The 114,013-nt window shown below is 45.6% G+C and carries 127 protein-coding genes, 6 tRNA genes and 1 CRISPR repeat array (2 of these 134 running past the window's edge); of the genes, 48 read left to right on the forward strand and 85 right to left on the reverse strand.

Annotated elements, in window-relative coordinates:
• The 5 genes in view from glmU to AS158_RS02130 are tightly spaced (at most 30 nt apart) and all read left to right on the forward strand, a layout consistent with a single transcriptional unit that may run on beyond the window.
• Window positions 1-861 carry the 3' portion of a bifunctional UDP-N-acetylglucosamine diphosphorylase/glucosamine-1-phosphate N-acetyltransferase GlmU gene (glmU, locus tag AS158_RS02110; protein ID WP_038052764.1) on the forward strand. Its footprint begins 477 nt before the window's first position, so 861 of the gene's 1,338 nt are visible here — the last part of the coding sequence; its start codon lies off the left edge, out of view; the stop codon is at window positions 859-861.
• Between the two features lies 1 nt (window position 862).
• On the forward strand, window positions 863-1,810 hold the full coding sequence (locus AS158_RS02115) for a ribose-phosphate pyrophosphokinase (protein WP_038052762.1): 948 nt from the start codon (window positions 863-865) through the stop codon (window positions 1,808-1,810).
• A gap of 30 nt (window positions 1,811-1,840) precedes the next feature.
• Entirely contained in the window at window positions 1,841-2,485 is a 645-nt protein-coding gene (locus AS158_RS02120) for a 50S ribosomal protein L25 (protein ID WP_038052760.1), read from the forward strand.
• A gap of 3 nt (window positions 2,486-2,488) precedes the next feature.
• Complete coding sequence (pth, locus tag AS158_RS02125) at window positions 2,489-3,049, forward strand: aminoacyl-tRNA hydrolase (RefSeq protein WP_011943693.1); 561 nt, start codon at window positions 2,489-2,491, stop codon at window positions 3,047-3,049.
• A complete protein-coding gene (locus tag AS158_RS02130; protein ID WP_011943694.1) occupies window positions 3,046-3,447 on the forward strand; it encodes a UvrB/UvrC motif-containing protein in 402 nt (133 codons plus the stop codon). Before pth ends, AS158_RS02130 begins: the two co-directional genes overlap by 4 nt.
• A 22-nt stretch (window positions 3,448-3,469) precedes the next feature.
• Here AS158_RS02130 and AS158_RS02135 read toward each other — a convergent pair whose 3' ends face one another.
• Window positions 3,470-5,827: a glycoside hydrolase family 2 protein gene (locus AS158_RS02135; RefSeq protein WP_038052757.1), complete on the reverse strand. Its 2,358-nt coding sequence runs from the start codon at window positions 5,825-5,827 to the stop codon at window positions 3,470-3,472.
• Between the two features lie 97 nt (window positions 5,828-5,924).
• On the opposite strand from AS158_RS02135, the gene lepA reads away from it, so the two are divergent.
• From lepA to pyrH, 21 genes are all read left to right on the forward strand, one after another.
• Window positions 5,925-7,742 carry a translation elongation factor 4 gene (gene lepA, locus AS158_RS02140; RefSeq protein WP_038052754.1) on the forward strand — a complete coding sequence of 606 codons (1,818 nt, stop codon included), beginning with the start codon at window positions 5,925-5,927 and terminating at the stop codon, window positions 7,740-7,742.
• On the forward strand, window positions 7,739-8,206 hold the full coding sequence (locus AS158_RS02145; protein WP_038052752.1) for a DUF3242 domain-containing protein: 468 nt from the start codon (window positions 7,739-7,741) through the stop codon (window positions 8,204-8,206). The genes lepA and AS158_RS02145 overlap by 4 nt, the downstream gene beginning before the upstream one ends.
• Window positions 8,203-8,871, forward strand: coding sequence for a glycerophosphodiester phosphodiesterase family protein (locus AS158_RS02150; protein ID WP_038052749.1), 669 nt, complete (start codon window positions 8,203-8,205; stop codon window positions 8,869-8,871). The genes AS158_RS02145 and AS158_RS02150 overlap by 4 nt, the downstream gene beginning before the upstream one ends.
• Before the next feature lie 6 nt (window positions 8,872-8,877).
• Window positions 8,878-9,243 (forward strand): carboxymuconolactone decarboxylase family protein, encoded by a 366-nt coding sequence (locus AS158_RS02155; RefSeq protein ID WP_012896379.1) that lies wholly within the window; start codon window positions 8,878-8,880, stop codon window positions 9,241-9,243.
• Window positions 9,221-11,902, forward strand: a complete 2,682-nt coding sequence (gene polA / locus AS158_RS02160; protein ID WP_038052745.1) for a DNA polymerase I — start codon at window positions 9,221-9,223, stop codon at window positions 11,900-11,902. The genes AS158_RS02155 and polA overlap by 23 nt, the downstream gene beginning before the upstream one ends.
• Window positions 11,903-11,915: 13 nt before the next feature.
• A complete protein-coding gene (locus AS158_RS02165) occupies window positions 11,916-12,383 on the forward strand; it encodes a chemotaxis protein CheX (RefSeq protein WP_038052742.1) in 468 nt (155 codons plus the stop codon).
• Window positions 12,383-12,670, forward strand: coding sequence for an AtpZ/AtpI family protein (locus AS158_RS02170; RefSeq protein ID WP_038052740.1), 288 nt, complete (start codon window positions 12,383-12,385; stop codon window positions 12,668-12,670). Before AS158_RS02165 ends, AS158_RS02170 begins: the two co-directional genes overlap by 1 nt.
• A complete protein-coding gene (locus tag AS158_RS02175) occupies window positions 12,606-12,956 on the forward strand; it encodes an ATP synthase subunit I (RefSeq protein WP_165304402.1) in 351 nt (116 codons plus the stop codon). The genes AS158_RS02170 and AS158_RS02175 overlap by 65 nt, the downstream gene beginning before the upstream one ends.
• The gene (gene atpB / locus AS158_RS02180; protein ID WP_008194890.1) at window positions 12,953-13,795 is read left to right on the forward strand and encodes a F0F1 ATP synthase subunit A; all 843 of its coding nucleotides are present in this window, start codon (window positions 12,953-12,955) and stop codon (window positions 13,793-13,795) included. The genes AS158_RS02175 and atpB overlap by 4 nt, the downstream gene beginning before the upstream one ends.
• Before the next feature lie 13 nt (window positions 13,796-13,808).
• Window positions 13,809-14,066: a F0F1 ATP synthase subunit C gene (locus AS158_RS02185; RefSeq protein ID WP_004082074.1), complete on the forward strand. Its 258-nt coding sequence runs from the start codon at window positions 13,809-13,811 to the stop codon at window positions 14,064-14,066.
• Window positions 14,067-14,079: 13 nt separating this feature from the next.
• Entirely contained in the window at window positions 14,080-14,574 is a 495-nt protein-coding gene (gene atpF / locus AS158_RS02190; RefSeq protein ID WP_165304403.1) for a F0F1 ATP synthase subunit B, read from the forward strand.
• Complete coding sequence (locus tag AS158_RS02195; protein ID WP_012896385.1) at window positions 14,571-15,122, forward strand: F0F1 ATP synthase subunit delta; 552 nt, start codon at window positions 14,571-14,573, stop codon at window positions 15,120-15,122. Before atpF ends, AS158_RS02195 begins: the two co-directional genes overlap by 4 nt.
• Window positions 15,119-16,630: a F0F1 ATP synthase subunit alpha gene (gene atpA / locus AS158_RS02200; protein ID WP_038052727.1), complete on the forward strand. Its 1,512-nt coding sequence runs from the start codon at window positions 15,119-15,121 to the stop codon at window positions 16,628-16,630. Before AS158_RS02195 ends, atpA begins: the two co-directional genes overlap by 4 nt.
• Before the next feature lie 21 nt (window positions 16,631-16,651).
• Window positions 16,652-17,473: an ATP synthase F1 subunit gamma gene (atpG, locus tag AS158_RS02205; protein WP_038052725.1), complete on the forward strand. Its 822-nt coding sequence runs from the start codon at window positions 16,652-16,654 to the stop codon at window positions 17,471-17,473.
• Between the two features lie 11 nt (window positions 17,474-17,484).
• Window positions 17,485-18,891, forward strand: a complete 1,407-nt coding sequence (gene atpD / locus AS158_RS02210) for a F0F1 ATP synthase subunit beta (protein WP_165304404.1) — start codon at window positions 17,485-17,487, stop codon at window positions 18,889-18,891.
• A gap of 5 nt (window positions 18,892-18,896) precedes the next feature.
• Entirely contained in the window at window positions 18,897-19,220 is a 324-nt protein-coding gene (locus AS158_RS02215; RefSeq protein WP_038052711.1) for a F0F1 ATP synthase subunit epsilon, read from the forward strand.
• Window positions 19,220-20,038 carry a DegV family protein gene (locus AS158_RS02220; protein ID WP_235280299.1) on the forward strand — a complete coding sequence of 273 codons (819 nt, stop codon included), beginning with the start codon at window positions 19,220-19,222 and terminating at the stop codon, window positions 20,036-20,038. Before AS158_RS02215 ends, AS158_RS02220 begins: the two co-directional genes overlap by 1 nt.
• Window positions 20,039-20,051: 13 nt before the next feature.
• Complete coding sequence (gene raiA, locus AS158_RS02225; RefSeq protein ID WP_038052708.1) at window positions 20,052-20,588, forward strand: ribosome-associated translation inhibitor RaiA; 537 nt, start codon at window positions 20,052-20,054, stop codon at window positions 20,586-20,588.
• Between the two features lie 69 nt (window positions 20,589-20,657).
• A complete protein-coding gene (locus AS158_RS02230) occupies window positions 20,658-22,022 on the forward strand; it encodes a ribonuclease E/G (protein ID WP_038052707.1) in 1,365 nt (454 codons plus the stop codon).
• Between the two features lies 1 nt (window position 22,023).
• Entirely contained in the window at window positions 22,024-22,623 is a 600-nt protein-coding gene (gene tsf / locus AS158_RS02235) for a translation elongation factor Ts (RefSeq protein ID WP_038052704.1), read from the forward strand.
• 61 nt (window positions 22,624-22,684) lie between these two features.
• Window positions 22,685-23,380 (forward strand): UMP kinase, encoded by a 696-nt coding sequence (gene pyrH, locus AS158_RS02240; protein WP_038052701.1) that lies wholly within the window; start codon window positions 22,685-22,687, stop codon window positions 23,378-23,380.
• Here pyrH and AS158_RS02245 read toward each other — a convergent pair.
• The 7 genes from AS158_RS02245 to AS158_RS02275 are packed head-to-tail and all read right to left on the reverse strand — an operon-like array spanning window position 23,377 to window position 29,624.
• Window positions 23,377-24,645 (reverse strand): MFS transporter, encoded by a 1,269-nt coding sequence (locus AS158_RS02245; RefSeq protein ID WP_165304405.1) that lies wholly within the window; start codon window positions 24,643-24,645, stop codon window positions 23,377-23,379. The genes pyrH and AS158_RS02245 overlap by 4 nt on opposite strands.
• 3 nt (window positions 24,646-24,648) lie before the next feature.
• The gene (locus AS158_RS02250) at window positions 24,649-25,170 is read right to left on the reverse strand and encodes a transcription repressor NadR (RefSeq protein ID WP_008194872.1); all 522 of its coding nucleotides are present in this window, start codon (window positions 25,168-25,170) and stop codon (window positions 24,649-24,651) included.
• A gap of 20 nt (window positions 25,171-25,190) precedes the next feature.
• Window positions 25,191-26,846 (reverse strand): radical SAM protein, encoded by a 1,656-nt coding sequence (locus tag AS158_RS02255; RefSeq protein WP_165304406.1) that lies wholly within the window; start codon window positions 26,844-26,846, stop codon window positions 25,191-25,193.
• Window positions 26,843-27,610, reverse strand: coding sequence for a hypothetical protein (locus AS158_RS02260; protein WP_241241229.1), 768 nt, complete (start codon window positions 27,608-27,610; stop codon window positions 26,843-26,845). Before AS158_RS02260 ends, AS158_RS02255 begins: the two co-directional genes overlap by 4 nt.
• 4 nt (window positions 27,611-27,614) lie before the next feature.
• Window positions 27,615-27,977, reverse strand: a complete 363-nt coding sequence (locus tag AS158_RS02265) for a hypothetical protein (RefSeq protein ID WP_241241230.1) — start codon at window positions 27,975-27,977, stop codon at window positions 27,615-27,617.
• On the reverse strand, window positions 27,958-28,527 hold the full coding sequence (locus AS158_RS02270; protein WP_165304409.1) for a sigma-70 family RNA polymerase sigma factor: 570 nt from the start codon (window positions 28,525-28,527) through the stop codon (window positions 27,958-27,960). The genes AS158_RS02265 and AS158_RS02270 overlap by 20 nt, the downstream gene beginning before the upstream one ends.
• Before the next feature lie 32 nt (window positions 28,528-28,559).
• Window positions 28,560-29,624 (reverse strand): lysine racemase, encoded by a 1,065-nt coding sequence (locus tag AS158_RS02275; protein ID WP_165304410.1) that lies wholly within the window; start codon window positions 29,622-29,624, stop codon window positions 28,560-28,562.
• Window positions 29,625-29,673: 49 nt separating this feature from the next.
• Between AS158_RS02275 and AS158_RS02280 the strand changes: the two genes are divergently transcribed.
• Genes AS158_RS02280 through AS158_RS02290 form a run of 3 tightly spaced genes read left to right on the forward strand, consistent with a single transcriptional unit; the run spans window position 29,674 to window position 35,041 of the window.
• On the forward strand, window positions 29,674-30,471 hold the full coding sequence (locus AS158_RS02280) for a purine nucleoside phosphorylase I, inosine and guanosine-specific (protein ID WP_165304411.1): 798 nt from the start codon (window positions 29,674-29,676) through the stop codon (window positions 30,469-30,471).
• A complete protein-coding gene (locus tag AS158_RS02285; RefSeq protein WP_165304412.1) occupies window positions 30,472-31,473 on the forward strand; it encodes a bifunctional oligoribonuclease/PAP phosphatase NrnA in 1,002 nt (333 codons plus the stop codon).
• Window positions 31,430-35,041, forward strand: a complete 3,612-nt coding sequence (locus tag AS158_RS02290) for a diguanylate cyclase (protein WP_165304413.1) — start codon at window positions 31,430-31,432, stop codon at window positions 35,039-35,041. Before AS158_RS02285 ends, AS158_RS02290 begins: the two co-directional genes overlap by 44 nt.
• On the opposite strand, the gene AS158_RS02295 is transcribed toward AS158_RS02290, so the two are convergent.
• From AS158_RS02295 to AS158_RS02345, 11 genes are all read right to left on the reverse strand, one after another.
• Window positions 35,007-35,750 carry an Mrp/NBP35 family ATP-binding protein gene (locus AS158_RS02295; RefSeq protein WP_165304414.1) on the reverse strand — a complete coding sequence of 248 codons (744 nt, stop codon included), beginning with the start codon at window positions 35,748-35,750 and terminating at the stop codon, window positions 35,007-35,009. The genes AS158_RS02290 and AS158_RS02295 overlap by 35 nt on opposite strands.
• Window positions 35,751-35,760: 10 nt before the next feature.
• Complete coding sequence (gene rplT, locus AS158_RS02300) at window positions 35,761-36,117, reverse strand: 50S ribosomal protein L20 (protein ID WP_038052677.1); 357 nt, start codon at window positions 36,115-36,117, stop codon at window positions 35,761-35,763.
• Window positions 36,118-36,130: 13 nt separating this feature from the next.
• Window positions 36,131-36,328, reverse strand: a complete 198-nt coding sequence (rpmI, locus tag AS158_RS02305; protein ID WP_038034634.1) for a 50S ribosomal protein L35 — start codon at window positions 36,326-36,328, stop codon at window positions 36,131-36,133.
• A gap of 14 nt (window positions 36,329-36,342) precedes the next feature.
• Window positions 36,343-36,855 (reverse strand): translation initiation factor IF-3, encoded by a 513-nt coding sequence (infC, locus tag AS158_RS02310; RefSeq protein WP_081953061.1) that lies wholly within the window; start codon window positions 36,853-36,855, stop codon window positions 36,343-36,345.
• A 147-nt stretch (window positions 36,856-37,002) separates the two neighbouring features.
• Window positions 37,003-37,078, reverse strand: a tRNA-Lys gene (locus tag AS158_RS02315).
• Between the two features lie 21 nt (window positions 37,079-37,099).
• Window positions 37,100-37,174, reverse strand: a tRNA-Arg gene (locus AS158_RS02320).
• Window positions 37,175-37,180: 6 nt separating this feature from the next.
• Window positions 37,181-37,256, reverse strand: a tRNA-Ala gene (locus tag AS158_RS02325).
• A gap of 188 nt (window positions 37,257-37,444) precedes the next feature.
• A tRNA-Phe gene (locus tag AS158_RS02330) sits at window positions 37,445-37,520 on the reverse strand.
• Between the two features lie 12 nt (window positions 37,521-37,532).
• Window positions 37,533-37,607, reverse strand: a tRNA-Val gene (locus AS158_RS02335).
• A 33-nt stretch (window positions 37,608-37,640) separates the two neighbouring features.
• On the reverse strand, window positions 37,641-38,363 hold the full coding sequence (locus AS158_RS02340; protein WP_012311024.1) for a GGDEF domain-containing protein: 723 nt from the start codon (window positions 38,361-38,363) through the stop codon (window positions 37,641-37,643).
• A 15-nt stretch (window positions 38,364-38,378) separates the two neighbouring features.
• Window positions 38,379-38,756 (reverse strand): hypothetical protein, encoded by a 378-nt coding sequence (locus AS158_RS02345; RefSeq protein ID WP_048810916.1) that lies wholly within the window; start codon window positions 38,754-38,756, stop codon window positions 38,379-38,381.
• A gap of 26 nt (window positions 38,757-38,782) precedes the next feature.
• Here AS158_RS02345 and AS158_RS02350 point away from each other — a divergent pair, with 26 nt between their 5' ends.
• Window positions 38,783-39,403, forward strand: a complete 621-nt coding sequence (locus AS158_RS02350; RefSeq protein ID WP_011943724.1) for a nitroreductase family protein — start codon at window positions 38,783-38,785, stop codon at window positions 39,401-39,403.
• Entirely contained in the window at window positions 39,382-40,635 is a 1,254-nt protein-coding gene (locus tag AS158_RS02355) for a glycerate kinase (protein ID WP_011943725.1), read from the forward strand. Before AS158_RS02350 ends, AS158_RS02355 begins: the two co-directional genes overlap by 22 nt.
• Here the strand turns inward: AS158_RS02355 and AS158_RS02360 are convergent.
• From AS158_RS02360 to AS158_RS02375, 4 genes are read right to left on the reverse strand one after another with little or no spacing between them, the layout of a single operon-like run.
• Entirely contained in the window at window positions 40,625-41,185 is a 561-nt protein-coding gene (locus AS158_RS02360) for a ComF family protein (protein WP_241241232.1), read from the reverse strand. The two genes, AS158_RS02355 and AS158_RS02360, sit on opposite strands and share 11 nt — an antisense overlap.
• A 41-nt stretch (window positions 41,186-41,226) precedes the next feature.
• On the reverse strand, window positions 41,227-42,309 hold the full coding sequence (locus AS158_RS02365) for a hypothetical protein (RefSeq protein WP_165304415.1): 1,083 nt from the start codon (window positions 42,307-42,309) through the stop codon (window positions 41,227-41,229).
• Window positions 42,310-42,321: 12 nt separating this feature from the next.
• Entirely contained in the window at window positions 42,322-42,765 is a 444-nt protein-coding gene (locus AS158_RS02370) for a ribonuclease H-like YkuK family protein (RefSeq protein ID WP_004082010.1), read from the reverse strand.
• Window positions 42,766-42,775: 10 nt separating this feature from the next.
• A complete protein-coding gene (locus AS158_RS02375) occupies window positions 42,776-43,921 on the reverse strand; it encodes an alkaline phosphatase family protein (RefSeq protein ID WP_165304416.1) in 1,146 nt (381 codons plus the stop codon).
• Between the two features lie 118 nt (window positions 43,922-44,039).
• Here AS158_RS02375 and AS158_RS02380 point away from each other — a divergent pair, with 118 nt between their 5' ends.
• On the forward strand, window positions 44,040-44,975 hold the full coding sequence (locus AS158_RS02380) for a sigma-54-dependent transcriptional regulator (protein ID WP_346774447.1): 936 nt from the start codon (window positions 44,040-44,042) through the stop codon (window positions 44,973-44,975).
• Here AS158_RS02380 and prfB read toward each other — a convergent pair.
• Genes prfB through truA form a run of 6 tightly spaced genes read right to left on the reverse strand, consistent with a single transcriptional unit; the run spans window position 44,967 to window position 52,748 of the window.
• Window positions 44,967-46,070: a peptide chain release factor 2 gene (gene prfB / locus AS158_RS02385; protein WP_165304418.1), complete on the reverse strand. Its 1,104-nt coding sequence runs from the start codon at window positions 46,068-46,070 to the stop codon at window positions 44,967-44,969. The genes AS158_RS02380 and prfB overlap by 9 nt on opposite strands.
• 5 nt (window positions 46,071-46,075) lie before the next feature.
• Entirely contained in the window at window positions 46,076-48,691 is a 2,616-nt protein-coding gene (gene secA / locus AS158_RS02390; RefSeq protein ID WP_165304419.1) for a preprotein translocase subunit SecA, read from the reverse strand.
• Between the two features lies 1 nt (window position 48,692).
• Window positions 48,693-49,919 (reverse strand): hypothetical protein, encoded by a 1,227-nt coding sequence (locus AS158_RS02395; RefSeq protein ID WP_165304420.1) that lies wholly within the window; start codon window positions 49,917-49,919, stop codon window positions 48,693-48,695.
• The gene (locus tag AS158_RS02400) at window positions 49,916-50,719 is read right to left on the reverse strand and encodes a TlyA family RNA methyltransferase (RefSeq protein WP_165304421.1); all 804 of its coding nucleotides are present in this window, start codon (window positions 50,717-50,719) and stop codon (window positions 49,916-49,918) included. Before AS158_RS02400 ends, AS158_RS02395 begins: the two co-directional genes overlap by 4 nt.
• Window positions 50,698-51,975: a PQQ-binding-like beta-propeller repeat protein gene (locus AS158_RS02405; RefSeq protein ID WP_241241233.1), complete on the reverse strand. Its 1,278-nt coding sequence runs from the start codon at window positions 51,973-51,975 to the stop codon at window positions 50,698-50,700. Before AS158_RS02405 ends, AS158_RS02400 begins: the two co-directional genes overlap by 22 nt.
• 35 nt (window positions 51,976-52,010) lie before the next feature.
• Entirely contained in the window at window positions 52,011-52,748 is a 738-nt protein-coding gene (gene truA, locus AS158_RS02410; protein WP_008194815.1) for a tRNA pseudouridine(38-40) synthase TruA, read from the reverse strand.
• Between the two features lie 69 nt (window positions 52,749-52,817).
• Between truA and AS158_RS02415 the strand changes: the two genes are divergently transcribed.
• Complete coding sequence (locus AS158_RS02415; protein ID WP_165304423.1) at window positions 52,818-54,629, forward strand: PQQ-binding-like beta-propeller repeat protein; 1,812 nt, start codon at window positions 52,818-52,820, stop codon at window positions 54,627-54,629.
• On the opposite strand, the gene lepB is transcribed toward AS158_RS02415, so the two are convergent.
• The 22 genes from lepB to amrA form a co-directional block, all read right to left on the reverse strand.
• Window positions 54,626-55,546 (reverse strand): signal peptidase I, encoded by a 921-nt coding sequence (lepB, locus tag AS158_RS02420; RefSeq protein ID WP_038052640.1) that lies wholly within the window; start codon window positions 55,544-55,546, stop codon window positions 54,626-54,628. The two genes, AS158_RS02415 and lepB, sit on opposite strands and share 4 nt — an antisense overlap.
• On the reverse strand, window positions 55,546-55,893 hold the full coding sequence (gene rplS, locus AS158_RS02425) for a 50S ribosomal protein L19 (RefSeq protein WP_004081989.1): 348 nt from the start codon (window positions 55,891-55,893) through the stop codon (window positions 55,546-55,548). The genes lepB and rplS overlap by 1 nt, the downstream gene beginning before the upstream one ends.
• Window positions 55,894-55,895: 2 nt before the next feature.
• The gene (locus AS158_RS02430) at window positions 55,896-56,474 is read right to left on the reverse strand and encodes an SPOUT family RNA methylase (protein WP_012896405.1); all 579 of its coding nucleotides are present in this window, start codon (window positions 56,472-56,474) and stop codon (window positions 55,896-55,898) included.
• Window positions 56,468-57,205, reverse strand: a complete 738-nt coding sequence (trmD, locus tag AS158_RS02435; RefSeq protein ID WP_165304424.1) for a tRNA (guanosine(37)-N1)-methyltransferase TrmD — start codon at window positions 57,203-57,205, stop codon at window positions 56,468-56,470. The genes AS158_RS02430 and trmD overlap by 7 nt, the downstream gene beginning before the upstream one ends.
• Window positions 57,205-57,735, reverse strand: coding sequence for a ribosome maturation factor RimM (rimM, locus tag AS158_RS02440; RefSeq protein WP_012896407.1), 531 nt, complete (start codon window positions 57,733-57,735; stop codon window positions 57,205-57,207). The genes trmD and rimM overlap by 1 nt, the downstream gene beginning before the upstream one ends.
• 4 nt (window positions 57,736-57,739) lie before the next feature.
• A complete protein-coding gene (locus tag AS158_RS02445; RefSeq protein ID WP_004081981.1) occupies window positions 57,740-57,967 on the reverse strand; it encodes a KH domain-containing protein in 228 nt (75 codons plus the stop codon).
• Complete coding sequence (gene rpsP, locus AS158_RS02450; RefSeq protein ID WP_004081979.1) at window positions 57,964-58,251, reverse strand: 30S ribosomal protein S16; 288 nt, start codon at window positions 58,249-58,251, stop codon at window positions 57,964-57,966. Before rpsP ends, AS158_RS02445 begins: the two co-directional genes overlap by 4 nt.
• 13 nt (window positions 58,252-58,264) lie before the next feature.
• Window positions 58,265-59,566, reverse strand: coding sequence for a signal recognition particle protein (gene ffh, locus AS158_RS02455; RefSeq protein WP_038052638.1), 1,302 nt, complete (start codon window positions 59,564-59,566; stop codon window positions 58,265-58,267).
• A gap of 151 nt (window positions 59,567-59,717) precedes the next feature.
• On the reverse strand, window positions 59,718-59,990 hold the full coding sequence (locus AS158_RS02460; RefSeq protein WP_165304425.1) for an acylphosphatase: 273 nt from the start codon (window positions 59,988-59,990) through the stop codon (window positions 59,718-59,720).
• Complete coding sequence (locus AS158_RS02465; RefSeq protein WP_165304426.1) at window positions 59,965-60,771, reverse strand: mechanosensitive ion channel family protein; 807 nt, start codon at window positions 60,769-60,771, stop codon at window positions 59,965-59,967. Before AS158_RS02465 ends, AS158_RS02460 begins: the two co-directional genes overlap by 26 nt.
• 4 nt (window positions 60,772-60,775) lie before the next feature.
• Window positions 60,776-61,576 carry a hypothetical protein gene (locus AS158_RS02470; protein ID WP_165304427.1) on the reverse strand — a complete coding sequence of 267 codons (801 nt, stop codon included), beginning with the start codon at window positions 61,574-61,576 and terminating at the stop codon, window positions 60,776-60,778.
• A complete protein-coding gene (tgt, locus tag AS158_RS02475) occupies window positions 61,573-62,682 on the reverse strand; it encodes a tRNA guanosine(34) transglycosylase Tgt (protein WP_165304428.1) in 1,110 nt (369 codons plus the stop codon). Before tgt ends, AS158_RS02470 begins: the two co-directional genes overlap by 4 nt.
• A complete protein-coding gene (locus AS158_RS02480; RefSeq protein WP_165304429.1) occupies window positions 62,667-63,275 on the reverse strand; it encodes a cyclodeaminase/cyclohydrolase family protein in 609 nt (202 codons plus the stop codon). Before AS158_RS02480 ends, tgt begins: the two co-directional genes overlap by 16 nt.
• Window positions 63,265-64,011: a deoxyribose-phosphate aldolase gene (gene deoC, locus AS158_RS02485; RefSeq protein ID WP_165304430.1), complete on the reverse strand. Its 747-nt coding sequence runs from the start codon at window positions 64,009-64,011 to the stop codon at window positions 63,265-63,267. Before deoC ends, AS158_RS02480 begins: the two co-directional genes overlap by 11 nt.
• An 11-nt stretch (window positions 64,012-64,022) precedes the next feature.
• Window positions 64,023-64,571 (reverse strand): HD domain-containing protein, encoded by a 549-nt coding sequence (locus AS158_RS02490; RefSeq protein WP_165304431.1) that lies wholly within the window; start codon window positions 64,569-64,571, stop codon window positions 64,023-64,025.
• On the reverse strand, window positions 64,568-65,197 hold the full coding sequence (gene radC, locus AS158_RS02495) for a DNA repair protein RadC (RefSeq protein ID WP_206516519.1): 630 nt from the start codon (window positions 65,195-65,197) through the stop codon (window positions 64,568-64,570). Before radC ends, AS158_RS02490 begins: the two co-directional genes overlap by 4 nt.
• Window positions 65,163-65,777, reverse strand: coding sequence for a Maf family nucleotide pyrophosphatase (locus tag AS158_RS02500; RefSeq protein WP_165304433.1), 615 nt, complete (start codon window positions 65,775-65,777; stop codon window positions 65,163-65,165). Before AS158_RS02500 ends, radC begins: the two co-directional genes overlap by 35 nt.
• On the reverse strand, window positions 65,707-66,246 hold the full coding sequence (locus tag AS158_RS02505; RefSeq protein ID WP_165304434.1) for a Gx transporter family protein: 540 nt from the start codon (window positions 66,244-66,246) through the stop codon (window positions 65,707-65,709). The genes AS158_RS02500 and AS158_RS02505 overlap by 71 nt, the downstream gene beginning before the upstream one ends.
• Window positions 66,243-66,593 (reverse strand): NusG domain II-containing protein, encoded by a 351-nt coding sequence (locus AS158_RS02510; RefSeq protein WP_200883239.1) that lies wholly within the window; start codon window positions 66,591-66,593, stop codon window positions 66,243-66,245. Before AS158_RS02510 ends, AS158_RS02505 begins: the two co-directional genes overlap by 4 nt.
• A 5-nt stretch (window positions 66,594-66,598) precedes the next feature.
• Window positions 66,599-67,648 carry an FAD:protein FMN transferase gene (locus AS158_RS02515; protein WP_038052610.1) on the reverse strand — a complete coding sequence of 350 codons (1,050 nt, stop codon included), beginning with the start codon at window positions 67,646-67,648 and terminating at the stop codon, window positions 66,599-66,601.
• Window positions 67,615-68,610, reverse strand: coding sequence for an AmmeMemoRadiSam system radical SAM enzyme (gene amrS / locus AS158_RS02520; protein ID WP_038052608.1), 996 nt, complete (start codon window positions 68,608-68,610; stop codon window positions 67,615-67,617). Before amrS ends, AS158_RS02515 begins: the two co-directional genes overlap by 34 nt.
• A 12-nt stretch (window positions 68,611-68,622) precedes the next feature.
• The gene (gene amrA / locus AS158_RS02525) at window positions 68,623-69,147 is read right to left on the reverse strand and encodes an AmmeMemoRadiSam system protein A (protein ID WP_038052606.1); all 525 of its coding nucleotides are present in this window, start codon (window positions 69,145-69,147) and stop codon (window positions 68,623-68,625) included.
• A gap of 76 nt (window positions 69,148-69,223) precedes the next feature.
• On the opposite strand from amrA, the gene AS158_RS02530 reads away from it, so the two are divergent.
• The gene (locus AS158_RS02530) at window positions 69,224-70,114 is read left to right on the forward strand and encodes a DUF1385 domain-containing protein (RefSeq protein ID WP_038052604.1); all 891 of its coding nucleotides are present in this window, start codon (window positions 69,224-69,226) and stop codon (window positions 70,112-70,114) included.
• On the opposite strand, the gene AS158_RS02535 is transcribed toward AS158_RS02530, so the two are convergent.
• The 3 genes from AS158_RS02535 to AS158_RS02545 are packed head-to-tail and all read right to left on the reverse strand — an operon-like array spanning window position 70,010 to window position 74,090.
• Window positions 70,010-70,885, reverse strand: coding sequence for a glycosyltransferase family 4 protein (locus AS158_RS02535; protein ID WP_038052602.1), 876 nt, complete (start codon window positions 70,883-70,885; stop codon window positions 70,010-70,012). The two genes, AS158_RS02530 and AS158_RS02535, sit on opposite strands and share 105 nt — an antisense overlap.
• Window positions 70,870-72,684: a nucleoside-diphosphate sugar epimerase/dehydratase gene (locus AS158_RS02540; RefSeq protein ID WP_235280294.1), complete on the reverse strand. Its 1,815-nt coding sequence runs from the start codon at window positions 72,682-72,684 to the stop codon at window positions 70,870-70,872. The genes AS158_RS02535 and AS158_RS02540 overlap by 16 nt, the downstream gene beginning before the upstream one ends.
• Complete coding sequence (locus tag AS158_RS02545; RefSeq protein ID WP_165304435.1) at window positions 72,678-74,090, reverse strand: HD domain-containing protein; 1,413 nt, start codon at window positions 74,088-74,090, stop codon at window positions 72,678-72,680. Before AS158_RS02545 ends, AS158_RS02540 begins: the two co-directional genes overlap by 7 nt.
• 78 nt (window positions 74,091-74,168) lie before the next feature.
• Between AS158_RS02545 and recJ the strand changes: the two genes are divergently transcribed.
• From recJ to AS158_RS02595, 10 genes are all read left to right on the forward strand, one after another.
• Window positions 74,169-77,036 carry a single-stranded-DNA-specific exonuclease RecJ gene (gene recJ / locus AS158_RS02550; protein ID WP_165304436.1) on the forward strand — a complete coding sequence of 956 codons (2,868 nt, stop codon included), beginning with the start codon at window positions 74,169-74,171 and terminating at the stop codon, window positions 77,034-77,036.
• Entirely contained in the window at window positions 76,997-77,653 is a 657-nt protein-coding gene (locus AS158_RS02555; RefSeq protein ID WP_241241234.1) for a RuvX/YqgF family protein, read from the forward strand. The genes recJ and AS158_RS02555 overlap by 40 nt, the downstream gene beginning before the upstream one ends.
• A tRNA-Arg gene (locus AS158_RS02560) sits at window positions 77,644-77,719 on the forward strand. The genes AS158_RS02555 and AS158_RS02560 overlap by 10 nt, the downstream gene beginning before the upstream one ends.
• 67 nt (window positions 77,720-77,786) lie before the next feature.
• Window positions 77,787-78,797: a rod shape-determining protein gene (locus AS158_RS02565; RefSeq protein WP_004081933.1), complete on the forward strand. Its 1,011-nt coding sequence runs from the start codon at window positions 77,787-77,789 to the stop codon at window positions 78,795-78,797.
• 4 nt (window positions 78,798-78,801) lie between these two features.
• Window positions 78,802-79,551 carry a flagellar basal-body rod protein FlgF gene (gene flgF / locus AS158_RS02570; RefSeq protein ID WP_038052590.1) on the forward strand — a complete coding sequence of 250 codons (750 nt, stop codon included), beginning with the start codon at window positions 78,802-78,804 and terminating at the stop codon, window positions 79,549-79,551.
• Between the two features lie 17 nt (window positions 79,552-79,568).
• On the forward strand, window positions 79,569-80,354 hold the full coding sequence (gene flgG, locus AS158_RS02575; RefSeq protein ID WP_038052587.1) for a flagellar basal-body rod protein FlgG: 786 nt from the start codon (window positions 79,569-79,571) through the stop codon (window positions 80,352-80,354).
• A gap of 6 nt (window positions 80,355-80,360) precedes the next feature.
• Window positions 80,361-81,221, forward strand: a complete 861-nt coding sequence (gene flgA, locus AS158_RS02580) for a flagellar basal body P-ring formation chaperone FlgA (RefSeq protein WP_165304437.1) — start codon at window positions 80,361-80,363, stop codon at window positions 81,219-81,221.
• Complete coding sequence (locus tag AS158_RS02585; RefSeq protein ID WP_038052581.1) at window positions 81,218-81,817, forward strand: flagellar basal body L-ring protein FlgH; 600 nt, start codon at window positions 81,218-81,220, stop codon at window positions 81,815-81,817. Before flgA ends, AS158_RS02585 begins: the two co-directional genes overlap by 4 nt.
• Before the next feature lie 10 nt (window positions 81,818-81,827).
• Complete coding sequence (locus AS158_RS02590) at window positions 81,828-82,823, forward strand: flagellar basal body P-ring protein FlgI (protein WP_038052577.1); 996 nt, start codon at window positions 81,828-81,830, stop codon at window positions 82,821-82,823.
• A gap of 10 nt (window positions 82,824-82,833) precedes the next feature.
• Window positions 82,834-83,103 carry a rod-binding protein gene (locus tag AS158_RS02595; protein ID WP_038052574.1) on the forward strand — a complete coding sequence of 90 codons (270 nt, stop codon included), beginning with the start codon at window positions 82,834-82,836 and terminating at the stop codon, window positions 83,101-83,103.
• On the opposite strand, the gene AS158_RS02600 is transcribed toward AS158_RS02595, so the two are convergent.
• From AS158_RS02600 to menA, 10 genes are all read right to left on the reverse strand, one after another.
• Complete coding sequence (locus AS158_RS02600) at window positions 83,091-84,416, reverse strand: radical SAM protein (protein WP_165304438.1); 1,326 nt, start codon at window positions 84,414-84,416, stop codon at window positions 83,091-83,093. The genes AS158_RS02595 and AS158_RS02600 overlap by 13 nt on opposite strands.
• A 57-nt stretch (window positions 84,417-84,473) precedes the next feature.
• Window positions 84,474-85,058 carry a DUF981 family protein gene (locus AS158_RS02605; RefSeq protein WP_008194737.1) on the reverse strand — a complete coding sequence of 195 codons (585 nt, stop codon included), beginning with the start codon at window positions 85,056-85,058 and terminating at the stop codon, window positions 84,474-84,476.
• A 12-nt stretch (window positions 85,059-85,070) separates the two neighbouring features.
• Window positions 85,071-85,970, reverse strand: a complete 900-nt coding sequence (locus AS158_RS02610; protein WP_165304439.1) for a polyprenyl synthetase family protein — start codon at window positions 85,968-85,970, stop codon at window positions 85,071-85,073.
• On the reverse strand, window positions 85,936-86,277 hold the full coding sequence (locus tag AS158_RS02615; RefSeq protein WP_008194733.1) for a hypothetical protein: 342 nt from the start codon (window positions 86,275-86,277) through the stop codon (window positions 85,936-85,938). The genes AS158_RS02610 and AS158_RS02615 overlap by 35 nt, the downstream gene beginning before the upstream one ends.
• Before the next feature lie 9 nt (window positions 86,278-86,286).
• Window positions 86,287-86,565 (reverse strand): ferredoxin family protein, encoded by a 279-nt coding sequence (locus AS158_RS02620; protein WP_008194730.1) that lies wholly within the window; start codon window positions 86,563-86,565, stop codon window positions 86,287-86,289.
• Between the two features lie 6 nt (window positions 86,566-86,571).
• Complete coding sequence (locus tag AS158_RS02625) at window positions 86,572-87,888, reverse strand: NAD(P)/FAD-dependent oxidoreductase (protein ID WP_008194728.1); 1,317 nt, start codon at window positions 87,886-87,888, stop codon at window positions 86,572-86,574.
• Window positions 87,885-88,901, reverse strand: a complete 1,017-nt coding sequence (locus AS158_RS02630) for an electron transfer flavoprotein subunit alpha/FixB family protein (RefSeq protein ID WP_004081904.1) — start codon at window positions 88,899-88,901, stop codon at window positions 87,885-87,887. The genes AS158_RS02625 and AS158_RS02630 overlap by 4 nt, the downstream gene beginning before the upstream one ends.
• A complete protein-coding gene (locus tag AS158_RS02635; RefSeq protein ID WP_008194723.1) occupies window positions 88,894-89,751 on the reverse strand; it encodes an electron transfer flavoprotein subunit beta/FixA family protein in 858 nt (285 codons plus the stop codon). The genes AS158_RS02630 and AS158_RS02635 overlap by 8 nt, the downstream gene beginning before the upstream one ends.
• Before the next feature lie 101 nt (window positions 89,752-89,852).
• Window positions 89,853-90,473, reverse strand: coding sequence for a type II CAAX endopeptidase family protein (locus AS158_RS02640; protein WP_165304440.1), 621 nt, complete (start codon window positions 90,471-90,473; stop codon window positions 89,853-89,855).
• A 5-nt stretch (window positions 90,474-90,478) separates the two neighbouring features.
• Window positions 90,479-91,348 carry a 1,4-dihydroxy-2-naphthoate octaprenyltransferase gene (gene menA / locus AS158_RS02645; RefSeq protein ID WP_008194716.1) on the reverse strand — a complete coding sequence of 290 codons (870 nt, stop codon included), beginning with the start codon at window positions 91,346-91,348 and terminating at the stop codon, window positions 90,479-90,481.
• 27 nt (window positions 91,349-91,375) lie between these two features.
• Between menA and AS158_RS02650 the strand changes: the two genes are divergently transcribed.
• Complete coding sequence (locus AS158_RS02650; protein ID WP_008194713.1) at window positions 91,376-91,798, forward strand: RrF2 family transcriptional regulator; 423 nt, start codon at window positions 91,376-91,378, stop codon at window positions 91,796-91,798.
• On the opposite strand, the gene AS158_RS02655 is transcribed toward AS158_RS02650, so the two are convergent.
• The 3 genes from AS158_RS02655 to AS158_RS02665 form a co-directional block, all read right to left on the reverse strand.
• A complete protein-coding gene (locus AS158_RS02655) occupies window positions 91,760-92,197 on the reverse strand; it encodes a ferritin family protein (protein ID WP_008194711.1) in 438 nt (145 codons plus the stop codon). The genes AS158_RS02650 and AS158_RS02655 overlap by 39 nt on opposite strands.
• A gap of 120 nt (window positions 92,198-92,317) precedes the next feature.
• The gene (locus tag AS158_RS02660) at window positions 92,318-93,142 is read right to left on the reverse strand and encodes an endoglucanase (RefSeq protein ID WP_008194708.1); all 825 of its coding nucleotides are present in this window, start codon (window positions 93,140-93,142) and stop codon (window positions 92,318-92,320) included.
• On the reverse strand, window positions 93,139-93,903 hold the full coding sequence (locus tag AS158_RS02665) for an endoglucanase (protein WP_241241246.1): 765 nt from the start codon (window positions 93,901-93,903) through the stop codon (window positions 93,139-93,141). The genes AS158_RS02660 and AS158_RS02665 overlap by 4 nt, the downstream gene beginning before the upstream one ends.
• A 225-nt stretch (window positions 93,904-94,128) precedes the next feature.
• Window positions 94,129-95,294: direct repeats of the CRISPR family, unit length 30 nt; unit sequence GTTTCCATACCTCTAAGGAAGTATTGAAAC.
• A gap of 644 nt (window positions 95,295-95,938) precedes the next feature.
• On the opposite strand from AS158_RS02665, the gene nadX reads away from it, so the two are divergent.
• The 3 genes from nadX to nadC are packed head-to-tail and all read left to right on the forward strand — an operon-like array spanning window position 95,939 to window position 98,399.
• Window positions 95,939-96,664 (forward strand): aspartate dehydrogenase, encoded by a 726-nt coding sequence (gene nadX, locus AS158_RS02670; RefSeq protein WP_165304442.1) that lies wholly within the window; start codon window positions 95,939-95,941, stop codon window positions 96,662-96,664.
• A 12-nt stretch (window positions 96,665-96,676) separates the two neighbouring features.
• Window positions 96,677-97,573 carry a quinolinate synthase NadA gene (gene nadA / locus AS158_RS02675; RefSeq protein WP_165304443.1) on the forward strand — a complete coding sequence of 299 codons (897 nt, stop codon included), beginning with the start codon at window positions 96,677-96,679 and terminating at the stop codon, window positions 97,571-97,573.
• Window positions 97,574-97,577: 4 nt separating this feature from the next.
• Window positions 97,578-98,399, forward strand: a complete 822-nt coding sequence (gene nadC / locus AS158_RS02680; protein WP_038052512.1) for a carboxylating nicotinate-nucleotide diphosphorylase — start codon at window positions 97,578-97,580, stop codon at window positions 98,397-98,399.
• Here nadC and AS158_RS02685 read toward each other — a convergent pair.
• The 18 genes from AS158_RS02685 to ecfA1 all read right to left on the reverse strand — a co-directional run.
• Window positions 98,390-98,848: a YaaR family protein gene (locus AS158_RS02685; protein WP_165304444.1), complete on the reverse strand. Its 459-nt coding sequence runs from the start codon at window positions 98,846-98,848 to the stop codon at window positions 98,390-98,392. The two genes, nadC and AS158_RS02685, sit on opposite strands and share 10 nt — an antisense overlap.
• The gene (locus AS158_RS02690; RefSeq protein ID WP_011943672.1) at window positions 98,845-99,501 is read right to left on the reverse strand and encodes a hypothetical protein; all 657 of its coding nucleotides are present in this window, start codon (window positions 99,499-99,501) and stop codon (window positions 98,845-98,847) included. Before AS158_RS02690 ends, AS158_RS02685 begins: the two co-directional genes overlap by 4 nt.
• Entirely contained in the window at window positions 99,485-100,081 is a 597-nt protein-coding gene (gene yqeK, locus AS158_RS02695; RefSeq protein ID WP_038052510.1) for a bis(5'-nucleosyl)-tetraphosphatase (symmetrical) YqeK, read from the reverse strand. The genes AS158_RS02690 and yqeK overlap by 17 nt, the downstream gene beginning before the upstream one ends.
• Window positions 100,082-100,363: a DUF503 domain-containing protein gene (locus AS158_RS02700; protein WP_004082152.1), complete on the reverse strand. Its 282-nt coding sequence runs from the start codon at window positions 100,361-100,363 to the stop codon at window positions 100,082-100,084.
• A 14-nt stretch (window positions 100,364-100,377) separates the two neighbouring features.
• Window positions 100,378-101,688, reverse strand: coding sequence for an alpha-amylase family glycosyl hydrolase (locus AS158_RS02705; protein WP_235280290.1), 1,311 nt, complete (start codon window positions 101,686-101,688; stop codon window positions 100,378-100,380).
• Window positions 101,648-103,699 (reverse strand): elongation factor G, encoded by a 2,052-nt coding sequence (gene fusA / locus AS158_RS02710; RefSeq protein ID WP_165304531.1) that lies wholly within the window; start codon window positions 103,697-103,699, stop codon window positions 101,648-101,650. The genes AS158_RS02705 and fusA overlap by 41 nt, the downstream gene beginning before the upstream one ends.
• Window positions 103,699-105,360 carry a phosphodiester glycosidase family protein gene (locus tag AS158_RS02715; protein ID WP_165304445.1) on the reverse strand — a complete coding sequence of 554 codons (1,662 nt, stop codon included), beginning with the start codon at window positions 105,358-105,360 and terminating at the stop codon, window positions 103,699-103,701. Before AS158_RS02715 ends, fusA begins: the two co-directional genes overlap by 1 nt.
• Window positions 105,357-106,661: a pyrimidine-nucleoside phosphorylase gene (locus tag AS158_RS02720; protein ID WP_165304446.1), complete on the reverse strand. Its 1,305-nt coding sequence runs from the start codon at window positions 106,659-106,661 to the stop codon at window positions 105,357-105,359. The genes AS158_RS02715 and AS158_RS02720 overlap by 4 nt, the downstream gene beginning before the upstream one ends.
• Before the next feature lie 4 nt (window positions 106,662-106,665).
• Window positions 106,666-107,904, reverse strand: coding sequence for an ATP-binding protein (locus AS158_RS02725; protein ID WP_038052504.1), 1,239 nt, complete (start codon window positions 107,902-107,904; stop codon window positions 106,666-106,668).
• A gap of 3 nt (window positions 107,905-107,907) precedes the next feature.
• A complete protein-coding gene (locus tag AS158_RS02730; RefSeq protein WP_038052502.1) occupies window positions 107,908-108,627 on the reverse strand; it encodes a response regulator transcription factor in 720 nt (239 codons plus the stop codon).
• Between the two features lie 60 nt (window positions 108,628-108,687).
• Window positions 108,688-109,350 (reverse strand): hypothetical protein, encoded by a 663-nt coding sequence (locus AS158_RS02735; protein ID WP_038052499.1) that lies wholly within the window; start codon window positions 109,348-109,350, stop codon window positions 108,688-108,690.
• 69 nt (window positions 109,351-109,419) lie between these two features.
• A complete protein-coding gene (rpsT, locus tag AS158_RS02740) occupies window positions 109,420-109,710 on the reverse strand; it encodes a 30S ribosomal protein S20 (RefSeq protein ID WP_038052496.1) in 291 nt (96 codons plus the stop codon).
• A gap of 15 nt (window positions 109,711-109,725) precedes the next feature.
• Entirely contained in the window at window positions 109,726-110,913 is a 1,188-nt protein-coding gene (gene metK / locus AS158_RS02745; protein WP_012896358.1) for a methionine adenosyltransferase, read from the reverse strand.
• A 73-nt stretch (window positions 110,914-110,986) separates the two neighbouring features.
• Window positions 110,987-111,313: a hypothetical protein gene (locus tag AS158_RS02750; RefSeq protein ID WP_038052493.1), complete on the reverse strand. Its 327-nt coding sequence runs from the start codon at window positions 111,311-111,313 to the stop codon at window positions 110,987-110,989.
• A 4-nt stretch (window positions 111,314-111,317) separates the two neighbouring features.
• Complete coding sequence (locus tag AS158_RS02755; protein ID WP_038052490.1) at window positions 111,318-112,289, reverse strand: M23 family metallopeptidase; 972 nt, start codon at window positions 112,287-112,289, stop codon at window positions 111,318-111,320.
• 13 nt (window positions 112,290-112,302) lie between these two features.
• Entirely contained in the window at window positions 112,303-112,797 is a 495-nt protein-coding gene (gene def / locus AS158_RS02760; RefSeq protein ID WP_011943662.1) for a peptide deformylase, read from the reverse strand.
• Window positions 112,797-113,540 (reverse strand): 5'/3'-nucleotidase SurE, encoded by a 744-nt coding sequence (gene surE / locus AS158_RS02765; protein ID WP_165304447.1) that lies wholly within the window; start codon window positions 113,538-113,540, stop codon window positions 112,797-112,799. Before surE ends, def begins: the two co-directional genes overlap by 1 nt.
• On the reverse strand, window positions 113,518-114,013 hold the 3' portion of the coding sequence (ecfA1, locus tag AS158_RS02770) for an energy-coupling factor ABC transporter ATP-binding protein EcfA1 (RefSeq protein ID WP_165304448.1). Its footprint extends 266 nt past the window's final position; 496 of the gene's 762 nt are visible here — the last part of the coding sequence; its start codon lies off the right edge, out of view; the stop codon is at window positions 113,518-113,520. Before ecfA1 ends, surE begins: the two co-directional genes overlap by 23 nt.

Here is a 114,013-nt window from a genome sequence, read left to right on the forward strand (position 1 = left end):
ACGATCAACACCGGATTTTACGTGTTCTCCGGTGATTTTCTTTTAAAAGTACTCCCGGAGATAAAAAACGAGAACGCAAAGGGGGAGTACTACCTCACAGATGCAGTTAATCTTGCCGAAAAAGTGAAGGTTGTAAAAACTGATGACCTGCTTGAAATAACCGGAGTGAACACCAGAAAAACCCTTGTTTGGCTCGAGGAACAGCTCAGGATGAGGAAAATAGAAGAGCTCTTAGAGAACGGTGTTACCATCATAGATCCGGCCACCACTTACATTCACTACTCTGTCGAAATCGGCATGGACACCGTCATTCACCCTATGACTTTCATAGAAGGCAGGACTCGTGTGGGAGAAAACTGCGAGATAGGACCTATGACAAGAATAGTTGATTGTGAGATAGGAAACAACGTGAAGATCACAAGATCTGAATGCTTCATGAGTGTGATAGAAGACGATGTCTCCGTTGGTCCGTTTGCAAGGTTGAGAGAAGGAACGATTTTGAAGAAATCTTCAAAAATTGGAAACTTTGTTGAAATCAAAAAAAGTACAATTGGAGAGGGGACAAAAGCTCAACACCTCAGTTACATAGGGGACGCGTTCGTCGGAAAGAATGTAAACATAGGCGCAGGAACAATCACCTGTAATTACGATGGCAAGAAAAAGAATCCCACTTTCATTGAAGATGGAGCCTTCATAGGAAGCAACTCGTCTCTGGTGGCACCCGTTCGTATTGGGAAAGGAGCTTTGATAGGAGCGGGATCGGTGATAACAGAGGACGTTCCACCGTATTCCCTTGGTCTGGGTAGAGCAAGGCAGGTTGTGAAAGAAGGTTGGGCATTGAAGAAGAGAAAGGAGGAATGATATGTCTTTCTCAAACGAAATGAAAATTTTTTCTGGAAACGCCAACAGACCTCTGGCCGAGAAGATAGCGAATTACCTGAATCTTCAACTCGGTGACTGTGAGGTTGGAAGATTCGCCGATGGAGAGATAAACGTCCGTATAAACGAAACGGTGAGGGGACACGATATCTTTCTCATTCAGCCCACCTCACCTCCGGTGAACGAAAACCTCATGGAACTTCTCATAATGATCGATGCGTTCAAACGAGCATCAGCCAACACCATCGCTGTCGTGATCCCTTACTACGGATACGCAAGACAGGACAGGAAGGCAAAGGGAAGAGATCCCATCAGTGCCAAGTTGGTTGCAAACCTCATCACTGTGGCTGGAGCGACCCGCGTTCTGACGGTGGATCTCCACGCGGAACAGATACAGGGGTTCTTTGACATTCCCGTTGACAATCTCTGGAGCTATCCCGTCTTCGCAGAGGAACTTCTCAAAAGAGAAAACATCGTTCCTGAAGAAACTGTGGTTGTTTCACCTGACGTGGGTGGTGTGAGAAGGGCAAGGAGAATGGCTGAAAGATTGAAAACCTCTCTTGCGATTCTCGATAAACGAAGGCCGAGTGATAACGTTGCGGAAGTGGTCAACATAATAGGAGAGGTTAAGGATAAAGTGGTTATCATGTTCGATGATATAATAGATACTGCTCACTCTATAGTGAAGGGTGCAGAGGCTCTGAAAAATGCAGGCGCAAAGAAGATCATAGCATGTGCAACACACGGCGTCTTCTCCAATAGAGCCTTGGAGAGGATAGAAAATTCCTCGATAGACACCGTGTATATAACCGACACGATATATCATGAAGATCTTCCAGAAAAGGTTAAGGTGATCTCGGTAGCGAATCTCATAGGAGAAGCCATCATGCGAATAAGGAAACATCTGTCTGTGAGCACACTCTTCAGATGACAATGCGAAGACCTACGGGAGGGAGAAAAGATGGTAAGTCTGGAAGCAAGAGTGAGAGAAGTGAAGGGAAAAAGAGAAGCGAGGCGTCTTAGAAGGAATGGAGAAGTACCAGCGGTAGTGTATGGACCAGCAACTGAACCTATACCCGTGAAAATCAAGAGATCGGTCCTCGAGAAGGTATTCCACACCATTTCCGAAGCAACCCCCATTCAATTGATAATCAAAGACGATCAGGGAAACACGGTGTCGGAAAAGACCGTGTTTCTCAAGATGATTCAGAGGGACAAGGTCTCTGAAACGGTCGTTCACCTCGACTTCTATGAACCGACAAAAGGCCATAGAATGAGGATCAATGTGCCTCTCAAAGTTGTTGGAAAACCAGTTGGTGTTGAAAAGGGTGGCTTCCTCGAGGTGTTCCACGAAGAGATACCTGTTGAAACCGATCCCGACAACGTTCCGCAGGAAATAGAAGTGGACGTTTCTTCTCTCGATCTTGGAGACGTGATTTACGCAAGAGATCTGAAACTTCCAGAAGGTGTTAAGTGCCTTCTCGGAGATGAAGAAGTGGTTGTTTCTGTTCTCGTTCCGAAAGAAGTGGTGATTGAAGAAACTACAGAAGCGGAAGAAACCGCAGAACCTGAAGTTATAAAGAGAAAGGAAGAAGAAGAGGAATAACGCATGGTTGTCGTTGGTCTGGGGAATCCAGGCCCACGTTATGCCTTCACCCGGCATAACGTGGGTTTTCTGTTTCTGGACTTTTTGAAAAGCAAAGACTGGAAAACTGAAAAATATTTCGCGTGGAGCAGAATCAAGCTGGCCGGAAACGACGTGGCGTTGGTGAAACCATTGACCTATATGAACCTCAGCGGTTTGGCGATGCCCCACGTTTTGAAATTCTTCAACGCCAGCCCGGATGATATAATAGTGGTGTACGATGACGTGAGTTTGAAACTTGGAAGGATCCGCATCAGGAAGAAAGGTTCCGACGGTGGACACAACGGTATGAAATCCATCATACAGGCGCTCGGAACACAGGAGATAAAGCGTATAAGGGTAGGAATAGGTGATAAACCAGAAGGAATGGATCTTGTAGATTTCGTGCTGGGAGAATTCTCAGACGAGGAGTGGATTATACTAAACAAAGTGTTTGAAGTGATGAAAGAAGCCCTTGAGGTGATTCTCATCGAAGGAACAGAAAAAGCAATGTCTATCTACAACTCCTTAGAGGTGAGAGTATGAAATGTTTGAAGTGTGGACAGGAAACTTCAAAGTCATATAAAGTGGATTTCGACGGTGTAGAAAAGGAGATCGCATACTGTCAGAAATGCTTGATGGATGTTCTGAAAGAGAGTATTCCTTTCAAGAACATCCCATCTCCCTCAGAGGACTCAAGGAGAAGAAACAGACATCTTTCCTACGAAGGAGAGATGACGATTTTCGTGGAGGCTCCCCTGAAAATCCTGGAGGAAATGTTCGGAAAAATCTGGTCAGATCAAGAGAAAGAAAACTTTGAAAATGAAAGAAAAATCACTTTCCTCGAAAGAAAGTTAAATGAGGCGATAAAGAACGAAGATTACAGAAAGGCCAATCGTTTGAAACAACTCATACTTCAAATCAAAAACAAAACAGTAAAATGAAAGCCCCCGAAGGGGCTTTTCATCATTTCAAATAATCATACAGAGATTTCACTCCTCTTATTCCATCTGGTTTCTTTATCGTGATACTCTTTTCCGGTTCCAGGAACAGAAAATCGTCCTCAGGTACTTCATCGGAGAGAATCTTGACACCAAAAGCGGGGCTTTTCGCTGTCAATTCTATAAAATCTCCCATGTCCTCAAGCGAAATCTCCGGATCTGGAAGTTCCAGATCGCGCCACTTTCTGAAAACCCTGTAGTTTCTGTATTTAACCCCATCAATTTCCGCCTCGACGAAGAAGAAAAGATCATCGGGCAATTCAATTCTATCAACCGAACACACACCGTCTGCTGGAAGTACAGTTCTGTAAGTCTTCTCGAATACTTTTTCTCCCGTCCTCTCATAGGCCGCAAGCCTGAGAGAGACCTCCTTCGTCTCCCTCAGATCGTTCACCACCAAAAGTTCTATTTTGCTTTCTCTCTTCTTCAAAACGGGTAGAACTTCCGCAAAGAATCTCCGCGCGTAATAATAGAGAGCTTTGGGCCTCTTGAAGTAATCGACTGCGGACCAGCTGAAAACCGGCCAGCTGTCGTTGAGCTGCCAGAAGAGAGTACCAGCCGTCTTGTACTTCCTGCTTCGCCAGTGTTCAACACCGAACTTGATCGCCTCCGCCTGGTTGAGCTGGGACAGATACACAAAACTGTCGAAATCTTTACACTTCCCAAAATTCCCGAATATGAACCTGATCAACCTTTCCTGACCTTCCACCTGTTTGTTGTGCTTCAGCATGACAGGATGGAATATCTCTCTTTCCTCAGGTTTTGAGAAAAACTCTATCGTCTCTGGATGGGGAGCACCTTGAAATCCAAACTCACTGATGAACCTTCCGGTGTCTTTTTCGTAGTTCTCGTAGTTCAGCCATCCACTCCACACATACCAGACGTGTCTGTCTCCTTCTTTTTCGCTGTTCGCCTTTTCGCCGCCGTAAGGGCTGGACGGCCAGTAGGGAGTGGATGGGTCTTCTTCAGTACAGATCTTTGGAAAATCGAAAAGATAAAGCCTGTTTCCGAGATTTATACCATCCACTTTTCTGAACATATTTCCCCATTCATCGAATCCCCAGTTGTTTTCGTTGTTTCCGCACCAGAGAACAATGGAAGGATGGTATCTGAGTTTTCTCACAATTTTTCTTGCTTCTTCGTTTGCGAGTTTTCTGAACCACGGAAGATGATCCGGATATTCAAGACACGCGTACATGAAATCCTGCCATACCATGATACCGAGTTCATCACAGAGTCTGTAGAAGATCTCTCTCTCGTAAATACCTCCTCCCCAGACTCTGAGCATGTTCATGTTGGCACTCCTCGCCATTTTGATGAGCTTTTCGTAATCTTCGTCTGTTAACCACGTGAGGATGTTGTCCGAGGGAATCCAGTTGGCACCCTTCGCGAAGACTCTCTCACCGTTGATTTCGAATATGAAAGTCTTTCCTTCTTCATCGGGCTCCTGAATGATTCTGACTCTTCTCAAACCGATTTTCTTTTCTTCCCTGTAGATCTCTCCGTTTGAGTCTTTCAACACGAAGACGAAATCGTACAGGTACGGTTCCCCCACGTTCCACGGATACCAGAGCCTCACATCTTCCAGGTGGAACACTCCATCGAAGAGTCTTTCTCCGTTCTTTTCGAAAACGGGAAATTCCCCTGTCTTCTCACCGTTCACAAAGACTTCTACACTGAGATTCCCTTCCCCGTATACGAAACCGTTCACCCTCACAAGGGCATCTTTACCCTCAAGTTTCAGCAGATAAGCCGTTGAATCCTGAAGACGTGCTCTGTACACTTCGAGGTAAACGGGTTTCCATATACCACTTGTGACGATTCTGGCGCCCCAGTCCCATCCGTACGAGTACTGGGCTTTTCTTATGTAGCCTCTAATGGGATCTTCTGGTCCGCCGAGAACTCCGTAGTTCTGCTCGAGAGCTTTTGGAACTCTGATGGGAGATTTTATGTACACCTCCAGGTGATTCTTTTCTCTCAATATGTTCGTGACATCGAAGCGATACTCAATGAACATGTTTTCAGTGCTTCCAAGGTAAACACCGTTCAGATAGACATCTGACAACGTATCAACACCCTCAAAAACAAGATCGACACGTTCCCCTTCTTTTAAATCTTCTTTGAACTCGAACTCCCTTTCGTAGATCCACTCTCTGTCTTCTATTTCTTTGAAGAGATCTTCGTTCATCCCAACGTACGGGTGTGGAAGGAGACCTTCTCTGACCAGGTCTGCCTGAACAACTCCTGGCACAGTTCCATCAAGTGAAAATCTCCCTTCATTATCCCTGACGTTCCAAAAACCGTTCAGGTCGATTCTCTTCACGTTATCACCTCCTCATGAATGTATATCACACCCTTTATGAAAAAACGAAATGGTAAAATTCAAAAGAGAGGTTAATTTTTCCGGAGGTGATCGAGGAGTGTACAGACCCGACCTGATCAGAAACATATGTATAATAGCGCATATCGATCATGGAAAGACGACTCTGGTGGACAGGATTCTTGAAATCACAAACACGGTGGACAAAAGAAAAATGAGAGAGCAGTACCTGGATATGATGGATATAGAAAGAGAAAGAGGAATCACCATAAAAGCCCAGCCGGTGAAGGTCATGTACACAGCAGAAGATGGGAACATCTACGAGATAAACATCATAGATACACCGGGACATGTGGATTTTTCTTACGAAGTGGGAAGAAGCATGGCGGCCTGTGAAGGTGCCATCTTGCTTGTCGATGCGACACAGGGAGTGGAAGCTCAGACAGTTGCCCACACCTATCTTGCCATAGAGCATGATCTGGAGATAATTCCGGTGATCAACAAGATAGATCTTCCGAATGCAAACATTGAAGAAACCGCTCTCGAAATAAAGGACCTTCTCGGCGCGAGTGAAGATGAGATCCTGCTCGTCAGTGCCAAGGAAGGAACGGGTGTGAAAGAACTCCTCGAAGCCATCGTCAAAAGGGTTCCTCCTCCGAAGGGAGATATCAACGGTAAACTCAAGGCGCTCATATTCGACGCAAAATACGACAACTACAAAGGCGTGATCGTGCATGTTCGTCTCTTCGATGGACAGGTAAAACCCGGTGATAAAATAATGACCTTCTCCAACAGGAAGGTTTACGAAGTCCAGGAAGTAGGAGTGTTTTTGCCAGAGATGAAACCAGTGGATTCACTCAGCGCAGGTGAAGTGGGATACATCATCGCAGGAATAAAAGAGGTGTCGGACGCGCGAGTGGGGGACACGATCACATCGGCGAATGATCCAGTTGATGAAGCTCTTCCAGGATACAGAGAGATAAAACCGATGGTTTTCGCCGGGATGTTTCCAGGACTTCCCGAATACTACGAAGAACTTAGAAAGGCACTCGAAAAGTTGAAACTCAACGATTCTGCACTGTATTTCGAGCCCACGATATCTCCGGCTATGGGCTTTGGCTTTCGATGTGGTTTTCTGGGGCCACTTCATATGGAAGTGGTGCGAGAAAGAATAGAGAGAGAATTCGACCTTGCCGTCATTCTCACCGCACCGAACGTCAGATACAAGGTGAAACTCAGAAACGGCGAGGAAATAGAGATCACAGATCCTTCCAAATTTCCCGATGAAGGTGAAATACTGGAGGCGTACGAACCGTACGTTGATCTTTCGATCATCACACCGAGTGAATACATTGGAGCGATAATAAATCTCGTTCAAAATGAGAAGAGAGGAGAACTCAGAATAACCGAGAACGCTGGAAAAAACCGGGTCATCCTCAGATTCTATGCTCCGCTTGCCGAGATAATATACGATTTCTTCGACAAGATGAAAGCAGTGAGCAGAGGCTACGCTTCCATGGATTACGAGTTCAAAGAGTACAGAAAAAGCGACCTGGTGAAGGTTACCATACTCGTAAACAAAGAACCCGTCGATGCATTGTCGTTCATAGCACATCGCTCGAAAGCGTACCAGATAGCCCGAAAGATGGTGGATAAACTGAAAGATCTGATTCCACGCCACCAGTTCCAAATTCCCATTCAGGCTAAGGCTGACGGCAGAATAATAGCAAGAGCGGACATAAAAGCGCTCAGAAAAGACGTTCTGGCGAAATGTTACGGTGGAGATGTGACGAGGAAAATGAAACTTCTCGAAAAACAAAAAGAAGGCAAAAAGAAACTCAGGGAAATCGGACAGGTTACCATACCGCAGGAAGCGTTCCTGGCTCTTCTGAAAATAGGAGAGGAGGAAGAAAAGTGAAGCGTACTCTGTTCTTCTTTGCTGTTGTGTTCCTGACGCTTCCTTCCTGCACCGTCTTAAAAGTAGTGGTACCACCGGAGGCTTACTCCCTGGATACAGCCATCTTTGTCCTGGAGACCAGAGATCACATATTGTCAGATGTGAAAGAGATAGACAGCTATGAAGGTGTAGAAATGAAGGGCAAAGTTGCGGTTTTTGAGACAGATTACGGCCCTGTTTTCCTCTACGTCTACAAAGGCGAAGAAGCGAAGAAGATTTGGAAGAAGCTGAACAGCAGAGCTGGGTTTGTGTCTATAAGAAGTGTTCTGGACCTGCCCAACATGGGAAAATTCTCCACAGTATCGGATGGAAAGAAGATCATTGCTTGGTGGAGAAAAAACTGGCTCTTCGTTGTCGAGGGAAAGAACGGTGTAGAAGAATTCGTGAAGCACGTTTACAGAGTCTACGAGGAGATGAAACGGTGATCGTTCTGGGTCACAGAGGATACTCCGCAAAATACCTTGAAAACACTCTCGAAGCACTTATGAAGGCGATAGAAGCGGGAGCAGATGGGGTGGAACTGGACGCGAGGTTGTCGAAAGATGGGGAAGTTGTCGTCTCACACGATGAAGATTTGAAAAGACTGTTCGGTCTGGACGTGAAGATAAGAGATGCCACCGTGTCAGAACTGAAAGAATTAACAGATGGGAAAATGACCACCCTTAGGGAAGTGTTCGAAAACATCACGGATGATAAAATCATTAACGTTGAGATAAAAGAAAGAGAAGTGGCAGATGCCGTTCTGGAAATTTCGAAAAAAAGGAAGAATCTGATATTCTCCTCTTTCGATCTGGACCTTCTCGATGAGAAATTCAAGGGGACAAAATACGGCTATCTGATAGATGAAGAAAACTACGGAAGTATCGAAAACTTTGTCGAGAGAGTTGAAAAAGAACGTCCTTATTCACTCCACATTCCATACCAGGCGTTTGAGTTAGAATACGCGGTGGAGGTTTTGAGGAGTTTCAGAAAAAAAGGAATCTTGGTCCTCGTCTGGACGCTGAACGATTCGGAGATCTATCGAAAGATACGCGGAGAAATAGATGGGGTTATCACAGACGAAGTGGAACTCTTCGTGAAGTTGAGGTGAAAAACCGTGGAGTACAAAAAGTTTGTAGAAACAAGAAGAGAGCTGAACGAGAAAGTGATATCCCGTGGAACTCTAAACACGAAGAGATTTTTCAACCTCGACTCCGCTGTTTACAGGTCTGGAAAACTCGATGTGAAAACCAAAGAACTGATGGGGCTCGTAGCATCCACGGTGCTCAGGTGCGATGATTGTATAAGGTACCACCTCGTGAGGTGTGTTCAGGAGGGAGCGAGCGACGAGGAGATATTCGAAGCCCTTGACATCGCTCTTGTGGTTGGTGGCTCCATCGTGATACCACACCTGAGAAGAGCTGTTGGCTTCCTTGAAGAGCTGAGGGAGATGGAGAAAAATGGCGAGGCTATTTCTCTTTGATGGAACCGCTCTGGCTTACAGAGCGTATTATGCGCTCGATAGATCGCTTTCCACCTCCGCCGGCATTCCCACAAACGCCACGTACGGTGTGGCGAGGATGCTGGTGAGATTCATCAAAGACCATATCATCGTCGGGAAAGACTACGCTGCTGTGGCTTTCGACAAAAGAGCTGCTACCTTCAGGCACAAGCTCCTCGAGACTTACAAGGCTCAAAGACCAAAGACTCCGGATCTCCTGATCCAGCAACTTCCGTACATAAAAAGACTTGTTGAAGCACTTGGAATGAAGGTGCTGGAGATAGAGGGATACGAAGCAGACGATATAATTGCCACTCTGGCTGTGAAGGGGCTTTCGCTTTTCGACGAGATATTCATAGTGACTGGTGACAAAGATATGCTTCAGCTTGTGAACGAAAAGATCAAGGTGTGGCGAATCGTAAAAGGGATCTCCGACCTGGAACTTTACGATGCACAGAAGGTGAAGGAAAAATACGGTGTTGAACCCCATCAGATTCCCGATCTTCTGGCTCTAACCGGAGACGAAATAGACAACATCCCCGGTGTGACCGGGATAGGTGAAAAAACGGCCGTTCAGCTCCTCGAGAAATACAGAGACCTCGAAGACATCCTGAATCATATTCACGAACTTCCTCAAAAGACGAGAAAAACCATGCTTCGGGACAGAGAAAGTGCCATTCTCAGCAAAAAGCTGGCGATTCTGGAAACAAACGTTCCCATCGAAATAAACTGGGAAGAACTTCGCTACCAGGGCCACGACAGAGAGAAACTCCTGTCACTCTTGAAAGAACTGGAATTCGCATCCATCATGAAGGAACTCCAACTGTACGAAGAGTCCGAACCTGTTGGATACAGAATAGTGAAAGATCCGGTGGAATTTGAAAAACTCGTAGAGAAGCTGAAAGAAACCCCTTCGTTTGCCATAGATCTTGAAACGTCTTCCCTCGATCCCTTCGAATGCGACATTGCTGGTATTTCCTTGTCATTCAAACCGAAGGAAGCGTACTACATACCACTCCATCACAGAAACGCCCAGAACCTGGATGAAAAAGAGGTCTTGAAAAAGCTAAAAGAAATACTGGAAGATCCTGGAGCAAAGATCGTTGGTCAAAATCTGAAATTCGATTACAAAGTTTTGATGGTGAAGGGTGTTGAACCTGTCCCTCCACACTTTGACACGATGATAGCGGCTTATCTTCTTGAACCGAACGAAAAGAAGTTCAATCTGGACGATCTCGCACTGAAGTTTCTTGGATACAAAATGACCTCTTACCAGGAACTCATGTCCTTCTCATCACCGCTGTTTGGTTTCAGTTTTGTCGATGTTCCTGTGGAAAAAGCAGCGAACTACTCCTGTGAAGACGCGGACATCACCTACAGGCTTTACAAGATGCTGAGTTTGAAACTTCACGAGACGGATCTGGAGAACGTGTTCTACAAGATAGAAATGCCCCTTGTGAACGTACTTGCACGGATGGAACTGAACGGTGTGTATGTGGACACAGAGTTTCTGAAGAAACTCTCAGAAGAGTACGGAAAGAAACTCGAGGAACTGGCAGAGGAAATATACAGGATAGCCGGAGAACCGTTCAACATAAACTCACCAAAGCAGGTTTCAAGGATCCTCTTTGAAAAACTCGGTATAAAACCACGTGGTAAAACGACGAAAACGGGAGATTACTCAACACGTATAGAAGTTCTTGAGGAACTTGCCAATGAACATGAAATTATTCCTTTGATTCTCGAATACAGAAAGATACAGAAATTGAAATCAACCTACATAGACGCCCTCCCAAAGATGGTCAACCCAAAAACCGGAAGGATTCATGCTTCTTTCAATCAAACGGGAACTGCCACCGGAAGACTCAGCAGCAGTGATCCCAACCTTCAGAATCTCCCAACGAAGAGTGAAGAAGGCAAAGAAATCAGGAAAGCGATTGTTCCTCAGGATCCAAACTGGTGGATCGTCAGCGCCGACTACTCCCAGATAGAACTGAGGATACTCGCCCATCTCAGCGGTGATGAGAATCTTTTGAGGGCGTTCGAAGAAGGCATCGACGTCCACACTCTAACGGCTTCCAGAATATTCAACGTGAAGCCCGAAGAGGTAACTGAAGAGATGCGCCGCGCTGGTAAGATGGTGAACTTCTCTATCATATACGGTGTAACACCTTATGGTCTGTCTGTGAGGCTTGGAGTACCTGTGAAAGAGGCAGAAAAGATGATTGTCAACTACTTCGTTCTCTATCCAAAGGTGCGCGACTACATTCAGAAGGTCGTATCGGAAGCAAAAGAGAAAGGCTATGTTAGAACGCTGTTCGGAAGAAAAAGGGACATTCCACAGCTCATGGCCAGGGACAGAAACATACAGTCCGAAGGAGAACGAATTGCTATAAACACCCCCATACAGGGCACAGCAGCAGATATAATAAAATTGGCTATGATAGAAATAGACAGAGAACTGAAAAAAAGAAAAATGAAATCGAAAATGATCATACAGGTCCACGATGAACTGGTTTTTGAAGTACCCGACGAGGAAAAAGACGCACTCGTCGAACTGGTGAAGGACAGAATGATGAACGTGGTGAAACTTTCAGTGCCGCTTGAAGTGGATGTAACCATCGGCAAAACATGGTCGTGAGGAGGTATAGTCCGTGGATGCAAAAATCGTGAACTCCCTCATTAGATCGGTTTATGAGACCATCAGAGATGTTCTGGGAATAGAACCGAAAACGGGAAAACCCAGCGTCGTATCACACATAGAGATTCCCCACTCGTTGGTGACGGTCATTGGAATAACAGGCGGAATAGAAGGTAGCCTCATCTATTCTTTCTCGTCAGAGACGGCACTGAAAGTGGTTTCTGCTATGATGGGTGGAATGGAGTACAACCAACTCGATGAACTTGCCCTGAGTGCGATAGGAGAACTCGGAAACATGACAGCTGGGAAACTGGCGGTAAAACTCGAGCAGCTTGGAAAACATGTGGATATCACTCCGCCAACCGTGGTGAGTGGAAGGGACCTCAAAATAAAGAGTTTTGGCGCCGTTTTGAAACTTCCGATCTCTGTATTTTCAGAAGAAGATTTCGATCTTCACCTTTCGGTGAAGAGCGGAGCGTGATGTCTATTTCGAGAAATCTTTTCAGGGACTTTGGAAAGTACAACATGGTTGTCATGTTCATAACGACTCTCATTTCGAACATCGCTGTCGGTGCCTTGATCGGGTACTATCTGGATAAATGGACCTTCAAAAACGGAATTTTACTGTTTGTTTTTATAATTTTAGGAGTTGTTTCAGGATTCTATAACGGTTTCAAAATCCTTTTGAAAGAAACTGAGAGGTATGATAAAAGTGAAAAGGTTAACAAAAAAGATGGCAGTGACGATAATGATAATGGGAATGGTTGAAGCACTCGTTTTTGGCTTGATAAGCGGTTTCGAAAAGAGCTGGGGTCCACTCCTTGGAAGTGCTGGAGCCGTATTGAATCTCTTCTCTTTGAAAAACGACATAGAAAAGATGGCTTCCAAGGGAACCACGAAAGGCTGGGTCTTCGGATACCTGGGAAGATACACCTTCAGCGCGGCGCTTCTTCTTCTGGGTGGTCTTGTGTCTTTTGAAACTCTTCTGGGAGTTTTCTTCGGTTTGATGAATTTGAAGATAGTCTCTTTCATAGCCTGGAGGTGGACGGATTGAAGATCACGTTCTCAAAAAAAGAGAAAATATTTCTCGTTGTCTTCATTTCCCTCTACGTTCTCGTTGCCATCTTGAACATCCAACAGCTGAAACGGACACCCATGGAAGAGATCTTCGGTGGTCTCGGTAAAAGATGGATTGTGGATATAAACGGATTCAGGATCAATCCCATGACCATCATCGTTGGAACGGCTATAGCGATCTTTCTAATAGTGCTCGCGTACAGACTGAGAAAGTTCGAAATGATTCCAAACAGAAAGCAGGCTTTCATGGAGTCGATCCTCGAGATGTTTTACGAGATCGTTGACGAATCGATCCCAGATAAGCGATTTGTGAAACCCACTTTTGTAGTTGCAACCACACTTTTCCTCTTTATCACCATCTCGAACATAATAGGTGGAGCGGTGCCGGGCGTGAGTGTGGTCGCCGATGAAACCGGTGCTGTTCAAAAGGTAGTACTCTTCAACGACACCTGGCCGGCACCAACAGGAGACCTGAACACCAATCTCACCTACGCCGTTATGGTTCTCATCATCAGCCATGCTTTCGCCATAAAGTCCAAGGGATTCAAAGAGTGGCTGAAGTCCTGGTTCTATCCAAATCCGGTTATGTTCCCTATAAACCTCATCGGCGAGCTGGCAAAACCCATCTCCCATTCTCTGAGGTTGTTTGGTAATATAGGAGGTGGAGCAATACTCGTTTACATCCTCTCTTACATGACAAAGTACTTCTTCGCTCCCATCATTTTCTGGGGATTCTTCGGCATCTTCGTTGGTTTGGTTCAGGCGTTCGTGTTCAGTATGCTCGCGGTCGCATACATCAGTTCACAACTTTCGTAAGGAGGGGTCAAAGATGGAAAATCTTGGAGATCTCGCTCAGGGACTGGCGCTTCTTGGAAAATATCTCGGAGCAGGACTCTGCATGGGAATAGGAGCCATCGGTCCTGGAATAGGAGAAGGTAACATAGGAGCTCACGCAATGGACGCCATGGCGAGACAACCCGAGATGGTCGGTACCATCACCACGAGGATGCTTCTTGCCGACGCCGTTGCCGAAACAACGGGTATATACTCTCTTCTCATAGCCTTCATGATCCTCCTCGTGGTGTGAGGAGGGGAGAACTTTGGGCTTTCTGGAGATAAACTGGACCTCAGCGGCAATGCTGATGCTCTTCGTTCTCATGGTGTATTTTCTAAACAAATTCCTCTACACACCGTTCATTGAAATGACAGAGAAGAGAAGAAAAAAGGTGGAAGAGGACCTGAAAAGCGCTGAGCAGTTGAAAGAAGAAGCCGAGAAGATGAGATCCGATGCTGAGAGATTTCTCTCCGAAGCAAGGCAGAGAGCAGACGAAATCGTAGAAAGTGCCAGAAAAGAAGCCGAAGCGATCGTTGAAGAAGCTCGTGAAAAGGCAAAGAAAGAAGCGCAGAACATCGTAGAGTCCGCAAAAACACAGATAGAAGTTGAATACAAAAAGGCTCTGGAACAGGTTCAGGAAAGAGCAGCGGAACTCTCCGTGATACTCGCTACCAAGCTTCTCCAAAAGGTGTTTCAGGATGAAAGAGCAAAAAGAGAGTATCTCGTCAAAATCCTCAAAGAGGAGATAGAAAAGTCATGAGGTTCTCTGCGGTGGCGGGAAGGTACGCCAGAGCACTTTTAAACGTTGCAATAGAAAAAGAAAAAGAAGAGGAATACCTGAGATTCCTGGATCTTGTGTGCCAGATTTACGAATCAAGCAGGGAACTGTTTGACAATCCCATCTTGAAACCAGAAAAGAAGATTTCTCTCATAAAAGAGATAATGAAAAGTTTCGGCCAGGAAATGGATGAGTTTCAGGAACGATTTTTAACGCTCGTGTTTGAGAGAAAAAGGCAAAAGCTGTTGAGAAACATCAGGGAACTGTTTGAGTACGAGAAGATCCTGTCGGAGCAGAAAGTTCCGGCAAATCTATCGATAGCCCACAGCCCAGAAGATGAAGAACTTTCTCTCCTCAGAAAGTTCGTGAGAAAGTACGTTCTCAGAGATCCTGTTTTCGATATTTCCATCGACGAATCTCTCATAGCGGGTGCTCTCGTTGAATTCGAAGGATTCAGACTGGATACGACGGTTCAGGGCAGGTTGAAGAAAATCGCCCGAGAAGCCCTCAAAAGGGGTGAGATGAGTTGAGAATAAATCCTGGTGAAATCACGAAGGTTCTCGAAGAGAAGATAAAAAGTTTTGAGGAGAAGATCGATCTCGAGGACACAGGTAAGGTCATCCAGGTTGGAGACGGCATAGCCCGTGTGTACGGGTTGAACAAGGTGATGGTGAGTGAGCTCGTGGAATTCGTCGAAACTGGAGTCAAAGGAGTCGCCTTCAACCTGGAAGAGGACAACGTTGGTATCATCATACTCGGTGAATACAAAGATATAAAAGAAGGGCACACCGTCAGAAGATTGAAAAGGATCATAGAAGTGCCGGTTGGAGAAGAGCTCCTCGGTAGGGTCGTCAATCCTCTTGGAGAACCGCTCGATGGAAAGGGCCCAATAAACGCAAAGAACTTCAGACCGATAGAAATAAAAGCCCCCGGTGTCATCTACAGGAAACCCGTCGATACACCTCTTCAGACAGGGATAAAGGCGATCGACTCCATGATCCCCATTGGAAGGGGCCAGAGAGAGCTGATCATAGGAGATAGGCAGACGGGAAAAACGGCCATCGCTATAGACACCATCATCAACCAGAAAGGGCAGGGTGTGTACTGCATTTACGTGGCGATAGGTCAGAAAAAGTCCGCTATTGCAAGGATCATCGATAAACTCAGACAGTACGGAGCCATGGAGTACACAACGGTGGTTGTGGCCTCCGCTTCCGATCCAGCATCTCTCCAGTACATAGCACCGTACGCGGGCTGTGCCATGGGAGAGTACTTCGCATATTCCGGAAGGGATGCCCTCGTGGTCTATGACGATCTTTCGAAACACGCCGTCGCCTACAGACAGCTCTCACTTCTCATGAGAAGGCCCCCGGGAAGAGAGGCTTATCCTGGGGACATCTTCTATCTACACTCCAGACTCCTTGAGAGGGCCGTCAGACTGAACGACAAACTCGGTGGAGGATCCCTCACGGCTCTACCCATCGTTGAAACTCAGGCGAACGATATATCCGCCTACATTCCGACGAACGTGATATCCATCACTGACGGTCAGATATACCTCGAGCCCGGATTGTTCTACGCCGGTCAGAGACCTGCTATCAACGTTGGTCTGTCTGTTTCCAGGGTTGGAGGATCTGCACAGATCAAAGCAATGAAACAGGTCGCCGGTATGTTGAGAATTGATCTTGCACAGTACAGAGAACTCGAAACGTTCGCTCAGTTTGCCACAGAACTGGATCCAGCTACCAGAGCCCAGATCATAAGAGGACAGAGGCTCATGGAACTTCTGAAACAGGAACAGTACAGTCCTATGCCCGTTGAAGAGCAGGTCGTCGTTCTCTTCGTAGGTGTCAGGGGATACCTCGATGATCTCCCAGTGGAGGAAGTCAGAAGATTCGAGAAGGAATTTCTCAGATTTATGCACGAAAAGCACCAGGATATCCTCGACGACATAAAGACGAAAAAAGAACTGACTTCGGAAACGGAAGAAAAACTCAAGAAAGCCATTGAAGAATTCAAAACCACTTTCAGGGTGTGATGTGTAATGAGTAGAGGTCGAATGTTACAGATAAAAAGAAAGATAAACGCAACACAATCACTGATGAAGATCACGCGCGCTATGGAGATGGTGGCGCGCGCGAAGGTGAGGAAAATAGAAGCAGAGTATCAAAAATTCAAGCCCTTCTACGATGAAGTGAAAAGATTGTGGTCTCTTATTCCAGCAGAATCTCTCGATCCGATCTTTTTTGAAGAAGGGAACAGAGACCTGATCGTGGTGATAACAAGCGATATGGGACTGTGTGGTTCCTTCAACAGTGAAATCTTGAGAGAGGCAGAAAGAGTGATCTCCGAATCCAGGGATCCACAACTCATACTCGTGGGCCTCAAAGCCATAAACCATTTCAAGGACAGAAAAGTGTTGAAAATGTACGACAGATTCTACGAAATACCCGACTTCAGAAACGGTTCTACGATCGTGGAAGATATTCTCAGCTTCCTCGATGGAGAACCCGCAAGGGTCAGAGTGATTTTCAGCCGCTTCAAAAACGTTCTTGTACAGAAGCCGGAAGTGCACGAACTTCTTCCCATCAAAAAGGAGGAAAAGAAGAGAGAGGACTTCGAATACGAACCGCACCTGGAGCAGATTGCACCGCTGATCTTTCATTACTATCTTTCGGCCACGCTCATGGAACTCATGTTCCAGACGAAGATAGGAGAATACTACGCAAGACAGAACGCTATGAAGAACGCTACAGACAACGCCCAGGAAGTGATCAGGGAGCTGACGCTGGCCTACAACAAAGCACGTCAGGCTTCGATCACCCAAGAGCTCATAGAAATCGTTACGGGAGCGGAAGCTCTGAAGGAAATAGAAAAATGAGGTGATATGGTATGGCAAAGGGTTCAAAAGGATTCATTGTGAGTATTATGGGACCTGTTGTGGACGTGAGATTTCCTGAAGAGGAACTTCCGGATATATACAACGCTCTCGAAGTTGTAAGTCCCCAAACGGGACAGAAGGTAGTGCTTGAGGTGGAACAGCTCATCGGCGACGGAGTTGTTAGAACGGTCGCTATGGATTCAACGGATGGTTTAACCAAAGGTCTGGAAGTGGTGGATACAGGAGCTCCTATAACAGCACCTGTAGGGAAAGAAGTCCTTGGAAGGATCCTGAACGTGATAGGTGAACCTGTCGACGAAGCGGGAGAAATAAAAACCGAAGAAAGGTGGCCCATTCACAGGCCAGCCCCTGAGCTTGTAGAACAGGCCACGGAGATAGAAATCCTCGAGACCGGTATAAAGGTGATCGATCTTCTCGCTCCGTTCCCAAAGGGTGGAAAGATCGGTTTCTTCGGAGGAGCGGGTGTTGGAAAGACTGTGCTCGTTATGGAACTCATCAGAAATATCGCAATAGAACACAAGGGATTTTCAGTGTTCGCAGGTGTCGGGGAGAGAACAAGAGAAGGTAACGAACTCTGGCTCGAAATGCAGGAAAGCGGAGTTCTTGGAAACACCGTGCTTGTTTTCGGTCAGATGAACGAACCCCCGGGAGCAAGGTTCAGAGTGGCTCTCACTGCCCTCACCATCGCCGAGTACTTCAGAGACGTAGAAGGAAGAGACGTTCTTCTCTTCATAGACAACATATTCAGGTTTGTCCAAGCTGGAAGTGAAGTCTCGGCACTTCTTGGAAGGATGCCGTCTGCTGTGGGATACCAGCCCACACTCGCAACCGATATGGGAGAACTTCAGGAGAGAATCACTTCAACGAGGAGAGGCTCCATCACATCCGTTCAGGCCATATACGTTCCTGCAGACGACATAACCGACCCGGCACCGGCAACCACCTTCGCCCACCTGGATGCCACGGTGGTTCTATCTCGAAGAATAGCAGAACTTGGACTTTATCCAGCGGTTGATCCTCTCGATTCCTCCTCGAAAATTCTGGATCCAGCGATCGTTGGAAGAGAACACTACGAAGTGGCAAGAGGGGTTCAGGAAGTTCTTCAGAGATACAAAGACCTTCAGGACATCATTGCCATACTCGGTGTAGAGGAACTCTCTCCAGAAGACAAGCTCGTGGTTCACCGTGCCAGAAGAATTCAAAGGTTCCTCAGCCAGCCGTTCCACGTTGCAGAAAGGTTCACAGGGCGTCCTGGAAGATATGTACCCATCGAAGAAACAATTAGGGGATTCAAGGAGATTCTCGACGGAAAACTCGATGATATACCTGAACAAGCGTTCCTCATGGCTGGGAATATCGACGAAGTTAAAGAAAGAGCGAAAGAAATGAGGAGTTGAAAAATGTGAAGGTAAAAATCGTTACACCCTATGGGATCGTGTACGACAGAGAAAGCGATTTCATTTCTTTCAGAACGCTGGAAGGATCCATGGGAATTCTCCCCAGGAGGGCTCCCATAGTAGCACAGCTCTCTGTGTGCGATGTAAAGATAAAATCGGGTGATGATGAATACCGCCTGAAAGTTGCGGGTGGTTTTCTGCTCTGCGATGGAAAAGATGTGATCATAATCACGGAAGAAGCCGGAAGAGAAGAAGACATCTCCCCTGATAGATTCATAGAAGCGAGGGAAAGAGTGGAAAGGGTGAGAAGATTCTTCCAGTCTTCGTAATAGACAGCGCCGTTACAGTTGGTGACTGGGAACTTCCGTTTCCTGTAAAAACGATCGGTATAAAGGTCTACATCGACGATAAAGAGTACACAGACGGTGCAGACATCGATAGAGAAATTTTTTACAGTCTCTTTGGAAAGGCAAAAAACTTCAGAACATCCGTTCCTTCTCCGCTTGAAATGGAGAGGGTGCTTCGTGATATAATCTCTGAAGGTTGTACCCGTATATACTGCGTTCATCTATCTTCGAAGCTGAGCGCTTTTTATAATGTGATGAAGAGTGTAACTGAACGTCTAAAAGAAGAGTTCCCGTCGGTGACGTTCAGAGTGATTGATACTAAGCAGCTTTCCATAGGAGCGGGGTACGTTCTTTTAAAACTCATGGAAGCAGTGAAAGACGGCAGAGAAGATCTTGAAAAAGTCGTTCAGGAGGTAAACGAAAGAATAAAGATCCGATTCTCAGTGCTGGAATTCGATTATCTCATGAAGAGCGGAAGGGTAAAGACGATAACAGGAATGCTCGGAAATCTCGTAAAGATACACCCCATTCTGAGCATTGAAGATGGAGAACTCAAAGTGGTGGCGAAAAAACGTGGCTTAAAGAATGTTGTAGAGAAAATCGTTCAGGATCTGAAAACGGACGGAAGAAAAATGCTGGGGCTTGCCTATGCTGGAGAAGAAATGAAAGAGATCATTCTTGAAATAGAAGAAAAACTGAAAGACGAACACATCGAAAGGGTGGACATCGTGAGGTTGCCTCCCACCCTCGCTGTTCATTCTGGTCCCAAGATGTTCGGAGCAGGTGTATTCATACTGTAAGGGAGGTGCTTTTATGGAGTACAGGATAACGGGAAAGGGTGTAGAGATTTCCGAAGCCATCAAGAACTATCTGGAAAAAAGGCTCGATAAAGTTGACAGAGTGATCTACGATGATGAACTCGTCTCCTTTGACGTGAGAATAGAAAAAGATGGAAAGAATCAATACGTGGTTAAGTTCAATATGAATCTGAAAGGGAACATCATCAATGTGGAAGAAAGGCATCCGGACATTTACACCGCGATAGACTTCGCCTCGGATGCTCTGGAAAAACAGGTGAAAAAACTGAAAGAAAGGCTGAAGAACCACTCCCATAGAAAGTCTATACCCACTGAAACACCTCTTGAAGAACACGGTGAATTTTCTCCATCCGATAAGATTTCTTCGATAAAAAGAGTTTCTCTTCTCAACCTCGATCTCGATGAAGCAGTCATGCAGATGGATGAGTTGAACCACCGATTTCTCGTTTTCAGAAACGTCAATACTGGTGAAATAAATCTTCTCTATAAGGACGAAAATGGAGAGATCCACCTCATTGAGATGGCAGAGTAAATCGGAGGTGTCAAGGATATAAGAGAATTTCTTCTGAATGTTCAATCAGACAGTCTGTCCTACGCTGTAATGAACGATGGAGAACTCGAAGAGATCTTTTTCGATGAGATAGAAACGATCGCAGGGAAAATTTACCTTGGAAGGATCGAAAAAATCGTACCAGGACTCGAAGCAGCTTTTGTGAAGATTGGAAAGGGCAGGAACGCCTTTTTGAAACTCAATGAGATAAACGAGGTCTACAAAGAAGTTGTTCTGAAAGGGCAAGAAGTGAAAGAAGGTCAGAAAATACTCGTACAGGTGAAAAAGGATGCCTCGGGGAAAAAAGGACCTCAGGTAACAACCCAGATAGGGATAGCCGACAGATTCGTTGTCATATTTCCTTTTAAAAAGGTGATAGGTGTCTCAAGAAAGATAGAAGATGCTTCAGAAAGACGCAGATTGAGAACTACAGCTTTTTCTCTGAGGAAGAAATACGGTGTCGGTGTAATAATGAGGACAGCAGCGGAAGGTGTGGACGAAGAGGAGATCATAAAGAATTTCGAAAGGGCATTGGAAAAATGGAACCAGGTACTTCAAAAGTTCAGAAGGTCGAGAAAACCGAAATTGCTACACGAAGAAGATCCTGTAGAACAGATCATCAAAGAAAAGGTGAATTCGAAGATAGACAGATTGATTTACAACGACAGATCGTTTCTTGAGACCTTACAGAAATATCTTCAAAATCTTCCGAAAAAACCGGAACTCGAGTACGTAGAAGGCGACCTGTTTGAAAAGTTTTCTGTTTACGAACGCTTGAAAAAACTTCTTTCTCGCACTGTTCCACTGAAAAGTGGCGGAAACATCGTCATAGATCGAACAGAAGCGCTCACCGTCATAGATGTAAACTCGGAAAGCTACACAGACGCCGAAAACCAGGAGGAACTCGCTTTGAAAACGAACATGGAAGCCATCGAAGAAATCGTTCGTCAGTTGATACTCAGAAACATTGGAGGAATCGTGGTGATAGATTTCATAAAGCAGAAAGATCCGAAGAGTTACGAAAAGCTTCTCTCACGATTCAAAGAGGTTGCAAAAAGAGACGGAACAAGAATTGAAATCTTTGGATTCACGAACCTTGGGCTTCTGGAAATAACAAGAAAAAGAACGACAAGACCTCTGGATACACTTCTTTTCACCCGGTGTCCTGTGTGTTCGGGAACAGGGAAGGTGCTTTCTCAAAAGATCCTGCTCAAGAGGATCAGAGAAGATTTGAAAAAATTGAAGAATTTTGAGGAAGTAACATTGAAAGTTCACCCAAACATGTCAGGATACTTCAAAAAGGAAGATTTAGAAAAGCTTCAAAAGGAATTCAAAGTAAAACTAAACCTGGATTATGGCTGGCACGATCCAAATTCTTACGAGATCAGGGCGAAGACTAAGAAAGGAGGAAAGTGAAATGGAAATATCCATGGACCTAATCAAGAAGCTCAGAGAAATGACAGGTGCAGGTATTCTGGACTGTAAAAAAGCCCTTGAGGAATCCAACGGTGATATGGAAAAAGCGGTGGAAATTCTTAGAAAAAAGGGTGCCGCGACAGCTGAAAAGAAAGCTGGAAGAATCACCAAAGAAGGAATCATTGTTGCGTACGTTCACTTCAACGGAAGAATAGGTGTCCTGCTCGAAATGAACTGTGAAACGGACTTCGTGGCCAGAACCGATGAGTTCAAGGAACTCGCTTACAATCTCGCAAAACAGGTTGCCGCAATGAAGCCTCTGTACGTCAGAAGAGAGGACGTCCCGGCGGAAGTCATAGAAAAAGAGAAAGAAATCTACAGAGCTCAGATAAAAGATAAACCTGAAAACATCGTGGAAAAGATCGTAGAAGGAAAGCTCGAGAAATTCTTTGAACAGGTGTGTCTCTACGAACAGACCTACATATTCGACGATACAAAAAAGGTAAAAGATCTCATAAACGAACTCATAGCGAAAACAGGGGAGAATATCAGGGTTTCGAGGTTCACAAGATACGAAATAGGAGAAGGTTACGAAAATTGACCAACAATACATATAAAAGAGGGTGAGCGAAATGCTCACCCTTTTTTTGGAGGTATGGATCATGAGAGTACTGGTGAAGCTGAGTGGGGAAGCACTCTCGGGAGAAGGAGGCAGAGGCTTCGATCCAGAAAGAGTGGACTACATAGTCAAAGAGATTAAAAGCGCCATCGAGGAAGGTTTCAAAATAGGCATCGTTGTAGGAGCGGGAAATCTTTTCAGGGGTGTCGAGCTGAAGAATCTCACCATGGCAAGGGCCGATCAGATCGGTCTTCTCGGGACGGTGATGAATTCCATATATTTGAAAGACATCTTCGAAAGATCCGGATTGAAAGCTCGAATTTATTCACAGATAGTGAATCTTCCGGATGTGGAAAGGGTGAACTACGATTCTATAGAATCTGCCCTAAGAGAAAACAGCATTCTGATCTTCGCTGGAGGTACGAGCAATCCATTTTTCACAACGGACACGGCAGCCGTTCTGAGAGCCCAGGAGATGAAAGCAAAACTGGTGGTGAAAGCCACAAAAGTGGATGGTGTGTACGATAAAGACCCAAAGAAATTTCCCGATGCTAAGAAGATCCCTCATCTCACGTTCTCAGAAGCGATGAAAATGGGGCTCAAGGTCATGGACGCCGAAGCCTTCGCACTGTGTAAGAAGCTTGGGATCACAGTGAAAGTGATCAATTTCTTCGAACCAGGAACTCTTCTGAAAGCGCTGAAGGGAGAAGACGTGGGAAGCACCGTTGTTCCAGATTAATCCACGTATTTCCCCTTTGTTTCTCTTCCAAACATCAGAACGATCACACCGGCAAACATTGCCATCGCGGAGATCCATGCGAGGGTTTCCGCGATGCTTTTTCCTTTCTCCATCATGAAGCCTGTGTAGTAAGGAGCTATTATACCCGCTATCCTTGCCCATACTCCCGCTGCTCCGTTTCCAGTCCCCCTGAGCGACGTGGGATACAGCTCCGGTGTGTAGGCATAGACCAGTCCCCACACTCCAAGACAGAAGAAAGAAAGGACCAAAGCAGCTGCAAGAAGCGAAGCATCTCCTCTCACGTTGGCCCACAGCAGAGCGACAAGTCCTGTTCCTATGAAGTAAACACCAAGAGAAGCCTTTCTTCCCCATTTTTCTATGAAGTAGGCTGCCGAAAGGTACCCGGGAAGCTGTGCCACCATCATGTAGAATGTGAACCAGGAAGATTTGACAACACTCACACCCAGCGAGGAGAAGATCCTGGGAGCCCAGGTGAACAGAGCGTAATACACGAAGCTCACAACGAACCACGCTATCCAGATCACAACTGTGTCTTTCAAATGTTCCCTCTTCAAAAGAGCCAGGATGGGAACTTTCTCTTTTTTTGGAAGCTCCACCTCTTCCTCCACTCTTTTACCCAGAGACCTTTCCAGCGCTTCTTTTCCACCCTTCAAAAACGCGTACTTTGGAGTTTCGGGCATCCTAAGAAACACCGGAACAAAAAGGTACCCGATGGAGAAGATCCAGAAGACCCATCTCCAGTTCGGGAGAACATTCACTGCGAAGAGTCCTATCAGTATACTCCCAACCGCCCAGCTCGACTCCAGAAGCACAAGATACCTTCCCCTGAGTCTGATACTCGTGAATTCTGCAAGATACGCGTTGAACGAAGGCATCAAGCCTCCATACCCAAAACCCGAAAGGCCTCTCAGAACTAAAAGAGTTTCGAACGATGAGGAAAAGCCGGACAGAAAAGTGAAGGTGATCGTTACGATGAAAAAGAACAGATTGGAAACTTTCCTTCCAAGAAGGTCAGCCACGAACCCCACAGAAAGCGCTCCAAAAAGCATTCCAAGGAAGGTAGCACTCGCTATGGTAGCTCCCTGAGTAGAGGTGAGATTCCATTCCTTTATCACGTAAGGAAGCACAAAAGAAAGAAGCATAACACCGGCAGCGTCGAACATCCAGGCGATAGAAGTGAGGATGAGAAACCTTCTCTGAGTTTTTCTGTCCACGTATTTTTCAACTATTTCGTCTATTCTCATCTTTTATCCCTCCTCTATCAGGAAACCTTTTTTCTTCAGCTCTCTCATGATTCTTTCCATTGTTTCTTCATCCGGTGCCTCTATGGTGTGAAGATGAACTCCTCCAGAGAGAGTTAAGAGAGGTTCTGTCTTTGCCATCTCCATCAAGTTTACAAATTTCAAGACCTCTTCCTCGGAGGAAACATCGATGATACCTCTTATTTCACCGTAAACCGGATGTTCCACAATCACATCGACTATTCTTCCACCGTTTCTCACCACACAGAGTAATTCTTCTTTTATCTCTTCTGGCGCGTGCTTCACAGCTACAAGCCTCGAGACTCCGGATTTTCCACCCGCAAGCACGTATCCCCTTGGCGTGGCCACGATGTTGTAACCAAGACTTCTCAAGTAGGCGATATCCTGGACAATTACCTGCCGACTCACACTGAGTTCTTCTGCCAGCTGAGCTCCACTGACGGGTTCTTTTGATCTCTCGAGAATCCTTACGATAGACTTCAATCTTTCCTGTCTAACGGTCTTCATATCCCTCACCCGAGTATATTTTACACCTGCTGTAAAGAAATGCCAAGCTTTCTGAGAAAGTTCACTGTCTCGGCGGGAACTACTTTCTTGAGATCTTCCCAGCTTCTGAAGGGACGATTCAAGATGATCTTTCTGGCGAGGGCACTTCCAATCCCTGGGATCGCTGTGAGTTCTTCCAGTGACATGGAGTTTATGAAGGAAGGGTAAGGCAGGGCAGTCACCGATCGTTCGCCATGGGAAACTACAACCACGTCCAGCACACCGCTGTGATTTCCCGGAATGCCGACGAGTATTGGATAACTCCCCAGCTGTCTTCCAAAAGAGGTTTTTCCTTCTCTGTACTCAACTATCACCTTTTTTAGAACAGTGCCGGCAGGGAAGACTCTCTTCAGCATTTCACGATCTATCTCTTCTCTTATTTTTCTTTTCCACTGCTCATGAAGATGGCTTTTGATTCTGTGCTTTTTATTCTTCAAATACTCGTATACCGGAGTTCCTGGATAGGCGAGAAGCTTTCTGATGTTTATCCTTCTCAGAAGATAACCTTCGTCGAGAATACGCTTCAGATATGCATAATTCTTTTTGAGTGTTTCCTCCGTTTCTCCCGGAAGACCGAAGATCAGATTCACGCCGGGAAGGAGTTTTGGTATACCATCCACCCGCACTCCACCTATCTCGTTCACAACAGCGATGGCTTTCAAAAACTCTTCCGGAGAGCCCTGAATGTTGTTCTTCTTCAGGACGTTTTCATCGAAGGACTCCACTCCAAAAGAGAACACATCGCATGGGGTGTTGTATCTAACGATGGTTTCGAGTATCTTTCTACATTCTCTTTCGTATGTAACAAGGTAGGATGGGTTGGCGTTATCCGTGTGGAGAACTTCCAGATGAGGTGCTATTTCTCTGGTACCTGAGTACAGCTCCTCCACGATTTCTGGGGAAGGCTTCCCTCCATTCCTGTCAGATCCAAACGCCAAGATATTCGCAGCCCTTCCAAAACGAAACGCTCTGCATCCAGCTCTGTAGAGGGACTCTATCTCTTTTAATATGGCTTGCACATCTCGAGATTTCAACCTTCCGTGGAGGAGCGGTTCTGTGCAAAAAGAACAGAATGTTCTTCTCTCACAGCCCCTCGAGACTTCTATTTCGCATATGACGTGCGAAAAGTTCGGATGTTTCTCAAGGACAACAGCCCCATAAGGTGCCACCGTATCTATCAGCTCATAATCACTTTTTGCCCTCGGATCGGGTTCACCCCGAAAATAGGAAACCACAAAAGCCTCCACATCTCCGCTCACCAGATAATCAGCCTGAATGTTGAATTGTCTTGCCACGGATCCTCCTCTGAGCGAGTATCCCCCAACTATTGGACCGCCCACTACTTTGATGGGCCTTCTTGCGATGCTGAGAATCCTCTGGAGTTCCGAGAGGGTGAGAGGCGTTCCGCCCTTGTATCGTCCCGGTACGGTGATTCCTCCGAAAACAAAAAGAAAGTCGTATTCGTTCACGATTTCCCAGAGTGATTCCTTTCTCATTCTGTCTATGGTGAGATAATCGACTTCCACATCATGAATCACAAGTGCACCTGCGAGGTACCTGACGTACGGACTCACATAAGGCGGGACACCGAAAGCGGCAGGCTCGTCTATGTAACCATCCACTATGAGCGCTCTCATTGTCCAAGGATCACCTTTATCTCCTCAAGAGTTTTTTCATCGGCAACAATGGTTATCTTGAGTCCGTTGATGTTGATTTGCAACCCACCCTTTGGGAGATCGTTTCCTATGAATACCTCTACCTTCTGACCGTTTTTGTAGATACCTTCTATCTCAAGCCCTGATATTCCTTCTCTGATTATGAGGAAGCGGAAGTTACTCAGGATGTCCATCAGTTCTTTTGGAAATTCTACTCCAGAGTCCACAAGAGTGTAGTCTTTCAAAACCTCATTCTTATCGGCAGAAAGTGGTTTCACCTCTTCGTAAATCAGCTTGCTTTTCGTGTCCATATAGTTTCTTTCGATCTCTTTCGGAAATCCATCGGATGAGAGAAGCACGCGATATTCCCCCGTGTCATGAATGTGTATTTCGTACCCTTCGTTTATTTCTTCAATTTTCAAATCTCTTCCCTGCAGAATTTCTTTGAAGGCGAGATCCTCAAGATCGAGAATCAGCATGGGGGATCTCTTCAAGGTGGTACCGGATCCCATGTAACAGCTCTGACCCAGCCTCACCCAGTTTACATTGATGGGTTCGTGTACCAAAACCATCTTGTCCGCCCCCCATTTGTACACTTCTTCGTATCTGAAACGGGTTTTCAAACCGATTTCGATCATTATCCTTTTCGCGTAATAGCTCGCGTACATCCATTTTTCCACGATTTCAGGTAGTGCAAAAATCGTGGCTGCGAGGAGAAACAAAAACACCAGAACGTACTTTTTCACATTATCACCATCCATCACTCACTACTTCTACCGTTTTTATGTAATCTATTAACTCTTTAACAACTGGACTTTGTTTTTGAACAACTTTTCGAGACGGAGAAACAGGGAAGATGTCGAGGACTACAGAAAGAAGCAGCAGGGAAACTGCGATACCAGCGAAAACTGTTGAAAAAACAAGTTTCCTTCGCCTTTTTTTCAGAATCTTCCTCATCAGGCGTTCACTCGGAACGTACTCGCATCGTATTCTGAAGAGAGTGATAGCTTCCCTGTAGATTCGGTAATCTCTGAGGAGTTCTTCAGGAAGCCCCTCGATTGGCTCTTCACCATCAAGAATCCTGTTCAATCTGTCATCTTTCAACAGTTTCACCCTCTTTCAACAAGTTTCCCAGCCTCTTTCTTGCGTAGTGAAGACGGCTTTTCACAGTTCCAACGGGTTTTTGCAGAACAGACGCTATTTCTTCATAGCTCAGCCCGTCTATATCTCTAAGCTTTATGAGCAACCTATCCTCCGGTGAAAGCTTTTCCAGGGCCTTTTGAACTCTCTCAGCGGTGATCGAGCGAAGCACTTCATCGAACACATCCTCTTTCGCTTCCGGCTGGATGTAGATTTCCTCCTCGTTGTCTTTCTCTTGAAAATCCGTCAAAAACTCGTTTCTCTTCTTGTACTTTTGAAGGTAGTCCTTGCAGACGTTCACAGCTATCCTGTAGATCCACGTGGAGAGTTTTGAATCACCCCTGAACTTCTTTATTCCTTTGAAAATCCTCAGAAACACATCCTGAACGACATCATCCACATCGTCGGTGTTTAAATAACTCTTCGCTATACTCCCTATTTTTGGAGCGAATTCTCTGTATAGAACCTCGTATGCCCAGCCTTCTTTTCTTTTGAGGGCTTCGACGAGTTTTTTTTCGTTCAAAACTGCTTCCTCCTCGCATTAAGACTTTCCCCTCAGATTGAGGGTTCATACACCTTTTCCACGAATGGAGAAGTCATCGCCTTCAGAAGACAGGAGTAAGTCATTCTGAACCTGAACACGTCACCCACTCTCACATCTCCAAAATCTGTAACATCGAGGACGATATGATCGCTTGAAGCATGCAGTACCTCAACTCCTTTGTCCACGGGAATGAGACCTCTACTGTCTATATCCTGCTCTCCAAGAGCGCAGATCGCTCTCTTCCTTATACCCCTGTCCACGAACTCAATCTTCCTTCCAAAGACATCGAGGCCCCTCTTTCCAAGAGGAACGGAAGGTTTCTCCTTCATCTCTATCACCTCAGCCTCGATCAGGAAAGTGTCCTGAGAAAGCCAGTCTATGATTCGATTGTTCGTTATGTCCCTTCCCAGAACAATGGCTTCTCCTATCCTGAGCTGGTTTATTCCTTCAGGAATCTCTCCATTCTCCAATGCGTAGAGCGCCGGAGTGTTTCCACCGGAGACTATCTCTATGTTGAATCCGTAATTTTTTTCCAGCTTTTCCTTTATATCGAGCAGGATTTCAAACTTTTCTCTTGTAGGTATGATACCACCGTAGCATCCAAAATTGGTGCCAATTCCCACAACATTGGCTCCTTTGCATTGAGCTATTTCTTCAACGGCTTTCTCAAACCAAACACCTTCTCTGAGATCTCCCACATCTATCATGTATATGATCTTCACGTTTCTTTTCATCTCTCTGGAAAGCGCGTCTACTTTCTTTGCCACATCAGGATTGGAGACCATGATGTAATCGAAGTGCTTCACATCTTCAACGAGTTCACTCATCATGGGAAGTCTCAAGAGCATGAACGGCCCCTCGATTCCTGCTTTTTTCATTCTGAGGACGTTCTTTATCCTGGACTCACCCAGTATTCTGATACCTGTTTTTTTGAGTGTTTCTGCAAAACGGGGATCACCAAGAGTCACCTTGGTAACACCGACTATTTCTATACCTCTTCTGGAAGCCATTTCAACTACTTTTCTTGCGTTTTCTTCTATCTCTCTTAGATTTATTAGAAGCCTGGGATACACCATAAACACCTCGCTTTATAGTAGAATAGTTACGTGGAGGTGATCGAAAGTTATGATGAAAAAGATCGAAGAAGCAAGGATGTTTATAGATGAAAGAACGAGCCTTTCACCGAACATTTTGATCATCCTGGGATCCGGTTTTGGGTCTTTCATAGAAAAAGTGGAAGACCCTGTTATTATAGATTATAAAGATATTCCTCACTTCCCACAACCTACCGTGGAAGGTCACAGCGGGAAACTTGTTTTTGGAAGAATAAGCGATAGACCGGTTATGATCATGGCAGGAAGGTTTCACCTTTATGAGGGCCACGATCCAGCGACGGTGGCTTTTCCCGTGTATGTGGCAAAGTACGTGGGAGTGAGGGGTGTTGTTGTAACCAACGCTGCTGGTGCGATAAACCCGGAGTTCAAGCCTGGAGAAATCATTCTGGTGAGAGACATAATAAACTTCATGTTCAGAAACCCTCTCAGAGGCAAAAACGACGAAAGGATAGGTCCAAGGTTTCCCGATATGTCCTCGGTTGTTGATCCTGAATGGGCGAGGAAAGTCCAGAAAAGACTCAGCCTGAAGGAAGGGGTTTACATCGGTGTTCTTGGGCCGAGTTACGAAACGCCAGCTGAAATACGAGCCTTTGAGAAGCTCGGAGCCGATCTTGTTGGAATGTCAACCGTTCCAGAAGTGATCGCTGCAAAACATTGTGGACTCAAGGTAGTTGTATTTTCCTGTGTGACAAACATGGCAGCCGGTATCACCCACGGAAAGCTGTCACACGAAGAAGTGGTGAGGACAACAAAAATGGCGCAGAGTAAAATAGAGAAAGCTCTCACCACCGCAGTGGAGGTGTTCTAAGTGGACGAGATCGTCAAAGTGCTCTCTCAACAAGATAGAATACTCGTTGTAGGCCACATAATGCCAGATGGTGATTGTGTGAGTTCCGTTCTGAGTCTCACACTTGGACTGGAAAAATTAGGAAAAGAAGTGAAGGCCGCTGTAGACTACAAAATTCCTTACGTATTCGAGAAATTCCCTCACATAGACAAAATAGAAGAAACTCCGAATTTTGATCCGGAGCTTCTTGTGGTGGTTGATGCTTCTTCTCCCGACAGGATTGGAAAGTTTCAGGATCTTCTGAATAAGGTCCCTACTGTTGTGATCGATCACCACTCAACGAACGCGAATTTCGGAAACTGGAATTGGGTGGATCCGTCCTTCGCAGCCACCGCTCAGATGATATTCAGGATCAACAAGGCACTTGGTGTAGAGTACGATTCGAAGCTTGCCACTCTGAACTACCTTGGGATCGCAACCGATACGGGGTTTTTCAGGCACTCCAATGCAGATGTCAGAGTGTTCGAAGACGCTTACAAACTGGTGAAGATGGGAGCAGATGCCCATCTCGTTGCCAAAGAGATCCTGGAGAACAAAAGATTTGAACAGTTCAAACTGTTCGCTGAGGTCCTCGAAAGGCTCCAGCTACTCGAAAATGGAAAGATCGCTTACTCCTACATCGATTACGACACCTATCTCAGACACAACTGCACCGATGAAGACAGCGCGGGATTTGTCGGTGAGCTTCGTTCTATAAGAGGTGTGGAAGTGGCTGTGCTCTTCATGGAGTTTCCACGTGGTAAAATACATGTCAGCATGAGATCAAAAGACTGGTTCAACGTCAACGAGGTTGCCTTTGAGCTTGGAGGAGGAGGGCACCCTCGAGCGGCGGGTGTGACTTTTGAAGGGAAGAAAATAGAAGAAGTGATTCCCAGGGTTATAGATCATCTCTTGAAGAAGTTCAAAGAAGGTGTGGAAAGTGAGAGTGAAAAAATTTCTGAGGGAGACGTACTGGGGGGATGAATTTCTCATAGAAGATGACGGTGAAGATCAAGTTTTGAAAATCGTAAGAGTTCCCATGGATAGATCTTTCTTCTTCAACGAATACGCGAAATTGAAACGCCTCAAGTTGCCAAACGTTCTACTGCCTGAAAAGTTGAAAATCTCTGATGGAAAGTTCCTGCTGTTCTATCCCTACTACCACAACCTCGCCCCTCTCGAAAATCTAAGTGAACAGGTCGCGAAGCAGCTTCTCAGGCTATTTCGCTTTTTCGCGAGAGCAGGTGTCACTATCCCTGCTCTCGGGATGGATGACGTACTGGTGAACGACGGCGTCTTTTTGATCCCCGCACTCATCTCGAGTGTTCCCAAGGATGTGAAGAGCGTTGTTTTTTTCCCAGAGAAATCCCCCCAAGCAACCGAAGAAGTGTGCAAACGTTTTTTGAAAATCCACGGAATAGAACCTCATCTGGAGGACAGAGAGTTTTCGTTCGAATCAAAAGAGCTCAGGATTCCTTACATTCACAGGAAAGAAGAAGAACTGATAAAAAGAGACATAGAAGCTGTTCAAAAATTTCCTCTCTTCATCCTGATCACAGGTGAACAGAGAGTGGGAAAGACGAAACTCGCGTTTGTTCTCGTCGATAAATTGAGAGAGCGAGGATATATGATCCATCAGATCACCTCTCTCGAAGATCTCCGCGTATGGTACGACGCTTCAGACGAACTCGATCTTCTCACCAAACTCGACGACGGTCAAAAAAAGGTGATCTTGATCGACGACTTGTTTGAAGGTTCAGACTTGTTATCGTTTCTCGAGGAGTTTTCCGGACTCTCCACTATCACCAAAATAATCGTTCTAACAACTTCTACAAAGGCTTTTCAATTCTTCCACAAGGTGTACAGGCTCTCTCCTTTCACAGTTGAGGAAACTCGTATCTTTCTTGAGAGAGCGATTGGAAAAATCAGCGAGGATCAAGTTAAGTTGATTCACAGTCTCAGCAAGGGATTACCGGGATACATGGTAGAATTGTTGAAATTCTTCAACAAATCCAATCTCAGAGAAAACATCGTTGGAATCTTAAAACCTCTTCTTCGAGAGCTGGATTCCGCAGAAATCAGAGAACTGAGCGTTCTGGGACAGAAGTTCACCGGAAGCGAATTGAGGGTTCTTGAAAAGATAACCGGAAAAGACTACCATGACACTTTGATGTCCGCATATGATTCTGGTGTGATAACGACAGAAGAAGGACTCTACAGATTCGCACTTAGAGAATTCTGGAAATACTACTACAACAAGCTTTCAGAGAACAAAAAGAAAAATCTCCACGAAAAACTGTTCGAAAATCTCCCGGACGACCTCGCAATAAAACACGCTCTATCTCTGGAAGACCCAAAATTAAAGTTTTTCTACGTGCTGAGATACGTGAGAAAGCACTTCTGGGATTATGAAAAGACCAGATCGCTCATTGAATACCTGAGAAGACTGGAAGAGTTTTTCGAAAAGCCCTATTATTCCATAGAAAGCTTGAAGATGAAGCTCGTTTTCAGGATAGATCCTCTGGGTACAGAAAAGGAGAACTTCCACTTTCGAAGGTTCAAAACTCTCGGAGAAGCAGATATCAACTCAATCTTGCAAAAAGGCTCGCTGTCTTATTATGATCTATACAATCTCGTCGTTCTTTCCCGTTTTCACATAAGAGCGGGAAAGAAAGCCCCTCAGGAAATTCTCAACACCATCAAAAGAGAGCTCAAAGAGAAAAACTTCTCCACAAGAGAAAGGCTTTATCTGAAGGCTCATCTTCTCTACGATCTCTTTTCTTCAACTGAAGATCGGGAAGCACTGAAAGAAATGATGAACATTGCCGCCTTGGAGGGTTTTCTCGATCTTCAAGTGATGGGTTACAGAGCTTTTGGAGTTCTTTCAAGAACGAGAGCGATGAGTAACTACTATTTTCATCACTCTTTAGAGATTTCGAGAAAAATAGATCCATCGCTTTCCATCGTGGATGAAAGCAATTTGACATGGAGCTTGCTCTACGAAGGAAAAATAACGAACTTCCTTGTCCAACTTGAAAGATTGAGAAAACAGGCAAGGCTTTTTGAAGACATACCCATTCTTTCTTACACATATTTTCTCGAAGGACTCTACCACATTTACAGGAAAGACTTTCAGAAAGCGGAAGAAACTTTCAGAACAGAACTTGAACTGGAAGAAAAACACGGAATAGAAAGAAGAGCACTCAGAGGTCTGGTCATAAATTACCTATTTTCTGGGGACATTGAATTTGCTAAAAGACTTCTAGAAAAGGATGAGCCCGAGTTCGATAGATTCGGATTCGATTTTCTCAAAAGGTTGGTCCTTGCAAGGGATGATTCAGAACTCTTGAAAATCTGGAAAGAAAGGCTTGAAACTCCTCAGAAATTCTTCAACGAAGAGATCGTTTACGTTTTTGCAGAAAAGTTGGGAGAACAGGACCCAGAAGGCTTCGAAGAATTCCTTCTCGAACTTGAAAGGGAAAACATCGAAAATTCCTCGAATCTCACACTCGCTCTGGTTTATGAGACCTTTTATAAATTCTACAGAACCCTTGGAGAAAACTTCAAAGCCAAACGTTATCTCAGAAAAGCGATTTTCATCTACAACTTGATAGGTTTGAGAGAGGTTTCGGTCAAACTGGAGGCAGAAGAAAAAACACAAATTGAAGCGAAGAAACCATTGTTTCAGCTATTGCTGGGTTTCATAGAAACAGAAAAGGAATTTTCTGATATGATGGAGTTTGCTTCGGCAAGGCTTTCAGAAGTAATCCCATACGAAATTTTTTCAATTCGAATAATTGAGAGAACAACGAAAAAGATGATGGAAGAATATTCAACATTTCCAATAACTCCATCTATGGAGAAAGACTTCCTCGAAATTTCACCCTTCAGAACAGTTATGTCCTTCCATCTCGATATGAAGTACGACATGATCGTTGGTGTCGAGACCAACCTTGAATGTGACGAAAAGACAGCCTGGGAGCTAGTGGAAACGCTCGAACAATTTGGAAACATTCTCACCACTATCCTCAGAGAACGTCTCTACAGGGACAAAAGTATGAAGGATCCTCTCACGGGAGTTCTGGCCAGATGGTACTTTATGGAACGTCTTGAGGAAGAGGCGTACAAATCTTCGAGGTATAAATCTCCCCTTTCCATCATTATGTGCGATGCCGATAACTTCAAAAAGATAAACGATCAATTTGGACATGTGGCGGGTGACAAAACTCTCGGCTGGCTGGGAAGAAAGATGAAGTCCGTTTTGAGAAAGAGCGATCTTGTGGGAAGATACGGGGGTGAAGAGTTCATTATAGCTCTTCCAGGAACATCTCTGGAAGAGGCAAAGATTGTAGCAGAAAAGCTGAGAAAGACCGTTATAGAGGATCCAGAGAACACCTATCACATCACTCTGAGTTTTGGAGTAGCAGAATACAAAAACGGCGAAGATCCTCTTGAAACAATAAAGAGGGCCGATGAGGCCCTCTACCTGGCAAAAACTCTCGGCAAGAACTCTGTGGTCACAGAGAAAGTACTTTCTCGGCGATCTTCTTGAATTCTTCTTCTATTGTGGTTCCCCTCTTATAAACCACCGCAGGTTTCCCTTCGTCTGAAAGAGAAACAATTTCTATATCCATGGGTATTCTGGCAAGAAGAGGAATACCAAATTCTTCTGCCAGCTTTTCAGTCTCTCCCTTTCCAAAAACGTATATCTTCTCACCACAGTTTGGGCAGATCAAATAAGACATGTTTTCCACCAGTCCAAGTATCTTTCCGTTCAATCTTTTGACGAAGTTTATTGCTCTTCTCACATCGTCTCCTGCCACTTTTTGAGGAGTGGAAACGACTATCACAGCATCAGGTTTTATTATTTGAAAGGTGGAAAGCGCTTCGTCCCCTGTTCCAGGTGGAAGGTCACAGATCAGGTAGTCGAGGTCACCCCATTCCACGTCTCTTGTTAGCTGTTCGATCGCCTTGTGTTTGAGGGGACCTCTCCATATGACGGGAGCACCTTCCTGGAGAATCATTGCTAATGAAAAGACTTTCAAAGAATCTCCATACTTTGCTGGAACGATCTTTTCACCTTCGGAAGGTGGCAGAGAAACACCGAGCATCCTTTGAACGTTTGGTCCGTGGAGGTCGAGATCGAGAAGACCAACCTGGTAACCCTCAGCCGCCAGTGCAACAGCAAGGTTCACCGCTACAGTAGTTTTTCCAACGCCACCTTTACCACTCATCACAGCTATCTTCTTCGTTTTTTCCATTCTCAACACCTCAGGATGCGAGAGCTTCTTTCGCTATCTTCACGTATTCTTTGAAAGCTTCAGGATCGTTCACTGCGAGTTCAGAGAGCATCTTTCTGTTTATGGAAACACCGGCAAGCTTCAAACCGTGAATGAGCTCGCTGTATTTGAGTCCTTCGTTTCTCGCAGCGATGTTGATTCTTGTGATCCAGAGTTTTCTCATATCTCTCTTCTTCAGTTTTCTTCCAACATAGGAGTACCATTTCGATCTTACATACATCTGCTTGGCGAGCTTGTACCTTCTGCTGAGAGCTCCTCTGTATCCCTTGGCAGCCTTCAAATATTTCTTTCTCTTCTTTTTCGCGTGTACAGCTCTTTTTACGCGCATGATTTATCCCTCCTCACTTTTTCCCAAGAAGTCTGAGAACTCTGTATTCGTCAGCGCTGGACACAACGTCTTTCTTCCTCAGTTCCCTGAGGGCATTTCTTCTTTTCTTTCCCGTTTTATGACTTCTGTAAGCGTGATTTCTCATTATCTTACCGTTCTTTGTTATCCTGAATCTCTTTGCGGCACTCCTGTTTGTTTTCACCTTCGGCATATCCAGGACCTCCTTCACGAATTTTTGGGTTTCAGCACCATCCACATGTCTCTTCCTTCCATCTTGGGAGGACTTTCCACCGTAGCCAGATCCTCAGTGTCTTTGATAACTCTTTCCAAGATTTCTTTACCCTTTTCTGCGAACATCATTTCTCTTCCTATAAACATCACAACCACCCTGACTTTGTGACCATCTTCCAGGAATCTCCTTATATGCTTCACCTTGGTTTGATAGTCGTGCTCATCGATATTCAGACGGAACTTCATTTGCTTCAACTGAACGGTTTTTTTCTTGCTTTCTTTCTGTTTCTTTGTGAGCTGGTACTTGTACTTTCCGTAGTCCATAATTTTGGCAACAGGTGGATTCTCGTTGGGAGCAACGAGAACAAGGTCAAGCCCCTTCTCCCTTGCAAGTTCCAGAGCTTTTCTGGTTGGCATGACACCTATCATCTTCCCATTTTCGTCCACCACTTTGACTTTTGGAACTTTTATCTGCTCGTTTCTCGGAAGATCCGTGTTTACACCGATATCTATCGCCTCCTTACACTATAAAAAATAGCGGACAAAAAGCCCGCTTCCCCTCGAAGCTGAATCTTTCAGGGATATTTACCCTGGTAGCCTTCTGCCCCAGGGTGGGAAGCCGGGCTGGCCTCCACTTACTTTTTTAATGAAATCTGGTGGGCCGTGCAGGACTCGAACCTGCAACCCCCTGATTAAGAATCAGGTGCTCTACCTATTGAGCTAACGGCCCACCACATATTCCTTCCGGGAGTGGTGCCCCCGGGAGGAGTCGAACCTCCATTTGCGGATTAGGAATCCGCCGTTCTATCCGTTGAACTACGGGGGCCCCCGCTGGTGGAGCCGATGGGACTTGAACCCACGACCTCTACCGTGCCATGGTAGCGCTCTCCCAGCTGAGCTACGGCCCCACCTCGTCTTTATATTATAACACAATCCTTTTCCTTTGAAAAGACCAGTTCAGACGCGCCGAAGAAGATTATAGCATGAGCATGAAGTATGTTCAACCCCTGTTTTTAAGAAAATCTGGATCTTTAAAACAAAAAGCCCGGTCAGTCAAAATGACCGAGCTGAAAATCCAGGTTTCAACGGTACGAGCTGGTGGCCAGGGGCGGAATCGAACCGCCGACACCTGGATTTTCAGTCCAGTGCTCTACCAACTGAGCTACCTGGCCACCTAACATCTCTGGTGGGAGCGGCAGGACTTGAACCTACGACCTCCTGCTTGTAAGGCAGGCGCTCTCCCCCTGAGCTACGCTCCCACCGCATTGAATATATTACCTTAAAATTTTGAGTTAGTCAACCTCTGGCTCTTCCGTCAGAACGCGCTTTTGCTTTTTCAGGTTCTTCAGAGCGTACATCTGAAGATCTGCGTTTTGAACAATTCCTTCCACATTTTCACCGGGTTTCCAGGTCTCTATTCCATAAGAAAATTCTACCGGGAGTCCCACAGGGTTGAAAATTAATTTTTTCTCAAGTCTTTTCACAATGTTTTCAACAGTTTTTTTGTCGGTATCCGGGAAAGCAATAAGAATTTCGTCTCCGCCGAATCTAACCGCACAATCGGTTTTCCTGATGTTTTTGATGATCTCACTTGCAACGTACTTCAAAAGTTTGTCGCCCATTCTATGAGAATACTTATCGTTGATGGTTTTGAAATCATCCAGATCGATGATGAGAAAGGAGATGCCTTTTCCATTCTTTCTTTTTTGCCTTTCCATTTCCATTGGGAGCCACTCCTCAAAGAAGTAGTACCTCGTGTAAAGTCCTGTGAGATAGTCTTTTATGGCTATTTCTTTTAATCTCTTGAAGATTTTTGTTACGCCAAAAAAGGTAACCACTATCCCAACAAGTATGATATTATATCCAAATGTTCCGTTGATCTCTGTAAGTAAAAGCCCCCCTGTTATGATAGAAACTCCAAGTTCCAGAAAATAACTTCCCAGATTCCTCGCGTACTTTCTCACGATAACGACGAAGAAGAAAAGAAGCACAGCAGCTGTTAAATGGGTGATCATCTCTATCAACGAGGCTCACCCCCCCACTTCGTATTTTCCAATGAAAACCTTCAAATCCTTTGGAAACACCAGAAGATGTGGAGGGATCACAAGGTAAAAACCCTTCCGCTTCGCTTCCACAGAGAAGCTGTGCTGCTCTTTTTCACCCTCGAGCTTCACTTCCACGGTGGCTGTGGCTTGATCGCTCGGTGAAAAGATCCATCCAGAAAAAACGATTCCCTTTTGGAATTCGTCTTCGAAAAGAGTAAAATATTTCACAAGGAACGACCTGGTTCCCGTGCTCTCGTAGAGTTCCTCGGGAAAATCCACCGAGAGCGGCACAAGATACAGGAAAGATCCAAAAGAAATTGAAAGCAGAACAGAAACAATCAAAAAAGCCAGTGATTTTCTCACGTCGCTCACCCCCGGAGGTGGTAGAGGTGAACATCTTTGAAGCGATCGAGAATAGGCACTCAGTGCGGGATTTTTTGGAAAGGAAAATGCCGGAGAGAGTAAAAGATGATATTGAAAATCTTTTAGTAAAGTTTATCACAAAGAAACTGGACTGGAAAATAAATCTTTCCTCATTTCCAAGTTACATTTACGCAAAAGCTGAAAAACATTTTGACGAACTCGTCGAATACGGTTTTCAGGGAGAACAAATAGTCCTTTTTCTCACAGCACAGGGTTTTGGAACGTGCTGGATGGCTCGCTCACCCCATCCGGACGTTCCTTACATCATCGTCTTCGGATACCCCAGGACCAGAAATTTCACCAGAAAGAGAAGACCCATCACCTCCTTTCTCGAAAACGACCTGGAAGAACTTCCACCCGAGATCGTAAAAATCGTCGAGATGACGATCCTGGCACCGTCTGCCCTGAACAGACAGCCGTGGAAAATCAAATACACCGGCGGTGAACTCTGCATCTCTTCGGAAAGGCCTGTAGACCTGGGAATAGCCCTGTCACACGCGTACCTCACAGCCCGGGAGATATTCAAAAGAGAACCTGTGATACAAAAAAGAGAGGAGGATACGTATTGTTTGATCCTGAATCCTTGAAGAAATTAGCGATAGAAATAGTCAAAAAATCCATAGAAGCGGTTTTTCCCGACAGAGCAGTGAAAGAAACGCTGCCGAAGTTGAACCTCGATCGAGTGATTCTCGTTGCCGTTGGGAAAGCAGCGTGGCGAATGGCAAAAGCTGCTTATGAAGTTCTTGGGGAGAAGATAAGAAAAGGTGTGGTTGTAACAAAGTACGGCCACAGCGAAGGACTGATAGATGATTTTGAAATCTACGAGGCAGGCCATCCGGTTCCCGATGAAAACACCATAAAAGCCACCGAGAGAGTCCTCGAACTTGTTGATCAGCTGAATGAGAACGACACAGTCCTCTTTCTTCTTTCCGGAGGAGGTTCTTCCCTCTTCGAGTTGCCCGCGGAAGGAGTGTCTCTCGAAGAAATTCAAAAGCTAACCAGCGCTCTCTTGAAAAGTGGTGCAAGCATAGAAGAGATAAACACCGTGAGGAAACACCTGTCGCAGGTGAAAGGTGGTCGATTCGCGGAGAGGGTGTTTCCCGCTAAAGTCGTAGCGCTCGTCCTCTCCGATGTACTCGGTGACAGATTGGACGTGATAGCATCCGGTCCCGCATGGCCAGACAACTCCACCTCTGAAGACGCTCTGAAAGTTCTGGAAAGGTATGGAATAGAAATCAGCGAATCGGTGAAAAGAGCGATCCTTCGAGAAACACCGAAGCATCTATCGAACGTGGAGATAGATTTGATAGGAAACGTTCAAAAGGTGTGTGACGAAGCTAAAAAACTGGCAAAAGAAAAAGGGTTCAACGCGGAGATAATAACCACTTCTCTGGACTGCGAGGCCAGAGAAGCGGGAAGGTTCATAGCGAGCATCATGAAGGAGGTCAAGTTCAAAGACAGACCTCTGAAAAAACCAGCCGCGTTGATCTTCGGTGGAGAAACGGTCGTTCATGTGAAAGGAAACGGCATCGGAGGAAGAAACCAAGAACTTGCTCTCTCGGCAGCGATAGCCCTCGAAGGGATAGAAGGAGTGATTCTGTGTTCAGCAGGAACAGATGGAACGGACGGCCCCACAGACGCAGCTGGAGGAATCGTGGATGGAAGCACGGCAAAAACGCTGAAAGCAATGGGAGAAGACCCCTACCAGTATCTGGAGAACAACGATTCGTACAACGCTCTGAAAAAATCTGGAGCGCTCTTGATAACAGGACCTACGGGAACGAACGTCAACGACTTGATAATAGGCCTCATCGTCTAGTTTTCGCCAGAACATAAACGAAAACTTTGCTGACTCCATTCCTGAAAAGGGTTTCCACGCAGTCTCTTACACTGGTTCCCGTCGTCAAAACATCGTCTATCAGTATCACGTTCTGAGGAGGATCCTTCTTACAGATGAATCTTCCGGTTCTTTTCCTCTCTTCTTTGCTCTTTTCCACCTGTCTTCCTTCCGACACGTTTTCCAGAACAGCGTCAAACGGTATGCCCAACTCTTTGCTCATCCTCTTCGCTAAAAGCCTCATGTGATCGAAGCCTCTGTTTTCGAGAGAATCAAGCGAAGAAGGAACCCATGTGATGAGGTTGGCTTCTCTGGGAAAATAACTGTAAAGTTTCAGAAAAAGCTTCACCAATGTTCCGGAAAGAGAAACTTCACCATGATATTTGTAAAGCCTTATGATGCGTTCAATTTCATCCGTGTAGTCAGAGTACACAAAAAGCTCGTATTTTCTGTGAACTTCACGATAAAAAGAAGGTCCATTTTTAAGGACCTTCTCTTCGCAGTTCTCACACAAAGATCTGAGTGGTGACACTTCCTTGCCACAGAGAAGGCAGTTATTCTCAAAAAGATAGTTCAGCACCTTCGCCAGATTCTTCTCGAATCTATCCAGGATACCTTCCTTACCCCCTTTTGTTTCAGCTTGTTTTTCTCTTCATCAGAGATGGGAAAGTTGAACGCCACCTCCGTGCCCGAAAGGTCAATTTTCTCAAGGGCATTTATGACATCGCTTCTGTTCAGTTCCACAACGTGAAGGACGAGTTTTCCTTCTTTTGTCACAGCACAGCTGTCAAAAACTGGATGCATAGAGAGCACCTCTGTGAAGTCGTTTGTTGGAACGGGTTCTCTCAGGTATCCAGACGCTCCCAAAAGAACGAGGCCCTCTTCTTGATGGAGCAAGTCCTTTATCCTCAAACCCTCCACATCACCTTCGAAATCCTCTGCCACGATGAAGTCAAACTTCTTCTCTCCTCTGAACACACCTTTGAGTGCGAAAACACCACCCTCGATTTCTGGAAGATCACCCGTCGATGAAGCGTAAACAATCTTCCCGTTTTTAACCAGAACGCACGCTCCCTGGGGCAGGAACCTTATTAGATGCGAAGCGAGACCGATATCCTCAACCAGTTCTGGAGGAATACTCACTGGCAGGAGACTGACAGGCGCTTTGATACCTTCCTGCAATCTTTCCAGGACGATTGCTTTCCAATCCTTTATGAAAAACAGATTAGACAGGTGCTCAAGAACTTCGGAATGAACTTTCAAAAAATATGCCAGCCCTTTGAGAAGAAGGTACCTCCTAGTTTGAAGGGAAACGTCCCCCGCTCTTTCTATCTCAGAGAAGGTGAGTTTCAAATCCTCCAAGGAGGTCGCTACAAGCTTTTCACGATAATTCTTGATCGCCTTTAGGAAAAGGAGAGTTCTGTTCTCATCGATGGTCGAAAGTATCTTTTCCTCTCGTTTCTCGGAAGGCAAATCTCTCCAGTTCAGATAAAGAAGATCGAAGTCGTCTCTTTCAAACGGTCTTATCCTGGGGATTCTATCTTTGAGAATCTCGAAGCAATCGTTATCAGCGAAGATTTCGTATGTTTCATCGAGTCTATCGAGAATTTCGATCAGTTCGTCTTCGAATCTGGAGACACTCAGAAGGATTCTCACAACTATACCTCCCTATTTGGTGTGTTTATGCGCAATTTTCGTGGCGGCGAACGAATCAGGTTTTATCTGATAGGGGTACCCAACCCCCTTCACGTAACCTATCACACTGGACACGAGATCTTTTGTGAGACCTTCGTAACCTATGTCGAGGTGCACAACAGGTTTTCCCAGCTTCAATATCTCCTCTACGAATCTTGCCATCTCGAGACTCATCTCCGCTTCTTTGAAGATCCTCGAATACAGATCTTTTCCATTTCCGTCCCTGTACACCGTGTAGAAGTAAGTGGCACCGCTCCCAAAACGATACACCACGAGTGCCGTGGCGTATATCACTTTCCCGTCCTTCACATCACTGTCCGTCCCGACGAACACGCTGTATTTGTATCCTTCTGTGAACTTTTTTATGAGCTCTCGAACCGTTCTGTAATCCACTTTTCCCCAGGTTGGACTCTTCAAATAACGGAACCTACCACCTCCTGTAGACTACCAACGGCACCACCAGTTCCTGATAAGAAAGACTCCCGTGCCTTCCAGACAAGCTCTCTTCCTTTCCTGTGTATCTGTAGTTAAAGGAAAAAGTCTCTTTTGTTATCAGAACAGCGTCTCCCACTCTGCTGAAAAATTCCGAGTGCTTTCTTCCAGTTCCAAAAAGATGGACGAAATCTTTTGGATCGAGAAAAACGGCAAAATCTCCGTATTTCTCCTTAAGATATTCTATCAAAGCTCTCTTTTTTTTCGTATAAAGAAACATCATTCTCTGTTCTCCAGCGGGGGGTCTGTCGAGAAACCTCATAACTTCAGAAGAAAAATTCCACCATATTTCGTTGTCTTGAGGTGTCGAAATCTGTCCGTGGTCACTCACGAGGAAAAAGAGCGTATCCTGCTTCAACCTGCGGAGAAGTTCGGACTTCAAGATCCTGTAAATCCATCTTAGCTCTCTGATGTACTCTCTTCCAACACCGTTTTTGTGCGCTATCGAATCCAACGTTGGCCAGTAGATGAAAACCAGCGTTCTGTCGTGTTTTTCAAGCACTTCAAGAGTTCTTTCGATCATATCCCCAAAACTCGAAAAACCGATCTGCTCCGATCCCTGGGACATTATTCTGGAAAAACCCGTTCCCAGAAGATACCTTGGAATAAGAAAGAAGCTCTTCACTTTGCTCTGAAGTCTCTGAAAGATAGTGGTGAACTTGAAATCGTGAAACCTGAGCACGCTGTCTCTGGGAAGGCCCGGAGGAGACATCTCTATCATGTTCACAAGGCTTCCCACTTCTCTGAGATAAAGGATGTAGCCCAAAAAGCCGTGTTCTAACGGTGTGAGGGCAGAGTAGAGACTGGGAAGAGCAGCAGCGGTGGTGGTTGGGAAAACAGCCGAACAGGGAAAAACCTGAACATCGTCATCATGAATCGTGTCCGAAAAGATCTCAAAACTGAGGCCGTCTATTACCATAACGATCACTTTTCTCACGTTTTCAAGAACTCGCTTGGGGAACCTGAAAGGCCTATGTAGTGGTTTTTCGTCGAACAACTCGAGAATCGAATTTGAAAAATTGACGATAGAGTTTTTGTAATCCGGCCAGAAAAGACCTTCATCCAGTTTTTTGAGCTCCATTCCGTTCCTCTTTCCTCCCTTTCGTGTGGTAAGATTTGAAACGGAAGCAACGGACAACGGGGCTGATACCGTGTTGAGGGTCCTCATCAGAAAGGATATTGTCAACACCTTCAAAGATATGATATCAGAGATATCCCACGATGTGATCTGGGATCTGTACGAAGGAGAAGACTACAGAGACAAGATCCTTGCCGAAAAGTGGGATGTAGTTTTCGGTGAAAAAATTCTGGAAATGGAAGACACCCTTTTTGTCCAGTCTTTGAGGGAGCTGGAACTTGCCTTGAAGTACGCGGCTGCCAGAAAGGATCTTGAAACCATCAAGGCAAGATTCAACCTTTTACTCTACACCCCAGAACTTCAGGGAGCCAAGATAAAGGAAATTCTGTTCCAAGTTTTGAAATTTTACAATTCTTTTTCAATTTTTGCGCTGGTTTCAGAGAAAGGGGTTCACAGACACGCGTATGTGGATTTTGTAACGGGTGGAAATTACCTTTCCCTCATCTACCACGAAGATCTTCCGCTGAACATAAATTCGCACACTGTTTTCATCGACGATGTGCCTCCAGATTTCTCGCCTGCTGGCCTTGGTGGTAGAAAGATAATACTGGGAATGGACAGCACACCGAAAAACAACATCCCCTTCGTCGAAATACCGCCTTTGAGAGAAAGAAAGATGGATATACCCTACATGCTTGACGGGGTCATAAAGTCTCTTCAGTTCCAGGGAAAAACAGTGAAAATCGATGACGATCTGACAAAGCTCCTGATAGAGTACCACTGGCCGGGAAACACGCAGGAATTTCTCGAGAAGGTCTATGAAATAATTACTCTGGAGAATCCCATCGATCAGGCGATGAAAATCGCCAGTGGAATCGATGAGATAAAAGGCTTGAACCTGAAAGAATTCGTTGACTCTCTGGTTGAATTCGTGGAAAAGAAGGTCATAAAGAAAGCCCTCGAGGAAAACGAGGGCAATCGAAAAAAAGTATGTGAAGTCCTGAATATGAACTACAAGACCCTGTCTTACAAAATGAAGAAATACGGTTTAACTTGATCGACGAGCGAAATAGACCAGCTCGGCCTCTATGAACATATCTATGTCTCCATCCATAACGGCGTCAACGTTCGCAGTTTCCACTCCGGTTCTGTGATCTTTAACCATCGTGTACGGGTGGAAAATATAAGATCTTATCTGGTTTCCCCAGGAAATGTCCTTGAGTTCTCCCTGAATCTCTTGTATTTCCCTTCGCTTCTTTTCCATCTCGAGTTGGTAGAGTTTCGCTTTGAGTATCTTCAGCGCGGTTTGTTTGTTCTGGTGCTGCGATCTTTCGTTTTGACAGGAGACCACAATCCCAGTTGGCAGATGCGTGATTCTCACGGCAGATTCGGTTTTGTTGACGTACTGTCCACCGTGTCCAGAAGCTCTGAAGGTTTCTATCTTCAAATCTTCTGGCTTGATTTCTATATCCACATCGTCATCTATCTCCGGAATCACATTCACAGAAGCGAAAGAAGTGTGTCTTCTTCTGGCCGCGTCGAAGGGTGAGATCCTGACCAGTCTGTGAACACCGGATTCGTGTTTCAAGTAACCGTAAGCGTATTCACCTTTTATGAGAATCGTGGCATCCTTGATACCGGCCTCTTCTCCCGGTTGGAACTCCACAATCTCAACATCGAAACCTTTTCTCTCTGCCCACCTCATGTACATTCTGAGAAGCATCTGCGCCCAGTCTTGAGACTCGGTACCACCCGCACCTGGATGGACCGACAGATAAGCGTTGTTCGGATCGTATTTTCCGTTCAGAATGATCTCAAGTTCCAGTTTTTTGACGGCACCTTCCAGCTCCTGAACTATTTCTTCCACGTGCTGAGCCATCTCCTGATCCTCGTCGGAAAGTTCTATGGCAACTTCCAGATCTTCGAACAGAGATCTCACTCTCTTCAAATCTTCAGAGATGTTCTTCAACCTCTTCAGTTTCTGGGTGTACTCGCGCGCTTTTTTCTGGTCGTCCCAAACCGACGGGTCTGTGAGCTTTTTTTCTATTTCTTCGATCTCTTTATCAACCTCGTTTTCATTAACCACAGAAAGTACGTCCTTATACTTTTTTTCAAGTTCCTCTATCCTTGTTCTAGTTTCGAAACTGATCATACCCATCACCTCTTCACTCTTATTCTACCAAAGCTGGGTAATCCATCTTTTTTCTTTTTCTTCTCTGTGGCTCTTCTCATCGCTCTGTTCACAAGATTGAATTCTTCATGCACGAGTCTTATTTTACCAAGTTCTTCTTTGGCCTCTTTTTCATCCTTTTCCGAGACTTTAACAACTCTGAGGACGTAGTTGGCTATCGTATCGTTTATTCTCCTCATCATTTCATCGAACATGTAGTACGTTTCCTTTTTGAATTCAACGATAGGATCTTTCTGACCGTAAGACCTCAGCTGAACGGCTTCCTTAACGTGCTCTACCTCTTCCAGGTATCTTCTCCAGTGATCGTCTATTATTCTGAGCATCAGGAATCTGATCACTTTCCTGTAATCCTCGCCTATTTCCTGCTTCTTTCTCTGATATTCCTCCCAAAGTCTGTTGAACAGGTAATCGTGAAGTTCTTCAGAAGAACTGAATTGCTTTTCGTCCAGGTCGAACAAACCAGCCGGGAAGAAAGAAAGAGAATTCTTGAGGCTTTCGATATCCCAATTTTTCCCGGAACAGAACTCCTCAACCCTTGTGCTGACAACATCTTCGAAGATATCCTTCAGATATTCGTCGTAGTCTTTTTCGAGAAGGATCTGATCGCGAAGCGAGTACACTGCTCTTCTTTGTTTGTCGAGGACATCATCCATTTCCATCAAGGTTTTTCTTATCGAGAAGTTGATACCCTCAACCTTCTTCTGAATGTTTTCGATGAGCTTTGAAAGCATCGGATGCTGTATAGGCTGTCCTTCCTCTATTTTGAGTATGTTCATCACTTTTCCAATCTGTTCACTACCGAAGATTCTCAGAAGATCGTCTTCGAGAGAGAGGAAGAAGATGGACTCTCCCGGATCTCCTTGCCTACCGGCACGTCCTCTCAGCTGATTATCGATTCTTCTGCTCTCGTGTCTTTCCGTTCCTATGATGCACAGTCCTCCAAGTTCCGCCACTCCTGGTCCGAGTTTTATATCTGTTCCTCTCCCAGCCATGTTGGTGGCGATCGTCACCATGCCTTTTTGCCCGGCTTTGGCGACGATCTCAGCTTCTTTTTCATGGTATTTCGCGTTCAAAACTTGATGGGGGATACCTTTCTTTTTCAGCATGGAACTGAGAAGTTCGCTCTTTTCGATGGAGGTTGTTCCGACAAGAACTGGCTGACCTTTTTTATAGCGCTTTTCGATTTCTTCCACGATCTTTTCGTACTTTTCTTTCTGAGTCCTGAAGACCAGATCATCGTGGTCCTTTCTTATCATGGGCTTGTGAGTGGGAATAACCACCACTTCCATACCGTAAACCTGTACGAATTCGCTTTCCTCTGTTTTGGCTGTTCCCGTCATACCGGCGAGCTTTTCGTACATTCTGAAGTAATTCTGAAAGGTAATCGTCGCGTAGGTGATGGATTCTTCCTTTATGGGTACTCCTTCTTTGGCTTCGATAGCCTGGTGGAGCCCTCCACTGTAGCGTCTGCCAGGCAGCAGTCTTCCCGTGAACTCGTCAACGATAATAACTTCACCGTTCATGACGACGTAATCGACATCCTTCTTGAACAGGTGCAGCGCTTTCAAGGCATTTATGAGATGGTAGAGAAGAGACACGTTTCCCGGATCGTAGAGATTGTCGACACCGATGATCTTCTCCGCTTTCGCCACACCCTCTTCGGTGAGAATGATGGTCCTCGCTTTTTCATCTACCGTGAAGTCCTTATCTTTAACAAACTTCTTAGCGATCTGAGCGAATCTCCTGTACACAGAAGGACTCTCTTTGGAGGGACCGGAGATGATCAGTGGGGTCCTTGCTTCGTCTATGAGTACGCTGTCGGCTTCGTCCACAATGGCGTAGAAGTGGCCTCTCTGCACCTTATCGTTGTAATCGAGAACGAGGTTATCCCTCAGGTAATCGAAGCCGAATTCGTTGTTCGTGCCGTAGGTAACGTCACACAGATAGGCTTCCTTCCTGGTTATCTCTTTGAGTTCCACCTGGAAAGCCTCAACGGCTTCTTTGTTCATAGATTCCTCTTTCAAAACTTCTCCGTTGAACCCATCAGGCCAGACACTCCAGTTTTCCTCTATTGCTTTTCTGGCGAGATCAGGGTTTTTCCACACCACCTCGTACGACTTTCCCAGAGAATTTATCACACCCACTCTCAAACCGAGAAAGAGATACACGGGTCCCATCCAGAGCGCATCTCTTCTGGCCAGATAGTCGTTGACCGTGACCAGATGAACACCCTTTCCGATGAGAGCGTTCAGATAAATCGGCATGGTGGCGGCGAGGGTTTTTCCTTCACCGGTCTTCATCTCGGCCACTTTTCCTTCATGGAGCGCTATACCACCCATCACCTGGACATCGAAAGGCCTCATTCCGAGCGTTCTTCGTGCTGCTTCTCTAACCAGGGCGAACGCTTCAAAAAGGTGTTCATCGGCGTCCTCAAAGGAATTCACTTTTTCCTTCAGCACCATGGAAAGTCTTATCAGCTCGCTGTTTTTCTTCGAGCGTAGATCGGACTCTATTTGGTTTATTTTTGAGACCATCTTCGCGTATTTTTTCAAAATGCGCTTGTTCTTATCGAAGAGTATCATTTCACATTACCTCCAATCTGTATTTTATGAGACCATCCTCCTCATAGCCTATCAGGAGAAGGCTCGATCTTGGAGAAAATCCGAGGAGCTTGTCGAAAAGCGTGTAAAGGTCAACGAACACCTCGAGAAAAACGCTTTTAGGAACTTCTTTTTCCAGAAAGACGAAACTCGGATGATTTTCGAGTCTTTTTCTGTTCAAAGTCTGCAGAAATCCCACTTTCTTCATGGATGAAACAACGATTTTCCCGTTGTAATTGAAAAAGTGAAGAAGCAAACCTCCCACATCGAGCTGCAGTTCTTCTCCCACAAATTTCGCACCACGGCTGACGAGATCGGACGTCACCTCATCCAGCGTTTTATTCTCCATCAGGAAAGCGAACCGTGGTGTTCCGTACAGAGAAACCAGAAACATAGAGCTCCCCTCAGAAGAAATCGTGTTGAAAAACTTCTCCACATCGCTTCCTCTGAACATATTCATGAAAAACCACCTAAGGATCTCAGGATCGCTTGTGAATGCAAAAAGATCTCCCAGATACGGCAGTTTACCGATATCTTCTCTGGCTGATACCCTGAATGGACTGGCCTTCTGCGTGATCTCAACGGTGAGGTGAGATTCTTTCACTTGTCCCACGATTTCGACTTCACCTTCTCTCCCAAACACGCTCATTTTCTTGATACGGGCAAAGAACGGTTTATCAGTCGTGTCTTCACTCTCTCCTATCTTTTCGAACACGGTCTCTGTCGAGGAGATCAAGACGTAGTTTCCTGAAATTTTCGAGAAAAGAGGTGTGTTGTTTCCCAGAACAAAGAGATCATCACTTTTGATGAAGGTGCGATCCATCACCTTTGCAAAATCCTCAATGAACCTTTCTGGAGCCGTTGTCTTGAAGGCTATGAATCCATCTATTTTTTCTGGTAAGGAGAGAATATCGTTGATATCCAGAGTGAAGAGGTTCGAAATATCTTCCTTTCCGCAGATCACTATCTCGTTTGAAATGCCCTGAAAGAACTCTTCAGGATCGTTCAATCGACTTTCCACCCATTTCACAACTGTTTCTTCGTAACCGACACCTTTCGAGAACAAAAATTCAAAGAGCGGCAGTTCTTTCAAAGCCGAGTAGAACTCTCCGGTATTCTTTATATGGATAAAGTAATCGTAGTTCTGCAGAACAGGTACTGAAAAAGACAGAGAAGCTATTAAAAGCAGAAAAAATACTGTTTTCTTCATCTTTCCCTCTCCCCAAAAAACCTCCAGGCTTGTTCTACAATATTTTTCAGATCTATCTCAGCGTTCTCCCCTTCCTTTTTGACCCAGAAAAAGTACTCTATGTTCCCTTCCGTTCCTTTGATTTTTGAAAAACAGCATCCTTTCAAAATAAAACCGTTTTCGATTAATCTCTTTCGTATTTCCCCCAGTACTTCAAGGTGGACATCAGGATCTTTTACGATACCCCTTTTTACGAATCTTCTTGGAGCTTCGAACTGAGGTTTTACGAGCAAAACAGCATCACCGGTGTTCTTCAGTATCCTGGAAATGGCAGGGATGATCTTTTTCAAAGAGATGAAAGACACATCGCAGGTTACAACATCCACTTTCTCTCCCAGATCATCAGGATTTAAATAACGAGCGTTCACCTTTTCCATCACAACAACCCGAGGATCGTTTCTCAATTTCCAATGAAGCTGGCCGTACCCCACATCCACAGCGTACACTTTCTTCGCTCCACGCTGGAGAAGAAAATCCGTGAATCCCCCCGTGGACGCTCCTATGTCGCACGCGACTTTCCCTGAAACGTCTATTTTGAAGCTCTCGAAGGCAGACTCGAGTTTGTACCCTCCTCTGCTCACATACTTTGGCTCCTCCAGGAGTTCGACATCGGCATCTTCTGGAACGAGTTTACTGGCCTTTGTGACTTTTTCTCCGTTCACGAGGACCTTCCCCGCCATGATTAACGTCTTCGCTTTTTCTCTGCTCTCCACGAGTCCCCTTTCTAAAACAAGCTGGTCTAATCTCTTCTTATCAGCCATACTTCATTTCCCACCTTTATCACAGTTCCCCACTCAAAAAGACGTACTTTCTCAACTTCTTCGAACTCCTTTTTTTCCGTACCAAATATCACAACTCGCTTTCCCGAAACAAAGAGAGGCATCCCAAAGTTTCTGATGAAGAACCCTTCCATATCCTCCCCATCTATCCTTCCGTCTTTGTAAACGAGCAATTCCCCTTTCCATACCGCGAAATCATCTGCTTCCATTCTTTCGATCGTTTCTCCGTCCTGCGCGTTCAAAACGAGTACTTCGTCTCCAGCACCCAGGAAAACCCGATCCTTAGAAGAGTCCAGTCCCCAGGCTCCTTCGAATTTTTTCTCCCAGAGAAGCTGTCTTGTTTTGAGATTGTAACTTCTCAAGAAACCGCACACATCGAGTACGTAGAAAACATCACCCTGAAAGGAAAACTCTACCGGTGTATTTGAAACTTTCCACGACCATTTTCCTCTTATATCCATGAGGAAACCCGATGCCGTTAAAACAAAATTGTCCCATCTGAACAGAATTGTATCATCGATCTCTTTACTTCCCATCCTGTGTCTGGTGATCACTATTCCATCAACCACATCAACAGGCTCTTCGACCTTTAGAGTTTTTTCTTCCATCATAAGAAATCCATCGCGATAGATGTATTCTTTTTCTCCGTCCAAAAAGACCATATCGATGTTTCTGTAGAGTCCAGGGACGTCTTCTATGAAAATGTCCCTTCCTGCGTATATCATCTTCCCACCAATCTGGTAAAACTCTTCGTCAACCACCTTTCTATAGTTTCCTATTTCCAGAGTGTGTTTCTCTTTCCACTGAGGAATTATCACAACGGGAGCTTTTCTTCCCGCAAAAGTCGCAGTCGGTTGAAGGCTCCTTTCAAACTTTCCATCTCTGTAAACGACGAGGAAAAACTCATCGGGAAGCTGAGAGTCTGGAAAGATTTCCCTAATAGCTTTTCTGAAGTGTTCCGGGAAGGTGTCTTTTGTTGAGAGATTTTCAAAGTTATCCACGGACTTTTCTTCGAATATCAACTGAAAGGCAACGTAATTTTCCTTAGTTCGAATCTTGACAATGAGGGGTGTTCCCGAACCAGTCAGTACTCCTTCTTCGGAAAGAAAATCTCTCACAGCGCCTTCGTACTCAGAGGGGCCGTCGTAAACAAGGGTCACCACAGGAAGGCGTTTCCATTCCTCGATGATCTCCATCTCATACGACGTTGGCGTCGCATCACCGAGGAAGTAAAGCACTCCGTTTTCCTCAATCCTGTAATTGAAAGCAAGAATCAAAACAGCACTTTGTAAAAGTACAAGCCATGTGCAGGTGCGGTACCAGCCGCCGCGCTCCTGTCGCGTGCTTCGAGCACCTCCTTCATCTTCTCAGGTTCCCACTGCTTCAAACCAACTTTTACAAGAGCGGCAACGATGTTTCGAACCATTCTTCTCAGAAAGGATCTCCCCTCCACTCTTATAAGAACAAGATCGTTTTTTAACCTCAAAATTCTGATTCTGTATATGGTCCGCACAGGATCTCTTTCATCACTCCCCGTCTTGAAAGAGGTGAAGTCATGGGTACCCTCCAGGTACTTCGCTGCTTTTCGCATCGCATCGAGATCGAGCTCGTAGGGAAACCACCAGACGTATTTCCTGAGGAAAACGTTCTTCTGCTTCGAGGTCAGGATGAAGTAGTGATAGATTCTTTTTTTCACATCGAAACGGGGATGAAAATTTTTGGAGACCTCGAAAACCTCTTTCACATAAACATCATCTGGAAGATTCGCGTTCATGGCGTTTTTTATGTCCTCAGTGGTCATTCGATCGTTCGGACAGTTGAAAGCGATGAGCTGACCGTTCGCATGAACACCGGCGTCCGTTCTTCCCGCTGCCTGGGTGTAGATTCTCTGTTTGAATATCCTCTCAAGAGCGTCTTCTATGACTCCCTGAACCGTTCTGACATCGGGTTGACCCTGGTATCCGAAGAAATTGCTTCCATCGTACTCGATCACTGCCGCCACGCGCTTCATCTTTTCACCCCGATTCGTGCTATATTTTTACTGTACCAGATCATATTTTAACAGCCGGAGTTGAAATACATGTGGAGGAAAATCGTCTTCTTTTGCATCCTTCTCGCGTCTTACCTATTCTCAGCGCAACTCATGGTCGTCCAGGGAAACCTCGCCTCCCTCGTGGAAGTGGAAGGAGATTACTTGAAGAAGAACCTGGAGATCGTCCTTCCGTTCTCTCCCCTCGATGGAGTCGTGGTTTCGGATACGGCATATTTTGCGACCGGAAACGCTCTCCTGGAGTACAATCTGAGGAGCAAAGAAATCATCCGATCGCTGAAAATACCGGCAAAGAAATTGAAGTGGAACGATGAACGTTTGGTGGTAATCTGCGAAAAAGAGGTTCTGCTTCTGGATCCCGTTTCTTTCAAATACGGCAAGATCAGTTTTCAACAATCCGTTTCTGACGTCGATTTCTACGAAGGCTACCTGCTGGTGGGTCATGGAAAATACGTTTCTCTCATGAAAAACAGCGAAGAGATCTGGAAGATAGAGGCCAAGGCAGAGATAAACAAGATTTCTGTAAACAAAAATAAAAAAGCGTTCGCCGCCTTAACTTCCGATGGAACGATTTTTCTGGTGGATTTGGAAAACGTTCTGGCACCGAAGGTCGTTTTCTTCTCGAAATTTGAAGAAGCAGAAGACTTAGAATGGATCGAAGACTTTCTGGTCGTCTTTTTCAGAAACAAAGTGATCACCATGAACGCGGCAAAATTGACGTCTCCCAGAGCGTTCAAAGAGTATATTGCAAGCGGGAACACCACATCGGTTGTAAAACTCCTGGATTCAATCCTCTTCACAAAAGGTAACGACCTCTACAGAGTGGGAGTCTTCTCTCTGAAGAAGATCGGAACAGCTCAAAGGGTTTTTCCGGTTCTTGCTCAGGGTGAGATGTACACACCGGGAGATCTGATCTGGCAGCTGAATCTGGAAGCCGAGGTGAGATCTTCACCCGTCATTTTTGAGAATCTGCTGGTTGTGGCGGATGTAGAAGGAATCGTTCACGCTATCTCGATGAGCGGTGGAAAACTCTGGAGTTACAGAACAGGTTTCGTCATAACGGCACCACCCCGCGTTTTCATGGAAAGGATCTACGTAACGAGCTGGGACAACTTCCTCTACGCCATATCTCAAAACGGTCAGCTGGTGTGGAAAATCGATCTTGGGGCTGATGTTTCAAAGCCTTTTGAAGTGAATTCCTACGGTATTTACCTTGCCACCGACAGCGGCGAAGTGTACTTCATCGATCACGATTCTTCCATCGTGTGGCGATTCAAAGACGAAGAGTGGATTTCAACCGGTGTAACGGTCGATGAAAACGGAGTCGTCTATTTTGGAACTTCGAGAAGTCTGTACTCTCTCTATTCAAATGGTTCCTTGAGATGGAAAACCCGCACAGGATATCTTCTAACGATGAAACCAATAATCATCGACAGATATGTGATCACTGGAAGTAACTCAGGCTGGTTGTTGTGCGTTAACAGAACAAACGGTAACGTGGTCTGGAAAAAGAAACTTCCTCTCTCGCTGAATTCACAACTTTCAGCTTTCGAAGGTACCGTTTTTGTGAACGCGGAAGATGGAATCTACTCGATCGACCTTTCCGGTAATGTGAAAAGAATCATTCCGGTTCCCTCCCCTTCTCCGGTGGCTGTTTCAAAGGAAGGATACGTATACTTCGTGTCTGAGGGCGTTCTTTACTCCTTCACGCTCGATGGAAAGAGAAGATGGGAAAGAAAGGTCGGGGAGAGTACCGTAGAACCCGTTGTTGGTGAAGAACGTGTAGTGGTTGTCACCAGAAGTGGAAATCTCTACTGTTTCTTCGATTCTGTTCATCCTTAGTATTTCTGAATAGGACCGAATCTTTCAAAGGGCCAGATCCTCAAAATTGGCCATCCTATGATGTGGTCCTTAGGGACAAAACCGAAATATCTGCAGTCAAGACTTTCCTTTGTGTTGTCCCCCATCAGGAAGTAAAATCCTTCCGGCACCCTTATTCTGATCGTACCATCATCTGTTTTTCCGACGTACTTCTTGAGATCGAGTTTGGAGTAATATTCCTCGTAAAACTCATGGTAGATCATTCCTGGGATGTAATAGGACTTCGTTTTCTCGTCGTAGTAAACCATGGATGGATCGAAATAGTTCAACAAACCGGGGAGGAAAGCTTCTCCGTAGCTTAGACCTTCCTCCCCGATGAGGGAGAAAACAAGAACTGCCGCTGTTCTACCGTAATTCTTCGCGATATCGTATATGAAATCTCTGTACGCCTGTTTGTCTTTTCTCAGCTTGCTGGCCGTGTACAGCCAATCGTAAAAATCTTCGTACTTGAAGATTCCCTCCGGTTCGTAGTACCTGTCCTTCAAAACTTCCGGAATTTCACCGTTCACGTAGAGCTTTCCGTCCTTTATTTCGAGGACGTCTCCACCCTTTCCAACGAGACGCTTCACGTACTTTACATGACCCCTGAACTTACTGGGAGAAAAGAGATCCATGAATTTATCGAAAAGTCGAAGCATGTGGCTTGCTCTTTCATCCACGAACGGTGACCAGAAAACCACAATCTCTCCTATCTGCGGTTCACGTACAGTGTACGTGATCTTTTCGACGAAGAGTCGATCCCCAATCTGTATCGTTGGGATCATCGACCCAGTTGGAACCAGCATAGTCTCGAATATGTAGAGCCTCACGATCGTAGCTGCAACCAGTGCGTAAAGTAGTGCCTTGATCCATTCCACGGATTCTTTTTTCAGGTTCATCAATCTCTGCGCTCCTTGATCCTGATCTTACCTCTGACGTTCCTGAGGTAGTAGAGCTTGGCTCTCCTCACCTTACCCTTTCTCACAACCTCGATCTTCTCAACAACCGGGGAGTGGACGGGGAAGATCCTTTCTACTCCAACACCGTGGCTGCCTATTCTTCTCACTGTGAACGTTTTGTTTATTCCGGAACCTCTCTTTGCGATGACGATTCCTTCAAACACCTGTGTTCTTTCTCTGTCACCTTCTATAACTTTCACGTGTACCCTCACGGTGTCTCCTGGTCTGAAATCGGGAATCTCCTTTTTTTCATATTTCTTTTCGATGATTTTCACAAGATGATCCATCTTCAATCCCTCCTCGCGTAATTTTCTCCTATCAACCGATCGATGATGATGGCAGCAGCCGCTCTCACGGAAAGATGGTTGAAATCAGACTGCGCCCTTATGGGCTCCAGTACGTAATCGGATATCTCGAGAATTTCATCGGGAAGACCCCAGCCTGTACCGAGAAGTATGAGAACAGGTTTCTCGGTTTCCATGATTATTCTTCTTCCCTCTTCGAAAGAAATGTCATTTTCGCGTTTTTTCGCAGAGGTGAAGAAGATCAAAGGTCTTTCTCCTTCGAGGATTTCTATGTCTTCCAACACATCTTCCAGATAGGATTTGAGCTTCACAAGTGTGAGAGATTCCGTTCTGGAAGGGTTGTACCGGCTTCCAAAACCTTCTCTCCAGAACTTCAGCATCTTGCTTACCATATCCTGCTGCGCTCTGAGGTTAGTCACAATGTAGTATCCCTTGAGGTTGTACGTTCTCGCGGTCCTTGCTATATCGTGGACATCAAGGTTTGTCACGGCCGTTGATATGATGCTGCCGTCTTTTCCTTTTATTGGGTAGTGAATCAGGGCCACGTACACCTTCTCTAACATTTCTCCATCATCTCCCTGAACAACTCTATTATAGCCAATTTGTCCATTTCGTCCAGTTCCTTCGCTAAGAAAAGATCTGGCCTCTTTGCCAGTGTTTTCTTTATGCTCTCCTTTCTTCTCCAGAGTTCCACCTTTTCGTGGTCTCCAGAGAGGAGAACATCTGGAACTTTCATACCCTTGTACTCATAAGGCCGTGTGTAAACGGGATGATCAAGCAGTCCCTGATGAAACGATTCTCTTTCTACAGATTCTCTCTCGACAACACCCGGTACAAGCCTCACAACAGCGTCAGTTATGACCATTGCGGGTAGCTCTCCACCTGTGAGTATGTAGTCTCCTATGGATATTTCATCGTCAACGATGCTCATCACTCTTTCATCTATTCCTTCGTACCTTCCACAGAATATAACGATGTCTTCCTTTTTTGAAAGTTCTTCTGCTATCTTGTAGTTGAAAATTCTCCCCTGCGGACTTGTGAGAATAACGTAAGGTTTGCCATATTTTTCTACGTAACTTTCGTAGAATCTGAAGAAAGGTTCAGGTTTCATCACCATGCCGTATCCGCCGCCGTATTGATAATCGTCAACCGTTCTGTGTCTGTCGGTGGTGTAATCCCTCAAATTCTCCACGTTTATCTCCACGATGCCTCTCTCTACCGCCCGGGCTATGACGCCGTACTTTTTTATAACTTCGACCATTTCAGGGAATATTGTTACAATGGTGATCCTCATCAAATCCACTCCATTTCCTTTGCTATGATCCTTTTCGCACCTTTATCGATCTCAACGATACAGTCCTTCGTCATGGGGATCAGGGTTTCTTTCTTCTTTTTCCTCACCACGAGTACGTCGTTCGAACCGGTTTCTATTATGTCAACTACTTTTCCAACGTTTTCACCAGACTCGTAGAAAACATCGCAGTCCAGTATTTCGTAAAAGTAGTATTCGTCTTCGTTGAGCTTTGGTAGTTCCTCGTATTTTACGAAGACTTCACAGCCTTTGATCTTTTCTGCGGCTTCTATCGTGTCTATCGATTTGAACCTGATGAGAAAGAGCTTGTTCATCCTCCTCACAGACTCAACGGTGAGGTTGTAAAACGCCTTCTTCTCGCTGTTATAAAGAATCACATCGGAGAGGTTCTTCACGATTTCTTCAGAGTTCGTGTAAGGAAAGAACTTGACCTCTCCCTTGAGGCCGTGTGTGTTGACGATCTTTCCAATCGCTACTCTTTCATCCAACAGGTCTTGAATGGTTCTTATCATACTCTCACCGGACCACCTTGATGGTGATCTCCTTAGAATCTCCCATGAGCGCACTCAAAAGTATCTTCAAAGATTTTATCGTTCTTCCATCTTTTCCTATGACCTGTCCAACATCTTCTTCGTTCACAACGATTTCGTATACTTTCTTTCCTTCTTCGTCGAACTCCATGACCACAACCTCTTCGGGATGCTTCACTATTCCCCGAAGAATCTTCTCGAGGAGCTCCTTCATTCAGCCGTGGCCTCCTCTTTCTTTCCGTACTTTATCTCGTGGACCCTCTTCATAACCCCGAATTTTCTGAAGATATCCCTCACAGTGTCGCTCGGCTGAGCTCCTTTCAGAATCCATTCCACGGCTCTTTCCACATCGATCTTTATTTCCCCTTCTTTCAGAGGGTTGTAGTATCCAAGAGACTCGATGTAAGCACCATCTCTCCTCTTCCTGCTATCAACAACGACTATCCTGTAGAAAGGCTGGTGTCTTTTTCCCATCCTTGTGAGTCTGATCCTTACCACCGAACACACCTCCTCAGAATCCAAATGGTATTTTGAATCTGCCTTTTTTCATTCTCTTCATGAGAGTTTTCATCTGTTCATAACTTTTGAGAAGTTTGTTCACATCCTGGACGGTGGTTCCACTTCCGCGTGCGATTCTTCTTTTTCTACTGGCGTTTATTATATCTGGATTTCTCCTTTCCTCTATAGTCATCGAATTTATGATGGCTTCGATCTTTTTCAGTTCTTTTTCACTCACTTCCACATCGATCTTTGGTGCACCCGGGAGCATCTCAAGAATGGAAGAAAGAGGACCGAGTTTTTTCATTTCCTGAAGTTGTTCTTTGAAATCTTCCAGGGTGAATTCCGCCTTCAGGAACTTTTCCGCACTCTTTTTCATCTTTTCCTGATCGAGTTCTCTTTCCACTTTCTCGATCAGTGAAAGAACATCTCCCATTCCCAGGATTCGGTTTGCGATTCTGTCTGGATGAAACGGCTCAAGACCATCGAGTTTTTCACTCATTCCGATGAATTTAACTGGTTTTCCCGTCACGTATTTTATGGAAAGGATGACACCGCCTCTCGCATCTCCGTCCATCTTCGTTACAACGAATCCCGTTAAGTCGAGTCTTTCATCGAACACCTTGGCGGTATTAACCGCATCCTGTCCCATCATCGCGTCAACGACGAGCAGGATTTCATCTGGATTCAGAATTTTCTTTATCTCTTCCAACTCTTTCATCATTTCTTCGTCTATGTGAAGTCGACCAGCAGTATCCACTATCAGGACATCTTTTCCTGTACTCTCAGCAACGTCCACAGCTTTCTTTACTATCTCAACTGGTGTTTTGTTGTAATCGTGAACAACATTTACACCAATCTGATTTCCAAGCTTCACAAGCTGATCAACGGCTGCGGGGCGGTACAGATCCGCTGCTACAAGCAAAGGATTTCTTCCCTCTTTTTTGAGAAGTTTCGCGAGTTTTGCACACGTTGTGGTCTTTCCACTTCCCTGGAGTCCCACCATCATTATGGGAGATGGTCTGTGAACGAGTCTCAGTGGTTCGTTCTTTTCTCCCATGATTCTTACCAGCTCGTCTCTCACTATCTTTATGAACTGCTGGTCTGGTGTGAGACTTCTGAGAACTTCCTCTCCAAGAGCTTTTTGGAGGACGTGGTCCACGAATTCTTTCACAACTTTGTAGTTGACATCGGCTTCAAGCAGGGAAAGTTTCACTTCCCTGATCGCGTCTTTTACATTCTTTTCTGTGATCTTTCCGCGTCCAGACAGATTCTTAAAAACTCTGGACAGCTTCTCCTGAAGATTCTCGAACATCGAAACACCTCCGAAGGACCTTCTCTCATATTAGACGCTTCTCATTAATACCAGGTTTCCAATCATCTAAGGAGTAGCGCATTTAATGTTACGATTTCTTTGCGTTGAATAGGTAGTTTAACTTAATCCACCTACTAAACTAAACATGTTTTTAATAATACCTGATCGTGAAATCCTCGTATCCCTCAGGCGTTGTTTCTTCCACACTCACGTTCGTCACAACCGCCGCGGGTGGACCTTTCGCGATCTCACTCAAAAAACGCCGAAGGACATTCTCATCACCTTCGGCGTGTATGAAGACAGACCCATCATCCATGTTCATCACATAACCATTCACACCAAGAGATTTCGCGACTCTCCTTGTGAAATATCGAAAACCCACTCCTTGAACGATCCCCTCAACTCTTATTTTCAGAGCCCTCATGCTTCCACATCCTTATGAATTCTTTGTCAAAATGCACGTCGAGTTGTGGGAAAGGTATGTAGATTCCCTCTTTTTCCAGGTAGTCCTTTATTCTGAAAGCCAGTCTCTTCACACCTTCGAAGAAGTTATCACGGTTGACCCAGAATCTGATAATGAAGTCAATGGAAGAACTGTTGAACGCAGAGAAAACAATATCGGGTGCAGGATCTTTTTCAACGGTCTCTTCGTCTTCCAAAGCCTTCTGGAAGATCTCCACCACTTTCCTCAAATCAGCTGAGTAAGGAACTCCCACCACTATCTCTTGTCTTCGAATGTTCGAAGGCCAGAAGTGTACTATCTTGTCGTTCCAGACGACCTTGTTTGGTATCATCACCCTCCGACCATCCCAGGTTCTGATCACGGTGTGATTCAAATTCACCATTTCAACGGTTCCAGAAACCCCACCAGCCTCCAGAACCTCACCTTCCTTGACAGCTCGAGACACGAGGAGGAACAGACCTGAGAAGAAATTGGCCAGTGGTTCCTGAAGAGCGAGACCTATGACAAGACCTCCGATACCAACCCCAGCAAGAAGTGGCGCGAGGCTCAGATTCCATATGTCGAGAACCACCATCACCGCAATCACAGAGATGATCAATCCAAGGAAGAATCTAATGGTATTTCTCATCTGAAGCTCTTTTCCGAGCTTTTCCACACTCTTTTCGATGAGCTTGAACAGCCACTTGAAAACCAGATAAGAAACAACAACTGTTACCGCCGTCAGGATCAGTCTGGTGAACAAGTTCTCACCACCTCACAGCAAATTTGATGCCCGTTCCCTGAGTGTAGTAATACTCCGAAAAAGGATCGCTACTCACAGGTGAACTGATGATGAACGTGTCAAAACCTACAGATACGTTGTTCACAGTTGCGTAGAAACCAAGAGAGATTTTCACGGCACCTTCTTTTGTCTTGGTGTTGCTCAGCATCGAAACTCCCAGACCAGCTTTTTGTTCCGATCCGATCGTGAAATCTATTCTGTTTTCCAACACTTCCTGGTCAAATACCAGAGAGTAGGAGAACCTGTTTTTCCTGGAGGAATCGTAGAAAAGCTTCAAAAGATAAGTTCCTCCCATGTAAGTTCCTTTCTGACTCCAGAGGGTGAAATCCCGAACGCTGACGCCAAAACCAACATCTTTGAACAAGTAACCAGAAACACCTCCATGAAGATCGATCTCTTTTCTCTCTTCCTGATCCATAGTGAAAGAAACACCAGCTCCGACACTCAAGCTCTCCTCTGGCGAAAAAGCCGCATCGTATTCAATCGAGGTCTTGTAGCTGGATTCTGTTAGAGTACTCCTTTTCAAGTACAATACCCCGGCGATGTTCGGTGCGGGAGTCTGGAAGAGTCCGATCAGCAACGTTCCCAGAGATTCATTCTCACCAGAAAACACCTGATACGAACCCATGACTCCCTGTTTGTTCATGGAAAGAAGCCGTGCGGGATTTTCAAAAAACGCCCACTCACCAGACGAAGAAAAAATCTCAAGCTGAGAAGCCACTGTCAATGTTGAAATCGCGAGAATCAAAATAAAAACCTTCTTCATACACTCACACCCCCTGAAGAATAGACTTCCACCACTTTGCCTTTTAGTTCCCTGAAAGTTCCGTTCTCTATAGAATGCCTTACTTCCTTCATCAGAGAGATCATGAAGTTGATGTTGTGAATCGTGAGTAGTATCTGTCCAAGAACCTCTCCGCGATCGAAGAGGTGATGGATATAAGACCGCGTGAAATTCCTGCAGGTATAACATCTACACCTTTCGTCTACTGGTTCGAGGGACCGCTTGTTGTAGGAGGCTTTGAGGTTGAGTTTTCCATTCCAGGTGAGAGCAGTTCCGTGTCTTGCTATCCTGGTTGGAAAAACACTGTCGAACATATCCACTCCTCGATCAACAAGTTCGAGTATGAGTTCCGGAGATCCTCCTCCCATGAAATAACGGGGTTTATCTTCCGGAAGAAACTCCACCGTGACTTCGGTCATTTCAAGAGTGAGGGATCTTTCTTCACCTATGCTCAATCCTCCTATGGCGTATCCATCGAATCCAATTGATGTGATCTGAAGAGCGCTTTCTCTTCGCAAATCCGGATAAACTCCTCCCTGAACAATCCCGAAGAGTGCCTGATTCTCCGTTTTGAAAGCCTCCTTAGATCTCAAAGCCCACCGATAAGTCCTTTCTGTTGCCTCTTTCACTTCTTTGTAATCGGCATCGGGCACAGGACAGTGATCGAAGGCCATACAGACATCCGATCCCAGAGCAATCTGAACCTCCATGGATATCTCTGGATTCAGGAAAACCTTCGAACCATTGATAGGAGATCTGAAGACCACACCTTCATCGTCTATCCTGATCTTTGGAAGACTGAAAACTTGAAACCCTCCGCTGTCGGTGAGTATCGGTTTTTCCCATCCCATGAAGTTGTGGAGTCCCCTGTGGAGTTTTATGATCTCCACACCGGGCTTCAACATGAGATGAAATGTGTTCGAAAGAATTATCTCAGCACCCGCCTCTTCTAGATCCCGTGGGGTGAGGAGTTTCACGTTCGCGTTGGTCCCGACCGGCATGAAAACAGGGGTTTCAACCGTTCCATGGTGAAGCCTCATGATCCCCAGTCTTGCCCTTCCGAAAGTTTTTTTCACTTCGAATTCCACACGATTCCCTCCAGCATCTTCTTCACTCTCTGATAGCACCCTTCGATTTGCGCTTCCTGTTCTTCGAGTTCTTCCAGCATGTTTTTCTTGAAAGTTCCATCTGAAATCTCTTTCAAATTGATCAGAACGTTCACCTTTTCAACCAGAAAAACCGCGCGACAGAGATCCATGGCGTTCAGTGTGTCCGATGCCAGATTCTTGTTTCCAAATTCGGCAAGTTTTTCGAGCTCGTGTGCTAGGTCTTTCATCACCCTTATCACATCCATCGGTACAGAAGCGGCTTCCTTCAGAGCATTCTGAAGTTCTTCCTGAGAAGATTTGTAAGCTTTCATGACCTTTTCGAAGGCTTCCATGTCTTTCTTTGCAAGATCGAAGAGCTTCAACCTTGCTTCTTCCATTACCTCGACTATCCCCTCCATCTCTGGTTCCACATCTTCGTAACCCTTTTTCTTCCTGGTAAAATTCGCAACCATTTCAGCGAGAGCACACGCCATGGCTCCGACAACCGATCCAACAGCTCCTCCACCAGGTGTTGGCTTTCTCTCCGCAACCATATCACAGAAATCCTTGAGTGAAAGACGTTCAACCTCCATATTTATCTTCTCCCTCCTGAATAATCTTGACACCTGAACTCGTTCCTATTCTATCAGCACCGTACACGATCATCTTAACAGCGTCTTCAAAGGTTTTGATTCCTCCGGAAGCTTTTACACCCATCTCGTTTCCCACGATCCACTTCATGAGATGAACGTCTTCTGCAGTTGCCCCTCCCGTTCCAAATCCTGTAGAAGTCTTCACGAAATGAGCTCCAGCGAGTTTGGAGATGACACACGCTGCTATCTTTTCTTCCGTATCCAGATAGCACGTTTCAATGATCACTTTCACGACTTTTCCCTTCACTGATTCGACAACACCCCTTATATCTTCGTAAACGTACTCCCACTCTCTTGCCTTGAGCATGCCAACGTTGATGACCATATCGATCTCATCGGCTCCACTCTCAACAGCGAAAACCGTCTCATGGACCTTCGTTCGTGTTTCGTTTGCCCCCAGTGGAAAGCCAACAACGGTGACAACTTTCACACCGGTTCCTTCGAGTTCTTCACGAGCCAGCTTCACATAGCACGGGTTCACGCATACACCATAAAAACGATTCTCTTTTGCTTCAAGACAGAGTTTTTCTATATCGTCCGGTGTGGCAAATGGCCTCAGATTCGTGTGCTCTATAGCACTTCTCACATCCTCGATACCTGCGTTTTCTCTGAAGGGCTTGAACTCGTAAGATTCTCTGTACCTCGCTATTGCTTCCTCGATCATGTACTCTATCATGAGAAATCACCTCACAGACCGAGTTCGGAGGCGATTGATTTCATCGCCTCAAGGGAGATTTCCAGAAATTTCTCAAGAGAGAGTCCAAAGTTTTCACAGGTTCTCATCTGTTCCCTGTTTGCTCCCTTCGCAAAGGCCTTTTCTTTGAATCTCCTCAGCAGAAAGTCCACATCGATACCATCCAACTTCTTCTCCGTTCTGATCAGGGCAGCTGCCACTATAAAACCGGTGGTTGGATCCACCGCATACAGAGCCTTTTCCATCAAAGTCTCTGGGGTCTTCTTTTCACAGTGGGCCAGAATGGCGTTGAGAACATCTTCAGGTACGTCCTCATCTTTCAGAATTTCCAGCGTCTTCAAGCCGTGTTCCTCAGGTTTATCTTTGGTGTAGTCGTAATCCAGATCGTGAAGAAGTCCGGCAAGACCCCATTTTTCTTCGTCTTCACCGAACTCTTTTGCAAGTGCTCTCATCACAGCTTCCGCCGCAAGACAGTGTTTCACGAGATTTTTCGTTTTAACGTGGATTTTCAACAGCTCCATTGCCCTTTCCCTGCTGATCAAAGTTCTCCCTCCTCCCTGAAGCTGAAATATCCTCGTCTCGATACGATGACGTGATCCACAAGACTCACCCCAAGGATCTCTCCCGCTTGCTTCAATCTTTCCGTGATCAACCGATCTTCTTTGCTGGGAGTGGGATCACCAGAAGGATGGTTGTGAACGACGATCACTCCGGATGCGTTAGCCCTGATAGCCGTCCGAAACACGTCCCGAGGGTGTATCAAGCTTCTGTCAGAAGTTCCGACAGTGAGTGTGTTTTCTCCCATAACGTTGAGCTTTGTATCGAGGCAAATAACCTTCACGATTTCCCTTTCAAAGTACACCATTTCCTGACAATATTTGTATACTTTCACAGAAGAGTCCAACTTCTCCGGTATCCTTTCCAGTTCTCTGTGCAGTCTCTTTCCAAGTTCCAGAGCTGCTTTCAGGGTGATAGCCTTGACCATACCGACCCCTTCGACCGAGGCTATTTCTTCGAGCCCCGCGTTCGAGAGTTTTATCAACGAACCGTCAAACCTTTCAAGAAGATCCTTTGAAAGTTCGAGAACGTGCTTCCCCTTCTTTCCGGTTCTCAGCACGATGGCGACAAGTTCTTCAACCGAAAGTGACTCTGGTCCCGCCTTTATCATTCTCTCTCTTGGAAGCAACCTTCCACCATCCCTTTTCGTAGAGGTACTGCCAGACCATTCCAAGAGGAAATCCCACCACAGTGAAAAAGTCTCCTTCTATTTTTTCGACGAAGACGGCCGCAAAATCCTGTATCCCATAAGCTCCCGCTTTATCGAGAGGTTTATATTTTTCAACGTAGTAATCTATCACACTCTCTGGAAGTTCTCTGAACTTGACTTTCGTTGAAGAAACGAACACGTCTTTCGTTTCACTAGAAATGAACGCCACTCCCGTGTGAACCACATGCCATTTCCCAGAAAGCTTCTTCAACATACCTTTCGCTTCTTTCAGAGATTCCGGTTTTCCCAATATGTTGCCATCCAAAACCACCACCGTATCGGATCCAATGACGAGTACCTTTTCTTCCTTTCTTTTTTGGAACACCCATTCCGCTTTTCTCACCGAGAGTTCTATAACGGTTTCTTCAGGACTTTCAAGAAACTCCTCTTCAACATCGGGCTTTTCAACTTCAAACTCTATCCCCAGCAATTCCATCAGTTGCCTTCTTCTGGGTGAAGAAGAAGCGAGAATAATTCTCAAACACTATCCCTCCCATCTTGCTTGCCAGGAAGGCGTTGATTGTTCCCGAGACAAGACCGAGTATCACCATCAAAGGAAAGAGCAAAAAAGTCTTCGTGCTTCCAACCAGAAAAGATATAGCGATGAGCTGAACGAGATTGTTTACAAAAGATCCCACCACACTCAAGCCAAGATAACCAAAATTGAACCGGGCCAAGAACGATTCCACCAAGGCAGAAGAAACTGCCCCGAAGAATCCAGTTAGAAAAGATGGGGAAAGGAACCTGCCAGAAAAGAGAGCACCCAAAATGCTCTTTGCGGATGCGACGATCAGAGCATCTCCAAAACCAATTTCCGAAGCTATCATGAGAACTATCGAGTTAGAAAATCCCCATCTTCCGAACGGCACCGGAAAAGGAAGCAGATTCTCCAAGACATAAAAAGTAGAAGAGAGAGCAGTCAAAACTGAAAGAAGTGCTATCCTCCTCACCAGGTCACGGTATCGTAATCTGTCTTTTCCTCGAAGAATATTATCACCTCGTTTGGCACACAGATGATGGTTCCTCTTGGACCAACCCATCCGGTTTTCACGCACAGTTTCAGAGGACAGGTTGACTCAACGACTCTGACCCTATTCCCATCGAATTCCACCTTCATGAGGAATTTTCCGTTCTCTGTTATGTCGTACGTTCCTGGTTTCGATAGAATCCTTCTGAAGTCTTTCCCTTGAACCACAACCTTGCTTCCTTTCTTCTCTGAAGCGAGTATTGAAAAGATGAGAACAACGAAGATCAGAAGAATCAGCACCACATCTTTTTTTCTGAAGAAACTCCTCACCTTTTTCACTCTCTTTCGAACAGCTTGAAGGTCTCAGACTTTTCGATCGCTCCTCCTTCAAGAACTATCAGCGGGTGAGCGCCCATATTTGGAAAATCGAGTGTCACTTTCCTCCAGTCCTTTCCGGCCATCACAAAGCCCGCTGTGGAGAGAGCGTCAGCCGTGGTGGCATCTTCGGCTATGACCGTTACACTCCACACACCGCGGGCAGGATACCCTGTTGAAGGATCGAGAATATGATGATACCTGACACCGTCCACAACGAAATATCTTTCGTAATCACCGGAAGTCGCAACCGCTCCGGATTTCAGATAGATGTAATCTATCACACCGTCTTCCCTGGGATTCTTTACTCCTATCACCCACGGATACTTTCCAAACTTTGGCCCGATAACGCGAATATCCCCACCCGCTTCGACAAAACCCGTTGCGTTCTCATCAAAAGAGAGGGCTATCTGCCTGGCTCTGTCGAGGGCGTACCCTTTCGCTATACCACCAAGATCGATCTTCGCACCGTTTTTAACCATCACTCTCATGTTCTTATCGTCGAAGAGAACGTTTTTATACCCGGTATGCTTCAGAGCTTCTTCGATCTCTTCCGGAGAAGGTACCCTGAGATTTTCGTAGTTCCCGGTAAACCCCCAGAGTTCGAGAAGCCTTCCTAACGCTGGATCGAACGCTCCATCTGTGAGTTCTGCAAACGCGCAGGCCGCTTTGATCAAACTGTAGGTCTCTTCATCCACCTCAACCCATTCGTCGGGATGATCGTTTATCCTTTTCACAACGCTTCTTTCATCCGTGAAAGAAAACTTGTAGGTGATTCTCTTCATGTCTTCCAGAATGGCTTCTGCGATCGTTCTGGGATTTATCTTCTGAGAAGAAACGACTATCCTTACACTCGTTCCGAGAGCGAAATCTCTGAGCTCATAATACTGATCTTTCGTTCGAATGAGAAGTAAAGTCAAGAGAATCGCAAGAGATCCCAGAAGGAGAGAAGAAAAGATGATGATGTTTCTTCTGGTTAACCGATGATCGTTGCTATCTGACGGCCACATTTTGTGCACTTCCCTTCCTCATCCAGACCCATCTTTTCCACTTCATAGCCCTGTCTTCTGATCACAAGACTTCCACAATCTGGACAGAAAGTGCTCTCGTATCTTTCGTCCCACACGTTGCCGAGGTAAACGAAATTCAGATATTCCCTGGCCATCTCGTATATCTCGATGAGCTCTTCGACAGGCGTTGGAGGTATGGTGTACTTGTAATTTGGGAAGTAGCGGCTTATATGAAGAGGAATGTCCTTGTCCAGATCGGCGATCCACTCGAATTCTCTTCTCAGGTCTTCTTTGTCGTCGTTCTTTCCCGGAATTATCAGTGTGGTGAGCTCAACGTGGATACCAGCGTTGTAAACCTTCTCTATGTTTCTGAGGACCACGTCCAAATCTCCTCCGATCTCCCTGTAGAAATCTCTGTTGAATCCCTTGAGATCTATGTTCATCGCATGCACAGACTGAAAGAGGAGTTCAAGAGGTTCCTCGTTTATAAAACCATTGGTTACAAGAACACAATACATACCCTCCTTTACCGCCACACGCGACGTGTCAAGAACGAACTCGTACCAGATAAGAGGTTCGTTGTACGTGAAAGCGATTCCTTTGGAGTTCCTGTTCATCTGGGCTATCTTAACAAGCTGTTCGGGAGTAACTCTTTTGGTTTCTGGCTTTGCCTGTGAAATCCCCCAATTCTGACAGAAACCACACTTGAAATTGCAGCCGAAAGTTCCCACGGAGAATATCTGCTCACCGGGGTTGAAGTGGAAAAGCGGTTTCTTCTCTATAGGATCCATGGCGATCGCCGTTACCTCACCGTAGTTCAGACTCACCAGGGAACCGTTTCTATTCTTTCTCGCTCCACACAAACCAGTTTGTCCGTTACCGAGTACACACTCATGCGGGCACAGAAGACACTTAACTTTCTCATCCTCAAGAATTTCAAAGTGCAAAGCCATTCTCTCCATATCCCATCCTCCTCATTTGTAGCGTTCAACCGTGAACCTGTAAATCTCCACATCGTCGTCCCATTCAGGAATTCCAGCTTTCAGTTTCGCTATTCTGAGCTGTTCTTCGACCGTATCCACACCTTCTATGTCCGGAAGCAAAAGTCCTCTCCTCCAGCCTTTCACCACTATCACACCGTATTTTTTCGGGTCGAGCTCAGAGATATCCTTCACTGGTTCAGGAGAACTGAGAACATCCACATGCACAACGATATCGTCGAGTTCGTCGGGCAAGACCGGAGGAAACCTTGGATCCTGAGTGGCAGCCGCGATGGCGTTATCTCTTATCTCGAGAGCAAGATTCGGCTTTGTGGGAAGGTAGGTTCCTATGCAGCCTCTCAGAGAACCGTCCGTTTTGTGGAGAGTCACAAAAGCACCGGCTCTCCTTTTGAAAAGCTCCTCAGGAACACTTTCATCGGGTTCGATCACTCTTCCATATCTCACATAATTTTCTATGACCTTTATTGCCCATTTCACGTAAGGATGCTCACCTATCATACTCTCACCACCTGTAACAATTATAGCACCTGTTGTATCATAGAACTTGAGAGACCTTGAAAGGAGAGGATAGAAGATGAGAGCAGGTGGTCAGGCAGTAATAGAAGGAGTACTCATGATCGCGAGAAAAGTTTCCCTTGCCGTTAGAAAACCAGATGGGAACATCGAGATCAGGGAACTTGGTAAAGTGAAATTTCCAGGTTGGGCGAAGATACCTTTCTTGAGGGGTTTTTACTCGCTTTTTGTTTCTCTCTACTTTGGAATAAAAGCCCTCAATCTTTCCTCTGAAATCTCTTCCGGCGAAAGATTGAAGGAAAGCGAGAAGCTCTTTTCACTCATCACAGCCATTGGGCTTGCCGTTGGTCTTTTTGTGATAGTACCCATCTTTCTGACCAACTTCCTGGTGTCAAAGAAAGGAGAGTTTCTCTATTCTCTTGTAGAAGGATTCATAAGGTTCGGACTCTTTCTCCTCTACGTCTGGATCATCTCCCTGTTCAAGGATGTGAAACGTGTATTTCAGTACCACGGTGCAGAACACATGACGATACACGCTTACGAACATGGAGAGGAACTCACACCGGAAAATGTGAGGAAGTATTCGACGATACACCCAAGGTGCGGGACCAACTTTTTGATGATCTTTTTGATAGTGGCCATCCTGCTTCTCGGTTTAGTCGGTGTTGTTGTGGAGATGAACACCTGGACGAGGATCGTTTCAAGGCTTGTCCTTCTCCCCTTCGCAGCGGGGATTTCCTATGAACTCTTGAAAGTCATCGCCTTTTTCAATGGAAAGGGACTGGTGAAACTCCTCTATCTTCCAGGGTACCTTCTCCAGTATTTGACTACAGCAAAACCAGACGACTCACAGCTCGAGGTTGCCATCACCGCGCTGAAACATGCAGTAGGCGAAGAGAAGAACACAACAGAGGACAGCGTAAAGGAGGATGAAGTAGAACTTCTGGGATAGTCCAAGAAGATTGAACATCAGTGAAAAGGAAACGAGGATCAAAAGTGTTTTCCACTTTCCAACCTTTCTGGAAAACACGTGGTGAGTATGTTCCTCATCCGGAGAGAACGGGTTTTTTTTCGAAACTAACCTTCTCGCAAAACTGAATACGATCTCGTAGAACGGAAATCCAAGGAAAAGCGTGGCGTATCCAAGATCTCCTTCGAAGAAAACCACCGATGCTGTGGAAAGGTATGCACCGAGAAGAAACGAACCACTGTTTCCCAAAAAGGCCCTCGCGTCTGGAAGGTTCCATGGAAGAAAACCAATTATCGAAAACGCAAGAGACCTTTCTCCTATCATGAGCGAAGAAAATAGAGATATTCCACTCAGAAGACCATCCAGCCCGTCAACTACGTTGAACGCGTTAACCATGCCGACAAACCAGATCACAGAAAAGATTGGATGTATTTTCACTCCAAAGATACTGATTTCTATGGTCACAGCAAAGGAGAACCAGATAGCAACCAGAGTGGTCACGGCAAGTTTGATTCTGTAGGAAAGGTCAAAAAGATCGTCCAGAAGTCCAAGAAAGAACAAGGGGATCGAAAAGAGAAAAAAAGGATTGTCTCTTTCGAAGATGAGAAGCGTTAGAAATACGGAAATACCACCGATCGGCGGAACTGCTTTCCCGTGGGATTTTCTGGAGTCGGGACGATCGAGAAATCCCGTCTTCTTCGCAAAAACAGATAGCACCAAAGTCAGAAAGAAACTAATTATCGCTTCCCACATTTATTTGTGCCTCCGGGACTAATTTTTTTCATTTCAGTGAGAAGCCTTTTTATATCGCCGTTTTCGAAGGCTTCTTTCATTCTGTTGATTGCCTGTTCTACGCTCTCTTTCCCTGGAAGAACGGATGTTTTCACCCTGAAGATTTTCGAGTGTGGAGTCAACTCTTTCACCTCGTAAGGATAGAGTAACTCTTCGTACATTTTCTCTCCAGGCCTGATCCCGGTGAAAACTATCTTTATGTCCTGATAGGGAGTGTATCCAGAAAGCATGATCATGGTTTCCGCAAGCTTCAAAATGGGTATCTGCTCTCCCATGTCGAGGATGAAGAGATCCTTTCCGGAAGAGAAGAGAAGGGACTGGAGGATGAGGGAGACAGCCTCAGGTATGGACATGAAGTAGCGCTTCATTCGTGGATCCGTCACCGTTACAGGACCACCCTTTTCTATCTGGCGACGAAATCTTTCCACCACACTCCCTCTGCTTCCAAGAACGTTTCCAAATCTCACGATCGAGAAATTCGTGCTGTTTTTTTCTCTCGAAAGGATATAGAGTTCTGCTATCCTCTTGGTGAGACCCATCACAGAAGTGGGATTCACCGCTTTGTCTGTTGAAATGAAAACAAAGTACTTCACACCGAATCTTTCGGAGAGTTCTACAAGATTCACCGTTCCCAAAACGTTCACTCTGAAAGCCTCGAGCGGATTTTCCTCCATCAAAGGAACGTGCTTGTGTGCCGCTACATGGAAGATCACATCCGGCTTCAGCCAGGCCAACCAATATTCCATAATTTTTCCGTCGGCAACGTCCGCTATAATCCTTCTTTTCTTCACCCCCGGAAAGTGTTCGGTGAGAAATTCATCTATGAGATATATACTGTTCTCTCCGTGCCCCAAAAGAAAGATCTCCGCTGGATTCATCCTGGCTATTTGCTTGCAAAGCTCAGAACCGATACTGCCCCCTGCCCCGGTCACAAGAACTCTCTTTCCTTTCAAAAATTTCCCTATTTCATGAAAATCCACCTTCACTTCCTCTCGACCCAGGAGATCTTCTATGGACACTTCTTTCAAATGGGAGATCCTGACGCGCCCTTCTATCAGCTCTCTCACACTGGGAAGGGTCTTCACCCTAACCTTTTTCAAATCGATGCTTTTGAGAATTCGCTCCATCTCAGCTCTGGAAGCGGAAGGTATGGCTATCACGATTTCGTCCACGTTCATTTTCTCCACAATTTCCATCGTCTTCTCTATTGGTCCAAAAACCGGGACTCCTCTCACCTTTCGACCAATCTTTCTGGGAGAATCGTCCACGAAAGCCACCACTTTCCCCAAATGAGGGTGTTTCTCGAATTCTTCGAGGATAGAGACTCCCGCATCTCCCGCTCCTATGATCAATATTCTCTTTTCTCCCGAGACTCTACCTCTCCCGTTCACAATCATCCACTGCCACGTGATTCTGCTCAGAACTAAAAGAACCATCGAACCAAGAAAAGTGGCAAACCCCACGGATCTGGGAAGAACAATCCCCCTGTAAAAGTAAAAAAACGCGAGGTTGGAAAGATAAGAGATAACGCTTCCTCTTATGAGAATGAGGAAATCTCTGGCATTGGCGTATTCCCACACGATGGAGTAGTTTCCGTTCAGAATGTAGACAACAGCCGAAACAACAGCGTATACGATCACAGATTCGTCGTAACGGCTCATTTCCTGAAAGTCAAAACCGAACCTCGAAAAAAGCGCCACCACACCTGCAAAGTACGTCAGAGCCACGTCGACTACAAAAAGGAGTGCCTTTCTTACCATCTTGTGATCACCCTTCTCCCATCCTCCGGTATAACTCCATACTTGAAAAGTACCTCGCGTACATCCTCCGTTACGTATACCCTCACAATCTGAATCATGTTGCTCACCATCAACCTGTACGCGGGGTACTTCTTCACGTACTCGTCCACCGTGAGAATCTCATCATGTTTGGGATCGTAGAGGAAGACATTGTTCTGTAGGAATTCATCAGGATGAAAGATGGTGAGTTTGTACGGTGTGTCGATCCTGAAGAATCTCTCTCCGTAATCACGAATCTCTTCGAGAATGCTTCTGTCGGAATCCTCTACGTTTCCACTGGACAGCACGCGGTCGATATTTTCGACGATCTTATCGATCAAGTTTCTGGCTGCGGACAGACTGAGTTCGGATGGATCAAATCCCTCAGCGGAGAAGGGACGCTCAACAATCATTTTCCACAGATCACGATTTTTGAACCGTTCCACGAGTTTCTTTGTTTCACTGTCCCCCTTCAGTTCGAGTTCCCTGAGAATGGAATAGTCCGTCAATTCGAGAAATTCGTCGAGATCTTTTAATCTTTCTTCCAGATCGAGAATCTCACAGGCCCTTGACAGTATCTCTTGAATCATGAGATCGGCAGCACGGGACGTTTTGTGGAAATACACATTTTTGTACATCATGAATCGACTGAACAGTATCGAGTATATGTTGTCAACCACTTTCACATGGTAACAGAGTATCTCCTTTCCATCCGCCTTTTTAACAAGTGAATTCCTCAACACCCTGTCCACGTTCATCGGGGCGAAATGCCCCACTCCACTGTAGTAAGAATCCCTCAGCAGGAAATCGAGCCTGTCGGCTCCCAGCGGTCCCTGGATGATGTTGAAATCCACACTCCCCGTTTCCTCTCCTCTGTATACCTCAACTACCCTTTTTGCTATCTCCTGAAAGGCGTCTTCCAGGGAAACCTCTCCCACCGATTCTCTTATATCTTCGATTACTGCTCGTTTCAATCTTTCGTTGTATGAGTTGAAAACCCTCATCATCTCTTCTGGAAGCTTTTCCGTTATGAGTCTGTTTCTGAATTCGTCGTGACCATCCTCGTAACCGTATCTTTTGAAAACCACATCGTCGAACTGATGACTGAACGGACCGTGTCCAACATCGTGCAGCAAAGCGGCAAGACGTACTATCCTTATTCGATCGCTTTCTTTGAAAAGGTTCCTCGCGTACAATCCGGCGACGTGCATGGTTCCCAATGAGTGCGCAAAGCGCGTGTGAGTCGCGCCGGGATACACGACGGTCGCCCCTGCCAACTGCGAAAGAAAGCGAAGCCTCTGAACCACTTTCGTGTCGGTGGCTAGTATTTCCAGTGGATAGAGATATATTTCCGAATGCACAGGGTCCCTTGAAACCTTTTTGAACACACTATCACCACCCTTCTGTTAAATTGTATCACTCAAAAATATGGTAAAATTATTAAAAAAGAAAAGGAGAAGCGGAGGATGAAAAAGTGGGAACTTTCACAGCCTGATGAAAAGGCTGTGTCAGAGATTTCTCAGCATTTTGGTCTCAATGAAATTGCATCGAGAATACTCGTAAACAGAGGCTTCACCACCAGGGAAGCGGTAGAGGCTTTTTTGTTCGTCAATGAATCCCACCAGCACGATCCCTTCCTCTTCAACGATATGGAGAAAGCGGTTGAAACCCTGCTTGAAGCCCGTTCCAGAGATGAGCTTGTTCTGATCCACGGAGACTACGATGTGGATGGTATAACTTCCACCGTTATGTTGAAGGAATTCCTCGAGGAGAACGGCTGGCGTGTTGATGTTTATATTCCCCACCGTATCGAAGAAGGATACGGTATCCAGCCAGAAAACATCTCGACCTTTAAAGAAAACAACGTCTCCTGTCTTGTAACGGTTGACTGCGGAATAACCGCGCTGGATTCAGTTGCTCTCGCGAAAAAATTCGGAATGAAAGTGATCGTCACGGACCACCACGAGGTGAACGGCGATCTTCCCCCCGCCGATGCCATTGTGAACCCAAAAGTACCTGGAGAGAACTACCCATTCAGAGATCTTGCGGGTGTCGGTGTAACTTACAAACTCGTCCAGGCTCTCTCTGAAGCGACCCATTATCCCCATCCCGAGAGATTTTTGGAGCTGGTAGCTCTTGGAACGGTCGCCGATATGGTCACCCTCCTCGACGAAAACAGATACTTCGTGAAAAAGGGAATAGAGTTACTTGCGAACACAAAACGTGTGGGTTTAAAGAGACTTCTGGAAAGACTCGGACTGAGAAATCTCACATCGCACGATATCAGCTATAAGATAGCCCCCCGTCTCAACGCAGCGGGCCGCATGGGAAGTGCCAATGACGCCTTCAATTTACTGATAATGAACGATCCAGCAAAAGCAGACAATGTTGTGGATAGATTGATGGAGCTGAACAGTATCAGAAGGAAAACAGAATGGGCGATATACAAAGAAGCAATTGAAATAATCGAGACAAACGACCTGTGGAAAGATCCCGTCATAGTCGTTGCGAAAGAAAACTGGCACGTGGGAGTCATCGGCATAGTCGCTGCCAAACTGGCAAATCGTTATGAAAAACCCGTTGCAGTCGTCTCTCTGGACGAAAAGATAGCGAAAGGTTCCATAAGGAGCTACAATGGTTATGACATAATGAACATTTTCAACGAAGATATTCTCAAAATATTCGAGGAAATAGGGGGTCATTCCTCGGCGGTTGGATTTTCCCTGAAAAGAGATCAACTGGAAACGTTCAGAGAATACATCAGAAACATTTCTTTGGAAGAGCGAGAGGAGAAGGTGATCGTTGATGCTGAGGTCAGAATGGAAGACATAGATGATCGCTTCATTGAAGACATTAAAAACCTCATGCCCTTCGGTCAGGGAAATCCGGAACCCGTTCTTCTTTTCAAAGACGTTCTGGTAGAAAAGATCCATTTCTTTGGAGAAGACGGCAGCAACGTGTTCCTCCACCTGAAAAACGGCGAGAAGAACCTGGAAGTGGTGGGATACAATTTCAAGAATCTTTCAAGTTCTCTCTCTGCATTACCAGTAACTCCCACCAGAGGAGACGTTGTGGTGAATCTGCGTCCTATGGGAAATGGAATTTCCTACTATCTCGTCTCGTTGGATGTGAAACCTGTTCTCTCTGTGAAAAATAGAGAAGTGAGCCATATACTGAGTAGATCTAAGGAAGAAAAAACACTGATAAAAGTACCTTACCCATCAAAAACAAAGCTTCTACTGTCCATGAGGGAAGAGCTTCAAGGAAGACTGGCGATCGTTTCTCTAACAAATGCCGCTACTCAGAACGTTCTGGGATGTCTTTCGAGGTACTACACCTCCAAAAACCTGGGATTCGTAAATTCCACCTTTTCCAAGGAAAAAGGAAGCGATATTGTTCTCTTCACCCTCGTGGGTTTTCTGAAGAAAAACTACCTGGACGAGTTCGATATTTTCGTGGTGAACGAATTCCAAGATTTTCTGGCGTATCGTGATAACGAACTGGTCAAGAACTTTCTGAACATAGTCGACAAACACCCCGGAAAATTCATCTTTGTTGCTTCGATGGAACACCTCGAGCTGGAAGAATTCCTAAAAAAGGAAAAATACAATGTTGTTGAGTTGAAAACTGGTGAATCCGAAGAATTTCTGTTTTCAGACCAGAGAAATTCTTTCAGCATCGATTCTCTCATAGATGCTCCCAGTTTCTCGGTGGTTGTCTCGGAGAAAAAACTCATACCAGATCTTTATCGGAAAATCGGTAAAGACACAATCGTTTATTACGCGAACATGGATATGGAAAAGAGAATAAAAGTGATTGGATTGATAGAGAGTGGATCCGCTCGAAAGGCGATCATCACAAGCAACACCGATGGGCTTCCGACACACATAAAGGGTGACATCTTCTTTTACGACTTCCCACTCAGCATTTACGAAATAGTAGATCTCCTGAGAAGAAAATCGGTGGTTAATCTTTGCTATTCTTCCTCCGACATCGAAAAACGTCGATACGAGCTCAACAAACTCTTTCCAGATCGTGAAAAGCTAAAAGAAATAGCGATCACAGCGATGAACCTGAAAGACAAAGAAAAACTGGAGAAAATTTTGGAGAGCGAGTACGAGCTGAACAGTACCACTCTGAGAAAGATTTATTTGGACCTTCTGGAAGAATTCGGATTCGACTTCGATAAATGGAGCTTCTCGAAAGATGAAAGAGTACCCTGGAGGTTACTCGAGAGGGAACTCGAAATAGCCCAGTTCGAAGAGACAGTTTCTGTTCTCTCAAAGGATCTGAAGTGGATATTCAATTTCTTCAAGAATACGGTGATAAAGTGATAGTCGCTGTGGATTACGGAGAAAAGAAATGTGGAGTTGCCTTTGGAGAAATTCTTCCTCAAAAAAGTCTTGTAATACCCACAAAGAACCTGAATGGGTTCATCAAAAAGTTGAAACCTGATAGAATAATCTTTGGATTGCCTCTCTCGATGAGTGGAAGATACACCCAGCAAACGTTCAAAACGGTTGCGGTTGCTTTCAAATTTTCAAAAGAGTACGAAACATATCTCTGCGACGAAAGACTCACCACGAAAATAGGAGAAAGAATCTCGAAGAGAGATGACGCTGTGAGCGCTGCTTTGATTTTTCAGTCTTTCTCCGAGAATCCCTCTGCATGTGAAAAAATCACAGACCCAAGAAGAAAAGTCGATCTGACTCTGGAAAAAACCGATGGAGAGGTTCTTCTGTACGAGTTCCCGGATCCTTCTTTGGACATCGAAGCGAGAGAAGTTGACGTGGTCACCAAAAACCCGGTTCTTGCCTATTTCTACAGTAAAAAAGGATATTTCGTTGAAAGAGAACTCCGAGAAAAGAAGTACGACCTGATCGTTTCTGGAAGAAACTGCTCAGAGTTGAAGAAATACCTGAAAGAAAACGGTAGGCTGGTGTGCCTGTAGCTCAACGGATAGAGCGCTGGACTCCGGATCCAGAGGTTGCGGGTTCGAGTCCCGCCAGGCACACCAGATTTTTTTTAATTTCTTAGGAAAATCACATTTTGAAGAAGAAATATCATGACGAGGAGGTTTTAAAATGCCAAGAGGCGACATCGGAATAGATCTTGGAACAGCATCCATAATCGTTTACAAAAGAGGAGAAGGAATAGTCCTGCACGAACCTTCTGTCGTTGCAATTTCAGAAAAGACAGGAGAAATCGTTGCCATAGGAGAAGAAGCGAAAAAGATGCTCGGTAAAACTCCAGAAGGTCTCAAAGCTATAAGACCTATGAAAGATGGTGTGATAGCAGATTACAGAATGATCGAAGCAATAATAAGAAACTTTTTGAAGAAAATCATAGGAAGGTTCAGCTTCGTGAAACCTTCCCTCATCATAGGTGTCCCCACGAAAATAACAGAGGTGGAAAAAAGAGCGGTGTTCGAAGCCGGTTTGAACGCAGGTGCCAGGAGGGTTCACATCGTTTCCGAGCCGATCGCAGCCGCGATAGGTGCCGGAATAGATGTGATGGCTTCAGAGGGAAACATGGTGGTGGATATCGGTGGAGGAACCACGGACATAGCGGTCATCAGTCTCGGAGGAACAGTGGTGGGAGAGTCCGTGAGAATGGCCGGAGACGCAATGGACGAAGCCATCGTGAAGTTCATAAGGAAAAAATACGGTCTCATCATCGGAGAATCCACCGCTGAAGAGATCAAGAAAAGAATTGGGAAAACACATCCAGCTTTCGAAAATTACGAAATAGAAATAAAAGGAAGAGACGTGGTGACAGGTCTTCCAAGAACGGACCGTGTGAGTTCAGAAGACGTGAGAGAAGCAATAGAGCCCATTATCTTTGCACTTCTTACAAAACTCAAGAACGTCTTGGAAAGAACACCTCCAGAACTCTCTGCTGACATCATAAACAACGGTATTCGTCTGACCGGCGGTGGCGCACTGCTCAGAGGGCTGGACAGAACCATATACGATGAGATACACGTGAAGACGATCGTGGCAGACGATCCCATAACCTGTGTCGCGAGGGGAACGGGGATTCTCCTGGAAGATGAGAAGCTATTGAAAACCGTGTGTGAAACCTATTCGAGGTGATGCTATGACGAGGGGCATATACAACGCTGCGATGGGAATGCTTGTGGATATGGCCAAACTCGACAGAATCGCCAACGATCTGGCAAACGTTGACACTGCCGGCTACAAACAGGACCGGGAAGCCTTCAGGTCCTACCTGAGACGAGAGGTGTTCAGGCAGGAGCCAGACCCGGTGGAGAGCAGAACGAAAAAAGTACCAATTGGCCCTCTGGAGTACGCTACTGTCCTCGACGAGGTCAGAACAGATCTCTCTCAGGGTCCTGTTGAAAAAACAGACGTTCCTTACCACCTCGCGATAAATGGAGAAGGATTCTTCAGAATAGAATTCAACGGAGAAGAATACTACACAAGAAACGGGGAATTCACCGTGAACAACGAGGGATACATCGTTACGAACTATGGGGGCTACCTCCTCGATGAGAACGGTGAAAGAGTCAGGTTTTTCGATGACTTCACCGTGGACGAAGAGGGCTACGTGAGAGACGCCTATGGAAACATCATCACCAGGATCGGTGTGTACAATCTGGAAAACCCGGAAAAATTCGGGAACACGCTCTTCACAGGTGAAAATCCATCACCTTCGGAGAACTTTAGGATTATGCAGGGATACGTAGAAAAATCAAATGTGGATGCCCTAAAAGCCATGGTGGACATGATCTCAGCGATGAGACATTACGAACTATCGCAGAGGGCTGTGACAGTGAACGACGAACTGAACGGAAAGCTCATTAACTCACTCGCCAGTCTGAAATGAACCGGAGGTGTTGAAAGATGATGATATCGCTTTACTCCGCGGCAACGGGAATGTCAGCACAGCAGTTCAAACTCGATACCATAGCGAACAATCTCGCCAACGTGGACACAACAGGCTACAAAAAAGTGAGGGCAGAGTTCCAGGACCTTCTCTATCAGTATGTGAAGAACGCCGGAACTCCAACCGCCGCGACGTCATCACTTCCAACAGGACTCTACGTGGGCCACGGTGTGAGAACGGCAGCGACAACGCGTATTTTCACATTGGGTAATTTCGAGCAAACGGGAAACGCGCTCGATCTTGCGATAGCTGGAGACGGATTCTTCCAGATCCAGCTTCAGGATGGTAGAATCGCCTACACAAGAGACGGAAGCTTCAAGATTGACAGCGAAGGAAGAATGGTCACTTCCAACGGACTTCTTCTGGTACCGGAGATCACCATACCTGAGAACGCCGTCTCGATAAACGTTTCTCCCGATGGAATCGTCTCTGCCGAACTCCAGGATGGAACGATACAGGAACTTGGAACGATCACCCTTGTGAGATTCGTGAACCCGTCTGGTCTGAAATCCATAGGAGACAACCTTTACATCGCAACTCCGGCTTCTGGAGATCCGATCGAGGGTGTTCCGGGGCAGGACGGTTTCGGTGCTGTAAAGCAGGGTTTTCTGGAGAAGTCCAACGTCGATGTGGTGCGAGAAATGGTGGATATGATCACGGCACAGAGGGCTTACGAATTCAATTCTCGAGTCATTCAGACAGCAGATGAAATGCTCAGAACGGCTACGAACGTGAAGAGATGATGAGTTATGAGGATTCTCCCGGTTTTGATAGCGCTCATCTCCTCCTTCCTCTTCTCTGAAACTCTGACGTTGAAGGAAACACTCCTGGCTTCGCCAGGAGTTCTTTTCTTAGATGACATCACAATCGAAAAGGTAGAATCCGAAAAGAGTCTGATGATCCTTCTACCCGGACTCGAATATCTCGTGACCAGAGAGTTCCTCAGAACAAAATTTCCGGAGTACGATTTCACAGGCCCGGAAAGTGTGAGAATAACTGTGGAAGGACCCAGCAGTCTCAAAAACGCTGTTTTCGAAGAGATAGGAAAGAAAGCGGGAATGGAGGACTTCGAAGCCTTCGTGGTGAAGACCTTTGGAACCCTACCGGAGAAATTCGAACCTCAAACCATCAGAGCAACGAAAATCTCGAAAAATTTCTTCAGCGTCTTTCTGAGATTCCCAGACACGTACGTGACCCTCAACATGTTGCTACGCAAAGAAAGGAATGTGGTGGTTCTGAAGAGAAATATAAATGTGGGTGATGTGATAAAGGAAGAAGACGTGAAACTGGAAAAGCGAAACGTGTTCGAGATCTACGGAGAGCCGTTCTTCGACGTTTCAGAGGTGGTCGGAAAGATATCCAGAAGATACCTGAAAGAAGGAACTGTTTTGACGGCAGACATGGTAAAAGATCCTCCCGACGTGGTGAAAGGCCAGGTGGTTCCAGCTTACGTGGACATGGGTAGCATAAAAGTGACAACGTTCGTTGAGGTTCTGGAAAACGGCTATCTCGGTGAAACGGTGAGGGCAATGAACGTGGAGAGCAAAAAATACGTCTTTGGAAGAGTAGAAAGAGGACCCGTGCTGAGAATCCTGGAGGTGGTAGAGTGAAAAAGATATCGATAGTGCTATTGATCGTTTTCGCAACAAGCATCTTCTCGTTCTCAATATGGAACTCCGCGGGCGAATCCGAGTACAAAAACCTCCTTTCCATACAGAAAGCCTCGAAGGTTGGAGATATCCTCACCATAGTGATCCGAGAAAACAACAACGTGTCTTCAGAGAGGGAAAGTCTTGAGATCCAGAAAACTCTCTTGAACATCTTGGGGAACGTTGTGAACGCAGCCGCAGGTGTCAACCTCAACAACTTCATTCCTATAAACAACAACTCTCCTGAGAGACAGCGCGGTGGAAAGGTGCAGTCTTCAGTTGTGGCGAAGATCTCGGTGGTGGTTGTTGACATCGATCCCTACGGCAACCTTGTGGTGGAAGGAAGAAAGACGATAAAAGTGGACAAGGACTATCAGGAAATCATCGTGAAGGGAAAAGTGAGGCCAGATGACATAGAAATAGGAAACGAAGTGGATTCTACCAAACTCGCGGATTCCGAGATATGGGTGAACGGGAAACTCGTTTTCAGCGAGGAACCTGGAAAAGAGAGTTTCTTCGACAAGATACTCGCGTTCTTAGCAGGACTCTTCACATGAGGTGATGAACATGAAGAAGAGATCGGCTGTTCTGCTTGTCATCGTTTTGACGATCACCTTCTCGTTCTCTGTGACCACAAGAATAAAAGACATAGCGTTCTTCAGAGGTGCCCGTGACAACCAGCTCTTCGGAATAGGTCTCGTCGTGGGACTCAACGGAACAGGAGACTCCGGCAATGTGAACTCTCCTCTTCTTCTCGAAATGATGAAAAAATTCGGTGTTCAGGTCTCGGAAAACGACCTGAAATCCAAAAACACGGCGCTTGTGATGGTCCTTGCAGACATTCCTCCTTTTGCCAAAGAAGGCATGAGAATAGACTGTGTGGTCGCTTCCATAGCCGATGCGAAATCGCTCGCGGGTGGATATCTCCTCCAGACTCCTCTCTACGGTGCCGATGGAAAGGTGTACGCCGTAGCGCAGGGTTCCGTGATCATCGGGGGAGAAGACGTGAAGCTCTCTTCCAATCTTCAAAAGAGGTACAGGGTGGTTGGCTACCTTCCAGAGGGTGCCATTGTGGAAAGGGATATTCCATCCAACATGCTCGATGGAGACAGCGTGACGATCCTTCTGAGACAGCCGGATGTCACCACGGCAGCCAGGGTGGCGAGGGCGATAAACGAGAAGTTCGAGATGGATCTTGCAAAGGCCGTCGATCCATCTGCCATCAAATTGGCCGTTCCCAGCGCGTTCCAAGATGATCTCATCACGTTTCTCTCGCTCGTTGAAGAGATAGAAGTTCAGCCAGACGTTCCGGCAAGAATTGTGGTGAACGAAAGAACAGGCACTGTCCTGTTCGGAGGAGATGTGAAACTCTCTGACTTTGTGATCTCTTACGGAAACTTCACGATAAGTGTGACGGGGGGAAAAATAGGAGACAAGGATGCCACAATCTCCAATCTCGTCAGCGCCCTCAAAGCAGCGGGTGCCACTCCTCAGGACATCATAGCCATTCTGCAGGTGATCTACAAATCAGGATACATCACAGGAGAGCTCATAATCATGTGAGGTGAAAAGCGTGTTCATCTACGGAGTTTCTTCGAATATAAATAATCTGCGGGATGCGAGTGTCGAATTCGTGAGCGATCTCTTCTACAGGATCTTCAAAGAAATGTACGAGTCGATCCCAAAGTACGATCTCGTACCCGAAACGACCGCTGAGAAGTGGTTCAAAGAAATGCTCCTCCAGGAGTACTCGAAACACGCCGCAGAGCAGAGCCCTCTGGCCGACATGGTCATGAAGAGTCTTGGTGGAAAGAAAATCTCCAGCCTTCCTCAGAGAGAGTAGGCTTCTCTATGTGAGAGTAGACGCACAAGGAACGGTATGCCGCGCTTGAACATCAGTTTCGGTGACGTGTAAACGGCATAGTAGGCCTTCATGAAGAGTCTTCTCAGCTCCCTTGGTGAGAAGTTTGGATGCTTGAAGACCAGGTGTGTCCCGTCGAATTTTCTCCAGTCTTTCTCAACGATCAGATGCTTCAGTTTTTCGAAAAGAACGGTGCCGGGATACGGTGTGAGAATAGAAAACTGAACGATGGAAGCTTTCAGTTTTTTGGCGAATTTCACAGTCTTCTCTATGGTTTTCCTCGTGTCTTTTAGAGCTCCTATCACAAAGCTTGCAAACACGTCTATCTTGTACTTCTTCAAAAGTTTCATCACGTCGAAAGCTATATCCGATTTCAAATTCTTTCCGTATTCCTCGAGCACTTCATCGCTCGCACTCTCAAAACCTATGAAAAGCATTCTACAACCCGCTTCCGACATCGCTTCCACCATATCTTCTCGTCCCAAAAGTTCGTCCGCCCTTGAGAACGCCCACCACTTGAAACGAAGATCTTCACTCAACATTTCTTCGCACAGATTCACGACTCTTTTTGGATTTATCGTGAAGTTGTCATCGAAGAAGACTACAGATCCGTATCCCTTCTTTTTCAAGATCTTCAGTTCATCCATCACGTTTTCAATGCTCCTCCACCTGATTCTCCTTCCCATGAACTGAGAAGCACTGCAGAACTCGCAGTTGAAGGGACAGCCCCTTGAAGTGATCAGACTCGTCGCTCTCTCACCCGCGAATTTCGTCCTGTAAAGATGGACTTTCTCCCTGTCGGGGAACGGCAGATCGTCCAGGTTCTCCAAAAATCGAGAAGGCAAAGCTACCACTTCTCCATCCTTCATGTAGGCAACACCGGGTATGAGAGGATATTTTTCATTGCTTGATATGCTTTCTACAAGATCTGAAAAGGCCTTTTCTCCCTCTCCGAGCACGACGTAATCGCAGAGCCCTCTCCGAAGGATCTCATTGTAGTAGGCCGTCGCGTGTGGACCTCCCATCACCACTGTTACGTTCTGTGCTTTAGCTTTCTCTGCGATTCTTTCCACAACAGGGAATCGCACAGTATCGGTTGATATACCCACCACATCGTAATCTCTGAAATTGAACCTTTCCAGATCGAACTTCTCCACGTTCATGTCTATCAGAGTCACACTGTGTCCTTTTCTCTTGAGGAAGGAACTGATGTACATGAGACCGAGGGGAGGATAGACGGCACCGAGTCTGTAGTAGTACCCACCGCTGTAGGGATTTATGAGGAGCACTCTCATGAGAATCACCTCTGTGGGTATTTTAACACAGAAAGAAGGGGCCGAAGCCCCTTCTTTTTATCTCATCGGAATTGGAGTCCACTTTCCGAAACTGCCCTGCGGGTTTATATGTCCTGTGACGGAACCGTACATGGTGATAAACCAGAGAAGAAGTGTCAGGGCAAGGAGCACTACACCAAGGAACCTTATGACCTTGTTTTCTCTGAGTTTCCACACCACAGGACTCAAAACACCCACAAGACCCGCTGCGATGAATCCAAGACCAGAAGTGAACGGATGTCTTGTCATACCGTAACCTATGATGGAACCTCCAACTATGATCGCGTATATTCCCGCAAACAGCGCAAAGATCGTCGTTGGCATGAGATCCCATCCCTTCGCGACAGCTATTGCCGCGGCGAGAAAGACGAAACCGTAAAGAAGGAAAGGTTCTCCGAACGCTATGTTGTGGCTGCCGGGAAGCGGCCAGGTCAAAACCATGTGGAGTCCTGTTGCGATCGCCAGAAGTCCAACCGCCGCAAAAGCTGGAGCAAAAGACTTCGCCTTCTCAGAATCGTTTAGACCCTTGAGAACGAAAGCGATGAGAACACCCAATCCGGCAACAACATCTGCCATGAACACAGTCAAGTAATCAACAAACATATGCACCCCTCCTCATGAAAAGATTTCGATTTTAAAAATTCCATCCACAAAATCTCTCAACCATGAATTCTCTATCATCACATTCTTCACAAGAACCTTCAGAGTCTCTTCACATTCTTTCAGAATCCCTTTTTCTCTCATAAACGACATCAATCCATTCCAATCTCGGTTTTCAAACATCTGTCTGGCTTCTGGAAACTTCTCCATCGCCGTCACCAATGGAAAAGAAGCGACGCCATTTTTGAGATCGAGAAATCCGTCTTTCCCAATCTTTTCCATTCCAGCAAAATCCATGATGTCATCAAACATCTGATAAATGGTTCCAATGGTGACCCCCAGATTGTAAAGATCTTCTCCGAGTTCCCCCTCGAGTAATGCGGGAAGCTGCAGCGCCAGGCCGAAAAGCGCACCGCTCTTTCCCTCAACTATGAGAAGATATTCTTCTTTTGTAATCGGTTTGTATCGACTCAGCTGTTCGATCAGCTCCGCTTCCGACATTCTCCTGATCACATTCAAAAAAGCCCTTCTCAGTCTGTCATTTCCTATCTCTTCAACCGTATAGAACGCGCTGACAAGTACAAGATCCCCCGCTGCTACCGCCGCTTTATCACCGTACATGAAATTTATCGTCTCTTTTCCTCTTCTAAAACGAGCCCCATCGATCACATCGTCGTGAAGAAGTGAAGCAAGGTGAACGAGTTCGAGAGCCGCAAGAGAAGATATCGCATCTTCACTGATCTCTACTCCTCTATTTTTGAAAGAAAGTATCGAAAGTCTCACCCTCAACATCTTTCCGTAGAGCGGAAGATCCTTCATTATCTGTTCGGGGAAGAATCGGGAAAGAATCTGTTCGATGCGTTCTTTGACTTTTTCCAGTTCACAGGAGTTTTGGTTCAGCCTGTTTTTCATCATCTGCTTTGAACACCTCCGGATAGTTGTCGACAAAGCCGTTCTGCTGCATCTCAATTTCAAGGGACTTCTTCAGCTCCATCAGATCCTTTCTCAGCCTGTCTATCTTGGATAAGACCTCTTCTATGAACTTTACGCTGTTTGTCACAACGTTTATGTTCTGATGGCCACAGTGCGGACACGTTGTAACTATGATGGAGTGCAATTTTTGCCGGGGTTCTATCTGATAACTGTTTCCACAGGTGGTACACAGAACCGTTCCTTCAGTTTCCACACAGGGAAGCTTCTTTCTGTCGATCTTCACATACATAAAATCACCTCACCCGAATTTGTAGAGCACACCGTAATTTCCCCTTGGATACTTCCATTCTATGTTTCCAAAGGGGCAGACAATCCTACAGGTACCACACTCGAGGCACCCTTCGAATTTCACTTCCATTCCACTCTCCGTCCACTCGTACACATCCGCAGGACAACAGCTCACACATGGTCGATCGGAACATCTTTCTGCACAGATACTTTCATCTTTTATTTTGAGATGCGGATTTTCCTCATCCGTTCTGTATCTGTTCAAATAGAGTTTATCTTCGATCCTCACAGTACATCACCTCACAGCTCTCCAGAATCTGAGCAGATCAAGGGAGATTCCAATCAAACTTCTCCTGGAAAGCACCATGTCCGCAATCTGTTTTTGAACGTCCCACTTTGGAGTCCCGTCAACCTGCAGAAATCTCTTCAAAGCATCGTTTGCAAGATCCGGATAGATTTCCACGAACTGGTGGTTCTTTTCCATAGTGGGCATGAGATCTTTGTACTTTTCCAGGTCTTTCAATATGAAGGATTCTTTCAATCTGAGGTAGTAATTTTTCAGGGTTTTTTCAGAAAAATCTCCCTTTTCGAAAGCTTCGAGAAGTGTTTCAGCAGCGAGTCTTCCCGATGTGATCGCGTGATTCGAGCCCTCTCTATGTATAGAGTTCACAAGCATTGCCGCATCTCCACAGACCAGAACCCTGTCTCCATAGACCTTTGGCATCGCGTAGTATCCACCTTCAGGTATCAAATGTGCCAGATACTCCATCGTGTTGTTTCTGTATTCTCCCAGCATATCGGAAATGACAGGGTGATTCTTCAAGTTCTCAAGAAGTTGATACGGTTTGATCTTCTTTTTTCTGAGATCTTCAAGGAGAACCCCACAACCCAGAGATACGGAAGATCTGTTGGCGTAAAGGAATCCCATTCCGAACATACCTTCGGACCAGCTTCCAAGAAGTTCTATCGTTGCTCCATCGTTTCCCTCCACACCGAAGACCCTGTTCACCACCTCTTCAGGAACACTGATCACCTCTTTCACAGCAACGGCCACCATGTGTGGTTTCAGATCTTCCTTCCTGAGCCCAGCTTTCATCGTGAGGATGGGATTCACACCCTCCGCGATCACAACCGCCTTGCTGTGTATTTCTCCCTTTGGTCTCGAGGTCACCACGCCTGCTATTTCTCCTTTTTCGTTCCTCAGGAAGTCTTCCACCTTGGTTTTTGGTATGATCAGGGCACCTGCTTTTTCCACCTCCTGGGCAAACCATCTGTCAAAGTTTGCCCTCAAAACAGTGAATGCATTCGGATTTTCTTTCCATTCCACGTTTCTGTGACCGATCTTGATGACACCTTCATTTCCGAGGAGCCAAAGGTTCTGCTCTATAACGTTTCTTTCAAGAGCTTTCGAATTTGCCGTTTTTTCCAGAAAATCTGGCATGATCTCTTTCAGAGGATGTACGTAGAGAACCCCTCCCATCACGTTTTTGGAACCCGGATATTCTCCTTTCTCCACGACCGCAACTTTGAGACCATTCTTGGCAAGAACGTATGCGCAGGACAGACCAGAAGGGCCAGCACCAACGACGACAACGTCGAATTCTATTTTCATTTTTTCACCCCGCTTTTGTTCAGAAGCTCTCTGAGTTTTGCAGTGAGAGCGGGAACTACTTTGTGCAGGTCACCAACGATCCCTATATCGGCTATATCAAATATTGGTGCTTTCTCGTCTATGTTTATGGCCACTATTATTTCTGACTCTTTTATTCCAACCACGTGCTGGATTGCACCGGAAATGCCACACGCGAAGTATAGAACGGGTCTCACTGTTTTTCCGGTCTGGCCAACCTGATGCTCTGGAGAAATCCATCCAGCTTTCACAGCCGCCCTTGAAGCTCCCACTTCTCCTCCAAGGAGATCCGCGAGTTCCTTCAATTTCTTGAAACCTTCCGGTCCCCCAACTCCTTTTCCACCTGCTACCACAACTGGAGCGTACTCGAGGTTCACCTGGGTCTGAAGCGGTATGGTTTCCAGAATCTCGATCAGTTTGTCAAAAGTTCCTAAATCGTACTCCTCTTCTATGATCTCTCCCGTTCTCTCTGGATCCGGCGGAAGCTCTTTCATAACACCCGGTCTCACCGTTGCCATCTGCGGTCTGTGATCCGGACACATGATGGTTGCCATGAGGTTTCCACCAAATGTGGGCCTCGTCATGGCAAGAAGCTTTTTGTCCGGTATTATATCCAGTCCTGTGCAATCGGCAGTCAGACCTGTTTCAAGTTCTGTTGCCACCATTCCGGCGAGCTCTCTTCCCTCGAGAGTTGCACCTATTAAGAATATCTCCGGTCTGTACTTTCTCACCATATCCACGAGGGCTTTCTTGTAGAGATAGTTCACATACGTGTTGAACTCCCTGTTCTTAACATAAAGAACTTTGTCCGCTCCGCGTTGAATCGCTTCTTTTGCCACACTCTCCAGACCTTCTCCCAGCAAAACACCCCATACTTCTGAATTTTCCAGTTTCGAGGCGAGATCTCTTGCCTTTCCAATGAGTTCCCAGGAAACAGGATGAGCTTTTCCACCGTGATGTTCTATGAGAACGAAAATTATCTTTTTCTCACTCATCTTTCTCACCTTCCAACACAGGTTTCAATGCTTCCACGAGTCGAACGGCTTCAAATTTTTTCAAAGCTTCTATGAGTTTCTCCGCTGCCACTTCCGGATCTTCATTTTTTGAAATGATGTCTCCGCCTTTTCTCGCAGGGGGTATGTTTGTGCTCACAACCCTTGTAGGTGATCCAAAGAATCCACATTTTTTTGGATCGAGACCCAAATCTTTGTGAGTCCAGACGATGGGCTCGTACCTGATCGCTCTGATGAGATTGGGCAGATCTGCGTACCTTGGTTTGTTCAGCTCGTCCGTGATTGTGAGGACCGCTGGCAGTTTGAGCCGTATCTTTTCAAATCCCCGGTCCAGTCTTCTGACTATCACCATCTCTTTTTTCTCTGGATCTATTTCTTCTATTCGAACGACGTAGGCACCGAGTGCGTATCCGAATCTTGTAGCAAGACCAGGTCCCACCTGACCGGTGTCTCCATCCACCGCCTGCTTTCCTGTCAAAATGAGATCTATCTTTCCTATTCTTTCTTCGATCTTCTTTATTCCCCAGTAAAGTGTGTATGTCGTGGCGAGCGTATCCGCTCCCGCGAACGCCCTGTCGCTCAAATGGACTGCTTCATCGAGACCGAAGGCAATGGCATCCTTTAGAGCCTCTTTTGCCTGCGGTGGTCCCATAGTGATCACATAAACCGTGGCTCCGAATTTTTCTTTCAATTGTGCGGCAAGTTCGAGTGCCCTTTCATCATCGGGATTTATGATAGACGGGACACCTTCTCTCACAAGGTTGTTCGTTTTTCTGTCGATTCTGACGTTCGTTGTATCGGGAACCTGTTTGATACAGACAACCACATTCATGCTCTTCGCCTCCTCAGATATCTCCTCCAAAGGTCAAATCCCACGAACATGAGAACAGCTGCAGCAACCGGAAACTCGATTATCAGCTTCAGTGCTTTCATTCAAAAACCCCCTTTCAGAGGCAAAACAACGAATATGAGAAGGCTCCACAGCGCATGCGCAAAAGCTGGTGTGCTGACCTTTCCAGTGATCACATAAAGAAGAGAAAGAATTATCCCAAGGACAAACGCCCCCACTATCAAAGCCATATTTCCAGTGAACACGTGGACTACGCTGTAAAGAAGCGAAGAGATCAGTATTGAAGGAACAACGTCCATCCGTTGGAGAAGGAATTCTGTTACAAAACCACGCCATATGATCTCTTCAAAAAAGGCTATGAACACGAGAAGAATGATCACTTTCAATGCATTTTGCCCTTCCGCGAGTCCGTAAACACTGACAACATCCCTGTGAAACGGAGGAATCAAAAGCGAAATCAAATATCCAACGACGAAAAGAAGATAAGCTGCTACAGCGGAGTAGATCGCAAGGGGCGCCTCGTACTTATTTGGCTTTATGTTCCTCTTTCCGCCAAGAAAGATCGAAATCACAGAAAAAATCAGAGTGGTTATGAACATTCTCCACCAGAAATCGAGCACATTCACCTGAAAGACGAAATACCATCCTAAAAAAAGTCCGATCAAAACTGAAAGGAAACTCATCTCAGAGATTCTTTTAACCATCGGCATCACCTCAAAAGTCCCAAAATCATAGAAACAAAGAGTATCATTTCCGCCAGCGCACTCATTTTATCAACGTCAGCGATCTCTCGTGCATTTTTCCTTCCCGCTGATTTTTGAAACAACTGCTTTATCACCCGTATGTACAGCGGAAGAGAAACTAAGCTGACAAGAGAAATTACTCTAAAAACTCCCGTCGATACGAGAATCACGATAAAGACGTAGATCAAACCAGTTAGGACCGCGTAGAGAAGGAACGCTGCTCTGTCTCCGATCAAAATGGGAAGGGTTTTGATACCACTTCTTTTGTCAAACTCGGAGTCTCTAATTTCATTGGCGAGGAGAATGAGATCTGTAGCGATCCCCACGGGAATAGAGACCAGAAGTGCTTCCAGTGAGAACCTTCCCGTCTGAACATAATAGGCTCCCAGCACCATCAGGGGTCCCATGAGAATAAACACGAGAAACATACCAAGGGATTTGTATTTCAGATAGAACGGATGTCCAGTGTAAGCGTACCCGAGAACCAGGCCAGTAAGTCCTAGCCACAGCAGAGCAGGTCCAGAGATCTTTATGAGAACAAGCCCCAGAACCACACTCACCGCGTAACAGAAAACACTCAAAAGGAGCTCTTCACGTGGTGTTATTTTCCCGGAAACAAGAAGTCCACTCGAACCGAGAGAATCTTTAGTATCTACACCTTTTTTGTAATCGAAATAATCGTTCGTGGTGTTGACACCTGCATGTAAGAAAATGGAAGCGATCAGTGATAGAATGTATCTGGTCAGGGAAAATTCCTCAGCCAGCATGGCTCCCACAGTAACAGGAAAAGCACTTGCAACGAAGGAAAACGGTCTTACAGCCACGAAATACTTCATTATCTATACCTCCCGGAGGTGCGCTTGATGTTTGGAAAGTGTCAAAAACACGTGAGATACGCTCTTAGACTTCTCGTGAGATTGTCGCTGGAGAACAGACCTATGTCTTCTTCGGAACTCGCTGAGAAAGAACTCATCACCAGAAATTTCGCCTTGAAAGTCCTTCATTACCTCAAAAGATCGGGCCTTGTGAATTCGATCAAAGGAAAAAACGGTGGTTTTGTTCTTGCAAAGTCGCCAGACGAAATATCGTTTCTGGATGTTATCAGCGTCTTTGAAAAAGACCTTGTTATTGTGGACTGCAACAGCCGGTGCAAGAATTACAGAGCCTGCAGAGCAAAATACTTCTGGAACTGGCTTTCCGATTATTTGAAAGATCTGTTTTCTAACATCACCATCAAAGATATCGCCTCAGGTACTTTCACGTTTCATCTCGAGAAGCTTTCTTAGATGTTCTTTTTCCTGATCGATGATCTTTTTCACTGTTTTCTGTGCATCGGAATTCACAAGACCATCTTTGAGTTCATAGTAGAGAATTATGCTGTCTTTTTCAACGGATATGGCTATATCCAGAACCTCTTTCAAGGTTAGATCCTTTCTCCTTAAAATTTCACTCGTGTCAGGAAAAACCTCATAGAAAGCGTATCCTGCGAGATAAGAATCCACCTCATCCCAGTTTTCCTGGTCTGACATCTTTCTAAAGATTTCCGCATGAATCCTTTCCTGATCGGCAAGCTCAAGGAAAGTCTTTTTTATCTCTCCATCAAAATGTTCTGAGAGTTCTCTGTAGAATCTTTCGCCTTCCTCCTCCAGCCTGATGGCCATCGTCAGAATGTCGCTTACTTTCATAGAATCACCTCATTGTTCTGATTTTCACACATTGCATAGAATATTATACTACTTGTGTATAAATTTGCCAAAAGAAAAAGGCAGGGAAGCCCCCGCCTTTCTCGTTGGTGATTCTGCGATTTATTTTACAACTTCGACGGAGAAGTCTCTGAAGGTCCAGCCGAATTTAGCCGCTGTTGTGTTTGGATCTCCAAACTCCGTTCCGATCTCCCAGACGCAGAAATACAGCTCTTCGAAATTGTCTATTCTCGTTGAGTGCTTCTTGACAACTTCCGCGGCTTTCTGAACGAAGTCCTTCACGTTGATTTTTACCTTTCCTTCTTTCATCGGTGTTGTCAGTCTGAAAGCAAGGTAATCCCATCCCCACGGTGCGAAATAAACATCCCACTTTGCTTCCTGCTTCACACCGTTTATCTCGACTGTTGTGGTGAACTCATCCACTTTCTGACCACCAGGCATCAGGACGTTGTTGTAGAACCAAACCATGATCTCTGCGTCACCCGAAGAAACAGAAGTCTGGTCGGGACTCTTCGTGATCCACGTCTCCATGGCAAGGTTGATAGGCAGGTTGTTTTCGTACCAGATCGAGTAATCAAGAGTCACGTAGAAATCTGGAAGATCTTTCACCTTCACAGGAAGAAATTCCACGCCGCTGTTGTGTCCCGCCCAGGGCTTGTAACCGTAGTAGATCTCCGGATAACCATGCACCCAGCTGTCTGGATTCTGAAGAACGATGTTGTACAAATCCGCGTAGAACTCAACCTTTTCTCCATCGAATTTGAGCCATGTTTCTCCCTCGTAAGATTTCACGTTCCAGAAGTTGAGCTCCATGGTGACTGGAAATCCGTTGAAGGAAATGTCTGTTGCACCAACGCTCGTGAGAACCACTTCAGAGGAAAAGAGCAGAGCGGAAAACACCACCATCAGAAGAACTGCCCACCTCATTCTCTCACCTCCAGATCAATAGAGAAGTTTTCAAACTTCCACCCGAATTGCGCGCTCTTTGTTTCCGGGCTTCCAAACTCGGTTCCAATTTCCCAGACGGTGAAGTAAAGATTTTCAAAATCTTTCACACGAGTGGAATTCGAAAGAGCTTTCCCGGAAGCATCAAGAAAGTGTTTCACATCGAACTTCACATTTCCCTTCTTCACAGGATCCTTCAAGCGGAAAGCGAGGTAGTCCCATCCCCATTCCGCGTGCCACAGTTCCCAGGTGCCTTCGACACTCTCTCCGTTCAGCACGAACGGAATCGTAAACTCCTCTATCTTTTTGCCCCCTGGTGTGAGATTGTTGAAATAGAACCAGACCATGATTTCAACATCTCCGATCGTTGCTTTTGTCTGGTATTTCTCTCTTGTGAGCCAGGTTTCCATTGCAAAATTCAATGGCAAAGACGGTTCGTGGTGAATGTCGAAAGAGACTTCGACGGAAAATGATTTCATAGAAGAAACAAATACCGGAAGTTTCGAACCTTCCGCCATGTGTTTCTCCCACGGTTTGTAACCGTAATAGAACTCGGGATAACCGAGAATGTACCTATCTGGTTCTTTTGGAGAAAGATTTTGAATGTCCGCGTCAAAAGTCACCCTCTCACCGTCGAATCTCATGGCCACAGAACCGGAGTATTCCTTTATGTTCCACAGATTCAGCTCCATGGAAAGGGGAATATTGTTCCATACAAAATCCGATGTTCCCGGCTTTGTCATCAGTATCACCACTATCACCTCCAGAGAACATCTTATTATGAAAACGTTTACATTCAAAATATGAAAATTTGCAAATAGAACTAATTACACCCGAAAATAAAAAAAGCAGGGAAATAATCCCTGCTTTTCTCTTTTAGTCGAATCTTTGAACGCTTGTTCGGGATGGGTTTCTATACCTCTAAAGAACTGGCTCTCTGTATCCCAGCTTCGACTCAAACGAAAACGGTTTCCATACTTCTAAGGAGCTATTGAAACATAATCGACGAGCTAATAGATGCTATCAGAGAATCACTGTTTCCATACCTCTAAGGAAGTATTGAAACAAATAAGTCACAAGCAGTTTGTGAAAAAATGCGCGTTTCCATACCTCTAAGGAAGTATTGAAACAGAAATAAGCGTTGATAAGTTGAACGAATTAAAAGCTTGTTTCCATACCTCTAAGGAAGTATTGAAACAGTCGAGAATCGTCAAGAGCTCATCCTCTACGTCATGTTTCCATACCTCTAAGGAAGTATTGAAACCCAGAACACGTTACACAATAGGCCCCGTCTTGAAGAAGTTTCCATACCTCTAAGGAAGTATTGAAACAAGCATCGGAGCTAATTGAAAGAGTTTCGAGAAAACTGTTTCCATACCTCTAAGGAAGTATTGAAACGTGCAAGGGATGTAATAACTGCCATAAATGTTCTTCGTTTCCATACCTCTAAGGAAGTATTGAAACGGGAAAAAATATCGAATTGTATTGGAGGAGATATCTGAAGTTTCCATACCTCTAAGGAAGTATTGAAACTAAACGAACTCCAGACAAAGATATATGAGGCGAATAGTTTCCATACCTCTAAGGAAGTATTGAAACCTGGGTGTGTCCAGAGGCGCCCTTGTCTACGTGCCGTCGTTTCCATACCTCTAAGGAAGTATTGAAACTCAGCAACCGCATCGAACTCCTCGAGTCTCCTGCAATGTTTCCATACCTCTAAGGAAGTATTGAAACAAATCGAAGAGCGGGAAGACTATGTTTACTATCTCTTGTTTCCATACCTCTAAGGAAGTATTGAAACGACGCAGTACAACGATACTTTTGACCCCGTAAATGGGTTTCCATACCTCTAAGGAAGTATTGAAACGTGAGCTTGAAAGGGATTTCATCGTAGAGGGAGAAAAGTTTCCATACCTCTAAGGAAGTATTGAAACTGGAAATTACAACGCAAAATACTCTGTCATCAATTGGTTTCCATACCTCTAAGGAAGTATTGAAACTATTTCTTCACCTGGAGCCAGATCAGACAAGAAACCGGTTTCCATACCTCTAAGGAAGTATTGAAACTTGATAGGACTGATAATTGATGCAACAGTATGGGTGTGTTTCCATACCTCTAAGGAAGTATTGAAACCCATTGAGTTCAGAATAAATTATACCACAAACACAAACTGAAAGCAAGATGTTTTTTGAACTTCCATATACTCATTTTCCATAAACGATTCTAACACACAAGGGGGTGTTTTCAAGAACTGTTTGGAAAAATGGAATAATTGCATAGTCAAACAGAGAGAGAATTCAAGGCAAAAACAAAAGATTAATTATATCAACCTACGTCAGGGCATTTTGGGGTGTTTTGGGCAAAAATCGATTAGTTCCACATTTCACAAATAGATGAAAGAAGGTTTCCCTCAAAGAGTTAGAAGTTAACTGTAAGATGTACGAATTTCTGCTACTTATACATCATCATTCACCACAAATTCTCTTCATATTGTCTTGTTTTATCATTCATTATTCCCTTTTTAACGCATAGCTTCCGGTACCACAAACCCGCATGAATTTTTTCGTTACTGGTAATTGCATACTCTGTATCGACCTTCTGATGCTAAATACATACAACACCCACTTTGTGAACGATTGGAACTATCTTGGTTTGTATGAATAAAACAATATTTTTATGTATTAATATTTTTTACACTAATATTACAACGACTTTTGATCAAAACGACTTGTCTTTTGTTTACAGCAGGTGTAAACTTATTTCTGGGGGTGTTGAGCATGACGGCTCTGATCATCGGAATGGGAAACATCGGGAAAAAACTCGTGGAACTGGGAAATTTCGAGAATGTTTATGTTTACGACAGAGTCCCAAAAGACATCCCGGGAGTTATTCGTTTAGATGAATTCCAGATTCCTTCAAACGTTGACGCGATTGTTGAATGCGCTTCTCCAGAAGCTGTGAAAGAATACTCACTTCAGATTCTGAAGAGTCCTGTGAACTACATCGTAATTAGCACCAGTGCTTTTGCAGACAAAGTCTTCAGAGAGAAGTTCTTCAACGAGTTAAAAAATTCACCAGCCAGGGTCTTCTTCCCATCCGGTGCCATTGGTGGTCTCGATGTTCTTTCTTCCATCAAAGACTTTGTCGAAAACGTCCACATAGAAACGATAAAACCTCCAAAGAGTCTCGACCTGGATTTGAAAGGCAAAACAGTCGTGTTCGAAGGAAACGTCGAGGAAGCTTCAAGGCTTTTCCCAAGAAACATCAACGTAGCGTCAACCATCGGCCTTGTGGTGGGATTTGAAAAGGTAAAGGTAACAATAATGGCAGATCCAGCCACGAATCACAACGTTCACATCGTAAGAATCTCCTCTACCATTGGAAACTACGAGTTCAAAATAGAGAACATACCATCTCCAGAGAATCCAAAAACAAGTATGCTAACAGTCTATTCGATTCTTAGAACTCTGAAAAACCTTGAATCAAAAATCGTATTCGGATAAGGAGGCAAAAACATGTTGGATGAAATTCTCAAGCTGAAAAAGGAAAAAGGCTACATCATTCTCGCCCACAACTATCAAATCCCAGAGCTCCAGGACATAGCCGATTTTGTCGGTGATTCTCTCCAGCTTGCAAGGAAGGCAATGGAACTCTCAGAAAAGAAAATTCTGTTTCTTGGGGTCGATTTCATGGCGGAACTGGTCAAAATACTGAATCCTGACAAAAAAGTGATCGTTCCTGACAGAAGCGCAACCTGTCCCATGGCAAATCGTCTAACACCGGAGACCATCAGAGAGTACAGAGAAAAATTTCCAGATGCGCCGGTGGTTCTCTACGTAAACAGTACGTCCGAATGTAAAACGCTCGCCGACGTTATCTGTACGTCTGCCAACGCCGTGGAAGTTGTAAAAAAGCTGGATTCCAATGTGGTCATCTTTGGTCCAGATAGAAACCTTGGAGAGTATGTCTCAGAAAAAACAGGAAAGAAGATCATCACGATACCTGAAAACGGTCATTGCCCAGTTCATCAGTTCAACGTTGAATCCGTCGATGTTGCAAGGAAAAAATATCCGGATGCCAAAATAGTAGTTCATCCAGAGTGTCCGAAAACAGTGAGAGACAAAGCCGATTACGTGGGAAGCACAGGCCAGATGGAAAAGATCCCGGAGAAAGACCCTTCCAGGATCTTTGTGGTTGGAACAGAGATAGGGATGATCCACAAACTGAAGAAAAAATTTCCTGACAGAGAATTCGTACCGCTCGAGATGGCAGTGTGTGTAAACATGAAGAAAAACACACTGGAAAACGCTCTCCATGCTTTGCAAACCGAATTGTTCGAGGTGACTCTCCCGGAAGAAGTGATTGAAAAGGCGAAAAAACCGATCCTTCAAATGTTCGAACTCATGGGGTGATACGATGGAGAAAATCCTCGACCTTTTGATGAATTTTGTCAAAGAAGACGAGGGGAAAATCGATTTTGCTTCATTTCCGCTTCGAAACACAACTGCCAGCGCTTATCTTCTTTTGAAAACAGAAAACGTGGTGGCTTCTGGCATAGAAATTTCTCAAATGTTCCTGGAGAAAGTGGGACTGTTTTCAAAGTTTCATGTGAAGGATGGAGAGCGCCTGGAAAAAACCGGGGTGATAGGAGAAATAGAAGGCAACGCCTACAGGCTTTTGGTCGTGGAGAGAACTCTCCTCAACGTTCTCTCTGTAATGTTTTCTGTGGCCACAACAACCAGAAGATTCACCGAAAAACTCAAACACGCAAAAATAGCAGCGACAAGGAAGACACTGCTTGGTCTGGGAATTCTTCAAAAGATCGCTGTGGTACACGGTGGAGGAGATCCTCACAGGTTCGACCTGAGCGGGTGTGCGATGATAAAAGACAACCACCTGAAGATATACGGTTGTATCGAACGGGCTGTTCAAGAGGTCAGAAAGATAATACCCTTCACCACAAAAATAGAAGTCGAAGTGGAGAACCTGGAAGATGCACTGAAAGCGGTTGAAGCTGGAGCGGATATCGTCATGCTGGACAATCTCTCCCCCGAAGAAGTGAAAGAGATATCCAGGAGAATAAAAGAGATCAATCCCCACGCGATCGTGGAAGTGTCAGGTGGCATCACAGAAGAAAATGTTTCTCTCTATGACTTCGAAACTGTAGATGTGATCTCCACGAGCAGGCTGACATTTCAGGAAGTGTTTGTGGATCTTTCGCTCGAGATTCAGCGGTAGAGGTTGAGGATCAGTCCGTTTATCTCTTCTATTCTAGCAGCCAGGTTTATGGTTTGCCACTCGTTTTTCATGATCTTATCTGTGAGTTCTATAAGCTTTTCGTTCACCTCTTCAACTACCACGTGGAGCCTTGCACGGCCACTGTTCATATCGAAACTCCCAGCAAGTTTGTAGATTTTCTTTTCTATGAGTTTCAGGAACTCCTTTATAGCGTTCTTGTATCTTTTCAAGTTGGAAGGAGTGGGAGAACGTACGAGCTCGTTTCCTGAATCGACCACTTCTTCCACGGCTTCTTCAAGGAGTTTTTCGAAGTGATCTTCTTTCACGTCTTCCAGGATATCGAAAAACTCCTTTTTTTTCGATTCACCAACTTTAGAAGCCTTTCCAGATTTTTTCCCCTTCACTTCCTGATTCTTCAAGGACTCTCCACCGAGGGGGTCTATCCTCACCTTTTCATCTCCTCGGAGATGGCTTTGAGTTTCTCCGAGTCCAGATACAGTCTCTCGTACTTCTTGCCCTGAACTTCTATCACAATGGGCTTTTCCGTCACCGTTGGTGCTTCGAAAACGTCGATGGCGTAGTTCGAGATCTTCTCAAAGAACTTGTAGAGAGAGAACCTGTTCAGGTTGTTGAAACCGAATTTCTTCAACCAGCTTCCAACGAAAATGAAGTCGAAGAACTTCAGCTTTCTTTTAGAGAACTCTTTAACGAAGTCCGGAAAACTCTCACACTGCTTTCCAAGAAGATCCTGGCAGAGTTTTAGAAATTCCTCCTCGGACATAACGGAGTAGAAGGCTCTTTCGGCCTTTATATCCAAGAGGGTCTCCATCTTCTCGAGATCGCTCAGAGGCCTTTCAGAGATGATCGCCTCTCTTCTTTCTGGGTCAAAAGATTCACTTGGGAAAGAAACGACGAAGACCATCCTCTTCGAATCGTCTATTCTCACAAAGTAGCTATTGTCTCCCACTCTGAAAAGATAGTGAACCTCCGCTGCTTTGTAATCTGGAGAGGTGAGAAACGATCTGTAGTAAAGGAACAAAACAGCGGCGAGAGCAACAGCGATCAGCACAACTGCCAGTACGATCTTACTCGACTTCTTCATCGATTAGCCCTCCTCTTTTCATAAGAATGCTGTTCCACAGTTCGACAGTCTCCGGGATCAACAGATAGTTCTTCCCAACCGCATAAAAAATCTTGTTTTTCAAAACCTGAAAGAATCCTTCCTCCAGGTTCCTGAAAGCGATCCTTCGAAGTTCATTCACCCCTGGAAAGTCACGTGTGAACTCCAGGGAATCGGCTATGAACAGAATCTGCCCCACGGTTCCGAAACTCACGTGTCCTGAGGTGTGATAGGCCACTGCGTTGAGAACTTCTTCGTCTTCTACATTGAAACGCCTTTTCAAGAATTCCGCTGCCACTTTTCCATGCAGAAGAACGGGGTGTGTCCTTTCCAGCTCTGAAATCTTCAGACCATAAGCCCGGGCCATTTTCAAAAGCTTCCTTGGTGGCACGTCTCTGAAGAGATCGTGGGAGAGAGCCGCCAGTTCTATTTTATTTAAGTCCGCACCGTACATTTCTCCCAGTTTTCTTGAAAATTCCACCACCGATCGCACGTGATTGATCCTTTTTCTCGAAAGAAGCCTTTCCATGATGCTTTCAAGCTCGTTCGTTATCACGACCATTCACCACACCTCTCTTTCGATCTCTTCCACTTCCATTCCCGGATAAAGATCCAGATAATCGATGATCGAATCGAAGACTCTCTCAATAACGGCTCTGTCAGTGTTCACCATGGCGATTCCTATCTCAAAGAAACTTTTCGAATCGTGCGCTCCCACTTCAGAGATGGAGATGTTGTACTTTTTCCTCAAATCGTTCATCAGTCTCTTCAGGATTCCTCTTTTTTCTTTCAAAGATCTCACACCGAAGAGTCTCACTCTCAGACTCACAACACCTACACTCATTCTACCACCCGCTCTCAGTAGAGCACGAAAGAGAGTATCAGAGGTTCTTTCCCTACCTCAACAGTCGCGCGGGAATTTTTCACGGGAACTCGAACAATCTCATCGTTGAACACGTTCTTCGAATGGATACACGCACTCTCCCAAATACCCGAGAAATCCAGAGTTACCTTTGTGCTTTCAAGAAGAGGATTCAATACACAGAGAATGTATCTGTTTTCGTATCTCCAGAGATAAGATATCACCTTCTCTGGTTGATCGTTTTTCACAAAAAGCATCTCTCCTTCGGTGAAAACACCAGTTCCGTATCTGTAATGGGCAAGTTTTCTGTGAAGAATTGAGATCCTGTTCTCTTCCATAGGAAACGGTAACGTGTATTCGTTGAATATGTCCACGTCCTCCTTGAGACCGTACTCCTGTCCGTTGTGAACGAGAGGAACCCCTTTGAAGGTGAAAAGAAACGCTATCCATTGGATCAACGAATCTTCTTCGATGAATTTCGCGATCCTCGGTTGGTCGTGATTCTCCAGAAATCTCATCTTTATGTAACCTCTGGGATACATGTGATCCTGCATCCTCAAGAAATCCACGTACTCCCTCAAGCTACCTTTTCCCTCAATGAAATCCCTGAACTTGTAGTAGCCATCGTAGTCGTAGGTGATATCGAAAGCCTGGTACATGTAGGGATCGTGTGTTTCAGAAAGCCATATGAGTCTCTTCAGGGGGTCGAGTTCTTTCCTTACCTGCAGCCAGAAGTCCAGTGGAACAAGCCCTGCCACATCGCACCTGAATCCATCGATGTCAAACTCTTCAACCCAGTACTTCATCATGTTGATCATGTACTTCCTCAGTTCTCCATTCGAATAGTCGAAATCGACTATATCCGTCCAGTCTGGCACTTTCCTTGTGGGATTTCCATTTTCATCCCTGAGAAACCACTCAGGGTGTTCTTTGACTAAGACGTTGTCAGCTGCCGCGTGGTTCAGGACCATGTCCATCAAAACGTACATGTTCAATTCGTGAGCTCTCTTCACGAACCTTTTGAAGCCATCTTTCGTTCCTATGAGTGGATCTATCTCGTAGTAATCGCGTATGGCGTAAGGGGATCCCAGAGTACCTTTTCTTTCCACCACTCCAGTAGGATGAATGGGCATCAACCACACTGTGTTGATGCCCATTCCTTTGAGTCTTTCAAGATCTTTCATGAGGGAATCGAACTTCTTTCCTTTTTCTCCTGGATAAGCACGTGCAAAGGCTTCGTATATTATCAGTCTTTTGAAGTTCATCTCACTTCTCCTGTTCCTGCATCTCTCTTCTTCTCTCTTCAATGATCTTCTCTTGTATGTTTGGAGGCACTATTTCGTACCTCTGGAACCTCATCGTGAAGTATCCTCGACCGCTCGTGATGGAAGAAAGTTTGCTGGAGAAGTCAAGCATCTCGGCGAGTGGAACCTCTGCTTTCACCTTCACCATGCCTTTTCCAGATGGTTCCATTCCAAGGGGCCTTCCTCTTCTACTGGAGATTTCTCCCATCACGTCTCCCGCGTTCTCTTCCGGGACGAAGACATCAACCTCCATTATTGGTTCCAGAATGACGGGTCTTGCCGCTTCCATTCCTTTTTTGAAGGCCTGAATGGCAGCTATCTGAAACGAAATGTCCGAGGAATCCACTTCGTGGTAAGAACCGTCAAAGAGTATGACTCTGACATCTGTTACAGGATATCCTGCCAGAACTCCTTTCTTCATGGCCTCTCTGATACCTTTATCAACGGATGGTATGAAATTCCTCGGGATCACTCCTCCAACTATCCTGTCAACGAATTCGTATCCTTGTCCCCTCGGAAGAGGCTCCAGCTGTATCTTCACATGACCGTACTGACCGTGTCCACCCGTTTGTTTCTTGTGCTTATGCTCAGCAACGGCGGTTGTTGTTATCGTCTCTCTGTAGGCGATCTTCGGTTTTCCAACCTCCACATCGACACCGAAGATCTTTTTCAACCTCTCTATCATGACGTCAAGGTGCATCGCACCGAGACCAGAAACAACGGTTTCCCCTGTTTCAGGATCGTATTCCCACACAAACGTTGGGTCGGAATCTGAAAGTCTTGAAAGTCCATTGCTGATTTTGTCGATATCGGACTTCGATTTTGGATGAACAGACCTGGAGAACATGGGTTCCGGGAATGCAGGAGGTACCACCTTCACCCTTCTGTCTCTGTGTGTGAGCGTTTCTCCAACGGCCCCCTCCTTGAGCTTCAGAAGAACAACGATCTCACCGGGACCAACAGATTCCACTTCCTTCTGTTGCTTGAGAATCGGGGTATAAATGTGCCCTAATTTCTCCGAGACATCCTTTTGAACATTCATAACGATGTCACCAGATCTGAGAACTCCTGCGATAACCTTCGCAAAGGTGATTCTTCCGACGAACTGGTCAACCACGGATTTGAAAATGTAAGCGCAGAACGGCTCTTCCTCGGAGAACTTCACCTCTATTTCCGTTCCATCCTCCAGAAGTGCCTTGTACGAGGAAGCTTCCTCGGGTGAAGAACCTATGTCTCCCAGATAATCGAGAAGGACATCCAATCCCATTCCTTTCAACGCGGACCCCGAAAGTACGGGCACGATTTCTCCCTTTCTGTAACCCTCACTGAGTACCCTCATGAGTTCATCGTATCCGATCTCCTCACCGTCGAGGTATCTCATCATCAATTCTTCATCCTGTTCTACGATATCTTCGAGTATTTCTGATCTCATGTCGTTGAAGTTCTCCGGCATGTCCTCTTCCTGAACCTTATCTCCATTGTACCTGTAGGCCTTTTTCTTCAGAAGATCCACGACTCCCTCGAAATTCTCAGCTGCACCGATTGGAACAACCACCGGGACGATTTTCCTGGAGAACCTCTCTTTCAGTTCTGCCACCACATTCTCGAAATTGGCCCTCTCTTTATCCATCTGGTTGACAAAAACCATGATGGGTTTTTTCATCTCATCAGCTATGTTCCATGTTCTTTCAGTCTGTATTTCCACACCAGCAACGGCGTTCACCACGGAGATGATGTTCTCAGAAACGAAAATTCCGTTTATAACCTCCGATATGAAATCCGAGAATCCAGGGGTATCTATTAGATACACCTTTTTGCCTTTCCAATCGAGGGACGCCACGTGTGAGGAGAAACTGGCCCCTTTCTCCTCCTCAACAGGATCGTAATCCACGTACTTTGTGTCTGCCCTGTCAAGCAAACCTGATCTGTAAAGAAGCTGTGCGAGAAGAAGCGATTTACCAGCTCCGTTGTGCCCTATCAAAGCGGCCGAACGCACACTCTGAAGTCCTCCCATCACTCACCCACCTCCGTCTTCTTTTTCTCCCAGACTACGATTCCCACAGGTATCGCGGCTGTGCTGTTCTCCGTCCTGCCGAAGAGGCTGCCAGCCACTGCCATTACAGAGGAGCTGCCCCCATCTACACACATGGCGTCTTCGAACCCCCTGGAAACGAGAAAGTTTACGAGTTCATCGTAAGTCAATCCCCTCGTTATATGATTATAACCTTCGAAGACGAGAAACCAAAGCTTTCCATCTTTTGTGGCGATAACCGTCCTCGGAGCCTTTGCGTACGCTATTCCCCCACCGTACCTCGCCTTCTCTTCCAAGGCATCTGGAATCGGAGCCCTGTTTTGTATGAGGAGAGGCCCCCCTTCAACAGCCTGCTTTATACGCAGCGGAATGTTGGGCTGAAGAGAAAGATACGCTCCATCTCCTTCTTTGAGATCGGAGAGGTATTTCTCGTATTTCTTGCTGATAGAAACGACATACTCAGAATCTTCAGCACGGCTTTTGTATCCGATCTGTGATACTTTACTGTCCTTCACCACAAAATAGATTCTGTCGTCTTTTTCTGGTATTTCCTTGGAGAACTCTCTCGTGTAAACGAGGACTTCACCCTCTCCAAGGGTGTTTATTCCCTTCACGAGAAAGAGGACATCCCTCATCATGAGTGTGACATCCACTATTATTCTTCCGATGAACACTCTGTTGTCCTCGGTGATGGCAAAAACCGGCCTTCCGCTGAACATGACAGAATACGGTTTCCCATCTATCACAACAAGACCGATGGGAAATTTTGTGACCGGGTCGAAATAGTTGCCGTTTATTCCAGCGATGCCTCCCACTCTTTTTACCATTTCATCAAGCCGCTCGATGGTTCCAAAACCGTTTCCTGACACAACCGGTTTTATCGTTACCTTCTCTGGGTCCATTATGAGATAGTTGACAACCGTCTTCTCACCTTCGTCGAATTCTTCGATTTTCCTTTCAAAGACAACTCCATCTGAGATTTCCAATCTTCCAAAGAAACCTTCGACGAGGAGAAACCGGAAAAGCATTTTGCCATCGCCGATGGAGTACTCCACATCTGGATAAAAATTACCCACATCTACAACAAACGAAAGACCATTTTTCTCAAGTTCAACCTTTATGTCTTCAGAAACATTTGGAAGACTCACCACAACAGGAGACAGATTTATTCTGACTCTTCCCATGCTTTTTTCCACACTCACCATATCCGGCACGATCGTTCCCGTGTATGTTATCGTAACTCCATTCTTTTCTTTCGTCGCTGAAAGCACAATCGGAAGGGAATCGTAGATCAGGACCTTTTCGCCTTTCGTGTACACCTGATAGCCTTCCATCACCTTTTTTAAAGCATCGATAGGCACGAAAAGAAGACCATCTACGAAGAGCGGAGGGGAGAGTTTTTCCACAAAATCAAAAATCGTCTCATGCTCTTTTATGAAGAGTACGTGATTGTCATAGACGATGTAGTGGTAACCGTTCGAATGTATGTAACCAACACCGGCGGGTGCGAGGTCCTCAGCGCACACATAATAAATCCCTTCATTGAAGACAGTTCTCAACGGAAAAGCCTTCCCACCACTGATCAGGTAGGAACCGAAAGCGACACCTGCGAAGATCAAAAGAACCAGAACTATTTGCTTCATTTGATCACCTCTTCGACGACTCTGGGTGGCTTTGAAGGAGAATCAGAGATCACATACGCTTTTTTCAGAAGTTTCAAAGCGCTCTCAACATCGCTCCTGTCTGACACAAAGAGTTTCGCTATCGTCTCTCCCTTTTTCACAGAGTCGCCTATCTTCTTTTCAACGATGATTCCAACTCTGTGATCGATTCGATCTTCTTTCTTCTTCCTTCCTGCTCCGAGCACCATCGATGCGATACCTACTTTCTCCGCGTCTATCTTTGAAACATAGCCTTCTCTCTCTGCAGAGAATTCCACCACCTGTTCTGCAACCGGGAGCACTTTCCACGGGTCGTCCACTACTCTTTCGTCTCCACCCTGAGCTTTAACGAGGATTCGAAACTTTTCCAAGGCTTCTCCGGTCTCGAGTTTTGTCTGCAAGATCTTCTTTCCATCGTCAAAATCTGCTACTCCAGCGAGTTCCAGCATGAGAGCGCCCAGAGTAATCGACAGATCCTTCAAATCCTCGGGACCGTTTCCTTTCAAGGTTTCTATCGCCTCTATCACTTCCAAAGAATTTCCAACAGCGCTTCCCAGGGGTTGATCCATATTTGAGAGGACGGCAGCCGCTTTCTTCCCATGTTGCTGGGCTATTTTAAGCATGAGAAGGGCAAGTTTTCTTGCGTCTTCGAACCCTTTCATGAAGGCGCCTGTTCCGAACTTCACGTCCAGAACAAAAGCATCGCTCCCACCGGCGAGTTTTTTACTCATGATACTGGAGGCGATCAGAGAAATTTCGTCGACGGTTGCTGTCGCGTCACGAAGTGCGTATATCTTTTTGTCGGCGGGAACAAGATTCCCTGTTTGACCCACGATCGCTATTCCATACTTTTTAACGTTATCAATGAATTCTTCGAGAGAAAGTTCTGTTCGAAATCCAGGGATCGACTCCAGTTTGTCGATGGTTCCTCCTGTGTGACCCAGGGCCCTTCCAGACATCTTGGCAACAGGTACCCCAGCGGAAGCCACAAGAGGCGCCACGACCAGGGTTGTTTTGTCACCAACTCCCCCAGTCGAGTGTTTGTCTACCTTCGGTCCCGGTATTTCCGACAGATCGAGCACCTCTCCTGATCTCATCATCGTCTCCGTGAAATAGTAAGTTTCCTCTTCGTCGAGGTGGCGAAAATAAACAGCCATCAAAAAAGCGGCCATCTGGTAGTCCGGAATCTCTCCTTTTACATATCCACCAACCATGAACTCTATCTCTTCTCTCGAAAGTTTTTCCCCGTTTCTCTTCTTGAGTATCACATCGTAAGCTCTCACTCTTTCACCTTCTTTTCGGTAGGAGCACTCTCATTACTGTTCCCTGGTTGATTTCACTCTCAACCTCTATCCTTCCTCCGTGTTTGTCGACGATCGTTTTCACTATCGTGAGACCCAAGCCTGTTCCACCCATCTTTCTGGAACGCGCTTTATCCACCCTGTAGAACTTTTCAAAGATTCTACTCTGGGCTTCTTTGGGTATTCCAGGTCCCGTGTCTTCTACCTCCAAGACCACCCAGTCCGGTGTATCGTAGGCCCTCACCCAGACCTTTTTCTCTCCCTTTTCCTTCAAAGATGTGTACTTGACAGCGTTGTCCACGAGATTCAGGAGCATCTGGATCAGCCTTTCTTTGTTTCCCCTGACCACAACATCCTCACACTCAACAACGAGGTCCACTTCATTTTCTTCGGCTATAGGCTGGATGATTTTGTAAACGTATTCCATCACTTCACACAGATCCACATCTTTCATTTCAAAATTGACTTCACTTTCTTCCATTTTCTCGAGATCGAGAAGATCGTTGATGAGACGTGTCATACGGGCAGATTCTTCTTCTATGATTTTCAGAAATCTCTTAACCAGCTCTTTGTTCTCCAGATCATCTTCAAGGAGCGTCTCCGCATAACCGTGGATGGAAGTGAGAGGGGTTCTAAGTTCGTGTGAAACTGTTGCTATGAATTCCCTTCTCATCTCATCGAGCTTTCTTTCTTTAGTAACATCGTGGAAGAGAATGACAAAGATCTTATCACCACTTTTCAGTTCGACAGGTATTACCTTCACGTGGAAATATTTCTTCTCGTTACCAACGTAGGTAACAAGAGTTCCTTCCTGTGGCTCTTCACTCTTAATGGTCTCTTCCACCATTTCGCTTATGTAGTAGTCTTCAAAAATTTCATAATATGGCCTTCCCTCGGGGTTGATCCTGTCCTGTACGAGTTCACGAGCAATTTCGTTCAAAAACGTGATCTTTCCCTCTCGATCCAGAATGAATATGGGTTCACTGAGACTATTCAAAATCGTAAGAAAGTTGTCTCTACTCACTTCAACACGGGAAATTGTTTCTTTCAGATTGTCCACGTATTTTTTCAGTCTCTCGAAAAGATAAAGCGGGGGAACATCCTTTTCCCCCAGCATGTCTGACAGCTTTTCGATGAGAATTTTGTACTCAGAGAGGCGTTTCCTGAACACCAGAAAGAGCAGAACGAATAGAGCGGCTACTGTGACGAGCAGGAATACACTCATGGATCAGTCTTCCTTTCCGGGATCTCTGAATTTGTATCCCTTTCCTCTCACAGTGATTATGTATTTCGGATTCGAAGGATCTTCTTCTATCTTCGTTCTCAGCCTTCTTATGTGAACGTCCACCGTTCTTGTGTCTCCATAGTAATCGTATCCCCAGAGCTTGTCCAGAAGCACATCCCTGCTGAAAACCTTTCCTTCGTTCTCCGCGAGGAACCTGAGCAATTCGAATTCGAGAGGAGTGAGGTTCACCTTTTTCCCCCTCACTTTCACTTCGTACTTTTCCACATCGATTTCAAGATCCCTGGCTATGATCTTCTTAGGCCTTTCTTCCTTGCTCTGAGTTGCGGCGGAAAGTCTTCTGAATATAGCCTTCACCCTCGCAAGGAGCTCTCTCACACTGAACGGTTTGGTGATGTAGTCGTCCGCACCGAGCTCCAGTCCAAGCACCTTGTCGAACTCCTCTCCCTTCGCACTCAGGAAGATCACGGGAGTGTTCTTGTATTTTTCTATGGCCCTGATCTTCCTGACCAGCTCGAAACCATCGATTCCAGGAAGCATGATATCCACTATGAACATGTCCACATCTTCGTCGTTGGCAAGTTTAAGCGCTTCTTCGCCGTCGTAAGCCTTGATCACCTCGTATCCTTCCTTGGAAAGGTTGTATCCTACCAGCTCGAGAATCGCCGGGTCGTCGTCAACCACCAGAATCTTCTTTTTCGCCATCTTCGACCCCCCGAAGGGGTACACCTCCTTTCAGATCTGGTTTCTATACTATTTTAACATTTATGAACTTGTTTTTTGATAAGACTTCTTCCTGAAAGTGAACCACGCGGAAAGAAACAGAAAAAGCAGAAACAGAGACACGTAGAAGAAGACCATTGTTTTGTTAGCAAAGAGAGACTCGGGTTTGAACTCCACCCCAAAGAGGCCGGAAAGATAAAACAAAACCAGCACCGAAAAAATCGCTGCTCCTACCACAACTGAGAGGATTCTTGCGAATTCCTTTTCCTTGCGGTAAGCAGTCAGTCCGGCTAAAAGCCCGATGAAAACGGAAAGTCCGAGCGTTATCCAGTTCATGTACTGAACACCCTGAAGATTGAAAGAACTCACCAGAAAGTTTATAACGTAGTAAGCAACGAAAGTTACGGTGACGAGAGCAGCGAGAAACACTATGTATCTGTACAGGACGTAGAGCACAACTGCAGTTAAAACACCTGTTGCCACCAGTGTGATAACCTTCACGTTCTCGTTTGCAAGATAGGATTTGAGAAATTCGATATTCGAAAGAAGAGGAAACACGAAGTTGATACCGATGACAAAACCGATCACCGCAAAAGCTATGTGTTCTACGTACCTGGCGGCGAACATGAGAAACAGAGCAGCAGGTAGAGAAAAATACCAGTTTTCAATAATCAGCCTGAAAAAATCCCCCATCAACCCCTCCATGTGCAATCCCTCCCTTTAAAACCAGAAATGCCCCACAAGGGGGCCAGATTCCAAAAGAACGGAAGAAATTCACTCCTGGTTTGTTTCGAGAGTCTTCAGGTACTCGTTAACCTTTTCAAAAAGCCTCGCCTTTCTTCTCGCACCCTGGTTCTTGTGAATGACTCCCTTGGAAACCGCCTTGTCTATGGCAGCCTGTGCTTTCCTGGTGAGTTCAAGAACGACTTCTTTTGGTTCTTTGTTCTCGATAGCCTTGAGAACTTCTTTTATTCTGTTCTTGAAGAAAGTCTTGTAAGCCTTGTTTCTGAGTCTTCTCTTTTCAGAAACTCTGACTCTTTTCTTTGCGGATTTGATATTCGGCACTACCTGATCCCTCCCTTACATATTGAAAGCTCTCTTCAACTCATCGACCATGTCAAGCTTCTCCCATGTGAATTCCTCTTCGTTCCTTCCAAAGTGACCGTAAGCGGCTGTCTTTCTGTAAATAGGCCTCAAAAGATTCAGTTTCTTTATGATCGCACCCGGTCTGAAATCGAAAAGTTCGGTGATCACCTTGAGAAGCTTGTCTTCATCTACCTTCGCGGTTCCATATGTGTCGATCATTATGGAAACGGGTTTCGCGACACCTATAGCGTAAGAAAGCTGTATGAGGAACTTGTCTGCAAGACCCGCAGCCACAACGTTCTTCGCTACATATCTTGCCATATAGTGAGCCGATCTGTCAACCTTTGTGGGATCCTTTCCGCTGAACGCACCTCCACCATGGGGTACCCATCCACCGTAAGTGTCAACGATGATTTTTCTTCCCGTGAGTCCCGTGTCGGCCATGGGGCCTCCAAGGACGAATCTTCCCGTTGGATTCACCAGTATCTTCATTTTTTCATCTCTGTATTGCTCTGGAATAACGGGATTTATCACGTGTTCTATTATCGCCTCTCTCAGATCCGCCTGTGAGATATCCGGATCGTGCTGGGTTGAGATGAGAACCGTATCAACACGGACAGGTCTGTCATCCTCGTATTCTATGGTCACCTGCGTCTTTCCGTCCGGTCTGAGGAAAGGAAGGGTCCCGTTCTTTCTAACCTCAGCGAGTCTTAAGGCAAGTTTGTGAGCAAGAGTTATGGGAAGAGGCATGTACTCAGGGGTCTCGTTGGTGGCGTAACCAAACATGATTCCCTGGTCACCAGCTCCCAGTGCCTCAAGTTCGTCGGCCACTTCTTCTCCGGTTTTGACCTCGAGCGCCTTGTCTACACCGATAGCTATGTCGGGAGACTGACTGTGGATGCTGGTGAGTACTCCACAGGTTTCCCCGTCGAACCCGTACTTTGCCCTCGTGTATCCTATCTCCAGAATAGTCTTTCTTGCTATGTCTGGGATCTCAACATAAGCTCTGGTGGTAACCTCTCCCGCGATGATGACAAGCCCTGTCGTTACGAGTGTTTCAACGGCGACCCTGCTTCTTGGATCCTGTTCGAGCATGGCGTCGAGTATGGCGTCGGAAATCTGGTCGGCGATTTTGTCCGGATGCCCTTCTGTTACACTTTCGCTGGTGAAAAGTCTTCTCATCTCCCATCCTCCTTTCGCTGATCTTATAACAGCCTTGATAGTTTATCACAATCTTTTTTAAAAAAAGGTTACATCATTGTTGTTGTGCTTCTTCGAATTCTTCTCGAGTTATAAAAGTTCCGCCCTCCAGAGAGACAGCCACAGGTTTATAGGAAGACGTGAAGGTTGCAACAAGATGCATCCTGTTGGGACATTTCGAACCCACATAGAGCTTGTCTATCTTGTAAGGAACACCCGGGTTATCATAATCCACGATGAAATCGTATCCCGTTCTCAAATGACTTCTGAAGACTTCTCCACACCTGTCGCATTTTATGTAAACTACAAGGGATCCTTTTTCCTTGTAAAACGGGTTTTTGTTCAGGTCTTTCTTTTTCTTTCCAAAAAACAGAAAGAGCATGATTTCACCTCCGCTGCAAATAGAAAGAAAATTCTTTTTTCATGCCCCAGATGTCTTCAAGGACGACCGTGTATCTGGCAAAGTCGGGAGCCTTTCCCAGTTCAGGTAATTTGTTTACCTTTATCATTGAGGAGAACGTTTCAGGAAACAACCTGTACCAGAGCTCGAATCTGTACGCAGCCGAAACGGACTTCCTATCGTACACTCCCCAGACGTTCGTGAACTCGGACCAGGGAATCTGATCAAAAGAGATCTGATAGATCTCTTCACCTTCCAGAAGAAGTGTGATCCTTTTGAGTCCCAACGTGTTGTTGAACCCTTTTGAATAGGCTTTGATAGCGAGATCTGGGAAATTTCCACTGAACGGGTACGTCCTTCCCGCGACGAAATCGTACACGCTGTCTCCTATCTTTATTTTTTCCAGAACAATATCCTCATCCACCGGTTTTGGAAGGTTCAGAAAACTCGAAGGATCGTAGGAAACTTCTTCGCTCCTGTCTCTTATTTCGAAGTGTGCGTGAGGAATTGGAGCCTCCCCGGTGGTTCCTGAGTATCCAACGACTTCACCCTTTTCGAACCAGATTTCTCTCTCTGGAAAGTTCACAACGATCCTCACGTTACCAAACTCCTGCTTCAAAGAACTCGCTATCGTTTCCAGCTTTTTCGAGAACCTGCTCAGATGGGCGTAAAGCGTTCTGTATCCATTCTCGTGCTCCAGAACCACTGTGTAGCCATATATATCGTCCTCGTCTATTTCCACCCTGACAAGCCAACCTCTTTCAGAAGCGTAGATGGGAACCCCTTCCTTCAATCCCGTGGAAAAGTCGATTCCCATGTGAAAATGAGGTCCTCTGTTTCCACTCCCTCTGTACTCACCGAAGGTGGCCGAAACTCTTGGAGAATCAACGGGTGCGGAAAACGAAAACACAACAGTGGAGAGCACCACCAAGGAAATCAAAAGCAACCACCTTTTCACGTCTCTTCCCTCCTCATCTCTTTACGGTTCTTGCTATATCCATGAGTTTCTTTCTGAGCAAAAGGCGCTTCGCTGGACTGATTCGATCGATGATCAAAACTCCGTTCAGATGATCGAACTCGTGCTGAAAAACCCTTGCAGCGTAACCTTCCAGCACCTCTTCCACGTATTCTCCCTTCGTGTTCTGGTATCTGACCTTTATTCTTTTGCTCCTTTCTATCTCGACGAAGATCTCGGGAAAGCTGAGACATCCTTCCTCTGCCACTTCGGTTTCGGGATCGATTTCAAGGATCTCAGGGTTTATCACGGCAACCGGGCCATTTCCAACGTCCATGACGAAGAACCTCTGAGATATTCCAACCTGTGGCGCTGCAAGCCCCACACCGTCGTAGTGATACATTGTCTCTATCATTCTCTCTATGGTCTTTTCCAGGTTGTCGTCGAACTTCGTGACGGGTTTTGCCCTCTTTCTCAAAACAGGATCCCCAAAGACTCTTATTCTGTACATCAATCGTACACCTCCCTTAACTTCTTCAGACACCGTTCGTTCGTGAGGAAGGGATGTATCGGAGTGATGGAGACGTACCCTTCTCTAACAGCTTTGTAGTCAACGTCATCTCTATCGTCGTCTTCGATGACCTCTCCCATCATCCAATAGTACTTCTCCCCAAAAGGTGAGACTCTCTCTTCGAAGTAATCGTTCCACCTTCTTCTGCTCTGTCTTGTGAATTTCCATCCCTTTATCTCACCAGCGGGAACGTTTATGTTCAGCATGGTGAAGGGATCGAGGAGTGAGAGGTCGAATTCTTTCAGAAAGTCGATCAGAAAACGCGCCGCCCCTTCGAAATCAGGACTCTCGTAGTTCGCACTCGATATGGCAATCGATGGAATGTTCATCATGGCACCTTCCATCGCACCTGAGACCGTTCCAGAGTAGAGAATATCCATACCCATGTTGGGTCCCCTGTTCACACCACTCACGATGAGATCGACCTTTTTATCCATGATCACGTTGTAAGCGAGCTTTACACAGTCCGCGGGTGTTCCCGTGGTGGAGTACGCAACCACCCTCTCTGAGATGAAAACCTTCTTTATCCAGAGCGGAACATGTATGGTGATACTGTGACCTGTTGCGCTCCTCTCTTTATCGGGAGCCACCACGAACACATCGTGTTCCTCAGAAAGAAGCTCTGCGAGGACGATGATCCCCTTAGACTGTATCCCGTCGTCATTGGTTACCAGAATTCTCATATCGATCCTCCCACAGATTTATCTTCCCACATTTCTTCCAGAGTTTCCACTTAAAAGGAATTTCCACATCGTCGAACTCCCTTTCCATGAATTCCTTCCAACTTCCACAGAAATCGATTGTACCATTCGAGATGTGGAGTATGAAGTCTATATCATCCAGATACTCCAGTTCGTGTGTTACCAGTATTATTCCCTTTCCTTCATTCTTGAGACTCTCCAGCACCTGAAATATTTCCCTCTGAGAAGGAGGATCCAGCATGGAAACCGGTTCATCTAAAGCGAGGAAATGTGTGTCACGAGCAAGCATCGAGGCAATCGCGAGTCTCTGTTTCTGACCTCCTGAAAGGTTCAGCGGGTCTTCCTTTTCGAGACCGGAGAGTCCCACCAGTTCTAAGACCTTCTTTATTCTTTTTCTCATTTCGCTCTCGTCGAGTCCCAATATTTCCAGCGAAAAGGCCACATCCTCTTCCACG

The sequence above is a fragment of the Thermotoga sp. 38H-to genome, assembly GCF_011057665.1.
In the GTDB taxonomy this organism is placed as follows: Bacteria; Thermotogota; Thermotogae; order Thermotogales; family Thermotogaceae; genus Thermotoga.

Coding starts and splice junctions, on each gene's coding strand:
- nadC (WP_038052512.1), top strand. CDS start 97,578: ATGGAGAAAATCCTCGACCTTTTGATGAATTTTGTCAAAGAAGACGAG.
- AS158_RS02630 (WP_004081904.1), bottom strand. CDS start 88,901: ATGAGTGAGAAAAAGATAATTTTCGTTCTCATAGAACATCACGGTGGA.
- deoC (WP_165304430.1), bottom strand. CDS start 64,011: ATGATAGAGTACATGATCGAGGAAGCAATAGCGAGGTACAGAGAATCT.
- AS158_RS02430 (WP_012896405.1), bottom strand. CDS start 56,474: ATGTTAGAGAAGGTGTACGTGGCCCTGATTCACTACCCAATAAAAGGA.
- AS158_RS02275 (WP_165304410.1), bottom strand. CDS start 29,624: ATGGTGTATCCCAGGCTTCTAATAAATCTAAGAGAGATAGAAGAAAAC.
- yqeK (WP_038052510.1), bottom strand. CDS start 100,081: ATGGTCGTGATAACGAACGAGCTTGAAAGCATCATGGAAAGGCTTCTT.
- rpmI (WP_038034634.1), bottom strand. CDS start 36,328: ATGCCGAAGGTGAAAACAAACAGGAGTGCCGCAAAGAGATTCAGGATA.
- rimM (WP_012896407.1), bottom strand. CDS start 57,735: ATGATAAGAACCATTCAAGACCTGTTGGATGAAAGAGTAGCGATTGGA.
- fusA (WP_165304531.1), bottom strand. CDS start 103,699: ATGGGAGGACTTCAGAGTGTGCGTTCGGCCGCTTTGATAGGGCACAAC.
- AS158_RS02415 (WP_165304423.1), top strand. CDS start 52,818: ATGTGGAGGAAAATCGTCTTCTTTTGCATCCTTCTCGCGTCTTACCTA.
- AS158_RS02245 (WP_165304405.1), bottom strand. CDS start 24,645: ATGAGAATAGACGAAATAGTTGAAAAATACGTGGACAGAAAAACTCAG.
- flgG (WP_038052587.1), top strand. CDS start 79,569: ATGATGATATCGCTTTACTCCGCGGCAACGGGAATGTCAGCACAGCAG.
- metK (WP_012896358.1), bottom strand. CDS start 110,913: ATGAGAAGACTTTTCACCAGCGAAAGTGTAACAGAAGGGCATCCGGAC.
- polA (WP_038052745.1), top strand. CDS start 9,221: ATGGCGAGGCTATTTCTCTTTGATGGAACCGCTCTGGCTTACAGAGCG.
- AS158_RS02460 (WP_165304425.1), bottom strand. CDS start 59,990: ATGAGGGCTCTGAAAATAAGAGTTGAGGGGATCGTTCAAGGAGTGGGT.
- AS158_RS02635 (WP_008194723.1), bottom strand. CDS start 89,751: ATGAATGTGGTTGTCTGTATCAAACAGGTTCCCGATACAACGAACGTC.
- AS158_RS02615 (WP_008194733.1), bottom strand. CDS start 86,277: ATGTATGTGAAGATCGACAGAAAGAAGCTTCCCTGTGTGGAAACTGAA.
- AS158_RS02175 (WP_165304402.1), top strand. CDS start 12,606: ATGATAAAAGTGAAAAGGTTAACAAAAAAGATGGCAGTGACGATAATG.
- AS158_RS02255 (WP_165304406.1), bottom strand. CDS start 26,846: ATGAGAGCGCTCATAGTGGATGGTTACATAGACGAGCCTGCCGCTTTC.
- tsf (WP_038052704.1), top strand. CDS start 22,024: ATGGAAATATCCATGGACCTAATCAAGAAGCTCAGAGAAATGACAGGT.
- secA (WP_165304419.1), bottom strand. CDS start 48,691: ATGATACTCTTCGATAAGAACAAGCGCATTTTGAAAAAATACGCGAAG.
- amrS (WP_038052608.1), bottom strand. CDS start 68,610: ATGGAGAGAATGGCTTTGCACTTTGAAATTCTTGAGGATGAGAAAGTT.
- amrA (WP_038052606.1), bottom strand. CDS start 69,147: ATGATAGGTGAGCATCCTTACGTGAAATGGGCAATAAAGGTCATAGAA.
- AS158_RS02395 (WP_165304420.1), bottom strand. CDS start 49,919: ATGAAGAAAACAGTATTTTTTCTGCTTTTAATAGCTTCTCTGTCTTTT.
- AS158_RS02700 (WP_004082152.1), bottom strand. CDS start 100,363: ATGAGTGTAGGTGTTGTGAGTCTGAGAGTGAGACTCTTCGGTGTGAGA.
- rplS (WP_004081989.1), bottom strand. CDS start 55,893: ATGGATCATCTTGTGAAAATCATCGAAAAGAAATATGAAAAAAAGGAG.
- ffh (WP_038052638.1), bottom strand. CDS start 59,566: ATGTTCGAGAATCTTCAGGAGAAGCTGTCCAGAGTTTTTAAGAATCTG.
- AS158_RS02400 (WP_165304421.1), bottom strand. CDS start 50,719: ATGGCTGATAAGAAGAGATTAGACCAGCTTGTTTTAGAAAGGGGACTC.
- AS158_RS02185 (WP_004082074.1), top strand. CDS start 13,809: ATGGAAAATCTTGGAGATCTCGCTCAGGGACTGGCGCTTCTTGGAAAA.
- AS158_RS02660 (WP_008194708.1), bottom strand. CDS start 93,142: ATGAGGTGGGCAGTTCTTCTGATGGTGGTGTTTTCCGCTCTGCTCTTT.
- AS158_RS02750 (WP_038052493.1), bottom strand. CDS start 111,313: ATGCTCTTTCTGTTTTTTGGAAAGAAAAAGAAAGACCTGAACAAAAAC.
- AS158_RS02120 (WP_038052760.1), top strand. CDS start 1,841: ATGGTAAGTCTGGAAGCAAGAGTGAGAGAAGTGAAGGGAAAAAGAGAA.
- AS158_RS02600 (WP_165304438.1), bottom strand. CDS start 84,416: ATGAGAGTGCTCCTCATAAATCCCTACAGCGGTGGGTACTACTACAGA.
- trmD (WP_165304424.1), bottom strand. CDS start 57,205: ATGAGGATCACCATTGTAACAATATTCCCTGAAATGGTCGAAGTTATA.
- AS158_RS02115 (WP_038052762.1), top strand. CDS start 863: ATGTCTTTCTCAAACGAAATGAAAATTTTTTCTGGAAACGCCAACAGA.
- AS158_RS02565 (WP_004081933.1), top strand. CDS start 77,787: ATGCCAAGAGGCGACATCGGAATAGATCTTGGAACAGCATCCATAATC.
- radC (WP_206516519.1), bottom strand. CDS start 65,197: ATGATAAAGGCGGGACCAGAGTCACTTTCGGTTGAAGAACTTGTCGCC.
- AS158_RS02665 (WP_241241246.1), bottom strand. CDS start 93,903: ATGACAAAGCCGGGAACATCGGATTTTGTATGGAACAATATTCCCCTT.
- AS158_RS02530 (WP_038052604.1), top strand. CDS start 69,224: ATGAGAGCAGGTGGTCAGGCAGTAATAGAAGGAGTACTCATGATCGCG.
- AS158_RS02655 (WP_008194711.1), bottom strand. CDS start 92,197: ATGAAAGTAAGCGACATTCTGACGATGGCCATCAGGCTGGAGGAGGAA.
- menA (WP_008194716.1), bottom strand. CDS start 91,348: ATGAAGTATTTCGTGGCTGTAAGACCGTTTTCCTTCGTTGCAAGTGCT.
- AS158_RS02690 (WP_011943672.1), bottom strand. CDS start 99,501: ATGAAGAAGTCGAGTAAGATCGTACTGGCAGTTGTGCTGATCGCTGTT.
- recJ (WP_165304436.1), top strand. CDS start 74,169: ATGAAAAAGTGGGAACTTTCACAGCCTGATGAAAAGGCTGTGTCAGAG.
- pyrH (WP_038052701.1), top strand. CDS start 22,685: ATGAGAGTACTGGTGAAGCTGAGTGGGGAAGCACTCTCGGGAGAAGGA.
- def (WP_011943662.1), bottom strand. CDS start 112,797: ATGTACAGAATAAGAGTCTTTGGGGATCCTGTTTTGAGAAAGAGGGCA.
- AS158_RS02735 (WP_038052499.1), bottom strand. CDS start 109,350: ATGGAGGGGTTGATGGGGGATTTTTTCAGGCTGATTATTGAAAACTGG.
- AS158_RS02130 (WP_011943694.1), top strand. CDS start 3,046: ATGAAATGTTTGAAGTGTGGACAGGAAACTTCAAAGTCATATAAAGTG.
- truA (WP_008194815.1), bottom strand. CDS start 52,748: ATGAAGCGCGTGGCGGCAGTGATCGAGTACGATGGAAGCAATTTCTTC.
- atpD (WP_165304404.1), top strand. CDS start 17,485: ATGGCAAAGGGTTCAAAAGGATTCATTGTGAGTATTATGGGACCTGTT.
- pth (WP_011943693.1), top strand. CDS start 2,489: ATGGTTGTCGTTGGTCTGGGGAATCCAGGCCCACGTTATGCCTTCACC.
- AS158_RS02725 (WP_038052504.1), bottom strand. CDS start 107,904: ATGAGTGTATTCCTGCTCGTCACAGTAGCCGCTCTATTCGTTCTGCTC.
- AS158_RS02295 (WP_165304414.1), bottom strand. CDS start 35,750: ATGGAAAAAACGAAGAAGATAGCTGTGATGAGTGGTAAAGGTGGCGTT.
- AS158_RS02480 (WP_165304429.1), bottom strand. CDS start 63,275: ATGGAGGTTGAACGTCTTTCACTCAAGGATTTCTGTGATATGGTTGCG.
- AS158_RS02605 (WP_008194737.1), bottom strand. CDS start 85,058: ATGTTTGTTGATTACTTGACTGTGTTCATGGCAGATGTTGTTGCCGGA.
- AS158_RS02535 (WP_038052602.1), bottom strand. CDS start 70,885: ATGTGGGAAGCGATAATTAGTTTCTTTCTGACTTTGGTGCTATCTGTT.
- AS158_RS02715 (WP_165304445.1), bottom strand. CDS start 105,360: ATGAAGCAAATAGTTCTGGTTCTTTTGATCTTCGCAGGTGTCGCTTTC.
- AS158_RS02380 (WP_346774447.1), top strand. CDS start 44,040: ATGATATCAGAGATATCCCACGATGTGATCTGGGATCTGTACGAAGGA.
- AS158_RS02375 (WP_165304416.1), bottom strand. CDS start 43,921: ATGGAGCTCAAAAAACTGGATGAAGGTCTTTTCTGGCCGGATTACAAA.
- AS158_RS02625 (WP_008194728.1), bottom strand. CDS start 87,888: ATGAAAATAGAATTCGACGTTGTCGTCGTTGGTGCTGGCCCTTCTGGT.
- rplT (WP_038052677.1), bottom strand. CDS start 36,117: ATGCGCGTAAAAAGAGCTGTACACGCGAAAAAGAAGAGAAAGAAATAT.
- lepB (WP_038052640.1), bottom strand. CDS start 55,546: ATGAACCTGAAAAAAGAATCCGTGGAATGGATCAAGGCACTACTTTAC.
- nadA (WP_165304443.1), top strand. CDS start 96,677: ATGTTGGATGAAATTCTCAAGCTGAAAAAGGAAAAAGGCTACATCATT.
- AS158_RS02470 (WP_165304427.1), bottom strand. CDS start 61,576: ATGAAGAAGGTTTTTATTTTGATTCTCGCGATTTCAACATTGACAGTG.
- flgF (WP_038052590.1), top strand. CDS start 78,802: ATGACGAGGGGCATATACAACGCTGCGATGGGAATGCTTGTGGATATG.
- AS158_RS02250 (WP_008194872.1), bottom strand. CDS start 25,170: ATGAAGACCGTTAGACAGGAAAGATTGAAGTCTATCGTAAGGATTCTC.
- AS158_RS02170 (WP_038052740.1), top strand. CDS start 12,383: ATGTCTATTTCGAGAAATCTTTTCAGGGACTTTGGAAAGTACAACATG.
- flgA (WP_165304437.1), top strand. CDS start 80,361: ATGAGGATTCTCCCGGTTTTGATAGCGCTCATCTCCTCCTTCCTCTTC.
- AS158_RS02640 (WP_165304440.1), bottom strand. CDS start 90,473: ATGGTTAAAAGAATCTCTGAGATGAGTTTCCTTTCAGTTTTGATCGGA.
- AS158_RS02730 (WP_038052502.1), bottom strand. CDS start 108,627: ATGGCGAAAAAGAAGATTCTGGTGGTTGACGACGACCCGGCGATTCTC.
- AS158_RS02445 (WP_004081981.1), bottom strand. CDS start 57,967: ATGAAGGAGCTCCTCGAGAAGATTCTTCGGGGAATAGTGAAGCATCCC.
- AS158_RS02610 (WP_165304439.1), bottom strand. CDS start 85,970: ATGATGAAAAACAGGCTGAACCAAAACTCCTGTGAACTGGAAAAAGTC.
- AS158_RS02590 (WP_038052577.1), top strand. CDS start 81,828: ATGAAGAAGAGATCGGCTGTTCTGCTTGTCATCGTTTTGACGATCACC.
- AS158_RS02230 (WP_038052707.1), top strand. CDS start 20,658: ATGAACGATGGAGAACTCGAAGAGATCTTTTTCGATGAGATAGAAACG.
- AS158_RS02515 (WP_038052610.1), bottom strand. CDS start 67,648: ATGTGGCCGTCAGATAGCAACGATCATCGGTTAACCAGAAGAAACATC.
- raiA (WP_038052708.1), top strand. CDS start 20,052: ATGGAGTACAGGATAACGGGAAAGGGTGTAGAGATTTCCGAAGCCATC.
- nadX (WP_165304442.1), top strand. CDS start 95,939: ATGACGGCTCTGATCATCGGAATGGGAAACATCGGGAAAAAACTCGTG.
- AS158_RS02650 (WP_008194713.1), top strand. CDS start 91,376: ATGTTTGGAAAGTGTCAAAAACACGTGAGATACGCTCTTAGACTTCTC.
- atpG (WP_038052725.1), top strand. CDS start 16,652: ATGTTACAGATAAAAAGAAAGATAAACGCAACACAATCACTGATGAAG.
- AS158_RS02540 (WP_235280294.1), bottom strand. CDS start 72,684: ATGGTAAGAAAGGCACTCCTTTTTGTAGTCGACGTGGCTCTGACGTAC.
- AS158_RS02340 (WP_012311024.1), bottom strand. CDS start 38,363: ATGATCACCCATTTAACAGCTGCTGTGCTTCTTTTCTTCTTCGTCGTT.
- AS158_RS02280 (WP_165304411.1), top strand. CDS start 29,674: ATGATGAAAAAGATCGAAGAAGCAAGGATGTTTATAGATGAAAGAACG.
- prfB (WP_165304418.1), bottom strand. CDS start 46,070: ATGATCAGTTTCGAAACTAGAACAAGGATAGAGGAACTTGAAAAAAAG.
- surE (WP_165304447.1), bottom strand. CDS start 113,540: ATGAGAATTCTGGTAACCAATGACGACGGGATACAGTCTAAGGGGATC.
- AS158_RS02195 (WP_012896385.1), top strand. CDS start 14,571: ATGAGGTTCTCTGCGGTGGCGGGAAGGTACGCCAGAGCACTTTTAAAC.